The sequence below is a fragment of the Paenibacillus antri genome, from assembly GCF_005765165.1.
In the GTDB taxonomy this organism is placed as follows: Bacteria; Bacillota; Bacilli; order Paenibacillales; family YIM-B00363; genus Paenibacillus_AE; species Paenibacillus_AE antri.
This window is the reverse complement of sequence record NZ_VCIW01000011.1, coordinates 115,344-213,771: the sequence shown is the minus strand read 5'-3', so window position 1 is coordinate 213,771 and position 98,428 is coordinate 115,344. Positions and strand designations below refer to the sequence as shown.

The 98,428-nt window shown below is 61.0% G+C and carries 90 protein-coding genes and 2 pseudogenes (1 of these 92 running past the window's edge); 62 read left to right on the top strand and 30 right to left on the bottom strand.

Translation table 11 applies throughout. The annotated features are described in order from the left end of the window. Positions 1 to 671: 671 nt before the first annotated feature. From aroF to FE782_RS17320, 5 genes are all read left to right on the top strand, one after another. Positions 672 to 1,721 (top strand): 3-deoxy-7-phosphoheptulonate synthase, encoded by a 1,050-nt coding sequence (gene aroF / locus FE782_RS17340; RefSeq protein ID WP_138195499.1) that lies wholly within the window; start codon positions 672 to 674, stop codon positions 1,719 to 1,721. 251 nt (positions 1,722 to 1,972) lie between these two features. Next, a complete protein-coding gene (glnA, locus tag FE782_RS17335) occupies positions 1,973 to 3,397 on the top strand; it encodes a type I glutamate--ammonia ligase (protein ID WP_138195498.1) in 1,425 nt (474 codons plus the stop codon). Positions 3,398 to 3,549: 152 nt separating this feature from the next. Continuing rightward, positions 3,550 to 4,398 (top strand): pyruvate, water dikinase regulatory protein, encoded by an 849-nt coding sequence (locus tag FE782_RS17330; RefSeq protein ID WP_138195497.1) that lies wholly within the window; start codon positions 3,550 to 3,552, stop codon positions 4,396 to 4,398. 60 nt (positions 4,399 to 4,458) lie between these two features. Further along, positions 4,459 to 5,547 (top strand): 3-phosphoserine/phosphohydroxythreonine transaminase, encoded by a 1,089-nt coding sequence (gene serC, locus FE782_RS17325; RefSeq protein ID WP_138195496.1) that lies wholly within the window; start codon positions 4,459 to 4,461, stop codon positions 5,545 to 5,547. A gap of 155 nt (positions 5,548 to 5,702) precedes the next feature. Further along, complete coding sequence (locus FE782_RS17320; RefSeq protein WP_158299434.1) at positions 5,703 to 6,290, top strand: Uma2 family endonuclease; 588 nt, start codon at positions 5,703 to 5,705, stop codon at positions 6,288 to 6,290. Positions 6,291 to 6,303: 13 nt separating this feature from the next. Here FE782_RS17320 and FE782_RS17315 read toward each other — a convergent pair whose 3' ends face one another. Continuing rightward, the gene (locus FE782_RS17315; protein WP_138195494.1) at positions 6,304 to 7,023 is read right to left on the bottom strand and encodes a response regulator transcription factor; all 720 of its coding nucleotides are present in this window, start codon (positions 7,021 to 7,023) and stop codon (positions 6,304 to 6,306) included. Positions 7,024 to 7,154: 131 nt separating this feature from the next. Between FE782_RS17315 and trmL the strand changes: the two genes are divergently transcribed. Next, positions 7,155 to 7,625, top strand: a complete 471-nt coding sequence (gene trmL, locus FE782_RS17310; protein WP_138195493.1) for a tRNA (uridine(34)/cytosine(34)/5-carboxymethylaminomethyluridine(34)-2'-O)-methyltransferase TrmL — start codon at positions 7,155 to 7,157, stop codon at positions 7,623 to 7,625. 3 nt (positions 7,626 to 7,628) lie between these two features. Then, a pseudogene (locus FE782_RS32930) lies at positions 7,629 to 7,730 on the top strand (SAM-dependent methyltransferase); the annotation flags it as partial. 56 nt (positions 7,731 to 7,786) lie between these two features. On the opposite strand, the gene FE782_RS17300 reads toward FE782_RS32930, so the two are convergent. After that, entirely contained in the window at positions 7,787 to 8,611 is an 825-nt protein-coding gene (locus tag FE782_RS17300; RefSeq protein ID WP_138195492.1) for a helix-turn-helix transcriptional regulator, read from the bottom strand. Positions 8,612 to 8,715: 104 nt separating this feature from the next. On the opposite strand from FE782_RS17300, the gene FE782_RS17295 reads away from it, so the two are divergent. The 4 genes from FE782_RS17295 to FE782_RS17280 are packed head-to-tail and all read left to right on the top strand — an operon-like array spanning position 8,716 to position 13,081. Then, on the top strand, positions 8,716 to 9,636 hold the full coding sequence (locus tag FE782_RS17295; protein ID WP_138195491.1) for an aldo/keto reductase: 921 nt from the start codon (positions 8,716 to 8,718) through the stop codon (positions 9,634 to 9,636). Continuing rightward, entirely contained in the window at positions 9,633 to 11,567 is a 1,935-nt protein-coding gene (locus FE782_RS17290; RefSeq protein ID WP_138195490.1) for a DUF8034 domain-containing protein, read from the top strand. The genes FE782_RS17295 and FE782_RS17290 overlap by 4 nt, the downstream gene beginning before the upstream one ends. A 16-nt stretch (positions 11,568 to 11,583) precedes the next feature. After that, positions 11,584 to 12,426, top strand: a complete 843-nt coding sequence (locus FE782_RS17285) for an amidohydrolase family protein (RefSeq protein WP_158299433.1) — start codon at positions 11,584 to 11,586, stop codon at positions 12,424 to 12,426. After that, positions 12,362 to 13,081 (top strand): hypothetical protein, encoded by a 720-nt coding sequence (locus FE782_RS17280; protein ID WP_138195488.1) that lies wholly within the window; start codon positions 12,362 to 12,364, stop codon positions 13,079 to 13,081. The genes FE782_RS17285 and FE782_RS17280 overlap by 65 nt, the downstream gene beginning before the upstream one ends. A 257-nt stretch (positions 13,082 to 13,338) precedes the next feature. Here FE782_RS17280 and FE782_RS17275 read toward each other — a convergent pair whose 3' ends face one another. After that, entirely contained in the window at positions 13,339 to 15,684 is a 2,346-nt protein-coding gene (locus FE782_RS17275; RefSeq protein WP_158299431.1) for a helix-turn-helix domain-containing protein, read from the bottom strand. A 339-nt stretch (positions 15,685 to 16,023) separates the two neighbouring features. Here FE782_RS17275 and FE782_RS32330 point away from each other — a divergent pair, with 339 nt between their 5' ends. From FE782_RS32330 to FE782_RS17235, 10 genes are all read left to right on the top strand, one after another. After that, positions 16,024 to 16,434: a hypothetical protein gene (locus FE782_RS32330; protein WP_158299430.1), complete on the top strand. Its 411-nt coding sequence runs from the start codon at positions 16,024 to 16,026 to the stop codon at positions 16,432 to 16,434. Further along, positions 16,322 to 17,635, top strand: coding sequence for an extracellular solute-binding protein (locus tag FE782_RS17270; RefSeq protein ID WP_138195486.1), 1,314 nt, complete (start codon positions 16,322 to 16,324; stop codon positions 17,633 to 17,635). The genes FE782_RS32330 and FE782_RS17270 overlap by 113 nt, the downstream gene beginning before the upstream one ends. Before the next feature lie 25 nt (positions 17,636 to 17,660). Continuing rightward, the gene (locus FE782_RS17265; RefSeq protein WP_138195485.1) at positions 17,661 to 18,560 is read left to right on the top strand and encodes an ABC transporter permease; all 900 of its coding nucleotides are present in this window, start codon (positions 17,661 to 17,663) and stop codon (positions 18,558 to 18,560) included. A 13-nt stretch (positions 18,561 to 18,573) separates the two neighbouring features. After that, on the top strand, positions 18,574 to 19,440 hold the full coding sequence (locus tag FE782_RS17260; protein ID WP_138195484.1) for a carbohydrate ABC transporter permease: 867 nt from the start codon (positions 18,574 to 18,576) through the stop codon (positions 19,438 to 19,440). 54 nt (positions 19,441 to 19,494) lie between these two features. Next, positions 19,495 to 20,070, top strand: coding sequence for a hypothetical protein (locus FE782_RS32925; RefSeq protein WP_238392532.1), 576 nt, complete (start codon positions 19,495 to 19,497; stop codon positions 20,068 to 20,070). Continuing rightward, a complete protein-coding gene (locus FE782_RS17255; protein ID WP_238392531.1) occupies positions 20,067 to 23,999 on the top strand; it encodes an Ig-like domain-containing protein in 3,933 nt (1,310 codons plus the stop codon). The genes FE782_RS32925 and FE782_RS17255 overlap by 4 nt, the downstream gene beginning before the upstream one ends. Before the next feature lie 1,415 nt (positions 24,000 to 25,414). Further along, positions 25,415 to 26,422 carry a LacI family DNA-binding transcriptional regulator gene (locus tag FE782_RS17250; RefSeq protein ID WP_158299429.1) on the top strand — a complete coding sequence of 336 codons (1,008 nt, stop codon included), beginning with the start codon at positions 25,415 to 25,417 and terminating at the stop codon, positions 26,420 to 26,422. 26 nt (positions 26,423 to 26,448) lie between these two features. Further along, complete coding sequence (locus tag FE782_RS17245; RefSeq protein ID WP_138195482.1) at positions 26,449 to 28,500, top strand: hypothetical protein; 2,052 nt, start codon at positions 26,449 to 26,451, stop codon at positions 28,498 to 28,500. Next, complete coding sequence (locus FE782_RS17240) at positions 28,497 to 31,616, top strand: FAD-dependent oxidoreductase (RefSeq protein WP_158299428.1); 3,120 nt, start codon at positions 28,497 to 28,499, stop codon at positions 31,614 to 31,616. Before FE782_RS17245 ends, FE782_RS17240 begins: the two co-directional genes overlap by 4 nt. Further along, a complete protein-coding gene (locus FE782_RS17235; protein WP_238392530.1) occupies positions 31,613 to 33,520 on the top strand; it encodes a beta-N-acetylhexosaminidase in 1,908 nt (635 codons plus the stop codon). Before FE782_RS17240 ends, FE782_RS17235 begins: the two co-directional genes overlap by 4 nt. Before the next feature lie 248 nt (positions 33,521 to 33,768). Here the strand turns inward: FE782_RS17235 and FE782_RS17230 are convergent, their stop codons facing one another. The 5 genes from FE782_RS17230 to FE782_RS17210 form a co-directional block, all read right to left on the bottom strand. After that, entirely contained in the window at positions 33,769 to 34,017 is a 249-nt protein-coding gene (locus tag FE782_RS17230) for a hypothetical protein (RefSeq protein WP_138195480.1), read from the bottom strand. Positions 34,018 to 34,144: 127 nt separating this feature from the next. After that, positions 34,145 to 34,675, bottom strand: coding sequence for a dihydrofolate reductase family protein (locus FE782_RS17225; RefSeq protein WP_138195479.1), 531 nt, complete (start codon positions 34,673 to 34,675; stop codon positions 34,145 to 34,147). 319 nt (positions 34,676 to 34,994) lie between these two features. Next, complete coding sequence (locus FE782_RS17220) at positions 34,995 to 35,495, bottom strand: hypothetical protein (RefSeq protein WP_138195478.1); 501 nt, start codon at positions 35,493 to 35,495, stop codon at positions 34,995 to 34,997. 159 nt (positions 35,496 to 35,654) lie between these two features. Further along, complete coding sequence (locus FE782_RS17215) at positions 35,655 to 36,011, bottom strand: cupin (RefSeq protein ID WP_138195477.1); 357 nt, start codon at positions 36,009 to 36,011, stop codon at positions 35,655 to 35,657. 538 nt (positions 36,012 to 36,549) lie between these two features. Continuing rightward, complete coding sequence (locus FE782_RS17210; protein WP_138195476.1) at positions 36,550 to 37,380, bottom strand: phytanoyl-CoA dioxygenase family protein; 831 nt, start codon at positions 37,378 to 37,380, stop codon at positions 36,550 to 36,552. Positions 37,381 to 37,511: 131 nt separating this feature from the next. On the opposite strand from FE782_RS17210, the gene FE782_RS17205 reads away from it, so the two are divergent. From FE782_RS17205 to FE782_RS17170, 8 genes are all read left to right on the top strand, one after another. Next, positions 37,512 to 38,390, top strand: a complete 879-nt coding sequence (locus FE782_RS17205) for a helix-turn-helix transcriptional regulator (RefSeq protein ID WP_158299427.1) — start codon at positions 37,512 to 37,514, stop codon at positions 38,388 to 38,390. A gap of 264 nt (positions 38,391 to 38,654) precedes the next feature. Next, the gene (locus FE782_RS17200; RefSeq protein ID WP_138195474.1) at positions 38,655 to 39,773 is read left to right on the top strand and encodes a sulfate ABC transporter substrate-binding protein; all 1,119 of its coding nucleotides are present in this window, start codon (positions 38,655 to 38,657) and stop codon (positions 39,771 to 39,773) included. Positions 39,774 to 40,379: 606 nt separating this feature from the next. Further along, complete coding sequence (locus FE782_RS17195; protein WP_138195473.1) at positions 40,380 to 41,201, top strand: alpha/beta hydrolase; 822 nt, start codon at positions 40,380 to 40,382, stop codon at positions 41,199 to 41,201. A gap of 27 nt (positions 41,202 to 41,228) precedes the next feature. Next, positions 41,229 to 41,417, top strand: a complete 189-nt coding sequence (locus tag FE782_RS17190; protein WP_138195472.1) for a YezD family protein — start codon at positions 41,229 to 41,231, stop codon at positions 41,415 to 41,417. Then, entirely contained in the window at positions 41,407 to 42,243 is an 837-nt protein-coding gene (gene cysT / locus FE782_RS17185; protein ID WP_138195471.1) for a sulfate ABC transporter permease subunit CysT, read from the top strand. Before FE782_RS17190 ends, cysT begins: the two co-directional genes overlap by 11 nt. Positions 42,244 to 42,258: 15 nt before the next feature. Beyond that, a complete protein-coding gene (gene cysW / locus FE782_RS17180; RefSeq protein WP_138195470.1) occupies positions 42,259 to 43,164 on the top strand; it encodes a sulfate ABC transporter permease subunit CysW in 906 nt (301 codons plus the stop codon). Beyond that, positions 43,154 to 44,212, top strand: a complete 1,059-nt coding sequence (locus tag FE782_RS17175) for an ABC transporter ATP-binding protein (RefSeq protein ID WP_138195469.1) — start codon at positions 43,154 to 43,156, stop codon at positions 44,210 to 44,212. Before cysW ends, FE782_RS17175 begins: the two co-directional genes overlap by 11 nt. Positions 44,213 to 44,344: 132 nt before the next feature. After that, positions 44,345 to 44,626 carry a winged helix-turn-helix transcriptional regulator gene (locus tag FE782_RS17170; RefSeq protein WP_238392536.1) on the top strand — a complete coding sequence of 94 codons (282 nt, stop codon included), beginning with the start codon at positions 44,345 to 44,347 and terminating at the stop codon, positions 44,624 to 44,626. A gap of 55 nt (positions 44,627 to 44,681) precedes the next feature. Here the strand turns inward: FE782_RS17170 and FE782_RS17165 are convergent, their stop codons facing one another. Continuing rightward, entirely contained in the window at positions 44,682 to 45,143 is a 462-nt protein-coding gene (locus FE782_RS17165; protein WP_138195468.1) for a cysteine dioxygenase, read from the bottom strand. A gap of 276 nt (positions 45,144 to 45,419) precedes the next feature. Here FE782_RS17165 and FE782_RS17160 point away from each other — a divergent pair, with 276 nt between their 5' ends. Then, positions 45,420 to 45,794 carry an MmcQ/YjbR family DNA-binding protein gene (locus tag FE782_RS17160; RefSeq protein WP_138195467.1) on the top strand — a complete coding sequence of 125 codons (375 nt, stop codon included), beginning with the start codon at positions 45,420 to 45,422 and terminating at the stop codon, positions 45,792 to 45,794. Here FE782_RS17160 and FE782_RS17155 read toward each other — a convergent pair. Continuing rightward, a complete protein-coding gene (locus tag FE782_RS17155; protein ID WP_138195466.1) occupies positions 45,760 to 46,638 on the bottom strand; it encodes a helix-turn-helix domain-containing protein in 879 nt (292 codons plus the stop codon). The two genes, FE782_RS17160 and FE782_RS17155, sit on opposite strands and share 35 nt — an antisense overlap. A 31-nt stretch (positions 46,639 to 46,669) precedes the next feature. Beyond that, positions 46,670 to 47,401 carry a phytanoyl-CoA dioxygenase family protein gene (locus FE782_RS17150; RefSeq protein WP_138195465.1) on the bottom strand — a complete coding sequence of 244 codons (732 nt, stop codon included), beginning with the start codon at positions 47,399 to 47,401 and terminating at the stop codon, positions 46,670 to 46,672. A 424-nt stretch (positions 47,402 to 47,825) separates the two neighbouring features. Here FE782_RS17150 and FE782_RS17145 point away from each other — a divergent pair, with 424 nt between their 5' ends. From FE782_RS17145 to FE782_RS17135, 3 genes are all read left to right on the top strand, one after another. Further along, positions 47,826 to 48,590, top strand: coding sequence for a sulfite exporter TauE/SafE family protein (locus FE782_RS17145; protein WP_138195464.1), 765 nt, complete (start codon positions 47,826 to 47,828; stop codon positions 48,588 to 48,590). Positions 48,591 to 48,676: 86 nt separating this feature from the next. Further along, positions 48,677 to 49,657 carry an NAD(P)/FAD-dependent oxidoreductase gene (locus tag FE782_RS17140; RefSeq protein WP_138195463.1) on the top strand — a complete coding sequence of 327 codons (981 nt, stop codon included), beginning with the start codon at positions 48,677 to 48,679 and terminating at the stop codon, positions 49,655 to 49,657. Positions 49,658 to 49,698: 41 nt separating this feature from the next. After that, positions 49,699 to 49,959, top strand: a complete 261-nt coding sequence (locus FE782_RS17135; RefSeq protein ID WP_138195462.1) for a hypothetical protein — start codon at positions 49,699 to 49,701, stop codon at positions 49,957 to 49,959. A gap of 1,826 nt (positions 49,960 to 51,785) precedes the next feature. On the opposite strand, the gene FE782_RS17125 is transcribed toward FE782_RS17135, so the two are convergent. Beyond that, positions 51,786 to 52,589, bottom strand: a complete 804-nt coding sequence (locus FE782_RS17125) for a DUF2161 family putative PD-(D/E)XK-type phosphodiesterase (RefSeq protein WP_138195460.1) — start codon at positions 52,587 to 52,589, stop codon at positions 51,786 to 51,788. A 211-nt stretch (positions 52,590 to 52,800) separates the two neighbouring features. Between FE782_RS17125 and FE782_RS17120 the strand changes: the two genes are divergently transcribed. Continuing rightward, positions 52,801 to 54,699, top strand: a complete 1,899-nt coding sequence (locus FE782_RS17120) for a PrkA family serine protein kinase (protein WP_138195459.1) — start codon at positions 52,801 to 52,803, stop codon at positions 54,697 to 54,699. Between the two features lie 13 nt (positions 54,700 to 54,712). Here FE782_RS17120 and FE782_RS17115 read toward each other — a convergent pair whose 3' ends face one another. Both FE782_RS17115 and FE782_RS17110 read right to left on the bottom strand, forming a co-directional pair. Beyond that, positions 54,713 to 55,090, bottom strand: coding sequence for a hypothetical protein (locus tag FE782_RS17115; RefSeq protein ID WP_138195458.1), 378 nt, complete (start codon positions 55,088 to 55,090; stop codon positions 54,713 to 54,715). Between the two features lie 112 nt (positions 55,091 to 55,202). Further along, complete coding sequence (locus FE782_RS17110; protein WP_138195457.1) at positions 55,203 to 55,994, bottom strand: M15 family metallopeptidase; 792 nt, start codon at positions 55,992 to 55,994, stop codon at positions 55,203 to 55,205. 131 nt (positions 55,995 to 56,125) lie between these two features. On the opposite strand from FE782_RS17110, the gene FE782_RS17105 reads away from it, so the two are divergent. The 4 genes from FE782_RS17105 (at position 56,126) to FE782_RS17090 (ending at position 59,949) form a co-directional block, all read left to right on the top strand. Then, complete coding sequence (locus FE782_RS17105; RefSeq protein ID WP_138195456.1) at positions 56,126 to 57,475, top strand: MATE family efflux transporter; 1,350 nt, start codon at positions 56,126 to 56,128, stop codon at positions 57,473 to 57,475. 83 nt (positions 57,476 to 57,558) lie between these two features. Further along, positions 57,559 to 58,467 (top strand): ABC transporter substrate-binding protein, encoded by a 909-nt coding sequence (locus tag FE782_RS17100; protein ID WP_138195455.1) that lies wholly within the window; start codon positions 57,559 to 57,561, stop codon positions 58,465 to 58,467. Between the two features lie 68 nt (positions 58,468 to 58,535). Continuing rightward, entirely contained in the window at positions 58,536 to 59,234 is a 699-nt protein-coding gene (locus tag FE782_RS17095; RefSeq protein ID WP_138195454.1) for an amino acid ABC transporter permease, read from the top strand. Next, positions 59,227 to 59,949, top strand: a complete 723-nt coding sequence (locus FE782_RS17090; RefSeq protein WP_138195453.1) for an amino acid ABC transporter ATP-binding protein — start codon at positions 59,227 to 59,229, stop codon at positions 59,947 to 59,949. The genes FE782_RS17095 and FE782_RS17090 overlap by 8 nt, the downstream gene beginning before the upstream one ends. A 123-nt stretch (positions 59,950 to 60,072) precedes the next feature. Here FE782_RS17090 and FE782_RS32510 read toward each other — a convergent pair whose 3' ends face one another. Then, positions 60,073 to 60,231, bottom strand: coding sequence for a hypothetical protein (locus FE782_RS32510; RefSeq protein WP_162388360.1), 159 nt, complete (start codon positions 60,229 to 60,231; stop codon positions 60,073 to 60,075). 137 nt (positions 60,232 to 60,368) lie between these two features. Beyond that, positions 60,369 to 61,256, bottom strand: coding sequence for a L,D-transpeptidase family protein (locus FE782_RS32325; protein WP_158299426.1), 888 nt, complete (start codon positions 61,254 to 61,256; stop codon positions 60,369 to 60,371). Between the two features lie 272 nt (positions 61,257 to 61,528). Between FE782_RS32325 and FE782_RS17080 the strand changes: the two genes are divergently transcribed. The 4 genes from FE782_RS17080 (at position 61,529) to FE782_RS17065 (ending at position 65,520) form a co-directional block, all read left to right on the top strand. Then, positions 61,529 to 62,773, top strand: a complete 1,245-nt coding sequence (locus FE782_RS17080) for an ATP-binding protein (protein WP_138195452.1) — start codon at positions 61,529 to 61,531, stop codon at positions 62,771 to 62,773. Positions 62,774 to 62,846: 73 nt separating this feature from the next. Continuing rightward, on the top strand, positions 62,847 to 63,497 hold the full coding sequence (locus FE782_RS17075) for a hypothetical protein (RefSeq protein ID WP_138195451.1): 651 nt from the start codon (positions 62,847 to 62,849) through the stop codon (positions 63,495 to 63,497). Between the two features lie 94 nt (positions 63,498 to 63,591). Next, on the top strand, positions 63,592 to 64,218 hold the full coding sequence (locus FE782_RS17070; protein ID WP_138195450.1) for a YczE/YyaS/YitT family protein: 627 nt from the start codon (positions 63,592 to 63,594) through the stop codon (positions 64,216 to 64,218). A gap of 57 nt (positions 64,219 to 64,275) precedes the next feature. Beyond that, positions 64,276 to 65,520, top strand: a complete 1,245-nt coding sequence (locus tag FE782_RS17065; protein WP_138195449.1) for a hypothetical protein — start codon at positions 64,276 to 64,278, stop codon at positions 65,518 to 65,520. Between the two features lie 53 nt (positions 65,521 to 65,573). Here the strand turns inward: FE782_RS17065 and FE782_RS17060 are convergent, their stop codons facing one another. From FE782_RS17060 to FE782_RS17050, 3 genes are all read right to left on the bottom strand, one after another. Then, complete coding sequence (locus FE782_RS17060) at positions 65,574 to 66,944, bottom strand: SpoVR family protein (RefSeq protein ID WP_138195448.1); 1,371 nt, start codon at positions 66,942 to 66,944, stop codon at positions 65,574 to 65,576. A 7-nt stretch (positions 66,945 to 66,951) separates the two neighbouring features. Then, a complete protein-coding gene (gene yhbH / locus FE782_RS17055; RefSeq protein WP_138195447.1) occupies positions 66,952 to 68,106 on the bottom strand; it encodes a sporulation protein YhbH in 1,155 nt (384 codons plus the stop codon). A gap of 155 nt (positions 68,107 to 68,261) precedes the next feature. Beyond that, a complete protein-coding gene (locus tag FE782_RS17050; RefSeq protein ID WP_138195446.1) occupies positions 68,262 to 68,573 on the bottom strand; it encodes a hypothetical protein in 312 nt (103 codons plus the stop codon). Positions 68,574 to 68,855: 282 nt separating this feature from the next. Here FE782_RS17050 and FE782_RS17045 point away from each other — a divergent pair, with 282 nt between their 5' ends. Continuing rightward, positions 68,856 to 69,212 carry a response regulator gene (locus FE782_RS17045; protein WP_138195445.1) on the top strand — a complete coding sequence of 119 codons (357 nt, stop codon included), beginning with the start codon at positions 68,856 to 68,858 and terminating at the stop codon, positions 69,210 to 69,212. A 151-nt stretch (positions 69,213 to 69,363) separates the two neighbouring features. Here FE782_RS17045 and FE782_RS17040 read toward each other — a convergent pair whose 3' ends face one another. Beyond that, positions 69,364 to 69,747, bottom strand: coding sequence for a hypothetical protein (locus tag FE782_RS17040; protein ID WP_138195444.1), 384 nt, complete (start codon positions 69,745 to 69,747; stop codon positions 69,364 to 69,366). Between the two features lie 116 nt (positions 69,748 to 69,863). On the opposite strand from FE782_RS17040, the gene FE782_RS17035 reads away from it, so the two are divergent. Continuing rightward, positions 69,864 to 70,238: a DUF423 domain-containing protein gene (locus tag FE782_RS17035; protein ID WP_138195443.1), complete on the top strand. Its 375-nt coding sequence runs from the start codon at positions 69,864 to 69,866 to the stop codon at positions 70,236 to 70,238. Positions 70,239 to 70,368: 130 nt separating this feature from the next. Then, positions 70,369 to 72,279 (top strand): putative bifunctional diguanylate cyclase/phosphodiesterase, encoded by a 1,911-nt coding sequence (locus FE782_RS17030; RefSeq protein ID WP_138195442.1) that lies wholly within the window; start codon positions 70,369 to 70,371, stop codon positions 72,277 to 72,279. Between the two features lie 77 nt (positions 72,280 to 72,356). Here the strand turns inward: FE782_RS17030 and FE782_RS17025 are convergent, their stop codons facing one another. Beyond that, positions 72,357 to 72,692, bottom strand: a complete 336-nt coding sequence (locus FE782_RS17025; protein ID WP_138195441.1) for a hypothetical protein — start codon at positions 72,690 to 72,692, stop codon at positions 72,357 to 72,359. 164 nt (positions 72,693 to 72,856) lie between these two features. Here FE782_RS17025 and FE782_RS17020 point away from each other — a divergent pair, with 164 nt between their 5' ends. Continuing rightward, positions 72,857 to 73,159, top strand: coding sequence for a YunC family protein (locus tag FE782_RS17020; protein ID WP_138195440.1), 303 nt, complete (start codon positions 72,857 to 72,859; stop codon positions 73,157 to 73,159). A gap of 57 nt (positions 73,160 to 73,216) precedes the next feature. On the opposite strand, the gene mtnA is transcribed toward FE782_RS17020, so the two are convergent. After that, entirely contained in the window at positions 73,217 to 74,278 is a 1,062-nt protein-coding gene (gene mtnA, locus FE782_RS17015) for an S-methyl-5-thioribose-1-phosphate isomerase (protein WP_138195439.1), read from the bottom strand. Position 74,279: 1 nt separating this feature from the next. After that, complete coding sequence (gene mtnK, locus FE782_RS17010) at positions 74,280 to 75,500, bottom strand: S-methyl-5-thioribose kinase (protein ID WP_138195438.1); 1,221 nt, start codon at positions 75,498 to 75,500, stop codon at positions 74,280 to 74,282. Positions 75,501 to 75,666: 166 nt separating this feature from the next. On the opposite strand from mtnK, the gene FE782_RS17005 reads away from it, so the two are divergent. Further along, the gene (locus FE782_RS17005; protein ID WP_138195437.1) at positions 75,667 to 76,155 is read left to right on the top strand and encodes a Dps family protein; all 489 of its coding nucleotides are present in this window, start codon (positions 75,667 to 75,669) and stop codon (positions 76,153 to 76,155) included. A gap of 79 nt (positions 76,156 to 76,234) precedes the next feature. On the opposite strand, the gene FE782_RS17000 is transcribed toward FE782_RS17005, so the two are convergent. Continuing rightward, on the bottom strand, positions 76,235 to 76,390 hold the full coding sequence (locus FE782_RS17000) for an asparagine synthase (protein ID WP_138195436.1): 156 nt from the start codon (positions 76,388 to 76,390) through the stop codon (positions 76,235 to 76,237). A gap of 113 nt (positions 76,391 to 76,503) precedes the next feature. Here FE782_RS17000 and FE782_RS16995 point away from each other — a divergent pair, with 113 nt between their 5' ends. From FE782_RS16995 to FE782_RS16960, 8 genes are all read left to right on the top strand, one after another. Further along, positions 76,504 to 77,085 (top strand): DUF1802 family protein, encoded by a 582-nt coding sequence (locus FE782_RS16995; RefSeq protein ID WP_138195435.1) that lies wholly within the window; start codon positions 76,504 to 76,506, stop codon positions 77,083 to 77,085. 142 nt (positions 77,086 to 77,227) lie between these two features. Further along, complete coding sequence (sufC, locus tag FE782_RS16990; RefSeq protein ID WP_138195434.1) at positions 77,228 to 78,061, top strand: Fe-S cluster assembly ATPase SufC; 834 nt, start codon at positions 77,228 to 77,230, stop codon at positions 78,059 to 78,061. Between the two features lie 15 nt (positions 78,062 to 78,076). Beyond that, positions 78,077 to 79,378 (top strand): Fe-S cluster assembly protein SufD, encoded by a 1,302-nt coding sequence (sufD, locus tag FE782_RS16985; protein ID WP_138195433.1) that lies wholly within the window; start codon positions 78,077 to 78,079, stop codon positions 79,376 to 79,378. After that, the gene (locus FE782_RS16980; protein ID WP_138195432.1) at positions 79,375 to 80,610 is read left to right on the top strand and encodes a cysteine desulfurase; all 1,236 of its coding nucleotides are present in this window, start codon (positions 79,375 to 79,377) and stop codon (positions 80,608 to 80,610) included. The genes sufD and FE782_RS16980 overlap by 4 nt, the downstream gene beginning before the upstream one ends. Then, a complete protein-coding gene (gene sufU, locus FE782_RS16975; RefSeq protein ID WP_138195431.1) occupies positions 80,597 to 81,019 on the top strand; it encodes a Fe-S cluster assembly sulfur transfer protein SufU in 423 nt (140 codons plus the stop codon). Before FE782_RS16980 ends, sufU begins: the two co-directional genes overlap by 14 nt. A gap of 80 nt (positions 81,020 to 81,099) precedes the next feature. Beyond that, positions 81,100 to 82,497 (top strand): Fe-S cluster assembly protein SufB, encoded by a 1,398-nt coding sequence (gene sufB / locus FE782_RS16970; RefSeq protein ID WP_138195430.1) that lies wholly within the window; start codon positions 81,100 to 81,102, stop codon positions 82,495 to 82,497. 136 nt (positions 82,498 to 82,633) lie between these two features. Next, the gene (locus FE782_RS16965; protein WP_138195429.1) at positions 82,634 to 83,275 is read left to right on the top strand and encodes a hypothetical protein; all 642 of its coding nucleotides are present in this window, start codon (positions 82,634 to 82,636) and stop codon (positions 83,273 to 83,275) included. A 92-nt stretch (positions 83,276 to 83,367) separates the two neighbouring features. Then, positions 83,368 to 83,982 (top strand): PH domain-containing protein, encoded by a 615-nt coding sequence (locus tag FE782_RS16960; protein ID WP_138195428.1) that lies wholly within the window; start codon positions 83,368 to 83,370, stop codon positions 83,980 to 83,982. Positions 83,983 to 84,080: 98 nt separating this feature from the next. Here the strand turns inward: FE782_RS16960 and FE782_RS16955 are convergent, their stop codons facing one another. Together FE782_RS16955 and FE782_RS16950 are read right to left on the bottom strand one after the other, a co-directional pair. After that, entirely contained in the window at positions 84,081 to 85,262 is a 1,182-nt protein-coding gene (locus tag FE782_RS16955; RefSeq protein ID WP_138195506.1) for a cation:proton antiporter, read from the bottom strand. A 187-nt stretch (positions 85,263 to 85,449) separates the two neighbouring features. Beyond that, positions 85,450 to 85,710 (bottom strand): hypothetical protein, encoded by a 261-nt coding sequence (locus FE782_RS16950; protein WP_138195427.1) that lies wholly within the window; start codon positions 85,708 to 85,710, stop codon positions 85,450 to 85,452. A 173-nt stretch (positions 85,711 to 85,883) separates the two neighbouring features. Between FE782_RS16950 and FE782_RS32920 the strand changes: the two genes are divergently transcribed. Further along, complete coding sequence (locus FE782_RS32920; RefSeq protein ID WP_238392528.1) at positions 85,884 to 87,176, top strand: C40 family peptidase; 1,293 nt, start codon at positions 85,884 to 85,886, stop codon at positions 87,174 to 87,176. A 70-nt stretch (positions 87,177 to 87,246) separates the two neighbouring features. Here the strand turns inward: FE782_RS32920 and FE782_RS16940 are convergent. Further along, positions 87,247 to 87,669, bottom strand: a pseudogene (locus tag FE782_RS16940) (molybdenum cofactor biosynthesis protein MoaE); the annotation flags it as partial. A 158-nt stretch (positions 87,670 to 87,827) separates the two neighbouring features. Here FE782_RS16940 and moaA point away from each other — a divergent pair. The 6 genes from moaA to FE782_RS16910 all read left to right on the top strand — a co-directional run bounded on the left by moaA (position 87,828) and on the right by FE782_RS16910 (position 95,530). Continuing rightward, positions 87,828 to 88,829 (top strand): GTP 3',8-cyclase MoaA, encoded by a 1,002-nt coding sequence (moaA, locus tag FE782_RS16935; protein ID WP_138195425.1) that lies wholly within the window; start codon positions 87,828 to 87,830, stop codon positions 88,827 to 88,829. 16 nt (positions 88,830 to 88,845) lie between these two features. Next, entirely contained in the window at positions 88,846 to 90,303 is a 1,458-nt protein-coding gene (locus FE782_RS16930) for a bifunctional metallophosphatase/5'-nucleotidase (RefSeq protein ID WP_138195424.1), read from the top strand. Between the two features lie 125 nt (positions 90,304 to 90,428). Next, positions 90,429 to 91,532, top strand: coding sequence for an HD-GYP domain-containing protein (locus FE782_RS16925; RefSeq protein WP_138195423.1), 1,104 nt, complete (start codon positions 90,429 to 90,431; stop codon positions 91,530 to 91,532). A 1,140-nt stretch (positions 91,533 to 92,672) separates the two neighbouring features. Further along, positions 92,673 to 93,767, top strand: coding sequence for a radical SAM/CxCxxxxC motif protein YfkAB (yfkAB, locus tag FE782_RS16920; RefSeq protein WP_238392527.1), 1,095 nt, complete (start codon positions 92,673 to 92,675; stop codon positions 93,765 to 93,767). Between the two features lie 16 nt (positions 93,768 to 93,783). Beyond that, positions 93,784 to 94,809, top strand: a complete 1,026-nt coding sequence (ytvI, locus tag FE782_RS16915; RefSeq protein ID WP_138195421.1) for a sporulation integral membrane protein YtvI — start codon at positions 93,784 to 93,786, stop codon at positions 94,807 to 94,809. 13 nt (positions 94,810 to 94,822) lie between these two features. Next, positions 94,823 to 95,530, top strand: coding sequence for an HAD family hydrolase (locus tag FE782_RS16910; protein WP_138195420.1), 708 nt, complete (start codon positions 94,823 to 94,825; stop codon positions 95,528 to 95,530). A 37-nt stretch (positions 95,531 to 95,567) separates the two neighbouring features. Here the strand turns inward: FE782_RS16910 and FE782_RS16905 are convergent, their stop codons facing one another. The 3 genes in view from FE782_RS16905 to FE782_RS16895 are tightly spaced (each overlapping or abutting the next) and all read right to left on the bottom strand, a layout consistent with a single transcriptional unit that may run on beyond the window. Beyond that, on the bottom strand, positions 95,568 to 96,656 hold the full coding sequence (locus tag FE782_RS16905) for a YheC/YheD family endospore coat-associated protein (RefSeq protein WP_138195419.1): 1,089 nt from the start codon (positions 96,654 to 96,656) through the stop codon (positions 95,568 to 95,570). After that, a complete protein-coding gene (locus tag FE782_RS16900; protein WP_138195418.1) occupies positions 96,656 to 97,879 on the bottom strand; it encodes a YheC/YheD family endospore coat-associated protein in 1,224 nt (407 codons plus the stop codon). Before FE782_RS16900 ends, FE782_RS16905 begins: the two co-directional genes overlap by 1 nt. Further along, positions 97,880 to 98,428: the end of a YheC/YheD family endospore coat-associated protein gene (locus FE782_RS16895; protein WP_138195417.1), read on the bottom strand. The gene runs 825 nt beyond the window's last position; 549 of the gene's 1,374 nt are visible here — the last part of the coding sequence; its start codon lies beyond the right edge, outside the window — the gene reads right to left on this strand; the stop codon is at positions 97,880 to 97,882.

Sequence of the window (98,428 nt, the reverse complement as noted above, 5' to 3'; positions counted from 1 at the left end):
CACAAGAACCAAGTTCAGAAAATTAAATCTAATTGACGCATCCATCGTCCCGATGGATACCCCTACCTAAAATACACAAACTTCTGGACACTACCGAGGATTCCGCTTATAAGCGCGAATCCGCGCTTAGCCGCGCAAATTTAGGTGGAGAATTCCACTAATAAGCGCGAATCCGCGCTTGGCCGCGCAGTTTAGGTGAGGATTCCACTAATAAGCGCGAATCCGTGCTTGGCGGTGCGGTTTAGGCGGAGAATTTTGCCTACAAGAGCGTCCCCGCGCTTCGCCGGGTGATGTAGGCGGTTGTTCCTGATCTGCGGCGGCCGGCAGTGGAGATGCAATTGTACAGTTATTTGGGCCCGAAACGACGCGTAAACGCGAAATGCCTGCGAAAGTGCAGGTAATCCGTAGCGCTGCCCCCGCTAAGCGGCGAATTAGATGCACTTTCGCAGGTAATGTAGCGTAGCGAGCTTGCCGCGGACTAATTAAATGTACTTATGCAGGCAGCGAGCGCGTGACCTCGCGCAAAAAAATACGGCCTCGCCGACAAGTTAGGCTTGACGGAGAGGCCGACTTTTTCGTATAGTTACTTTAGTGGTTAAAAGCATAAAAGCGTAGAAGCGTATACGCGTCGAAGTACGAAAGCGTATATATATTCGTGAGGAGTGGGAATTATGATCGCGATCTTATCGAATGCGGCGGGCGAAGATAGAATTCAGGACGTAGTACGGGCGATCGAGAAGCGGGGGCTGCAGGCGCACGTCTCCAAGGGGACGGACCGGACGGTCGTCGGCATCATCGGCAAGGCGGAACCGACGCTCGCCGAGCAGCTGCGCCAGATGAGCGGCGTGGAAAGCGTCATTAAGATTTCGAAATCGTATAAGCTCGCGAGCCGCGACTTCCATCCGGAGGACACGGTAATCGACATCAAGGGCGTGAAGATCGGCGGCGAGGAGCTCGTCGTGATGGGCGGCCCGTGCGCGGTGGAAAACCGCGAGCAAATTATGGAAATCGCGAAGCACGTGAAGGCGTCGGGCGCGCAAGTGCTCCGAGGCGGCGCGTTCAAGCCGCGGACCGGTCCGTACAGCTTCCAGGGCGTCGGCGTCGAAGGGTTGGAGTGGATGGCGGAAGCCGGCGAGAAGTACGGCCTCGTCACCATCACGGAGGTCATGACGCCGGAGTACGTCGACGTATGCGCGGAATACGCGGATATTATGCAGGTGGGCACTCGGAATATGCAGAACTTCGACTTGCTCCGCAAGCTCGGCACGTGCGGCAAGCCGGTGCTGCTCAAGCGCGGCTTCAGCGCGACGTACGACGAGTGGCTGAACGCGGCGGAATACATCCTGGCGGGCGGCAATCCGAACGTCATGCTGTGCGAGCGCGGCATCCGGACGTTCGAGACGTACACGCGGAACACGCTCGACCTGTCGGCGATTCCGGTCATGAAGCAGCTGAGCCATCTGCCGGTCATCTCGGACCCGAGTCACGGCACGGGCCGCCGCGAGCTCGTGGCGACGATGTCCAAGGCGTCGGTCGCGGCCGGCGCGGACGGCTTGATCGTCGAGATGCACACGGATCCGGACAACTCGATGACGGGCGACGGCGTGCAGTCGTTGTTCCCGGACCAATTCGATACGCTGCTGCGAGAACTTCAGCAATTGGCTCCGCTCGTCGGCAAGTCGTTCGAGACGGCGAAGCAGCCGGTATCTTCATTAAAGTAAAACGAGAAATAAGCGAGGCCGTCCCTGGGTGGGGGCGGCCTTTTTGCATCGCAAAAATGTAAGCGCTGCTAATTGTGAACGCTTACATACCTCGAGGGTGTGAGTATAGCTGACATATGCGTCAAAAATACCTTACATAGCTATTGACGCTAAATATCGACGGGTTTATAATAACGTCAAGGTTTTAGCAAATTACTGAACGATTTGATCTAATTAACTACTCAATGTTCGGAATTAGGAGGTATTTAAGCATGTCGGCACAAAACGTTCTCAATTTGATCAAGGAAAAAAATATCGAGTGGGTTGACTTCCGATTCGTCGGTTTGTCCGGTAAAGCACAGCACATTTCCTTACCTGCGGTTGAAATCGACGAAGATACTTTCGTTAACGGTGTAGCGTTCGACGGCTCCTCGATCCCGGGCTTCCGCGGCATCGAAAACTCCGACATGGTGATGATGCCGGTTACGGAGACGGCGTATGTCGATCCGTTCACGGCTCACCCGACATTGATTATTATGTGCGATATTTTCACGGCCGAAGGCGAGCGTTATGACCGCGATCCGCGCGGCATCGCGACGAAAGCCGAAGAATACCTGCAATCCACGGGCATCGGTACGGATGCGTACTTCGGTCCGGAATCCGAATTCTTCATCTTCGACGACGTTCGTTTCGAAACCGGCATGAACAAGTCGTACTTCGAAGTCGACTCCGAAGAAGCGGCATGGAACACGGGCCGCAAGGAAGAAGGCGGCAACCTCGGCTTCAAGGTCCCTGTTAAGGGCGGTTACGTGCCGGTACAACCGGTCGACACGCAGCAGGACATCCGCAGCGAAATGTGCCGACTGATGATGGAAGCGGGCATCCGCATCGACCGTCATCACCACGAAGTCGCGACGGCGGGCCAAGGCGAGATCAACTTCCGCTTCGACACGCTGACGAAGACGGCCGACAACCTGATGAAGTACAAGTACATCGTGCACAACACGGCGCGCCAGCACGGCAAGGTCGCGACGTTCATGCCGAAGCCTCTGTTCGGCGACAACGGCAGCGGCATGCACGTTCATATGTCCATCTTCAACGCGGGTTCCCCGTTGTTCTACGAGAAGGGCGCATACGCGAACATGTCCGAGCTCGCGATCTACTACATCGGCGGCATCCTGCACCACGCTCCGGCGATCATCGCGTTCACGAACCCGAGCACGAACTCCTACAAGCGTCTCGTGCCTGGCTACGAAGCGCCGGTCAACCTCGTGTTCTCGAAGGGCAACCGATCCGCAGCGGTTCGGATTCCGATCGCGGCGGTTACGCCGAAGGGCGCGCGCATCGAGTTCCGCACGCCGGACTCCACGGCGAACCCGTACCTCGCGTTCGCGGCGATGCTGATGGCCGGCCTCGACGGCATCAAGAACAAGATCGACCCGCGCAAGCTCGGATACGGTCCGGTCGACAAGAACGTATACGACCTCTCCGAAGAAGAGAAGAAGGACATCCGCAGCGTTCCGGGCTCCCTGGACGAAGCGCTTGACGCTCTCGAAGCGGACTACGAGTTCTTGACGGCAGGCGACGTATTCACGAAGGAATTCATCGAAAACTACGTCGAATACAAGCGCGCCGAAGCGAAAGCCGTTTCCATCCGCATTCATCCGCACGAATACGCGTTGTACTTCGATTGCTAATTCTTGCACTTATCCAAGCAGCCTCGGCATCTCGCCGGGGCTGTTTTCTTGCCATCGCGAGCCGACGGCCCCGGCTTGAATTCGACGATTCGACACGGTAAAGTGATAGGAAGAGCGGGGTAAACCGCCGCAGAAGGAGTCGAACGCACCGCATGTCCGTACCGCCCGGAACGCCGCCCGAGTCGCGGCAGACGTTGTATCATCCAGACGAGGGTGTCCTCTACATATGCTCCGATTCCGTCGGGGAGACGGCGGAAGCGGTCGCCATGGCGACGCTCCGGCAATTCGGAGGCAAGAAGGTTCGTATCAAGCGCGTCGGGCACGTCCGCGAGGTCGAAGAGATCGAGCGGCTGCTGGAAGAAGCGAAGGGGTACGAAAGCTTCGTCGCGTATACGCTCGTTCAGCCCAAGCTGCGGGAAGCGATGCTGAAGGAGTCCGCGCGGTTAGGCGTACGCGCGGTCGATATTATGGGGCCGATGCTGCAGGCGTTCACGGATACGTTCCACGACGCGCCGAAGCGCAAGCCCGGGCTGCTGCACGAGATGGACGAGCAGTATTTCAACCGCGTGGAAGCGATCGAGTTCGCCGTCAAATACGACGACGGGCGGGATCCGACGGGACTGACGCAGGCGCAGGTCGTGCTGGTCGGGGTGTCGCGGACGTCGAAGACGCCGCTCAGCATGTTTCTTGCGCACAAGGGGTACAAGGTGGCCAACTGGCCGCTCGTGCCGGAGGTGCGGCTGCCGGAGGAGCTGCTGTCGCTCGATCCGGAGCGCGTCTTCGGATTGACGATGAACGCGGAAGCGATCCACAAGATCCGGACGGAACGGCTGAGAGCCGTCGGTCTGCCCGAAGGAGCGTCGTACGCGGCGATGGAGCGCATCGTCCGCGAGCTCGATTACGCGGAGTCGGTCATGCATCGCATCGGCTGCCGCATCATCGACGTGTCGGATAAAGCGATCGAGGAGACGGCGGGCATCATCATGGGATATTTCTCTTGAACCCGCGGTACGTCCTTGCTATGATAGGTGAAATCGAAATCGGGAAATGGAGTGGGACGGGTGACGAAGAGAGCATACAACTTTAACGCGGGGCCGGCGGCGCTGCCGCTGTCGGTGCTGCAGACGGCCGCCGAACAGATGACGAATTTCGAGGGAACGGGCATGTCCGTCATGGAGATGTCGCACCGCAGCGAAAACTACGAGCGGCTGAACAACGAGACGCAAGGCTTGTTCCGCACGTTGTTCGGCATCCCGGACGGCTATAAGGTTTTGTTCCTGCAGGGCGGCGCGAGCACGCAGTTCGCGATGGTGCCGATGAATTTGCTGCCGGCGGGCAAGACGGCGGCGTTCGTCGTCCACGGCGCGTGGAGCACGAAAGCTTATAAGGAAGCGAAGCTGTTCGGCGACGCCGTGACGATAGCATCCTCCAAGGAGAGCGGCTTCAAGAGCGTGCCGGATTTGTCGAAGTCGGCGCTGCCGGACAATACCGCGTACCTCCACGTCACCTCGAACGAGACGATCGAGGGCGTGCAGTTCGACGCGTTCCCGGAAACCGGCGAGGTGCCGCTCATCGCGGATATGTCCAGCGATATCTTGAGCCGTCCGCTCGACGTGTCGAAGTTCTCGCTCATCTATGCGGGCGCGCAGAAAAATCTCGGCCCGTCCGGCGTTACCGTCGTGATCGCGAAGGACGAGCTCGTCGACAAGTCGCCGGAGCATCTCGCGACGATGCTGCGTTACGACACGCATGCGGCGAACAATTCGTTGTACAATACGCCGCCGTCCTTCTCCGTCTATATCATGAATCTCGTGCTTCGGTGGATCGAATCCGAGGGCGGACTCGCGGGCATCGAACGCCGCAACGTGGAGAAGACGAACCTCATCTACCAGGCGATCGACGAGAGCGAAGGCTTCTACCGCGGTCACGCGGACGCGCCGTACCGCTCGCGCATGAACATTACGTTCCGCCTGTCGAACGAGGACGACGAGAAGGCGTTCTTGAAGGCGGCGGACGCGGCCGGCTTCGTCGGGCTGAAGGGGCATCGCAGCGTCGGCGGCTGCCGCGCGTCGACGTACAACGCCGTGCCGTACGAGGCATGCGCCGCGCTGGCGGAGTTCATGCACGATTTCCGTCGGAAACGGCAATAACCGAACATACGCGAAACTTGACAAATTGCAAAGTTTTCCGTCATACTGACGGTAACGAAGCCGAGGAAGCACCTCGCCTAAGCGCACGCATCATGCGGCCTGGGCGGGGTGTTTCGCGTTGCGGGGACATTTTCGAAAGGAAGAAGGAGATGTTCATGGGAAAGAAGAAGCCGGCCGAACGCGCGAAGGAGCAAATGGAGACGTACGAGGGTGAACCGCAGCGTAATCCGTTCGTCGAAGAACGGTACGAAATCATTGAGGGGGTACGGTATGACTTCCTGACGGCGCCGGTCGTGTCGCATCAACGGATCTTAGCGGCAATGTTCCGCGCGATGGATCGAATCTGCTCCGACGATGGAATCATTTTGTTCGCGCCGATCGACGTGTACTTGGACGAAAACAATCAGTTTCAGCCGGACTTGATATACGTCACTCGCGAAAACGCCTCGATCCTCACGGAACAGCGGATCGAGGGCGCGCCGGATCTCGTGGCCGAAATTATGAGCCCGAGCACAAGCAAAAACGACAAGATTCGCAAGAAGCGTCAGTACGAACGCCACGGCGTGAAGGAATACTGGATCGCCGATCCGACGCACCGAACCGTCGACCAATTCGTGTCGAGCGGCGGGAAGTTCGAGCTGCACGACACGTACGGCCTCGGGGATACGTTGACGTCCCCCTTGTTCGGGTGCGTCGAAATCGACATGAACGAGCTGTTCGCGAACGTCGCCCCGGCGGATTGACCGATGCGGAGCGTTACCCGTTCGAGGCGGCTTCCTTCCCGGCGGCATCGCTCAGCTTGTACCCGACATTGCGGATCGTTACAATATATTCAGGATTGCGGGGATTCGACTCGATCTTGTCCCGGAGATGGCTGATGTGGACGTCCACGATGCGCGTATCTCCGAGGAAGTGGTAGTCCCATACGCCATGCAGCAGCTGCTGCCGGGAGAGCACCTTGCCTCGATGCTTCAGCAAGAAGAGCAGCAGGTCGAACTCTTTCGGCGTCAAGTCGATCCGTTGGCCGTCCAGCGACGCTTCCCGCTGCTCCGGCTTCACGACGAGAGCGCCGTGCGAGATCGCTTCGTCCGTCTGCAGAGACGGCAAGGCGGCGGTCCGACGCAGAATCGCTTGGATGCGGGAGAGCAGCTCCTGCGGGGAGAACGGCTTGGTCATATAATCGTCCGCCCCGTTATCGAGACCGGCGATCTTGTCGGGCAGTTCCTGCAGCGCCGTCAGCATGATGACCGGCACCATGTTGCCTTCGGAGCGGAGCCGCCGGCACACCTCCAGGCCGTCCATCTTCGGCAGCATTAAATCCAAGACCACGAGATCGGGCCGGAACGAGGAGAGCACGTGAAAGACGGCTTCGCCGTCGTATACGCATTGGACGTCGTACCCGGCCAGCTTTAAGTTGAATTCGATTAGCATCGAGATGGACGGTTCGTCGTCGACGACCAGGATTCTTCTTTTCATGGCATCGGTTCGCTCCTATGGTATAGGGTGTATCCCCATTATGCTTCACTGACGTCATCGCCGAATTAACGGAATATTAATTGTGTGTAAAACGACGCCATTCCAGGGCATTCAAGGAGGCTTTTCCGAACATGGCTTTTCATATCGTGCTCGTCGAACCGGAAATTCCGGCGAATACGGGCAATATTTCGCGCACCTGCGCAGGCACCGGGACGCATCTGCATCTCGTGCGGCCGCTCGGCTTCAGCATCGAAGACAAGGACTTGAAGCGGGCCGGCCTAGATTATTGGCCGTCCGTCAAGCTGCATGTGCACGATTCGTTCGAAGAGGTGCTGGAGCAGTACGGGGGCGGGCGCATGTTCTTTGCGACGACGAAGGGGAGCCGCAGCTATACGGACTTCGAATATCAAGACGAGGACATGTTCGTGTTCGGCCGGGAGACGAAGGGACTGCCGGATTCGATCCTGTCGCGCTTCCCGGAACGGCGCATTCGGATTCCGATCAACGACAATATCCGCTCGCTCAATCTGTCCAATTCGGCGGCGATCGTCCTGTTCGAGGCGCTGCGACAGGCGGAATTCCCGGGTCTGCGTCGCGGCTGACGCATGGAGCCGGAGCGGACCGGGGAGCGGATCATCCCCAAGTCGATGAAGCCGACGAACGGCATGCTGCTCGATCCTGTCGCGCGGTATTCATTCGCGGCACCGTGCGGAGTAAGCCGCAGTAAGTTCCTCTCCATCGCCTTCCCGGACGTACGCCGCCGTTACGGGGCGCTCTCCGACTTGGCTTTCTCCCGGTATTGCGTGGGGGAAAGTCCTACGGTTCGCTTGAACATCCGAGAAAACAACAACGGATCTTGATACCCCACCGACCGGGCGACCTCCGCCACGCCGAGCATGTGCCGCCGCAGCAGACGGCACGCTTTACGCATGCGCACGTCGGTCAAGAAGCGGTACGGCGACATGCGCAGCTTCGCTTGGAACAGCCGGCACAAGTATTTCTCGTCCAGCCCGACATGCGCCGCGATATCCTGGAGCCGGATCCGCTCCGCATATCGCGCGTTCATGTAGGCGACGGCCTTGCGCACGTGGAACCCTACGTCGTCCTTCATGGCCGCGGCGTCGTCCGGCTCCGCGAGATGGCCGAAGACGCGGAACAGCAGTCCGGTGAGCAGCAGCTCCTTCGCGGGCTCGTCCCGCAGCTTCGTCAAATCCCGAAACAACGCGTCGACGGGGCGCTCCGGGTCGAACCGCTTCACGGGCGAACGCTCGGACAATCCGGCTTGTTCGCACAAGCGGGCGGCCAGCGCGCCGCCGAATCCGAACCAAGAATAATGCCAAGGCATCGCCGGATCGGCCCAAAACGTGTTGACGGTATCCTTCGCGACCAGAAACAACTCGCCGGGACCGACCCTTCGAACGATGCCCCCCGATTCGAAATGCCCGTACCCGGCATGGACGCAATGCAGCACGAACATATCCCGCACGGCCGGACCGAAGCGGGAATCGGGAGCGCATTGCTGCGTGCCGACCTCCAAGACGATAAGATCCGTCATGCCGTCCGGCGGCGTCGTATATAGAAATTCCATCGCGATGACGTCCCTCCGAGGAGAAGATATGTAATAGGGAGGTAACCTATTGCTATTTCATTATACCGGGAGATCTTTACAATCTTCTAGTAGGAGGGGAAGTCATGGAATATACCATTTTCGGGAAAACGGGCGTCCGCGTGTCGAAGTTGGGGCTCGGGGGCGCGCCGCTCGGCGGGGTGTTCGGCGCGGCCGACGAGCTCGAGGTCGAGAAGATGATCCATGAAGCGATCGACGGCGGCATCAACGTGATCGATACGGCGCCAAGTTACGCGGAGGGCGAATCCGAACGGCGCATCGGCAAGGCGCTGCGCGGCGGGAAGCGGGAGCAAGTGTTCCTCGCGACGAAGGCGGTCGGTCCGGGGCAACGCTTCGGACGGGAAGAGACGATTCGATCCGTCGAAGACAGCTTGGCGCGGCTGCGGACGGATCGCGTCGACCTGCTGCAGATTCACGACGCGGAGCAGCGGCCCTTCGAGGAGATCGTCGAAGAGACGCTGCCGGCGCTGGAGAAGCTTCGGGAAGACGGGAAAATTCGCTGGATCGGCGTGTCGACCAGGGACCTGCCTCTGTTGATGGGATATATTCGGCTCGGCCGGTTCGACTGCGTACAATTTTACGCGAGGTACACCTTGATCGATCATACCGCCAAGGACGACCTGCTGCCGCTCGCGAGCGACGCGAACGTCGGGGTGATGCAAGGCAGTCCGCTCGGGATGGGGCTGCTGGCCGACGTGCCCGCGCCGTTCCTGAAGGCGGACGTGAAGGAAGAGGCCGAGCGGCGGATGGCTTTCCTGCGATTTCTGCGGAAGACGGAACCGCACGGACTCGTCGAGCCGGCGATGCGGTTCAGCTTGTCCCGGCCTGACATTCACGTGACGTTGACCGGCGCGGCGACGCGGGAGGTGCTCCGCGCGAACCTGGCGTATTGCGACGGGAGAGGGCTCGAGCCTGCGGAGGAGGGGCGCGTATTCGACCTTTTCCAAGGAAAGAAGCTGTTCGCGGACAGGGGGGATGCGAAGTGAACGATCGCGTAAAGGAAATGCCCCGCATCGTCGCATCGACGCGCGCCGCACCGCCGACCTGGGCAATGCAGCAGCAATGGATGTTCGACGCGCTGCATCTGGCCGCGAAGGAGTTCGTCGAACGGTATACGCATCCGGACGGCACCTTGATCTGGCATAAGGATTGGCCGGGGATGGACGGCTCGGACGATCCGTACGAAGGGTTCATGAATCTCGCGCTGCTGTACGCGCTCGGCGGGGACGACGAGTTGTACGACTTGTCTCGCGCCATCTGGGAGGGCATCACGTGGCAGTGGACGGCGTACGGGCAGATTCACCGGGAATTCGACGCTTATTACGATTGGATGCATCACGGCGAGGGGTACCTCTACTTGTATTTCCTCGGCCTCGCCGGTCCGGCGACGGTGAAGGATCGGCAGCGCGCGGCGCGGTTCGCCGCCATGTACACGGGGGACGACCCGGAAGCGCCGAACTACGATAAAGAGAAAAAGCTCATCCGCTCTCCGCTGAACGGCAGCAAGGGGCCTCGGTTTACGGTGACGGCGGAGGATTGGAGCACGCATCGGGGCATTCTGGATCATTATTTGGCGCCGTACGAAGATCTAGAAGGCGTCGACTTCGCTTCCGGGCGCTGCCCATGGTCCGACGACGCGGTATATCGGCAAATTCTCGAGAAAATGAACGAGCGCATGAACCGCGGCGACGTGCCGCTCAATCTGAACGCGACGTCGTTAGTGACGCATGCCTTCATGCACAGCGGAGACGAGTCGCTCCGCGATTGGGCACTCGACTATTTGGGAGCGTGGGAGGAACGAACGCGGCGCAACGGCGGCCTCGTTCCGGATAACGTAGGGCTGAACGACGTCATCGGGGAGTATAACGACGGCAAGTGGTGGGGCGGGTATTACGGCTGGAGATGGCCGCACGGCTTCATGACGCTCATCGAGCCGATCACGAACGCCTGCATGAACGCGGCGCTGCTGAGCGGGGATCTGTCCAAGCTGGCGCTCGCCCGTTCGCAATTGGACGCGAACTGGGCGATGCGCCGGCAGGTCGACGGCAAGTGGCTTGTCCCCTACAAGCATGGCGACGGCGGCTGGTTCGATTGGCGCGAGGCGCTGCCGAAGTATCCGGTATACTTGTGGACGATGTCGATGGCGGACGAGGATTTGGAGCGGATCGAACGCATCGAGGCGACGCATGATTGGAACGAGATCGTCGTTCCGGTCGTCTCGGGGCGGGACGCTCGAACCGGGCGGGAGACGAAGCATTACATCGGGAACACGGAGCCGTGGTTCCAGTACGTTCGCGGTTTGAATCCCGGCTATCCCGAACGCATCCTGTCGGCCAACATGGAGCTGATCGGCCGCCAGCTGGAGAAGCTGCGTTCCGCCGAAGGCGATCCGCGGACCTGGAGCGACGATCATAGCCAAGGGAATTTCTCGGGCATTCATATTTGGCAAGAGATGTGTCCGGTCTACTTCGAAGGGCTCGCGCAGCTGACGCTCGGCGGCCCGATGCATATTTCGCACGGCGGCCTGCAGCATGGCCGCGTCCGGTATTTCGACGCGCAGCGGAAGCGGCCGGGGCTGCCGAAGGGCGTGTCCGCGCTCGTGGAGCGTCTCGCCGCAGACTCCGCGACGCTTCGGCTGTGCAACACGAGTTTATTCGAGACGCGCGAGGTCGTCGTGCAGGCGGGCACGTTCGGCGAGCATCGGTTCGTCGAGGCGGCGCCGATCGACGAGGAGGAGCGGCCTGCGGGTCCGACCGTCGCGGTCGGCGGCCGGTGGCTCGTCGTGACGCTCCTCCCCGGCGCCGTCCTCCGGCTTCGCCTCTCGATGGAGCGCTACGTCTATCCGCCGAGCTACGCCATGCCGTGGCCGGGACCTTACGACGCCGATCCGATGTATGTCGGACGGTCGACGCTGTAGAGGGAGGGCAAGACTCATGTATGTCGATAGTCATGTGCATTTCTGGGCGCTGTCGCGGGGCGATTACGGCTGGCTGAAGCCGAGCAATCCGGTGCTGTACCGCGACTACTTGCCGGAGCATCTGCTTCCGAAGCTGCAGGAACGGGGCGTCGAAGGCGTCATCGCCGTGCAGGCCGCCCCGACGGAGGCGGAGGCGCGCTTCTTGCTCGAGCTGTCGCTCCGGTACCCGATCGTTGTCGGCGTCTCGGCCGGCCTCGACCCGTTCGCGGCAACGTTCGCGGCTTCGATCGAGCGCCTGCGGGAATCGCCCGCGTTCAAGGGCGTCCGGCTGAATGGGAGCGACTTCCTGCGGGCGCAAGCGGACGAGGAAGCTCGGTCGAAGCTGGAAGAAGCGCTTCGGCTGATGGAGCGGGCGCGCTTGACGCTGGATGTGCTCCTGCGGCCGGACGCGTTGGCCGCGGTCGCGGAGCGATTGTCGGAGACGCCCGCGCTGCGGTGCGTCGTGAATCATCTGGGTTGCCCTGGGGCAGGGTCGGGCGAGCCGCGGGATGCGCGGTGGAGCGAAGGCATGAAGCGGTTGGCCGCCTTGCCGAGCGTGTCGGCGAAGCTGTCGGGCATGCTGACGTTGTCCGAACGACCGGAGCCGCTGCGCCCTTACGTCGACGAGCTGTTCGACCGGTTCGGCAGCGCAAGGCTGCTGTTCGGGAGCGATTGGCCGGTCGCGCTTCAGGCGGGCGGATACGACGACGTCGTCGAGCGGTTCGAGTCGCTGCTCCCGGCGGGACTCGGCGCGGATGAGCTGCGGCTCCTTCGGGCGGGCAACGCCCGGCGCATATACGGCTTGGGAGACGGGGAGTGAAGCCGTTCTGTACCGGATGATGTTTCGCGCGCAACTCGTCGAAGGGGAGACGGAGCGCTTCCTCGGCGCGCTGCGAGGCAGCGGCTGGCCCGAATGCTTGCGAGAGCGGGGCGCGCTGGGCGGTTCCGTCTTCGAGCGGGACGGGGAAGTGTACGTCTACCTCGAAGCGACGCGGCCATGGGACGACCTGCCTTGGCCTGACGCATGCGCACCGCTGCTGTCGGCGTGGCCGGGTCGTCCTCGCGGCCGGCGGGCCGCGGCGATGATCGACGTCTTTCACGACGGCGAACCGAAGCCTTCGGAGATGCGGCGTCGGGAGCGGGCCGTCGAACAACGAATCGGCTGCTTAGCGAGGTTGCGCCCGGATCGCTACGCCAGCTACGTATGTTACCACCACATGCTGCAGGAGCAGAAGCCGAATTCCTTTAACGAGACGTATACGATCGGCGCGCATGAGGATATTCTCTTTTCGTACCATGAGCTGCCGGCGTTCGCGGGATCGTCCGAGCGAGGGGCGGGAAGGCGTATCGGCGATCTGCCGGACGACTGGCACGCATTCATGCGGCCGCATTTCGTCCCTTGGACGAACGAAGCGGGCGCCGAGGGGGATGCGGTACTGTGGGTGCGCTTGAGGGAAGTTTTATCTTTTGGATAGGAATACGGGAGACGCGGGCTGTGCGCGACACGGTCCGTGTTTTTTTGCGTTTGAGGGTAGGGAGGGACTGCTGTCGGCGTTCTTTCCCGCCTGATGTCGTCAGCTCAGAAGCCATGAGCGGTGTCTGCGGTCGGCGGAGGCGGGGAATGCGGCGGATGTCCTCAAATTTGGTTCGGCGTAGGACGAAAATTGGGGGGCGCTCCCATACTAGACGAACTCCGACTGGAGCGCGAACGCCCGGCCCGGGAGGGAGCGCCCTAAAGCTGCTCGCTCCGCAGCTTATCCGCCGTTCGCTCGATCCGGAACTGGCCGGGCGTCAGGCCGGTGCGGGACTTGAACAGCTTGCTGAAATAGCTGACGTTCGCGTACCCGATATCCCGGCAGATGTCCTCGAGCGACAGCGCGGGGTTCGCGAGCAGCTCCTTCGCCCGCCGGATGCGCAGCTGAATCAGGTAGTCGTTCACGGTTTGACCCGTCGCCTCCTTAAAGATGCGGCTCAGGAACGAGGTGCTGCGCTGAACGTAGTCGGCGACGGTGTCGACGGAAATATTGTTGTTATAGTGGTTCTCCATAAACTCCATAGCGAGCCGCAGCGTGACGTCGTTCATCCGCTCGCGCTTCACCCGGTTATGCTCTAACACCAACGCGCACATGTCGCGGATGCAGCGCTCCATCTCCCTCACGGTTTGCGCGCGCGACAGCGCGAGCATCGCGTCGGACTGTTCGCCGAAAATCGCCGCCGCGTCGCCCCCGGTACGAGCGACGGTCTTGACGATCTCTCCGCCCAGTTGAAAGTACAGCTGCTGAATCGCGGACTTCCCTAATTTCCGATCGATCACTTCCCGCGAGATGTCTTCGACGATGGCGCCGCATTCCGCTTCGTTGGACTGCAGCAGCGCTTGAAGCAGCCGCTTCTCCGACTCGTACGGGTAATGATAGGGGCGATCCTCGTCGCGCGATCCGCTGACGGCGGCGTACGACAAAATTTCGCCCGCCCCGATATAAATCTTGTGGTGCAGCGCCTCCACCGTCTCCTCGAACGCCGCGCGAACCGCCGGCTTCCCCGAATGGACGCGGCTGACGCCGAACGTCGCGACGAGGCCGAACCGCTCGAGCAGGTCATGCTTCAAGGTTTTGGCCAGCTCGAGCGGGGCATGGTCGGCGCCGACGGGGACGGAGAGCAATACGACGATCCGAGCGTCGTCCTTGGCGAAAATTTCCGCGGGCGGCTCGTTCCCGAACGGCTCCATCAGGCGATAGGGGAGCAAATGCAGACGCCAGGCGTCTTCCTTCTCCTTCGGACGATCGTCCTCCAGCTCGAACGTGACCGCCGCGAACCTCGCGAAGTCGACCCGAAGCGGGAGCGGCGCTTCGGCGGCGTCCGCATCGTCGCCGGCCGCGTCGGCTCGCTCGGATACGACGCCGCGGATCAGATCGTGCAGCAGCTTCTCCCGAATGGCCGTCCGGTGCTCGGCAAGCAGCGATTCGATCCGCGTCTTCTCGCTCGCCATCCGATCGTGGTCGGTCGTCAGCCGCTCGAAGCTGCGTCGAATAAAGCTGGCTTCGTCGGAAGCGGTCGGCGCCGCGCCGGCTTCGGTCCCGCCGGCCTCCGAAGCCGGCACGACGCCGCCGATATACGCGATGAGCGAGCGGATCGGATGATAGATCGACCGCGAGACGAAGAAGGCGATGGCGAACGCCGCGAGTACGTAACCGGCGGACACGGCGATGACGATCGTCTTGATCCGGTTCATGCTCGCGAGCAGGTCGGAGCGCTTCGTGACGTTCACGAACGTCCAGCCGGTCGCAGGCATGACGGTGTACGTTACGATTCGCTCCCCGCGGTCGATGGAGTAGCCCGTGCCTCCCTCGAAGGGAGCGGAGACGAGCGCGGCCGCGTCGGCCGGCTCGAATCCGGATTCCCCGTAGAGCGGCGCGCGGTCCGGGCCGACGACGAGCGTCTGCCCTTTTTTGTTTTTATAATAGGACAAGTAGTCGCCGAACAGCGCGTCCATCTTCAGGTTGACGACGATCGCGCCTTCCAGATCGCCGATCAGGGGCATCTTCTGAAGCAGCGAAGTCGCTTTCCCGTCCGGGCGGAAGCCGTCCGGCCGCCCCGTCAGCCACGCCGTCCGGCTTCCCGTCGACCGCTCCATCTCGGTCAGCCACGACCCGTCCTCGAACGAAGCCGCCGCCGACATCTTGATGTCGTTCCGGGAGCTTAGGACGATGCCCAGTTCGTCGTAATACAAGTAAATCGAGTCGATGTACGGGCTCATCCTCGACTGTTCTTCGATATATTTGGTCAGATCGATGAGCGAACCGACGCTAAGCCTTCCGTTGATCGTTCGGTACAGGTAAGATTGCGTCATCATGATGTTGGACACCACGTTCTTCACGGCGTCCAGCTCCTTCTGTACGAGCTCCCGCTGCTGCACCAGCATCGACTCGTTGTATTCGATCGAATTGCGAACGCTGGTGTCGGCCGAAATCGAATACGTCGCCCAGGAAATCAGAATGACCGTGACGACGATGAGGGTCGTCATCGCGAGCAGCAGTTTGAGGAACAGCGATCGATTTTTGATGACCGGGCGTCCGAGCACAAGCATTCCCTCCCGAGATGACAGCGTTTCCAACAATCGAGCGAACGGTTCGACCTCGATATCGACAATCGGAATTATATCACAGTTCCCGTTTTCGAATAGCCGCAGACCGAAATACATACGAAATCCGAAAAAACATAAAAGCGAAATCGCGGGCGGAATCCCGAAAAACGCAAGAAATCCCCAAAGAAACGATTGTCGCGGCGGGGGAGAGCCGGGTATGGTAGGGATGTAACCGTTGCCAAACCCCGGCCGGGTTCGAACCAGCGAACGGATACAGAAGACGAAAACAAAAACGAAACCGGAACCACAGCAAACCATCCATTGGGGGAGATCGCGTTGTCGAACCACTCGAATTCGAAGTCGATGCGCGCCGCGCTCGCCGCGGCGTTACTCATTACCGTCTTAAGCGCCTGCAGCGGCGGGGGCGGAGGCAATACCGCCGCCGAAGCGGGAAACGACAATAATACGGAACATAAACCCGCGGAACCGAGCGCGGAGACCAAATCCGAACCGCAGCAGCCTGCGGAGCCGGTCGAGCTGACGTGGGGCATCCACTTCCAAGCGGCCGGCGTCGTGCCGGACACGGAAGTCGAAAAGTGGCTGGAAGAGAAGTTCAACGTTCAAGATCACGCCGGTGAAGGTGACCGACGCGAGCATCGCCTCGGGCGAGGTGCCGGATCTGTTCATGCTGGGCGACCCGGCGAACGTAGCCGCGTACCAGGGGCAGGGCGTCCTTACGGATCTTGATCTGAACCAAATCAAAGAAAAGATGCCGGAGTACGCCAAGGACATGGAAAGCTCCGACAAGCTGTTCCAGACGGTGACGTTCGACGGGAAGCTGTGGGCGATCCCGATGTTCATCGATCTGAAGCCATACGATTTCGCGCAGCTGTGGCGCAAGGATTGGCTCGACGCGGTCGGGATCGCGAAAATACCGGAGACGCTCGAGGAATACGAAGCGGCCGTCTACGCGTTCGCGCAGAAGGACCCGGACGGCAACGGCAAGAACGATACGTTCGGCCTGACGGGAACGGCGACGTCGACCTGGTCGTCCGGCTTCTATTCGATCTTCGGCGCGTTCGGCGTCGAGCCGACGATGTGGCATCTGATCGACGGGAAGATCGTGAACGGCTCCGTCGCGCCGCAGACGAAGGAAGCGCTCGCGCTGCTTCGCAAGTGGTACGCGGACGGCGTCATCGATCCGGAGTTCATCACGGATACGCAGGATTCGTACCGGAAGAAGCTGTACAACAACCGCATCGGCGTCATCGAGGAGCAGGTCGGACGCGGCGCGACGCCGGAATCGGCGACGATCGCCGAGATGCGCGGCATTAACCCGGACGCGACGCTGACGCTCGGCAACAACCCGAAGGGACCGGGCGGCTACGGCAGCTGGGACTGGGGCGTGAAGAGCAACTTCGTCGTGCTCGGCAATCAAGTGAAAGGCGACGCAGCGAAGCTGGAGAAGATCTTCGAAATTCTCCGCGCCCAGAGCAGCGACGAAGAGACGATCAACCGCACGAGCCTCGGCATTCAAGGCACGCATTGGACGTTCGCCGAGGAAGGCGCGACGTCGGGCGCGACGAAATTCCTGCCCGGCTTCGAGAAGCAGGAAGAGCGCGACGCGCAGGGCATCCGCCTGTTCTCGCTCGGCAACATCACGACGCGCGAATACCGCGCGAAATATTTGAACCCGGCGATTGCGGAGGCGGTAAAGACGTATTCCTCCACGCCGAATCATACGGACGTCCTGCTGTTCTCGACGCTGCCGTCCGACGGCCAGTATAAGCAAAACCTGACGCAGCTCATGCAGAAGTACTTCGCGCAAATCATCAGCGGCGAAATTCCGCTGGAGGACTTCGACAAGTTCGTCGCCGAATGGAACGCCGCGGGCGGCGAGCAGCTGACGAAGGAAGCGAACGAATTGTACGAGAAGCAGTTCAAGTAACATCCCAATCAAGGACGTGCCGTTCATGAAAATGCTTGCGAAACACCGCGACCTGCTGGCGCTGTACCTGTTCGCGTTCGCCTTCTTCTTCGTGTTCAAGTACGGGCCGCTGTACGGCGTCGTCATCGCCTTCAAAGATTTCCGCGTCATCGACGGCGTGTGGGGAAGCGCTTGGGTCGGCCTCGAGCACTTTCGCACGCTGTTCGCGGACCCGAACTTCTACCGGCTGCTGAAGAATACGCTGCTGCTGAATTTGTACTTCCTCTTGTTCGCGTTCCCGGCGCCGATCGTGCTCGCGCTGCTGCTGAACGAGGTGAAGTCGCGCGGGTTCCAGCGCTTCGTGCAGACGACGAGTTACTTGCCGCACTTCGTCTCTTGGGTCGTCATGTCCGGCCTTGTCATCTACTTTTTGTCGCCGACGACGGGCATCGTCGCGTACATCGTCGAGCTGTTCGGCGGCAAGCCGGTGTTTTATATGGGGCAGAAGGAGTATTTCCGCCCGATCGTCGTCGTCTCGGCCATTCTGAAGGATATCGGCTGGGGCTCGATCATCTACTTCGCGGCGCTCTCCGGCATCAACCCGGAGCTGCAGGAGTCGGCGACGATCGACGGCGCGAGCCGGTGGCAGCGGATCGTGCATATCAACGTTCCATCGATCATGCCGACGGTGGCGATTATGCTGATCCTCAGCCTCGGCGGGTTTCTGAGCGCGAACTTCGAGCAGATCATCAACCTGCTCAATCCCGTCACGTTCGAAACCGGGGACGTCTTCGACACCTATGTGTACCGGGTCGGCTTACAGCAGTTCCAATACAGCTATACCGCCGCCATCGGCTTGTTCAAGTCGGTCGTCGGATTGCTGCTCATTCTGGGCGCCAACCTGACGGTTCGCAAGCTGAGCCGCGGGGAGAACGGCTTATGGTAGGAGGGGGCGCCGAATGAGAAGCGGCTGGTCGGATCGCATCTTCTTAGGTTTGATTTACATCGTATTAGGCGCATTGGCGCTCGTCGTCGTCTATCCGTTCGTGCATGTGCTTTCCGTCTCCCTCAGCGACCGGGGGGAGGCGCTGCGCGCGGGCTTTCATTTCTACCCCCGGGTGCTAGATCTCGAGGCGTATAAAGAATTGCTGACCTACCCGTACATCTGGTCGGGCTACGCGAACACGCTGTTCCGGATGGCCGTCGGCACCGTGCTGACGCTGCTCGTCACGGTGTGCGCCGCGTACCCGCTGTCGCGCCCGGAATTTCCGTATAAGCGGACGCTCGTGCTGCTGCTGCTGTTCACGATGATCTTCGACGGCGGCATCGTGCCGAACTACCTTCTCATGCGGGAGCTGCATCTGCTCAATACGCTGTGGGTGTACGTGCTGCCGCATGCGGCGAACGCGTTCCAGGTGCTCGTCATGATTTCGTTCTTCCGCTCCGTGCCGGACGCGCTCGTGGAAGCGGCCCGCATCGACGGCGCGAAGGACCTGCGCATCTTGTTCCGCATCATGCTGCCGTTGTCGATCCCGTCGCTCGTGACGATCGGGCTGTGGTCGATCGTCTTCCATATTAACGCGTTCGCGGATAACTTGCTGTACGTCTCCGATCAATCGAAGTTCGTGCTGCAGCAAGTGATCCGGCAAATCTTGATCGAAAATCGGCTCGACCCGTTCACGACCGCGACGAACGTCGTGCCTCCGGCGCCGGAGAGCGTCAAGATGGCGGCGGTCATCGTGTCGGCGTTTCCGGTGTTAGCGCTCTATCCGTTCCTCTTGCGTTATTTCGAAAAAGGAACGATGATCGGCTCCATTAAAGGGTAATGGAGCCCCCCTTCGGGGGAATTCAATTCACTCTGCAACCGAAAGGATGAAATCATGAAGCACAATCGAAAATGGTTCGCGCTGCTCCTATTAATCAGCCTTCTGTTCGGCTCGCTTCCCACGCCCGGGGCTCAGGCCGCTGCCGGAGGAGCGGAATTTTTTATAGCGCCGAATGGAAGCGATTCCAACGCCGGCACCGTCGAGTCGCCGTTCCTCACGCTCGAGCGGGCGCGGGAAGCGATCCGGTCGCTGAAGGCGACGTCGGGCTTGCCGCAGGGCGGCGTCACCGTCTATTTGCGCGGCGGCGAATACGAGCGGACGCAGAGCTTCCTGCTCGACGAGCGCGATTCCGGCGCGGCGGACGCCCGGATTACGTACAAAGCGTACCCCGGCGAGTCCGTGACGCTAACCGGCGGCATGAAGCTCGACAAGAGCTGGTTCGTCCCGGTCGAAGACCCGGTCGTGCTGAACCGCATCGTCAGCGTCGAGGCGCGCGGCAAGGTGCTGCAGGCCGATCTTGCGAGCCGCGGCATCACGGATTACGGCCAGATGAGCAGGCACGGGTATTATCTTGCGAACGACGTCAGCCTCGTGCCGCCGATGGGCTGTACGTCGAAGGCGAAGGCATGACGCTGGCGCGCTGGCCGAACGAAGGCACGGTGCAGATGGGCGACATCCTGGACCCCGGCCCGACGCGCCGGGACGCCGATCTGCAGCAGCGGGGCGGCACGTTCAAGTTTACGTACGACCGGCCGCAGTACTGGACGCAGGCCGACGATATTTGGTTGGACGGCATTTTCGGGTATAGCTGGGAATGGTCGTACAACAAGATCGCGAACATCGACCTCGAAAACAAGACGATCACGCTGCGGTACGGCGAGATGAGCGGCATCTTCACGAATTGGTATCCGGACTTCCACTTCGCGCAAAACCTGCTGGAAGAAATCGATATGCCCGGCGAGTATTACATCGACCGAGCGAAAGGGGTGCTGTACTTCCTTCCGACGGCTTCGTTCGCCGAGGCGAATCCCGACATTACGGTGACGATGCTGAAGACGCCGATGATCAACGCGGTCAATGCGTCGCATATTACGTTCAAGGATTTGATTTTGGAAAACGGGCGCGACTCCGCCGTCGTCATCATGGGCGGCGACGGCGTGCGGATCGAGCACAGCGAAATCCGCAACTTCTCGAACGGCGGCGTGCTCGTCAACACGCAGAGCCGCTGGCTGTACAACGACTTCGCGAAGGCGACCGGCGTCAACCACGCGGTGTCCTATACCCACATCCATCATATCGGCGGCACGGGAGTGACGCTGAACGGCGGCGACCGGCTGACGCTCGTGCCGGGCAACAACGTCGTGGAGCACAGCCATATTCACGACTTCGCTTATTACCACAAGGCGTATAACCCGGCCGTCATCTTGACCGGCGCCGGCAATCGGCTGTCGCACAGCGAAATTCACGATGCGCCGCATCCGGGCATTCTCATTTTCGGCAACGATCATCTTGTGGAATATAACGACATCTACGACGTGTGCAAGATGTTCTCGGACCTCGGCGCCATCTATATGAATCAGGGTCATCTGCCGCATGAGCGGGGCACGGTCATCAAGCGGAACTACTTCCATCATATCGGCGAAGGGAAGGCGGGCGTGGAGGGCGTCTACCCCGACAACTTCACGATGGGGCTCGTGATCGAGGAGAACATTTTCCATCGGATGGGCAACTCCGCGGTTCGCAACAACGGGGGCTCGCACATCTTGACGCGCAACAACATCTTCGTCGACGCGAAGGTGCCGTACGACTATGCGGATCTGTACTTGGGCGACGGGCCGGATCAGCAAATCAATAAAAATTACATGCCGCAATGGATCGCCTTATTCGACAAGTACAACGACTTCGTCGGCATGCCGCACTTGATCAAGTATCCGGAGCTTGCGGATTTCTTCGAGGAGAACCGGTATTATCCGACCACGAATACGTTCCATAACAACGTCGTGTGGAATCCGACGAAGGCGCGCAGCGCGACGACGAACGCGCAAGGCGCTTACGACAAGTTCGGGTTGGTGCAGTACGAGGGCAACTGGGTGACGAACGGCGATCCGGGCTTCGTCGATTGGGCGAACGGCGATCTGGCGTTGACCGATAACGCGGCCGTGTTCCAGCAGATTCCCGGCTTCGTGAACATTCCGTTCCACGATATCGGCATCGACGGGAAGGCGGGGCCGTACCTCGCGCCGGAGACGATCGACGTGGAGGGCATACAGCTTTACGACGAAGCGGTGACGGTGGACATGGGGAAAACGCGGAAGCTGTACGCGGCCGTGTTGCCGTGGAACGCCACGAACCGGACGCTTCAGTACGTCTCCGGCGATCCTTCCGTCGCGACGGTCGACGCGAACGGAGTGCTGAAAGGCGTCATGCCGGGACAGACGACGGTCACGGTGTCGTCCGTCGCCGATCCGTCGCTCGTCGACGAGGTGACGGTCGTCGTCGAAGTCGGGGACGGCATTCTCGAGTTCACCGATTTCGAGAGCGGACGCAACGGCTGGCCGACCGATCCGAACCGAAGCATCGTGGATGTCGGCGGGAACAAGATGTATAAGCTGCTGAGGGGCGCGACGGCGCTCAACGAGAACGCGTTCTCGAATTACGAGCTGACGTTCAAGCTGAAGACGCCGGAGACGATCCCGGCCGGGGTGGCGACGTTCTATATTTTCGATCGGCAGAACGCGAGCGGCAGCAGCGGTCGGATCGGGTACCGGAAGCTGGAGGACGGCACCTCGAGGTGGCTGCTGTACAACGGCGCGTGGGCGACGGTGAAGGAGACCGTCTTCCCGCATCAGGATTTGCAGCCGAATACGACGTACGACGTGCGGGTCATCGTGAAGGGCGCCGACATTAGCGTCTACGTGGACGGCGTACTGAAGCTGAAGGTGACCGACCCGACGTTCAACGCTTCGGGCAAGGTCGGCTTCTACGCGGGCGGCTTCGATTACTTGCTGTTCGACGACGTGAAGTTTTCGCTGCCGACGACGGACGTGGCCGGCATCTTGCTGAACCACGCGTCCGCGACGGTCGGGTTCGGAGACGGGCTGCAGCTTACGGCGACGTTCGATCCGTCCGACGCGGCGGACCGGCGACTGGTCTGGTCGTCCAGCGATCCGGGGGTGGCGACCGTGGACGAGAACGGGCTCGTCGTCGGGGTCGGCTACGGCGAAGCGGACGTGACCGCGACGTCGGTCGCGAATCCGAACGCGAAGGCGGTCGCTCGGGTGACGGTGTCCGACGTGCTGCACGCCGTGGATTTCGAGTCGGGCGCCGGCGGCTGGCCGACGGACCCGAACCGCAGCGTCGTCGACGTCGGCGGCGACAAGATGTACCGCATCGTGAACGGCGCCTCCGCGCATTCGCCGAGGACGTTCTCGTCGTACGCGTTGACGTTCCGGCTGCGGACGCCGGCGACGATGCCGGAGCAGGGGACGTTCTATTTGTTCGATCGGGCGGTCGGTCCGAACGCGGGACGGATCGGGTACCGCAAGCAGGCGGACGGCTCGTCGCAGTGGGTGTTGTACGACCACGCTTGGAAGGCCGTTCGCACCGTGGTTTCGCCGCATCAGGACCTCGCGCCGAATACGGAGTACGAGGTGAAGGCCGTCGTTCGAGGCGGCGAGGTGCGGCTGTACGTCGACGGCGCGTTGAAGCTGGAAGGCGCGTACGCGCCGGCGAACGCGTCCGGCACGATCGGCTTCTACGTCGGCGGGTTCAGCGCGCTGTGGTTCGACGACATCCGGGTGACGGCGCTGACGCCGCCGGTTACGTCGGCGACCTTGTCCCCGGCCGCGCCGAACGGCGCGAACGGGTGGTACACGCAGCCCGTACAGGTAACGCTCGCGGCGACTTCGACGACGGCGACCGTGACGCAAACCGTGTACAGCGTAGATAACGGCGCTTCTTGGGCGCCGTATACGGGACCGGTCGCGTTCGACGCGGACGGCGCGTATACGCTGCTGTACCGCTCGGTCGACGTAGTCGGCCTCGAGGAGGCGGTGCGCTCGGTCGAGCTGCGCGTCGACGTCTCGGCGCCGGCGCTCGCGTTCGCGGAGCCGGTGGCGGCCGCGTACGACACTTCGGCGACGCTGACGCTGCGGCTCGCCGCGTCCGACGGCGCGTCCGGCGTCGATCCGACGCGAAGCGCGATCGCGCTCGACGGCGTCGCCGCCTTGGAGGGCGAGCCGATCGCGCTGTACGCGCTGCCGCTCGGCGCGCATACGGTGACCGCGACGGCCGCCGACGCCGCGGGCAATGTCGCAGCCGTCGAGGCGACGTTCGAACTCGTCGCCACGGTCGATTCGCTGAAGGCGCTGGTCGCGCGCTTCGCGGACAGCGGGGCGATCGACAACGCCGGCATCGCGAACAGCTTGCAGGCGCAGCTCGCCGGCGGCGAGCTCGGCGCCTTCATGAATCATGTCGAGGCGCAGGCCGGCAAGCACATCGCGGCGGACGCGGCGGCGGTGCTGCTGCGCGACGCGGCGTATGTGCTGCAGGACAGCTAAATAGGGAGCGGAGCAAGGGGGCTGTCCGGGTCGTAATTCGACCCGGGGGCTCCTTTTTGCGTCCCCGGTGGCGGGTAGAGGGTTCGCGGCTCCTTCTCCTCGTCTTCCCTTCGCTCAGCCGCAGCCGCGGGCTTGCTGTAGCCGGAGATGGTTCGCGAATTGGGCTCCCGGGCCGGCTGTGTGGGCCGGCCGCGGGTGCTGTCGCGGAGAATGTCCGACTATTCGGCTCCCCGAGCCGGCTGCGCGGGCTGTAGTCGGAGAATGTCCGACTATTTCGCTCCCCGAGCCGGCTGCGCGGGCTGTAGTCGGAGAATGTCCGACTATTCGGCTTCCCGGGCCGGCCGCGCGGGCTGTAGTCGGAGAATGTCCGACTATTCGGCTTTCCGGGCCGGCTGCGTGAGCTGTAGTCGGAGAATGTCCGACTCTTCGGCTTCCCTGGCCGGCTGCGCGGGCTGTAGTCGGAGAATGTCCGACTATTCGGCTCCCCGGGCCGGTTGTGTGAGCTGTAGTCGGAGAATATCCGACTATTCGGCTTCCCGGGCCGGCTGCGCGGGCTGTAGTCGGAGAATGTCCGACTATTCGGCTTTCCGGGCCGGCCGCGTGGGCTGTAGTCGGAGAATGTCCGACTATTCGGCTTTCCGGGCCGGTTGCGCGGGCTGTAGTCGGAGAATGTCCGACTATTCGGCTCCCCGGGCCGGCTGCGTGGGCTGTAGTCGGAGAATGTCCGACTATTTCGCTTCCCGGGCCGGCCGCGGGTGCTGTAGTCGGAGAATGTCCGACTATTCGGCTCCCCGAGCCGGCTGCGCGGGCTGTAGTCGGAGAATGTCCGACTATTTCGCTTCCCGGGCCGGCCGCGGGTGCTGTAGTCGGAGAATGTCCGACTATTTCGCTCCCCGAGCCGGCTGCGCGGGCTGTAGTCGGAGAATGTCCGACTCTTCGGCTTCCCTGGCCGGTTGCGTGGGCTGTAGTCGGAGAATGTCCGACTATTCGGCTTCCCGGGCCGGCTGCGCGGGCTGTAGTCGGAGAATGTCCGACTATTTCGCTTCTCGGGCCGGCCGAGGGTGCTGTAGTCGGAGAATATCCGACTATTCGGCTTCCCGGGCCGGCCGCGCGGGCTGTAGTCGGAGGAATTCCGACGATTTCGCCCACCGGGCCGGTTCCGGGACTGTTGCCGGAGGTTAGGAACTACGACGGAGAACGGCTAGTTTGCTGCGGGCTGGCGGAAGGTTCTCCGAGCAAGGAAATCGCGTTGACTGGCGGTAGGGTGGATGGTAAGATGCAGAGAATGGGAACGTTCCCAGTACCGGCGCGCATTTGCATCCAGAGGCGTATGGAGCAACGCGGGACGCCCAGGTTTACGTCATTTTGGGAACGTTCCCGAAATCGAAGAAACGCGAACGGGAAGGAGGCCCCCCATGGGTCCGACCATACACGACGTCGCCCGGCTCGCGGGCACGTCGAAGAGCACCGTCTCCCGGTACCTCAACGGGCAGCAGGTGAAGAAGGCGACGCAGGACGCGCTCGAAAAGGCGATCGCGGAGCTGAATTACCACCGCAACGCCCATGCAAGAAGATTGGTCATGAACAAGACCTATACGATCGGGATCGTCATCGACGATATTTCGAACATTTTCTACTCGGGCATGATTAAAGGAATCGAAGCCGTGGCGAGGCGGAACGGGTACAACTGCATCTTCCTCAGCTGGACGTCCAACTTCGACAAGGAGACTTCGTTCTTGAATTACTTGTACGAAGGACAGGTCGACGGCTTGATTCTCGCGAGCTTCCGCAAGCGGAACGAGGAAGACGTGCGGGCGATCCGGGACGCGGGATATCCGATCGCGCTGATCGGCGATCATTGCGAGCTGGAGGGCGTGTTCTCGGTGGACGTCGACAACGCCGCGGGCATCGAAGAGGTCGTGACGTACCTTCACGGCATCGGCCATCGGCGAATCGGGTACATCTCGGGGCAGAACGACCTCTCCGCAAGCAAATATAGATACAAGGGTTATCGCCGAACGATGGAAGCGCTCGGGATGCCGGTCCGGGAGGAGTGGGTCGTCGAATCGGATTGGACGAATCAGGGAGGCTACGAAGCGATGCGGCGGCTCGCCGGCGAGGCCGACGTTACGGCGGTCGTCGTCTCCAGCGACGAGGCGGCGATCGGCGCGCTGCGGGCGTTGAAGGAGCTGGGCCGAAGCGTCCCGCGGGAGCTGTCGGTCGCGGGCTTCGACGATATTCCCGTCGCCGGGTGGGTGGACCCCGCGCTGACGACGGTACGCCAGCCGTTCCGCGACATCGGGACGCTGGCGGCGGAAGGGCTGTTTCGGAAAATCGAAGGAACCGAGAATACGCCGCGAAGTCATCTGCTTCGGCCGAAGTTCATCGTTCGCGATTCTTGCGGGCCGGCGGAATGGGCATAACGATAGGATAAAGGGGTTGGCGAACGATGAAGGACACGATGAAGGTATCGGAATCGCAAAATACGAAGGAGCTGCGCATCTTCGCGCCGGGCGGCGAGAACGGCGAAGGCGAAGCCGGTTACCTGCGCTTCGGCGCGCTGCTGACGGCCCGGCGGAAGGACGGCGCGACGGACGTTGTCCGCGCGACGGATGCTCGCGAGGAAGGACAGGCGCTCGTCGCGACGGGGGCGGCGGGGCATTTTCGAGTGGAAACGGTGTGGGAAGCGAAGGAAGATCATTGCGGCTACATCGACGTCGAGCTGCGCCTTAAGTACCTTGGGGAGGAAGCGGCCGAGTACGGCTTGACCTTCGGGGCGGAGCTGGTCGGCAGCGGGCGTCCGGATTGGATGATTCCGGGGGCGTTCTATAAGGAAAATCGGTTCGAGAAAAATCTGCGCCCCTACCCGCGGTACGATTACCGGGACGGCGACCATGAGCAGATGGTGTCCGACTACTGGTCGTTCCGTTCCGACCGCGCGGCGCTGCCGGCCGTCTTCGCTTGGAACGATGCGCTGTGCGGCGCGCTGTGCACGGAGGAGACGTCCGCGGCGGGCCTGACCGGACTCGGCTTCCGCGGCAATGCGGACGGCACGAGCATCTGGCTCGACTTCCCGTATAGGGAGGAGCCGGTCACGTTCGTCGGGCATAAGGTGCCTGCGCCGGCCGACCTGACGTATTACCGGTTCGCGCCCGGGGAGCGGATGACGCTGCGGCTGAAGGTGTATACGGCGGAGCCGAATCCCCATGCGTACGACCCGTTCGTGCGGCAGATGTACAAGCTTCATAAGGAAGAGCATGCGTTGAACCCTTGGATGGGCCTGGAAAAGGCGGCGGAGCTGACGGCCCACGGCCTCTATACGTGGCATTATAACCGGGAGCACGGCATCTTGAACGAGACGGCGGCGTTCGACCGCGAATTCAACAACAACGTGAAGGGGCAGGGCGACCGGCCGCATATGCACGTCGGCTGGGTGAGCGGGGCGCCGTACGCCCATGCGCTGCTGACGTACGGCCGCAAGGAGGGCCGATCCGATTACGTCGAGGCGGGGAGCGCCGTACTCGATAAGATCGCGTCGGGCCTCGCGCCGTGCGGCACGTTTTGGGCTTCGTGGGTCGTGGGGCGAGGCTGGACGGCGGGCTGGAACCCGAAGTCCGATTGGCTGCAGGCGCGGACGATCGCGGAGGCGACGCTGTTCATGACGCGCGCGGTCGCCTTCGAGAAGACGCGGGGCGGGAGCCATCCGGACTGGGAAGCGGCGGCACTGTCGAACTTGCGGTTCGCGGCGAGCATCCAAGCCGAGGACGGCAACTTCGGCTCGTATTATAACGCGAATACCGGCGTCGTGGAGGAGTGGGACGGGGCGGGAGGCATCTTGTGGATCGCTTCGCTGCTCGAAGGCGCCGCGCTGTTCGGCGAGCCGGCGTTCGCGGAGGCGGCGGCCAAGGCGGGGCGCTATTACGAAAAGTTCGTCCGAGCCGAATACATCTACGGCGCGCCCGAAGACGTGCATCTGACGCCCACGTCGGAGGACGCGTACAACGCGGTGGTCGCCTACGTGAAGCTGTACGAGTACAACCGCGAAGCGCTGTGGCTGGAGCTCGCTTCGAGCGCGGCGGACTGGATGATGACGTTCCGCTGGAGCTATAACCTCGAGTTCCCGAAGCATTCGCTGCTGAAGCGATACGACTTCCGCTCGCGAGGGGCGGATCAGGCGTCGACGTCGAATCAGCATCTGCATAACTACGGCCTGTTCTGCGTGCCGGAGATGCTGAAGCTGTGGGAGTACACGGGAGACGACTATTATCTCGAGCGAACGCGCGATCATATCGCTTGCTTCCTGCAGTTCATCGCGCGGGAGGACGGCGACTTCAACGCTTATAAGGGCATGGTGACGGAGCGGTTTTACAATACGAACTGCTTCCAGCCTAAGGGCATGATGCTGACGTTGTCCCATTCGTGGTGCATCGGGTTGATTTTATACGCCGCGCAAGAGGCGCTGCCTTACCGCGAGCGGCTGCGGCTGGAGGAATGTCTATGAAGTGCGCGATCGGAGGAGCCGCGCTGCCGGTCCTGTTCGACGTCGACGCGGTCGTCGTCGGCGGCTCGTTCGCCGGCGTGTCGTGCGCGGAACGTCTCGCGCGGGCGGGGAACAAGGTCCTCGTCATCGAACAGCGGACGTACCTCGGCCGGGAGCTGACCGCGACGCTGCGGCCGTGGCTGCCGGCCGGGGACGACGGCTTCGCGCCGCTCCACCCCGACCGGCTGAAGCGGGGGCTGGAGGATCGGCTGTTCGCGCATGGCGTGCAGCTGTTGTACGCGACGCTGCCGATCGCCGTGCTCGAGCGGGACGGCCGGGCGGCCGGACTCGTCGTCGCGAACAAGTCGGGCCGGCAGGCGATTATGTGCCGCTCCGTCGTCGACGCGACGGAGACGGCGCTCGTCGCGACGCTGCTCGGGGAGCGCGTCGAGGCGTACGCGCCGGGAGCGACCGCGTTGTATTCCCGCACGTTGGAGTTTACCGAGGCGGCCGAGGGCGAGGCGCTTGTGCAAGAGCTCGCCGTTCCGGACGAGCTCGGCCTGCGCGGCGGCGTCGTGCGGCTGCGCCGCGGCGTTCGCGGCGAAGGGCATGTCTATGCGGAATTCGCGCTCGAGCTGCCGAGCGGCAATACGCTTGCCGCCGAACGCGGCCGCTTCGCCGCTTCCCGCCATGCGGGCATGCGGCTCGCGGCCTATCTTGCGCAGCAGGTGCCCGCCTTCCGGAAGGCGTTCCTCGCCTCATCGTCCTACGAGCTGCACGGCCCGTTCCCGCTCGAGGGAGCGGCGACGGCGGCGCCCGGCGCTTTCGCGGACGAATGCGGCGCGCCGATCGGCGGCGTCTGGAGCCTTGCGAAGCCGTTGTTCGCTCGCGGGGACGCGGCGTTGCACGACGTCTCGCTCGCCTCGAAGCTCGGCGAGCGAGCGGCGGACGAGGCGCTGGCGTTCTTGGCCGGGGCGGCGCCGTCCGCGGGCTCGGTTATGGTTCGAACGCAGGCCGCGGGCGACGGAGCCGTTCCGTCGACGCCGTACGACGTCGCGTCTCCGTCGTTCGTCCTTGCGGACGACGGGCGGCCGCGCGCCGACGTCCCGGCGATGCTTGTGCCGGCGGCGTCTTCCGGCGACGTTCTTGTCGTCGGCGGCGGCTCCAGCGGCGCGAGCGCTTCGATCGCGGCGGCGAAGGAAGGCGCGCGGACGCTGCTCGTCGACATGAACCCGGGGCTCGGCGGCACCGGGACGTTCGGCGGCGTCGACAGTTATTGGTTCGGCAAGCGCCACGGCTACGCGGCCGCGATTACGGAGCGGGTGCACGAGGTGCAGGAGCGCATCGGATACAAGGGGCATAAGTGGAACATCGAAGCGAAGATGTACGCCTTGCTCCGCGAAGCGGAGGAAGCCGGCGTCGAGCTGACGCTACAGGCGATCACGTTCGGCGCGGTCCTGGAAGGAAGCCGCGTGCGCGGCGTCGTCGCGGCGACGCGCTGGGGTCCGATCGCCCTGCTCGCCGAGGCCGTCGTCGACGCGACGGGGGACGGCGATATCGCCGCTTACGCCGGCGCGGACTTCGTCTACGGCTCGGAGAAGGACCGAACCGTCATGTGGTTTTCGCTTGCGCAGTTCCAGCAGCCGGGCAAGACGAAAAACAACTTCACCAGCATGGTCGACGTCTCCGACGCGCTCGATTACACTCGGGCGATCGTCGCGGGCCGGCGCCGGGGCGACGCGTCCTATCACGATCACGGCATCTATATCGCCACGCGGGAAAGCCGGCATATCGCCGGAGACGTCACGATGAAGCTGACGGACCAGCTGCTGCAGCGGAAGTGGCCGGACGCGGTCAACGTGCACTTCAGCAACCACGACGTGAAAGGCGTCAGCGGCGCCCCATGGATCAACGTCGGCCTCATCCCGCCGAATCTCGAGATCGAGATTCCGTATCGGATGCTGCTGCCGGCCGGACTGGAAGGCTTGCTCGTCGCGGGCAAGGCGGTGTCGGCGACGCACGACGCGCTGCCGGCGATCCGCATGCAATCGGACTTGGAAAATCTCGGCGCGGTCGCGGCGCTGGCGGCGACGATGGCGGCGCGCGGCGGAACGACGCCGCGGGCGATCGACGTGAAGGCGCTGCAGGCGCGGCTCGTCCGCGAGGGTCTCCTTCCCGAAGACGTCCTTACGCGTTCGCTTGCGCCGATTCGTTATACGGACGAGGAGCTGGAGCGGCTCGTGGATCGGATCGAAACGGAGCCGCTGTACGCATACGCGGAGATGCGAATGAACGAGGTGTACCGAGAGACGATCCCGTTCGTCGAAATTTGCTCGGCGGGACCGCGCATCGTTCCCGTCCTGACGCGCGCGCTGGCGACCGCCGACGGGATTCGACGCGTACGCATCGCGCAGGCGCTGTCGATGCTCGGCTCGCCCGAGGGCGTGCCGACGCTGCGCGATGCGATTCTGGAGATGCTGCAGGGCGATACGCTGCCGGTGCGAACGGCGGACATGATGTACGTGCAGCTGCCGCCGGACCACGGAGCGATGCCGGACGCCGCCTACTTGCTGTATTCGCTCGCGCTTGCGGCCGATCCGAGAAGCGTCCCGGTCTGGGAGCGGGTGGCGGAGCTGTTCGATCCTACCGAGGACGACTTCAAGGATCCGTGGAAGGGCGTCTTCTATTACGTCGACGCCGTGTGCCAAGGCGCCGAGCGGCTCGGCGACCGCGCGGCGGTTCCGGCGCTGAAGCGCCTGCGCCGCATTCCGTTCCTGCGGGATCAGCAGGCGCGGGACGGCGCGCAGCCGGACTACTTCCTCGAGCGGCGCGCCATGCTGGAGGTCGCGATCGGCCGCGCGCTCGCCCGCTGCGGCGACGCCGAAGGCTACGACGTCCTTATCGGCTACTTGTCGGACAACCGCGCGCTGCTGCGGCAGAACGCGCTGCTGGAGCTGCGGCGGCTCAGCGGCTTCGCCTTCGGGGCGGAGCCAAGCCTATGGGCGGCCTGGGCGGCGGAGAGCCGGCCGTACGAGCGGACGGCGCCGCTCGAGCTGCGGCTCGACTTCGAGCAAGACAGCGAAGCCGTGCCGCGGCGGAGCGAAGCGACTTCTACGAGCGGAGGGATTCGGGCATGACAGAACGAAGGAAGCTGAAGTTTAGCGGAAGCGGGATGACGGCGTCGATTCGGCAAGGGCTCGAAGCGGTGAGCCCGCTGCTCGGCGCGGTCCAGGCCGAAGACGGCGCGCCGATCGACGTCGAGCGCGTCGAAGGCCGGCTGGAAGCGGGCCGGGACGAGGACGGCCGGGGATATATTCGGTACGACCGGCCGGTTCACTTTTTCCGAGCGTTGAGCCTCTGGATGCGGCATTCGCGCGGCGATGCCGCGTTCCATCTCGTCGAGACGCCGAAATTCGACACGAACGGCGTCATGGTCGACGCGTCGCGGAACGCGGTGCCGACCGTCGCGGCGGTGAAGACGCTGCTCGCGCATATGGCGTTGATGGGGCTTAACCAGTTGATGCTCTATACAGAGGATACGTTCGCCGTCGAGGAATACCCGTACTTCGGGTATATGCGCGGCCGGTATACGGAAGCCGAGCTGCGGGCCTGCGACGATTACGCGTATGCGTTAGGGATCGAGATCGTGCCGTGCATTCAGACGCTCGCGCATTTGACGGAAGCGCTGAAGTGGAATTACGCGGGGAAGCTGCGCGATACGTCGGACATCTTGCTCGTCGGCGCCGAAGAGACGTACGAGTTCATCGAGCGGACGATTCGAGCGGCTTCGAAGCCGTTCCGCAGCGACCGCATCCATATCGGCATGGACGAGGCGCATCAGCTCGGGCTCGGGCGATACTTGGAGCTCAACGGTTACCGCAAGCGCTTCGACATGATGAACGAGCATCTGAAGCGGGTGGCGGCTATCGCGGAAGCGGAGGGATCGACGCCGATGATCTGGAGCGACATGTATTTCCGGTTAGGGTCGAAGACCGGCGGCTATTACGATCTGGACGCGGTCATCCCGGACGACGTCGTGCGGGACATGCCGAAGAACGTGCAGCTCGTGTATTGGGATTACTATCATACCGACGAGGCGTTCTATCGCGAGTTTATCCGCAAGCACAAGGCGTTCGGCTCGATGCCCGTGTTCGCCGGCGGCGTCTGGACGTGGAACGGCATCGCGCCGAACTACGGGAAGACGTTCGACACGACGAACGCGGCGCTCGCGGCCTGCAAGGCGGAAGGGGTGCGCGAAGTTTTCGCCACGATGTGGGGGGACAACGGCGCGGAGACGAACCTGTTCGCGGGACTCGCCGGCCTGCAGCTGTTCGCCGAGCACGGCTACGCGGACGCGGTCGACGCCGAAGCGCTGGCGGCGCGGTTCGAGACGTGCTCCGGCGGCGGGAAGCTGAGCGATTTCCTCGCGCTAAGCCGGTTCGACGAAACCCCGGGCGTCGCCGCAGGCAATCCGAAGGAGTCGAATCCGTCGAAGTTTCTGCTATGGCAGGACGTGCTGATCGGATTGTACGACTTCAACGTGAGAGGGCTGCCGATGCGGGAGCATTACGCCGCGCTCGTCGCCGACATGGCGGACGCCGCGGAGCGCAACGGCCCGTGGAACCGGCTGTTCCGGTTCTACTTGCAGCTGGCGCTGGCGCTGCGCGAGAAGAGCGACATGGGGCTGCGGGCGAAGGCGGCGTACGACGCGGGCGACCGGTTGCGCCTGCGCGCCCTGGCGGACGAGCTGGAGCCGCTCGCCGAGTCGATCGACGCGCTGCGCAAGCTCCACCGCGCCAACTGGCTCGCGGACTGCAAGCCGTTCGGGTGGGAGGCGCTCGACATCCGCTACGGCGGAGTGCTGTCCCGGCTCGAGACGACGCGGTTCCGACTGCTCGCCTTCGCGGACGGCGAGGTCGCGTCGGTCGAGGAGCTGGAGGCGGAGCGCCTCTATTACGACGCGCCGTGGGTCATGTCGGCGGGGACGCTCGGGCGCGGACGGTACGATCGGATCGTGACCGCGGGGACGTTCTCCGGATAGACGGGAAGCTGCCCGTTTTCGACAACGGATCGTTCCGGCTGGACGCGTCGATCCAGCGCTGTTTCTTTGAACAAACGTCTCCGATAGTTCAATCAACGGGGCAATAAATGAAAGCACAAAAGCGGCAGAAAAAACTGCCGCTTGTTGAATCTAGGTTGCATACTGCTCACAACTTTGAGCCCGGTTTGTATTGTTGACGAACGTCGATAAACCTTGCCCATTCGTAATACATTAAAAACCTACTGCATTTATTGTTGTTTTTGACCTTGTTGACCGCTTTGTCCTTGCTGCGATTGTTTTTGAGCTTGCAAGATAGCCCCTTGAGTCTGCTGCATTGCTTGATTGGATTGTTGATTTTGTTGAGATGTCTGGTTTTGTTGTTGCTGCTGATTTTGCTGATTTTGCATAAGAACGCCTCCTTTAATCGGTAGTTTTTTTAATACTTTATTAATGTGTACTTTTTTGTGAAAATAATGCAGTTTATCATTCTTAATCATGAAAAGACCTCCTGCGGCAATACAAACAATTATCAACCTAATAATTAACGGCAGCCAAGCGTGGGCCGGCTGCCGTCCTGTCATATGAAGCTATGTACCCTTTAGTCCGCTGGTCCAACCGTAAAAACTAAGTTGGAACATAGGTCAACCGGATCACCTGCTCGCCGATTCGATCGCTTGCCACGAGGCGCAGCGGCGGTCGCGGACCGGCGAAAAACGGCTTGCCGCGACCCAGTACGACTGGATGGAGATAGAGTCGATACTCATCAATGAGACCGAGTTCCGATAGACTGTGCGCCAACTCTGGCCCGGAAACTTCAATCTCCCCTTCATGCTGAGCCTTTAGCCTAAGTATGGCCGCCGCGAGGTCGCCCTCGATCAGAGAAGCGTTCGGACCGACGGACGTTAACGTCCTCGACACCACCCACTTCGGTTTGCTTTGCCACGCCGCTGCGTATTCCCGTTCCGGCGCATCCCATTCATAATGATCTCCGTCCCAATACCGCATGGTCTCGTACATGCGGCGCCCGTATAGGCTACCCGTTAGGCCGCGCACGTCGTCGATGAAATGACGGAATAGCACGGGGTCGGGCTGAAATGCCATGTGGTCGACAAACCCGTCCAGAGACTGGTTCAACGCGAAAACGATCTTTGCCATGCGACTGAATCCCCTCCCTCGTTTTCTCGCACATTCATAATCAGGATTACACGTTCCAAATGCAGCCCCCCTCGTATGACAGTACTTGAAAGAACTTCTCGCTCTTTTTCCCAGCCGATCAGGGCAGCGGACAGAAGGCGATCTCATTCTCATTTATTTAGACGAAATCCGATTGCAAATTTCATCGGTCTAGTTGTTCGGGAAGCCCAAATCTGGTATGTAATTTTGTATTAGAAACACAAAACGGCCAGTTACTTCAACGGAAACGGCAGTCCGTAGTTGACCGGCCGCCGGTGTGGTTTATGGTGCTATCGTCCTGTCACTCTACTGGCTTACTGGGTAACTTTATTCTTATTTCATTACTCACTTGATTTTCAATCCAAGTCAAACTCACCGATGCCTGTTTAATGAAGGATTCAAGGTCTTCTTCGTTAGCAAAGGTGTAAGTAAAGCAATATTCAAACGTCTCATCTTTATCTAAAGAACCATCCGTAACCCCGCCATAACTGGTCGAATTTTTTTGTAAAAGAGGCGTAGGTTCGTTAATTATAATCCCTATGGATTCAGCACTTTGGTTACCTTTATTTATTGTTTCAACAAAAACTCGAATCATAATCGGCGTTTCCAACGTGTGAGACGGTTTATCAATCTCAGTTATCAGTTGTTTATCCCGTACAATGTCATAATTAACCGAAGACCATAAATTCGCACCTTCATTAATGTTAGCTCTAAAGTCAGTAATAAAGTTGTTCTTGTTTCCACTATTGCATCCAGCTAAGAACAATAGGACAATAAACAATACTACCCTCTTCTTTACCATTAGAACACCTCCTTTAGGTTAACGCTAGAATTGGAAAAAGGTTGCTGAACTTCTCAATATTCCTGCACGTATACTTCAACGGGAAACGGCAGCCAATTGTGCTGACTGCCGTCCTGTTTGCGGAACTATTGTTACCCGTTTTTTAATGAACTAGCATCACTACAAATGTTTCATAAACTGGTTTGGATCAAGTTGCGAAGACTCAATTATAACAACAGTCATACCCGTTTTTGAGCCTGATTCGTGCCACTCACCTTCCGTCCAGAAAGCTGCTTGACCTGATTTTATCGGAACTTGGATACGATCCTCCCCTGTTACAAAGCCCTCACCTTGAATAACAAGGAACAGTTGCGGGGTTGTCGCTTGGTGATAGCCTATAACCCCTTCTTCACCCAGATGGATGCAACCAACCTGAAAAGACTGCTCACTTCTTATGATCGGCGTAATCGAGGCCTGCAAAGAGTTAAACGCATGAATTGGCTTAGAAACTCCTCTGTCAAAACGATATAGTTCCATATTCGCTCTCTCCTCGTCGAAAACTGCACTACTGCCCAGATAGTTGAGCCGTGCGGAACACGCACATCAATCCTCGATGACAATATTTAAACTTTTAAGTAAACCTTAGATCGAACCTAATGCTTCGTCGCGCTTTTTGTAGTCTGAAGTACCGAATCTCACCAATTCCAGATCATTCGTGTTTTTTTCAATAGTTCTGCAATGTATGGTGGGGACTCATCCACGTCAAATTATGTTCTAATTTACAAATACTGCATGTACCTTCAATGAACTTACGACAAGCTAACTTCAACTCATACAAATCATCTTTGTATATTTTTTCAAGGTACACCTCGAATTGCTTTTTCCATTATCTTAAAACAATTAAACGATTGTTGCACTAAACTGCCAGGTTAGCTTAACGCCTGCAGCCAGTCTGCAGCTTTAATTTCACTGTGTATTAATTAATTTATTAATCTCTACTTTACTTTCATTGAACGCCGGCAAACGCAAAGACCATGCATCCGGGGCGACCGGGAAGCATGGTCTTTTGGTCATTTCAGCGCTTTCTGCCGTACAGCAGCGGGAAGTACTCGTTGTCGAACCGCTGTCCGTCGTACGGCCGGGGGCCGAGGAAGAGCACGTTGTCGTGCCGCTGCCGGCCGGCGCGGAAGGACGTATGTCCCGGCATCAAATGGGCGACGACCGACAGGCGAGGCTCGTTCGTCCGGTTCGGTCCGGAGCCGTGGAACGTCAGCGCATGATGGAAGCTGGCCTGCCCCGCCTTCAGGATGCAAGGCTCTTCCGTCCAATCGCGCCGCGCGAACCTCGCCCGGAGCTTCTCCATGTCTTGGTCGAAGAACGTGTCGCTCCCTTCGACTTCTCCCCACTTGTGCGAGCCCAGTATCGTCGTCATGGCGCCGTTCGACAGGTCCGTGTCCTGCAGGGCGATCCACACCGTCACCATATTCGTCGTGCTGCTGGCGCGCCAATATCCGTAATCTTGGTGCCAGCCGACGTTGCCGAGCTTCGTCTCCTTGTCGCCCGCGCCGGGCTTGTAGATGACTTGGTCGTGCCACAGCCGGATCTCGTCCTCGTTCAACAAATCGGCCGCCATGCGCCCGAGCTCGGGATCCGTCACGACCGCGCGGACTTCGTCGTTGATCCACCAGGCGTTTTCCGTCTTCTTGATGGCCAGCGGATCGGAGGGTACGGGAATCGGATGCATCGGGTACCCGTCTCCGTCGAAGTCGCGTTTCCAAATTCGCTCATGCGCTTGCCGCAGCCGTCCGATCGCATCGTCGTCGAGCAGCCTCGGGCTGATCCAATAGCCATCCTTCTGAAAACGAGCCTTGTCCTCTTCGGTCACTTGATACGGAATTACGCTCATACGGTTCACCTCGTCGTTAGGTTGATTTCATCGTAAACCGGCGGGCCGGCTTTGACTTCCTCGAACGTATCGAGTAGGATCGGAAACATTGATACGATCGAGAACATTACTGGGGGGGCATGAGAACGAGGATGAGGAAAACGGCGTCGTCGCGTTGGATGTATACGAACGACCGCGGGGAAGCCGCGTCGGACGTGCCCGAGCTCATTACGCTCGGCTACGATCGCTTCTCGGAAGCGATCCCGCTGCCGGACCATAGGCACGATCGGTCGTACGAATTCGTGTATATGGAGAGCGGAAGGGCGACGTGGGAGGTCGGCGGCGCCTCGTACGCCTCCCATGCCGGTCAGCTGTTCCATACGCGCCCCGGCGAAGTGCACCGAGCGCGTTCGAACCATATCGAGCCGTGCTCGATCTGGTGGATGATCGTGCTCGATCCGGCCGAGACGAAGGGCTGGCTGCGTCTCGAGGAGAGGGAGCGGGTTACGCTCGCCGACGCCTTACGGGAAGCGCCTCGCGTCGCAACGATCGGACCGGGCGCGCTCGAGCCGCTGCGCCGCATGAGGCTCGTCCTGGAGCAAGGCGGGGCGCTGCGCGCGTTGGAGATCCGGACCGGCATCGTCGATCTGCTGCTTCGCGCGCTGCGGCCCGGGAAGTCGCCGGACCTGCCTCCGGATCTGAGCGAGGCGCTGGTCAAGCTGTGCGCCCGGATCCAGGCGGAGCCGGAGCGCCGGTGGACGACGGCCGAACTCGCTTCGACGCTCGGCGTCGGCGATTCCCACGTCTATCGCGTCTTCCGGGAAGCGGTGGGGCAATCGCCGGCCTCGTATATCGAGCGCGTCCGCGTAGAACGCGCCTGCGAGCGGCTGACCCGGACGGACGTCTCGGTTACGGAGGTCGCCTTCGAGCTGGGGTTTAAGACGAGCCAGCATTTCGCGACGGTGTTCAAGCGCTACACAGGACTGACTCCGACGCAATGGCGGCACCATTCCCGTCCGCAGACTCTTTGAGTCGGCGGGCGGTTTTTTGTTTGGACTTTGATCCATTTTCGAAGGAAGGGGCTTTGGTTCGGACGAGATGCATGGAGGGGAAAGAAGGGAAAGCGCCGACTAAAGTTCATCCTGACAACATGTTTTCGGCGTATTGACAGTACAAAATCAGCGATGATACGATGCAATCCATAAACCCGACTATACACATCGGGATTGAAGGAAATGTCCACCGGACCACCGGCGACCCTATAAATTTTAACTCTACGAGGGCGGGGAAACGAAATGAAGAAGGCATTCTTGTTGGTCATGGTAAGCGGATTGTTGGCGGTAATGACGGCTTGCGGCGGAGGCACGGCGGGCACGGGCGCCGCGACGGAGACGTCGGGGGGGACGACGCAAGCTTCCGGCGGCGCGGCCGCTCCGGCGGAGCCGGCGAAAGAGACGGAGAAAGAGACGGAGACGCCGAAAGAGCCGGTAGAGCTGCTTAACGTATCTTACGATCCGACTCGCGAGTTATACGAAGAATTCAACGCCGCCTTCGCGAAGCATTGGGAAGCGGAGACGGGCCAAAAGGTTACGATCAATCAATCGCACGGAGGCTCCGGCAAGCAAGGCCGGTCGGTCATCGACGGACTCGAAGCCGACGTCGTCACGTTGGCGCTCGCGTACGACATCGACGAAATCCAAGGGGCGGGGCTGATCGCGGAAGGCTGGCAGGACCGCCTCGCCGACAACAGCGCGCCGTACACGTCTACGATCGTCTTCCTCGTGCGCAAGGGCAACCCGAAGGGCATTAAAGATTGGAACGACCTCATTCGCGAAGACGTCGAAGTCATTACGCCGAACCCGAAGACGTCGGGCGGCGCGCGGTGGAACTTCCTCGCGGCGTGGGGCTACGCGCTGCAGCAAAACGACAACGACGAAGCCAAGGCGCAGCAATTCGTATCGCAGCTGTTCAAGAACGTACCCGTGCTCGACTCCGGCGCCCGGGGCTCGACGACGACGTTCGTCGAGCGCGGCATCGGCGACGTGCTGCTCGCTTGGGAGAACGAAGCGTTCCTCTCGATCAACGAGCTCGGTCCCGACAAGTTCGAGATCGTCGTTCCGTCGCTGAGCATCCTGGCGGAGCCGCCGGTGACGGTCGTCGACAAGGTCGCCGAGAAGCGCGGCACGACGGAAGCGGCGACGGCGTACCTCGAGTACCTGTACTCGGAAGAAGGGCAAGAAATCGCCGCGAAAAACTATTACCGTCCGCGTCTCGCCTCCGTCGCCGAGAAGTATAAGGATCAGTTCCCGGCGGTGAACTTGATTACGGTCGACGAGCATTTCGGCGGCTGGCAGGAAGCGCAGAAGAAGTTTTTCGCCGACGGCGGCATTTTCGACCAAATCTACCAACCGTAATTTAGGTGGGCGGCTGCTGTAGTCGGAGTATCCCCGACTACAGCGTCCGCGAGCACCGCCCGGGCGAGAATAGTCGGAGTTTTTCCGACTACAGCGTCCGCGAGCACCGCCCGGGCGAGAATAGTCGGAGGATCTCCGACTGCAGCGCCTGCGGGAGCCGCCCGGGCGAGATTAGTCGGAGTTTCTCCGACTACAGCGTCTGCGGGAGCCGCCCGGGCGAGATTAGTCGGAGGATCTCCGACTGCAGCGCCTGCGGGAGCCGCCCGGGCGAGATTAGTCGGAGGATCTCCGACTGCAGCGTCCGCGGGAGCCGCCCGGGCGAGAATAGTCGGAGGATCTCCGACTGCAGCGTCTGCGGGAGCCGCCCGTACGGGGATAGTCGGAGGATCTCCGACTGCAGCGTCCGCGGGAGCCGCCCGGGCGAGAATAGTCGGAGGTTCTCCGACTGCAGCGTCTGCGGGAGCCGCCCGTGCGGGGATAGTCGGAGATTCTCCGACTGCAGCGCCTGCGGGAGCCGCCCGTGCGAGAATAGTCGGAGTTTCTCCGACTGCAGCGTCCGCGAGCACCGCCCGGGCGGCCAGTACCATAGAAACGAGGGTGTACCGTATGGAGAGACATATCGAGATCCGAAGCACGAGCGTCCGCCTCGCGGCGACGCTGCACTACCCGCCGATGGAGGGAGCAAGGGAGCCGTCACGCTTCCCCGCCGTCGTCGTCTGTCATGGCTTCGCAGGCGACCGCATCGGGGAGCACCGGCTGTTCGTGAAGGCCGCGAGGGCGTTGGCGAGCGCCGGGTACGCGACGCTGCGGTTCGATTACGCCGGCTGCGGCGAGAGCGGCGGCGACTACGGCGACTCCGGCATGGACGACTGGATCGCTCAGACGCGCTGCGCGCTCGACTACGTGCTGGATCTCGACTTCGTCGATCCGAATCGCGTCACGCTGCTCGGCCACAGTCTCGGCGGCGCGGTCGCCGCGCTGACGGCCGCGCGCGATAAGCGGGTGAAGACGCTGGCGCTGTGGGCGCCGGTCGGCCACCCGTTCCAAGATATCGTCGGCATCGTCGGCAAAGCCGCGTACGAGGAAGCCGTTACCCAAGGCGAAACCGAATATCTCGGTTACATGCTGAAGCACCCGTTCTTCGCTTCGCTCGCGACCTGCCATCCGTTCCAAGAAGCCCGGACGTTCGAAGGCGACGCGCTGCTCGTGCACGGCACGGCGGACGCCGTCATCCCCGTCGAGTACAGCTTCTTGTACCAGAAGGTGCTCCGAACGCGAAGCGGGGGGCAGTGCGAGAAAGAAATCATTATGCAAGCCGACCACGTCTTCTCCGGCCGGGGGCATGCGGAGATGGCGATTCGATTGACGCTCGACTGGCTGCGGCAGCTCGACAAGCAGAAGACCGAATGGTTCGGCTGGATGATCTAATAACGATTGTACGGAGGGACCCGAGGGATGAAACAAACGAACGAGTGGGATTCGGCCTGGCTGAAGCGGATCGCGGACAGTCTCGCTGGCATCAAATACGGCAGCGTCCAGATCGTCGTCCACGACGGAAAAATCGTGCAAATCGAACGTACGGAAAAGCGAAGATTCGATTCCACCACCAGACATACTGGAGGCGAAGGGACCCTTGAGAATTAGGTTCGTACAGAAAAGCATCTTGCCCGGCTTCGGGCTGACCATGGGGTTTACGCTGCTTTACCTTAGCGTCATCGTGTTGATTCCGCTCGCCGCGGTCGCGCTCAAGGCGACGGGAGCAGGCTGGGCGGAGCTGTGGAACGCCGTCTCCAGCGACCGCGTGCTGGCCTCGTTCCGCGTTACGATTCTAGCGTCGTTCGCCGCGGCGATCGTCAACGTCGTCTTCGGCTTCCTCGTCGCCTGGGTGCTCACGCGTTATTCGTTCCCGGGGAAGCGGTTCGTCGACGGCTTGATCGACCTGCCGTTCGCGCTGCCGACCGCGGTCGCGGGCATCTCGCTGACGGCGATCTATTCGCAGAACGGCTGGATCGGCCAATGGCTGGAGCCGCTCGGCATCAAGGTCGCGTTCACGCCGATCGGCATCACGGTGGCGCTCATCTTCATCGGGCTTCCGTTCGTCGTGCGCACGGTGCAGCCGGTCATCGGCGAGTTGGAGAAGGAAATCGAAGAAGCGGCCGTCAGCCTCGGCGCGAAGCGCTGGCTCACGTTCCGCAAGGTGCTGTTCCCCGAGCTGCTGCCTCCGCTCCTGACCGGCTTCGCGCTCGCGTTCTCCCGCTCCATCGGGGAATACGGCTCCGTCGTCTTCATCTCGGGCAACATGCCGATGAAAACCGAAATCGTGCCGCTGCTCATCATGACGAAGCTCGAACAATACGATTACACGGGAGCGACGGCGATCGCGCTCATGATGCTCGTCTTCTCGTTCCTGCTGCTGCTTCTCATCAACGTCCTGCAGTGGTTCAGCCACCGCCGGTTTACGACGAAATAGGAGGGATTCCCGAAGATGGCCGGATACGTAACGAATCATGGGGCCGGCGCCTCAACCGGGGCGAGGCCGAAGCATCTGACCGAGTCTCCCGTCGTTCGATGGCTGCTGCTCGGCGTCGCATTCTTGTTCTTAGGTCTCGTTCTGGTGCTGCCGCTGGCGGCGGTGCTCGTCGAGGCGCTCTCCAAAGGCGCGCAAGTGTATTTCGCATCGATCACCAAACCGGACGCCCTTGCGGCGATAAGGCTGACGCTCCTTACCGCGGCGATCGCGGTGCCGCTCAATACGATCTTCGGGGTAGCGGCCGCCTGGGCGATCGCGAAGTTCCAATTCAAAGGAAAGAATCTTCTCATCACGCTGATCGACCTGCCGTTCGCGGTGTCGCCGGTCATATCCGGTCTCATCTTCGTCTTATTGTTCGGGGCGCAAGGGCTGCTCGGACCCTGGCTGCAAAGCCACGATATCAAGATCATCTTCGCGCTTCCCGGCATCGTGCTCGCGACGATCTTCGTCACCTTCCCGTTCGTGGCGAGGGAGCTGCTCCCCGTCATGCAGGCGCAGGGCAGCGGCGAGGAGGAAGCGGCGGCGAGCATGGGAGCCGGCGGATGGCGCATTTTCTGGAAAATTACGCTCCCGAACATCAAATGGGGTTTATTATACGGCGTCATTCTGTGCAACGCCCGCGCGATGGGCGAATTCGGAGCCGTCTCGGTCGTCTCGGGCCATATTCGGGGCATGACGAACACGGTGCCGCTGCATATCGAAATTTTGTATAACGAATATCAGTTTACGGCGTCGTTCGCGGTCGCCTCGCTGCTCGTGCTGCTGGCGCTCGCGACGCTGATCGTAAAGAGCTTGATGGAATGGAAAAACCGGGCGCTGCTGGCCGGCGGAACGAAAGGAGAGGACGCGCATGCGAATTAAGGTGGAAGGGCTGACGAAGCGGTTCGGCGATTTCGAGGCGTCGAAGGGGGTATCGTTCGACATCGAGGACGGTAAGCTGATCGGCTTCCTGGGCCCGAGCGGCGGCGGCAAGACGACGATTCTGCGTATGCTGGCCGGTCTCGAGACGCCGGACGGCGGAGAGATCCTGTTCGACGGCCGCCGCGTGAACGACGTCCTGCCGCAGGAGCGGGGCATCGGGTTCGTCTTTCAGAACTATGCGCTGTTCCGGCACATGACCGTCGAAAGCAACATCGCGTTCGGGCTGACCGTGCAGAAAAAGAAGAAGGACGTCATCGCGCGGCGCGTCTCCGAGCTGATCGAGCTGACCGGGCTGCGCGGTCTCGAGAAGCGGCTGCCGCATCAGTTGTCGGGCGGCCAGCGCCAACGCGTCGCGTTCGCTCGGGCGCTTGCGCCGGAGCCGAAGCTGCTGCTGCTCGACGAGCCGTTCGCCGCGATCGACGCGAAGGTGCGCAAGGAGCTGCGGACGTGGCTGAAGGAGATGATCCGCCAAGTCGGCATCACGACGATCTTCGTCACGCACGATCAGGAGGAGGCCGTCGAGGTGGCTGACGAAATCATGATCATCCACGGCGGCCGATTGGAACAGCAAGGTTCGCCGCTGGACATCTACCAGCGTCCGGCGACGCCGTTCGTCGCGAGCTTCGTCGGCGAAACGAACGTGCTGGAACGCCCGGACCAACTGAAAGGGTTCGAAGAGATCGGGCGCGTCGACCGCGCCGTCGTGCGGCCGGAGTTCGTCGAGGTGGGGACGGCGAAGGAGCTGTCGTTCCCGAACGCGTCCGAGCAGGGCGTCGTGAAGGATGTCACCTTCCGCGGCCGCCATTGGCAGATCGACGTGCAGCTCGACGCGGGCATCGTGACCGCGTACTGGTCGCTCGAGCGCGAGGCGCTGAAGCCGGGGGATGCGGTGTGGACGCTCATCCATCGCATCTACACGTTCGACGGCGAACGCTGCGCCGTCGTCGAGAACGGCATGAAGGTCGACCCGATGCCGGTGCATATATAGAATTAGGAGCGGTTTCGGCTCGGATTGCGGATGTATTCCTGCGGCGCTCGATGGTATACTTTCTATATAAAGAAGGTGAACCCGTTGAACCCATCGAATCAGTCGCAGTTATGTCCTCGCTTCGAGAAGGCGATGGAATTGTTAGGCAAGCGTTGGACCGCGCTCATTATTTTCGCCCTGCTGCCGGGACCGCAGCGGTTCCACGCGATCGAAGCGTTCATCCCGAATCTCAGCGGCAAGATGCTGACCGAGCGGCTCCGAGAGCTGGAAGCGGAAGGCTTGATCCGCCGCGACGTCTATCCGGAGATGCCCGTACGCATCGAGTATTCCTTGACCGAGAAGGGCAAGGCGCTGTCCCCGTTATTCGAAGACATCGGACGTTGGGCCGACCAATGGATCGACGCAGCCAAGTGAAAACACCCCATTGCGGTCCGCGAAGCGCGACCTGTCGCAATGGGGTGTTGTTGCGCTAGTCGTAGCGGGTCATGCCGCGAAGCGGCGGGGCGTAGACGTGAAGGGATACGAGCCGCGCGTCGCCGTCGTTGCGCATCCGGTGGATGACGCCGGCGGGCGAAGGCATCCGCTCTCCCGCGCGATGCGCGTCCGCCTCGGCGAGGCGAAGCCGGCCGCCCGGATCCAAGCGGTACACTTCGTTCGTCATCCGCCCCTCGACGACGACGGCGCAGCCGATCGAGACGCCGTGATCATGGATCGCGGTTCGCGCGCCCGCCGGCAAGTGGATGACGATCGCCTCCATTCGCTCGTCTGCATACACGACGTTCCTGCCGTACGCATGGCCGTCCGGCTCCGTGACGTAAGGACGGACGAGCGCATCCAGCTCCGGGATGCCGCTTAACGCTTCTCCGATGGTTTCTTCGGACCAAACCTCCACCCTGCTGAATTGCTTCTGAATACAATCGCTTAATTCCATGGATACCCTCTCCCGATGAATCGCATTTGAGACCGTTTGCAACGTTCTTCTGCTATATTTCTATTAAATTGCAGAAGTCGGGGTTCCGGGACCGTCGACGACGGCGTCGGGTGAAGCGCGGTCTGGAGAGGCGATTTCCGGGCGGACGCCCAGACGAATGTTTCAAAGCGGCCGAAAGCGGCGGTTGCAAGAAGCGAGACGAGAACTCTACAATGAAGGGAATCGGAGTCGAGTCGAACATATTGCCAAAAATATTTTATCGGGGGGACAAGGAGTATGGATCGCGAGACGGTGACGAAGTGGTGTATCGACAAGCCCGGCGCTTGGGAGGACTACCCGTTCGGACCGGAACCGCTGGTAGTGAAGGTCGCGTCGAAGATGTTCGCGCTGGTCGGCGGGGGAGAGCCGGTCCATCAGTCGCTCAAGTGCGACCCCGAGACGGCGCTCATGCTGCGGCATGAATTCGAGGCGGTGAAGCCGGGGTACCACCTGAACAAGACGCATTGGAATACGGTCGTTCTCGACGGCACCGTGCCGGAGAAGGACGTACGCTGGATGATCGATCATTCGTACGCGCTCGTCGCGAAGTCGCTGCCGAAGCGGGAGCGGGAGTCGCTTACGGATCGGATTCCGAACGTTCGGGAGGAGTGACGAGCGTTCGACGCTGCCGATACGCCCGCGGAGAGGCGTCGAAGCGGGATTTGAACGCCTTTTCGAAATGAGAGACGGTGTTGAAGCCCGACGCATAACAAATTTCCGTCACCGGAAGCGTCGTAGCCGTAAGCAAGGAAGCGGCGAACCGAAGACGCTGCTGTTGGAGGAACGACTGGAACGTCGACCCGACCTGCGCGCGGAAGCATTCCGAGAAGTGGCCCGCGGAAAGACCGGCGTACGAAGACACGTCCGAGAGCGAGATCGCGTCGCGGAAGTGGCGTTCGATATAAGCGATCGCTCGCCGGATCGACGGATGCCCGGGCTGCGGACGAACGCCGCCGCCGCCATGGGCCGTTCGCGCGCGTCGGGCGAGCTCGATGAGAAGCCGCTCGAGCGAGCCTTGGATGAGGAGGTCGCTGCCGAAGCCCGGCTCGCGCGACTCCGTCCACAGCCGTTCGCAGGCGTCGACGAGGGGCGGCATGTCCCGTTCCTCGAAGTCGAACGCATACTCCCGCGGTTCGTGGAACAGCAGCGCATACAGCTCGTCCCGAAGAAACTGCCGGGTGAAGATGACGTTGAACAAGCGGAGCGTCTCCCCCGCGTCCGGAATCAGCTCGTGGAAGTCGGCGGGCGACAGCAGAAACATCGTCCCTCGCCTCATCGGTCCCGGCGCCCCGTTCAGCACATGGGTGCCTTCGCCCGAGACGACGAGCGCCAGCTCGTAAAATTCATGCCAATGAACGTCGATAGGGACGCTGATCTCATGTTTAAAAATGCGGAAAGGGGACGACAGCGTTAAATACCGCTCGTTCGTCAACCGTTCCGGATGCCGTCGATTCATCGTTGCCGCGCCCCCTTTTCCCCAAAAAAAATTACAAGTTAACGAACGGATTGTTCCCCGCTACGTCCTTCCCGCGCGCCAACCACACTTTAAATCCCGGATTTTTCTCGGGAATGACCCTGGCTTCCGTCGAAAAGTACCGCATCGTATACCCGCATCTCCGATTCGGGCTCTTATTGGCTTCCGCGCCGTGCACGATCCGCGAATCGTGCAGAGAGCATTCCCCGGGCTCCAGCTCGAAATACACCGCCTTCGACTTGTCGATCGACTTGATCTCCGTCGAGAAGATGTTCTCGTTCGAATCGACCGCCTCGTATTCCGAAAATCCGTTATGATGCGTCCCCGGAATGACGCGCATGCAGCCGTTCTCCCGCGTGCTGCGGTCGATCGCCAGCCAGACCGTGACGATCTTGTCGAAGCGGGTGAGCCGTCCGTTCCAATAGGCGGAATCCTCGTGCCACGGCGTCTGCTTGCCGACGAACGGCTCCTTGCAGATGAAGTGGCTCGACCAGAGACCGATGTTCGGGCCGATGAGCGGCTCCACGAGGTCGAGCACTTCGTCGGCAAGCAGAAATTCGAGCAGCCGTTCGTCCCGGAAGTGAGGCGTATCGAGCTCGCTGTTCAGCTTCCGTCCGACCGCCTCCCACTGCTCTTCGAAGATATCGGATAACGCTTTCATCTTCGCGGGAGAAAATAGTTGTTTCTTATGCAGTACATACCCGTTGTCGCGGTAATGTCGTACGTCTTCCGTCGTTAGCGACATATGGAACCCTCCTAAGCGTTGATCCGTTCCTGTTTATCATAGGATACGGCGGACGCGGAGGGCTTCGCGTTCCTTCGGGAATACTACGCTTATCTTCGGGTATCGAACGAAAAAGAAGACCGTCTCCGCCGAGGCGGGACGGTCTTCCGGGGCGGCTTACAAGCCCTTCGTCTTATCGTCGTTGTACGACGAAGTAAAGATCGTGACCAAGAACAAGCTTAGCACGAGCATGACGATCCAGAAAACCATGGAAAAAGACACGGCTCGGACCTCCTTTAACGTTTCTCTATGTCCTCCATTATAACGCCAACGCGTACAAAAAGGAAACGACCGTTCTGTGAAATCTTTCGCTTTACAAGACGAGCTTATTAATCTTATAATTCCTATTAATATACTAGGGATTAAGAGAGAAGCGGGTGGAGACATGGATATCACGACTGCGATTATCGGACTATGCGTCGGCTTCCTGGTGGGGCTGACCGGCGTCGGCGGCGCCGCGCTATTGACGCCCGTCCTGATTTGGTTCGGATTTCCGGCGACGGTGGCGGTCGGCACGGATTTATTTTATAACTCCATCACGAAATTATTCGGCGGCTTCCAGCATTGGCGGCAGCATACGGTGAAGTGGAAGCTGGTCGGGTATCTCGCCAGCGGCAGCATCCCTGGCGCGGTCATCGCCGTCGGCCTCTTGAAGGTGTTCGACCAGTTCTTCGACAACCAGGAGCACGTGATCCGCACCGCGCTCGGCATTATGCTCGTCGTCGTGGCGGCGGCGATTCTGCTGCGCTTGATCGGGTGGAAGACCGAAAAGGAGAACAAATGGCAGGCCAAGCCCATGGAAGAGAAGAAGTGGCTGACGGTCGGCATCGGCTTCGCGCTCGGCTTCGTCGTCGGATTGACGTCCGTCGGCTCGGGCTCGCTGTTCGCCATCGCGATCATCTACTTGTTCAGGCTCAAGTCGTCCGAAGTCGTCGGCACCGATATCGTACATGCCTTCTTCCTCGTGACGGTGGCGGGCGCGCTCCACGCCGGCATGGGCAACGTCGACTACGGTCTCGCGTTCAACCTGCTCATCGGCTCGGTGCCCGGCGTGTTGGCCGGCAGCGCGCTGAGCACGAAGGTGCCGTCGAAGCCGCTGCGCGCGGTGGTGGCGACGCTCATTCTGCTGAGCGGCATCAAGCTTATATAGTTCTACTTCGGATAGGACACCCTAAAGGCTAAAGCGCGGTTTCGGCTTCGATCGAGACGCGACGGCAGAGAGGGGTGTCTTTTCTTATGTACGATTGTATCATCGTAGGCGGCGGCATCGCCGGGCTGCAGGCGTCGATCCAGCTCGGGCGGTACCGTCGGAAGACGCTGGTCATCGACCGGGGGGACGGACGTTCGACGTTGTGCCGGAACTACCATAACGTGCTTGGCTACCCGGAGGGCGTCAGCGGGGAGACGCTTCGCGCGCTCGGTCGTCGGCAAGCGCAAGGGTACGGCGTGGAATTCGCGGAAGGGGACGCGACGAAGGCGGAGAAATACGAAGCCGGCTTCCTGATTACGTGCGAGACGGAGCAAAGTTTGCCGACCGCATACGAGGGGAAGACGCTCCTGATCGCCACCGGCGTCATGGACCGGCTTCCGGACTTGCCCGGGCTGCGAGGCTGCCTCGGGTTGACCGTCTTTATTTGTCCCGACTGCGACGGGTACGAGACGCGGGACAAGCGCACGCTCGTGCTCGGGTCCGGGAACGCGGGGGCGAAGATGGCGCTCGCGCTGACTTACTTCTGCAACGAGCTGATCTTCGTGAACCACGAGCGGAAGCCCGTGGACGCGTCGCTCGCCGAGAAGCTGCGGAACGCGGGCATCCGAACGGTGGACGCCGCGATCGAGCGCGTGCTGACGGAAGGGGAGGAGACGTTAGGCCGGTTTCGCGGCGTCGCGCTCGCTGCGGGAGAGACGCTCGAGGCGGAGCGGGCGTTCGTCGCCTTCGGCGGCAACGAGGTCCGGACCGATCTCGCGAAGCAGCTGCACGTCGAGCGGATGGAGACGAAGCATATCGTGACCGATCCCCGGACGAAGATGACGAGCGTCCCCGGCGTCTGGGCGGCGGGCGACGTCGGGGTGCATTCGGAGCAGCTCGTCATCGCGATGGGCGAAGGGCTGCAGTCGGCGATCTGGATGCATAAGTGGCTGCTCTCCCGGGAGAAAGCGTCCGAGGGAGCTCCGCCGACCCCGGCGCATAGCTTGGTCGGCGCGGGCAAACCCTAATCCGGTACAGGTCGAACGATAGCAGAGAGGATGGATGAGCAATGAAGAACGATGCGAAGATCACCCACGCGGAAAACGAACTGCACCGCATGAGCGCGACCGAAGTCGCGTTGGACGACCGCGGTCCGGGCGGGAACAACGTCGCTTCCGTCAATAAAGAGACGGCCGGCAAGGAGGCGCTCCGTTCCATGGCGCTGAACGAGACCGACAAGCGGAAGCTGACCGATCTCGAAACCGGGGACGAGAGCGACCCGGGCGACCGCGCGAGCGTGCCGCGCGGCATATGGCCGTACGACGAGTAAACGGCGCGTCGATTCAGGTAGCCGGGGAACGCGTTCCCCGGCTGTTTTGGCGTGCGCGGGGGGCGGGAGTCGGAGAAGCTCCGACTCCGCGCCGGAATCGGGCCCCGGCGGCGCCTGCAGTCGGAGAAACTCCGACTCCCGCGCCGGAAACGGGCCCCTGCGGCGCCTGCAGTCGGAGAAGCTCCGACTACGCGCCGGAAACGGGCCCCGGCGGCACCTGCAGTCGGAGAAACTCCGACTACGCGCCGGAATCGGGGCCCGGCGGCGCCTGCAGTCGGAGAAACTCCGACTACGCGCCGGAATCGGGCCCCGGCGGCCGCCTGCAGTCGGAGAAACTCCGACTATGCGCCGGAATCGAGCCCCGGCGGCCGCCTGCAGTCGGAGAAACTCCGACTAAACGCCGGAAACGGGCCCCGGCGGCGCCTGCAGTCGGAGAAACTCCGACTAAACGCCGGAATCGAGCCCCGGCGGCGCCTGCAGTCGGAGAAACTCCGACTAAACGGCGGAAACGGGCCCCTGCGGCGCCTGCAGTCGGAGAAGCTCCGACTACGTGCCGGAAACGGGCCCCGGCGGCGCCTGCAGTCGGAGAAACTCCGACTACGCGCCGGAATCGGGCCCCGGCGGCGCCTGCAGTCGGAGAAACTCCGACTACGCGCCGGAATCGAGCCCCGGCGGCGCCTGCAGTCGGAGAAACTCCGACTCCGCGCCGGAAACGGGCCCCTGCGGCGCCTGCAGTCGGAGAAACTCCGACTACGCGCCGGAAACGGGCCCCGGCGGCGCCTGCAGTCGGAGAAACTCCGACTCCGCGCCGGAAACGGGCCCCGGCGGCGCCTGCAGTCGGAGAAACTCCGACTAAACGCCGGAAACGGGCCCCGGCGGCGCCTGCAGTCGGAGAAACTCCGACTCCGCGCCGGAATCGGGCCCCGGCGGCGCCTGCAGTCGGAGAAACTCCGACTACGCGCCGGAAACGGGCCCCGGCGGCGCCTGCAGTCGGAGAAACTCCGACTGCGCGCCGGAATCGGGCCCCGGCGGGGCCTGCAGTCGGAGAAACTCCGACTACGCGCCGGAAACGGGCCCCTGCGGCGCCTGCAGTCGGAGAAACTCCGACTGCGCGCCGGAATCGGGCCCCGGCGGCGCCTGCAGTCGGAGAATCTCCGACTACGCGCCGGAATCGTGCCCCGGCGGGGACCTTCGGGTCGGCGTCTTTTCCAAGCTGATTTCTCCTTGTCAGGAAAAGTGGACTCCTGAGCAGAGGAAATCACCTTGGAAAGAGGCGTGGGAGCGGCCCCCCCCCCACCAAAGGCGGCACCCAAGAACGTAAGCGGCAAGATTCCGGCGGAGCCTGCAGGTCGGCGTCTTTTCCAAGCTGATTTCCCCTAGTCAGGAAAAGTGGACTCCTGAGCAGAGGAAATTACCTTGGAAAGAGGCGTGGGAGCGGACACCCCACCAAAGGCGGCACCCAAGAACGTAAGCGGCAAGATTCCGGCGGAGCCTGCAGGTCGGCGTCTTTTCCAAGCTGATTTCTCCTAGTCAGGAAAAGTGAATTCCTGAGCAGAGGAAATCACCTTGGAAAGAGGCGTGGGAGCGGACACCCCACCAAAGGCGGCACCTAAGAACGTAAGCGGCAAGATTCCGGCGGGGACACTAACCGGACGTGGCGCCGGGCACGCGATCTCTAGCGGGAGGAGTCTATACGGCCCAGGGGGAGGGGAGCGTCAGTGGTCAGCGCGCGAGGCGTCTGTCCTGGAGCAAGCAATCACCTTGGGAAAGAGGCCGGGGCGAGCGGTCGAGGGCGGACAGGGGCCGACTGCGACGCCGAACGGCTGTTATTCGCGTTCGACACCTCCGTCGGCGGCTGGCGGGCGGGGGGAGGCGGCGACGACTTCGGCGAACTCGCCGAGCGCCTCTTCACCCGCGGGCGTCAGCGCGTAGACGCCGCGCGAAACCCGACGGAACCAACCGTACACGTTCCGAGCCAAGATCGATCGCGCCATGTCGCTGGCGATAAGATCCCGCACCTGCCGCGGCGCGAGCGGCCCGTACATATGCAGCGCTTCCGCGCAGCGGAGCGCTTTCTCCCGGTAGGCGGTCACGAGCTTCCGCCCGGTTACGCCGCCGGCGTTGTAGTCGCCCGAGCGCTCGCGGAATTCGTCGAGCACCCGCGTCGTACGCCGTCCCGGCGACTTCGGCGGACCGCCCGGACCGCCGAGCCGGCCGCCGGCCGCCGCTTCGTCCGGGCCCGCCGGATCGCAGTGCAGCTCCACGAGCGCCGGCTTGCGCTTGTACAGCTTCACCGTGAGCAGCCCGATGCCGAGCAGCCCGCACAGCCGGCGCAGCTCGGAGATCGCGAAGGCGTTCCTCCGGTCCGACCGCTCGGCGGCCACGTAGACATACGGCGTCAACGCCCGCCGCTCCACCGCCTGGAGAAACAGCGACAGGTTGAACCGCTTCTTCAGCTCGACGACGACCGGCCAGGATTCGCCGTCCCGTACGGCGACGACGTCGCAGCCGCGCACCTCGCCTCGCACGGCGTAGCCCTGCGCCTCCAGCCAGCGTTTCACCGGCGCGTACAGCTCGGTTTCCGCCTTCGCGCGGACCTCGGTTTCGTCGGTGGACACCCTTTTCCCCATAGCTGACTTCTTCCTTCCGCCTCATGTTCGTCCCCGTATTATAGCATGCGTCCCGCACGCCTTCTCCGAAATTTGTACGAATTTTCAGGTCAAGGTTTCTCGCCACGGCGCATAGACTGAATTACGGCACCAAAACAAGGTAACTGTGAATGTCCCTCCACTACCCAGGTGCATTGCAGCTCTTCCAGCGTCCGAGAAGGAGGTTAGTTCTATGGACAACATACTTAAGCGTATTTCGCAGTATCGAAGTGAAGAGGAACAGCTGGCGTGGTCCGGCACGTTCGCCGAGTACCTGAACCTCGTCCGCGAGAAGCCGCATCTTGCGATGACCGCCCATTCCCGCGTGTACGAGATGATCAAAAGCGCAGGCGTGGAGACCGTAGACGGCCAAAACCGATATATGTTTTTCGAGAAAGAAATATTCGGTCTCGAACGCGCGCTGGAGAAACTGGTCGAGGAATACTTCCACTCGTCGGCCCGACGGCTGGACGTGCGCAAGCGCATCCTGCTGTTAATGGGACCGGTGTCCGGCGGGAAGTCGACGATCGTGACGTTGTTGAAGAAGGGTCTGGAGCAGTTTTCGCGAACCGAGCAGGGCGCCGTCTACGCGATCGAGGGCTGCCCCATGCACGAGGAGCCGCTGCATCTCATTCCGCACGGGCTGCGTCCGGAAATCGAGAAGGAGCTTGGGGTGAAAATCGAAGGCAATCTGTGCCCGTCGTGTCAGATGCGCCTAAAGACGGAATACGGCGGCCGCATCGAGGAGATGCGCGTCGAGCGGGTGCTCATCTCGGAGGACAATCGGGTCGGCATCGGCACGTTTTCCCCGTCGGACCCGAAGTCGCAGGACATTGCGGACCTGACCGGCAGCATCGACTTCTCCACGATTACGGAGTACGGCTCGGAGTCCGATCCGCGGGCGTACCGGTTCGACGGCGAGCTGAACAAGGCGAACCGGGGCTTGATGGAATTCCAGGAGATGCTCAAGTGCGACGAGAAGTTCCTCTGGAATCTTCTTTCGCTGACGCAGGAGGGCAACTTCAAGGCGGGACGGTTCGCGCTCATCAGCGCCGACGAGCTGATCGTGGCGCACACGAACGAAACCGAGTATAAGGCGTTCATCTCGAACAAGAAGAACGAAGCGCTGCAGTCCCGGATGATCGTCATGCCGATTCCGTACAATCTGAGAGTGTCCGACGAGGAAAAGATTTACGCGAAGCTGATCGGCAGCTCCGACATGAACCATGTACATATCGCGCCTCACGCGCTTCGGGCGGCGGCGATGTTCTCTATCATGACGCGGCTCAAGGAGTCGAAGAAGCAGGGCATGGACCCGGTCAAGAAGATGCGCATGTACGACGGCGAATCGATCGAAGGGTACAAGGCGGCGGACGTCAAGGAGATGCAGAACGAATTCCTGGACGAAGGCATGAGCGGCGTCGACCCGCGTTATGTCATCAACCGGATCTCTTCGGCGCTCATCCGCCACGACATGACGTGCATCAACGCGCTCGACGTATTGCGGGCGATCAAGGAAGGCATGGATCAGCATCCTTCGATTACGAAGGAGGAGCGGGAGCGGAATCTGAATTTCATCTCGTTGGCGCGCAAAGAGTACGATTCGTTGGCGAAGAAGGAAGTGCAGAAGGCGTTCGTCTACTCGTTCGAAGAGTCGGCGAAGACGCTGTTCGAAAATTATCTCGACAACGTTGAGGCGTACTGCAACTGGTCGAAAATTCGCGATCCGCTCACCGGCGAGGAAATGGATCCGGACGAGAGGCTGATGCGGTCGATCGAGGAGCAGATCGGCATCTCGGAGAACGCGAAGAAGGCGTTCCGCGAGGAAATTCTCATCCGCATGTCGTCCTACGCGCGCAAGGGCAAGACGTTCGAGTACGGCACGCACGACCGGCTCCGGGAAGCGATCGAGAAGAAGCTGTTCGCGGATTTGAAGGACGTCGTGAAGATTACCACCTCCACCAAAACGCCCGACGAGACGCAGCTGAAGAAGATGAACGAGGTCATCAAGCGTCTTATCGACGAACACGGCTATTGCCCGACGTGCGCCAACGAGCTGCTGCGGTACGTGGGAAGTCTATTGAATCGTTAAGCGGGCCTTCCGATCACCAAAACGACCTGCGCTTATAACGCTCTTTCCGCGAGGCTTCCGCGGAAGGGGCGTTATCTTGTTCGGCTTCGTCGTCGCCCCGGCCGGCCGCCGCGGACTGCTTCATGAACGGCAGCGGCAGCGGTTCGAGGGCGGCGGCGAGCTGACGCCCCGCGCCGGAGGGCGGCATGGCGGCGGCCTTCAACATGCGAAGCTCGGCTTGCATCTCTTCGATCATATGAAGCAGCCGCAGCTGGTTGCGCACGAGCGCATGCAGCAGCTTGCGATCGTCCACGTCCCAAGTAGACGCGTTCATTCCCGTCCCGTCTTGGAAATCCCCGGATTCGCCGAGCAACGCGCGCAGCTCCGCTTCCGTTAATACGTCTCTTATCATCGCCGATCTGTCCTCCCGTACCCGCCGGCCGAACGCCGGGGCGAAATCGTTTTCCTTTACCATCCAATGTACCATAATCGGACGAGCGGAGGAACGACTTCTTCTCGCGCGTTCACTGCGACAGGACGGGCACGGCGCCGGCGGCCATCTCCTCGAGCGTCAGGTCGTACGTATGCGCGGACAAGGCGGCGGGGCGGCCGACGTACCGCAGATGCCACGGCTCGTACGCATAACCCGTGACGTCCTCTTTATCGCTCGGATACCGGATGACGAAGCCGTATAGATGGGCATGACGAACGAGCCAGCGGCCTTCGTCCGTGTCGGCGAACGCGGGGACGAGCTTATAATCGACGCTCGCCGAGGAGACGTCGAGCGCGAGGCCGGTCTGATGCTCGCTCGTGCCGGGCAAGGCGCTGTACCGCGCGGCATGAGCTTCGCCCTTCGTGCGTACATTAAAGGAGTAGAGCGCTTTCTGCGTCTCGTACGAACGGTAACCGGACACGCCGTACAGCTGCAGCCCGTCTTCCTCGGCCGCTTCGAACAGCTTCTCGATTTCCCCCGCGGCGATTTCGCGGAGGAGACGCTTCTCGTGTTCGCCCTCGAAGACGAACGGAATGTCGGGCGCGACGAGATCGGACGGGATGTAGCCCGCCGGGAGCGGATGCTCCTTATTGACGACGACGGCGAGCTCGCCGGCGGTCCGTTCGTCGGCGTACGGCAGACGTTCGGCGCCGGCGTCGGCCGGAATCGCGGAAAGTTGCTCCGCCTGTGGCGGGGCCGGCGGCACCGGACCGGGCGAGAGACGGATCAGCGAGTCTTCCGCGGCGCGATACAGGACGAACAGGAAGAGCGGCGCGATCGCAAGGACGAGCAGTCGATGAAGGCGGCGACGGCGAGGAAACATAACGAATCCCTCCTTCGGAACGGAAGCGGACGAAGCGCTTCTACCGCTAATGTATGCCGCTTGTCCGTATGTTAGAATGATGACACGTACGCCCGAGGGTAGGGCGGAACGACAAGGGGACTGCTGCAATCATGCGTTATTGGAAAACGATTCTCTCCCTCGCGCTGCCGTCGATTCTCTCGTTCGCGACGATGACGGCGTCGGGCACGATCAACCTCATATTGGTCGGCAAGATGGGCGCGCTCGTCATCGCGATCGTCGGCGTGTGCAATATCATTATGTACAATGCTTGGGCTTTGTTTTCCGGGCTCGGGCACACGATCAATTATTTAGTGGCGCAGAGCTACGGCGCCGAACGGATGGACCAGGGCGTTATGCGAACGTACATCGCGCTGCTCGTTTCAGCCGTCATGGGGGCGGCGGTGTTCGTCGTCGGCTTGTTCGCGTCGGGGCCGATTCTCGCGATGATGGGCGGGGACGCGGCGTTCGTGGCGGAGGGAACGCCGTATTTGCGGCTGCGGTTCGCGGCGATGGCGTTCTCGATTCCGATCTTCGTCTTTCACGGCTTCCTGCGCGGCGTCGGCGACACCCGTACCCCGATGATCCTTACGATTCTAGGGAACGCGGTGATGGTCGTCCTGACCTACGGCCTTGCGTTCGGCGAGTTCGGCTTGCCGACCCTCGGCCTCGCCGGCGCGGGCTGGGGCATGGTCGCGGGCGAGGCGGTCGGCCTGCTCGGTTGCCTATACGTATATTACGTCCGCATGGCGGGACGCTTCGGCACGCGGCGCCGGGTGCGGCCATCGCTGTCCGAGACGAAGCTCATCGCGGCGGAGAGCGGCAAGCTCGGCTTGCAGGAATTCGCGATGAGCGTCTCGATGCTCGTCTTCACCCGGTTCGTCATGGAGCTCGGCACGACGGCGGTCGCGGCGAACGAGGTCGCGCTGAACGTCATGTCGTTCGGCTTCATGCCGGCGTTCGCGTTCGGGGCGACGGCGACGATCCTCGTCGGCCAGGAGATCGGCCGGGGGGCGCCCGAGCTCGCCCGCAAGCTCGGCACGCACACCGCGCTGCTCGGCAGCTTGTTCCTGCTTGCGCTCGGCGCCGTTGAATTCGCGTTCGCCGAGTCGATCGCGCGCTGGTATACCGACGATCCCGAGGTATATCGCTTGACGGCGCATCTGATTCAGGTCGCGGCGTTCCTGCAGCTGTTCGACGGGTTCTACAACTTCTTCGGCGGCGGTCTTCGGGGCATCGGGGACACCGCGTATTTGCTGAAGGCGTCCGTCGCGCTCAACTGGCTGCTGTTCCTGCCGGTCGCGTATTTGGCGGTGTTCGTCTTCGAGTGGGGCAGCTACGGGGCATGGGTATCGTTATATCTGTATATGACCGCGTTCGGCCTTGCGCTGATGCTTCGGTATTACCGTACCGACTGGTCGCAAATTCGGCTCAAGGAAACGGCTGGAAGCCCGTCAAATTAAGGTTGCAAGCGTCTGAACAGTGGTTTATAATCTTGAATCATATTTGCATAAATATGCGATGGACATTCGGGAGGGAGAAACATATGAAGCTTACACAGAGAAAGAACAACACTTCTTGGTTCATATTGGCGATGGTATTGATGCTTGCGGTATTCGTGAGCGCCTGCGGCGGAGGCAATGCGACGGGAGACGGCTCGCAAGGCGCCGGCGGCGTGGAAGAGCCGCCGGTAGAGACGCCTGCGGAGCAGCCGTCCGGCGAAACGGCGAACGCGCTCGAGGCGATCAAGGCGTCCGGCCAGCTGCGCGTCGGCACGAGCGCGGACTATCCGCCGTACGAGTTCCATGCGATCGTCGACGGGAAAGATCAGATCATCGGCTTCGACATCGAGATTATTAAAGAAGTCGCTAAGGATCTCGGCGTCGAGCTCTCGTTGACGGATATGGGCTTCGACGGTCTGCTCACGGCGCTGCAGTCCGGCAACCTCGACATGGTCATCTCCGGCATGACGCCGACGCCGGAGCGCGCGGAAGCGGTCGACTTCTCCGACGTCTACTACGTGGCGATTCAGAAGGTCATCGTTCGCGCCGAAGACAAGGCGACCTATACGAGTGTAGAATCGCTCGCGGGCAAGAAGGTCGGCGCGCAGCTCGGCGCCATCCAAGAAGGCATCGTCACGGATCAGATGCCGCAATCGGAGCTTCGCGCGCTGTCGAAGCTGCCGGACCTCGTGCTCGATCTGAAGTCGGGCAACGTCGAGGCGCTCGTCGTGGAGGAGCCGGTCGCGAACGCGTACATCGCGGCGAACCCGGAGCTCGTTCTGGCCGACATCCAGCTCGAGCAGGACGAAGCGGGCTCCGCGATCGCGATGCCGAAGGGTTCCGCGGCGCTCGTCGAAGCGGTGAACGCGACGCTGAAGCGTCTCGCGGACGAAGGAAAGATCGACCAGTTCGTCACGGACGCGACGAACGCGATGGAAAATACTGCGGAATAAGCGTTAGGGCAGGGGACAGCGGTTGACCCGTTTGTCTCCTTTTCCGTTTCAAGAGGAGGAGTGCCGACATGGCGCAACAGAAGAGCGTCTGGGAATGGATCGCCGATATTTACTCGAAGTACCATACCTTTTATTTCGATGGACTGAAGTACACGGTCCTGCTGGGCGTCGTCAGCATTATTTTCGGCGTATTGTTAGGGGTCCTTGTAGCGCTCCTGCGCTTGTCCCGCATCGCCCCGCTGCGCTGGATCGCCGTCGCATACATCGATTTCTTGCGTTCGACGCCCGCGATCGTACAGGTGTCGCTCATTTACTTCGGCGGCACGCAATTGTTTCCGACCATTCCCGATATGCTTGGACTGCCGTCGGTTTTCTTCTACGGGGTCATCGCCTTGTCGATCAACTCCTCCGCTTATGTCGCGGAAATTATGCGCGCAGGCATCTTATCGGTGGATAAAGGCCAGATGGAAGCCGCGCGATCGCTCGGCATGCCGCACGGGTTGGCGATGCGGAACATTATCCTGCCGCAGGCGGTCAAGAATATCATCCCGGCGCTCGGCAACGAATTCGTCGTCGTCGTGAAGGAAACCGCCGTCGTCTCGACGATCGGGGTCGGCGAGCTGATGTACAAGGCCGGCGTCATTCGCGGGATTACGTTCCGCGGGCTGGAACCGTACATCATCGTCATGATATTTTATTTCGTGGTCGTCTTTACGCTGTCGAAGCTGGTCGGGCTGCTCGAGAGGAGGATGAGGGCCAGTGATTAACGTAATGGGGTTAACCAAGACGTTCGGGAAGACGCAGGTGCTCAAGGGGATCGACACGTCGATCGCCAAAGGCGAAGTCGTCGTCGTCATCGGACCGAGCGGCTCGGGCAAGAGTACGTTCCTGCGCTGCCTCAACCTGCTCGAGACGCCGACGTCGGGCGAGATCGTCTTCGACGGTCTGCCGCTGACCGGCAAGAAGACGGACATCAACAAGCTGCGGGAGCGGATGGGCATGGTGTTCCAACAATTCAATCTGTTCCCGCATCTGCGCGTCATCGACAACATTACGATCGCGCCGAAGAAGCTGAAGGGCACGACGGATGCCGAAGCGCGCGCCCTCGCGATGCGGCTGCTCGAGCGGATCGGCCTGCAGCATAAGGCGGACGCGTATCCGTCGCAGCTGTCCGGCGGACAGAAGCAACGCATCGCCATCGCCCGGGCGCTCGCCATGCAGCCGGCCGTCATGCTGTTCGACGAGCCGACGTCGGCGCTCGATCCCGAGATGGTCGGCGAGGTGCTCGACGTCATGCGGGAGCTGGCGCGGGAAGGCATGACGATGGTCGTCGTGACGCACGAGATGGGCTTCGCCCGCGAGGTAGGCGACCGCGTCGTGTTCATGGACGGCGGGCGCATCGTCGAGGAAGCGGAGCCGGCGTCGTTGTTCGCGACGCCGCAGCATCCGCGGACGAAGGAGTTCTTAAGCAAAGTGTTATAACATCGACGAGGCCGATCCCCGAGGGATCGGTTTCTTTTTTTTTAGTCGGGGGCTCTCGACAAAAAAAGAAGCAGAGAGCGGACTCTCTGCTTCAATATTGTATGCGGTCGCTTGGCTGAAAGGTTAGGCTTCTGTACTTTGGACGGCATGTTCCCAGCTCGGAAAGTAGTACAGCGCATTGCGCAGCAACTGCGGGTGGCTCTGCTTCAGCTTCTTCTTGTTCAGCGAATCGCCGGTTCGGCGAAGCCGCCGAATTTCCTCGAGCACATCCACTACGCTCATGTCGGCGTCCATCGTTTCACCTGCCTTCGTGGGAATTGTTGGTACATCTGGAGTATTCCCATCGGTCCGAAAAATAGTCTGACGATTCGAAATTATAACTTACTTCGGGTGTCAGGCCGCTCACCGGCGGCGTACGTTCAGAGCAGCCGCTCCATGAAAATCGTTCGCTTCGCCGCGTCCCAATGGACGGTCCACCCGGTTAACGTCGCCATGGCGCGGAGCGGAATCATGACGGTGCCGTCCCGATTGCGGGAGGCGACCCCGAGCGACAAGGCTTCCCCGTCCAGCGTCGCTTCCGGCGTCCCCGGCCGGTGGACGATGACGCGGTCCCCGACGGTCGAGGTGACGAGGCCGGTCTCGGCGTCCCAATGCACGATGCCGCCGAGCAGCTCGAAGCCCTGTCTCAGCGGGATGTACGTCACGCCTTGGTACAGGAACAGCGGCTTCTGGAGAGGGAACTGTTGGCCATTGACGGAGAGGGAGGCGTCGAACGGGGCCAGCACTTCGTAATGGTGCTTGACGGCCAACTCCTCGAACGTCATCTCGGAAGAAGTCACGACGACCTTCGTGCCGACGTCGAGCTGCTCGAACAGCCATTCGATGTCATCGTTATACATCCGAATACAGCCGGCGCTTACATATTTGCCGATCGATTTCTCGTTATTGTTGCCGTGAATCGCATACGTCGTGCCGACCGTATTCCCGACATGCAAGCCGAGCCAGCGCTTCCCGAGCGGGTTGGCCGGGTCGCCGCCCGGTATCTTCTCCTTGTAATAGGGGCGATTCTTAATTTTGTTGACGATCGGGAACGTCCCTTCGGGGGTCAGCTCCTCGGTTTTCCCCGTGGCGACGGGGAAGATGCGCACGAGTTCGCCGTCCTTGAAATACGCCAGCTCGTTTATCGATTTATTGACGATCAGCAGGGAGTCGACCTCCGTTTCGGCGGCGGCCGATGCGGGGAACGTCCACCCGAGCAGAACTAACGTAACCGCCGTCAGCAGCGCTGCCGCCAGACGTCTTTGCAAAGCGAGGGAAACCACCACTACACCTCCATATATTGTAAGCTCACGTTGCTATCCAATATATGGAAGGTGGTTTGTACATATGCCAACAATCCGCGGACGCCCGTTTCTATTCCGCGGAACCGAAAACCGGTCGTTTCGGGACGGAGTTGGAGTTGGAGTTTAAACATTTTCGTCGGAAAAAAAAAGGAGAATCTTTCAAAGCCAAAGAATCATTCAAGTAGTCGCCGGAACGGCGGAGACGATGGATCGGACTTCCGATAGGGGGATGGGACATGCTTGGCTTCGAGAGTCTCCTACTAGACTTCTTGTTTATTATCGTCAGCGTCTTCGCGTGTTCCTTCTTCTGGGTGGACCAAGGCAAGTGGTCCCCGTTCGGCGTAGGCGTCTTCTGCGCCGCGGGCGTGTTGTTCTGCATGACGTTCCCGTTCACCGAATTTCCAGGGTATATCTACGACCTCCGGATCGTTCCCCTGTTGATTTCGATCCTGTACGGCGGCGTGCGCACGGGCGTCTGGGTTGCCGTTGCGTTATTCGCCTACCGCCTCTACCTCGGAGGGGACGGCATAGAAGCGACTCTGTTTTCCTATATCCCCATTGTTCTCCTAACGATAGCATGCCTCTATATCATGAAGCGCACTTCACGGGAAATCACCGTTACCGTCGGCGTGCTGCTCGCGTTCGCCGCCGCCGTTACCGTATCCTTGGTCAGCTTACTCAAGATGAATGCGAACGAACCGAGTTATTTCTATTTCTTCGCGGTCTATTGTTTGTTGGTTACGGGCTGCATGTGGATGTCGACGTACCTGATCGAGACGTTGCGAGACAACGCTCGGATGCGCAGCGAATTGCAGCGATCGGAGAAGATGCATGTGCTCGGGCAGCTGGCGGCCACGATCGCCCATGAAATTCGCAATCCGCTGACGGTGACCCACGGATTCATTCAACTGTTGCGGTCCCGATCGAAGAACGAAACGGATTTGAACTATTTGACTATGGCGTTGGAGGAGCTGAGGCGGACCGAGACGATCATCTCCGACTACCTGACGTACTCCAAGCCGCACACGGAACCTATGGGATCGATGAACGTGAAGGAGCAGATTCACAACGTCGCGAGCATGATGGAAGCGTACGTCGTTTCCCACGGCCACGCGATGGTCGTTCAAGCGGAGGATGCATTGTATGTGCTCGCCGAACCGAAGACGTTCGCCCAAGCGCTCATTCATTTCATCAAGAACGCCGTCGAAGCGATGAACCCCGGCGGCAGGTTGGCCATCACCGCCTACAAGCACAAAGATCAAGTGGTGATCCAACTGGAGGACAACGGCTGCGGCATGTCGGAGGAGCAGATCCGCCGCCTGGGAAATCCCTTCTATTCGACGAAGGAGCGGGGGACGGGCTTGGGTTTGATGGTAAGCTACCGCATTATCGAGGCGATGAGAGGGAATGTAAGCGTGCGGAGCGAGATCGGCAAGGGCACCGCGTTTACGATAACGCTTCCTTCGACTAGTTACGAGTAGGTGCGGAGAATGCGGGTGACGTTACGCGTCCGATATCGCGATTCGCGAGAAACGAAGGGACGGGGGAGTCGGAATGAGAGTTCGTTGGGCGGGGGCGATGAGCCTCTTGGGCGGCGTTTATTTTATGTTTGCCGGCATCGTCTTCGCAGTGACCCATGGAAGTACGACCTATAACCGCAACGATCCATGGTTGGGTCTTAGCGCGGTCGAGCTCAGCCAATTCATGTTCCTGTCGCCGCTCTTCTTCTTCATCGCGTTGTTAGGCTATGAAGAAAGCTTCGGGAAGGTCGGCAGAATGGGCCGCGTCGGCCTTCGGGCGGCCCAAGGGAGTTGTTTGTTGCAGGCGGTTTCGTATGTACTGCAAACGAACGTCGTCGATCCGCTGACGGAATGGAGATCGCCGGTCGTCATCGGCGGATGGATGCTCTTCTTGCTGACGGTGCTGTCGTTCGCCGTCGGTATGTTTCTGTGGGGGGCGGCGCTCGCCGTCCGCCGCGCCCTCCCGAGGGCGGAAGCGTTGTTGTTTTCGGGGATCGGCGTCTGTTCCTTGGGCGCATTATTGTTGGAATTTTGGATTAGCGAAACTTCGGACGGCAGCCTGATGTGGGAGATCGCCATCGGCGCGAAAAACGTGCCGCTCGCTCTATGCTGGATGGGATTAGGCGTTGCGTTGTTGTCAAGGACGGGGCGAAAAAGCGATGGATTCGGGGGTGTGAAGGCGTAGAGAAACCGATGAGAACCGTTTATGGAGCATCGGGTCGCGCCGAACGCGTATACTATGGAAGTTCGCCTACCCCCTTCAAGAAAGGCTGCTTCCGATGAAATGGATCGTTCGAACGCTGTTCTTTCTCTTCGGCATCTTCTGCATGGCTTTCGGTATCGCGCTCATTATCAAAGCGGGTCTCGGCGCAAGCGCTTGGGATACTCTCTTCGTCGCGCTTAGCCAAACGACGGGGCTTACCGTCGGGACCTGCGTGTTTATCGTTCAGGGCGTCTTGTTGTTCCTGAACGCCGCGCTCGTCAGGCGCCCGCCCGAATGGCTTTCCCTGGGAACCGTCTTCGTCAACAGCGTCGCAATCGACGTTTCGCTGCTGGTCTTTCTCGAGCATTTCGCGCCGAGCGGCCTTGTCTCTTATGTATCGCTCGGGATCGGCATCGCGTGCATGGCGGCGGGGGTCGCCGTCTACGTTCCCAGCGGTTTCCCGAAAAGCCAAATCGACGGCTTGATGCTCGCCCTTCACGCTCGGTTCAGGCTCGGTCTCGGCGCCTCGCGCATCGCCGGCGAGGTCGCCGCGCTCGGCATCGCTCTTCTTCTCGGCGGCTTGATCGGCATCGGGACGCTCGTCGCGACGATGCTCGTCGGCCCGCTGATACAGGCGTTCATGCCGTTCGGGAAGAAGGCGCTCGCTCGGTTCGAAGCGATTCGGGAAGCAAATCATTCATAAGTCAGGCAGTTATTGGAAATAGTATGCGGAGACATCCAGGCGCGGGAGAAGAAGCTTATGCCACATCGGAAGATCCAGTCCGCAAACTTGAAGCCTCGCTATTCCAAAGGGAAAATATCCGTATTCGGCATTAACTCGGTGTATCCCCGCACGCCTTGGATCGCAGCCTGGTGGTCGGCCGCATTCCCCGGATTCGGGCACATGTTTATAGGTAAGTACCTGCACGGCTTCGTGTTGATCTTCTGGGAGCTCGTGGTCAATAGCCAGTCCAATTTAAATACGGGAATCGCCTTATCTTTCCTTGGAAGGTTCGAGGAGGCCAAGGCTCAAATCGATCAGGACTGGGGCTTGCTTTATGTGGCCGTTTATGTGTACAGCATCTGGGACAGTTACCGTTGCGCGGTCGAGATAAAGAAGAGTCACGTTCTTGCCGAAGCGGAAGACGCGCCGGTCCCGCCTTCGGACGTCAGCTTTTTCGATGTCGTTATCCTTGACAAGAAAATTCCGTGGGCGGGAGCGGTCTGGTCGATGTTAACCCCCGGCTTGGGGCAATTATACAGCGGCAGTACGATCGTCGGCACCTTCGTGTTGGCCTGGTGGATCTTTATTTGCTATAAGGCCGAGGCCGTTCGCGTCTACCTCTATTCGTTGCAAGGGAATTTTGCCGGCGCGGCCGCCATTGTGGATTGGCAGTGGTTCCTATTTTTGCCTTCCATGTACGCTTTCGCAGTCTATCATGCCTACACATCGGTGAATGAAAACAATACGTTATTCGATATCGAACAAATCCGATACCTTAGAATGAGGGCTGCAAACTTGGGACAGCAACATACTCACGAAAACAACGCAGTGCAAATCGTCGCCACGTTCGAACATTCGCCCTTCGTAGAGATGGCGATCCACGATCTTGAAAAGTTGGGCGTTCCATCGCGACAGATCGTTGCCCTGCCTATGGAAAACCTGGATTCCCATACGCATATCGTCGACTCCATTCATCGGGTCGACGGCAGAAGCATTCTGGACGGAGCCATGATGGGCGGAACGATCTTCGCGGTACTAGGCGTGATTTACGGCTTCGTGTGGCACTGGGGACCGGTCATTTGGGGGTTGCTTGGCTTAGGAGGCGGGTTCCTCTTGGGACTGCTCATCGAATTAGCGGTTAATAAAAAGAAGCTTAAGCTGTTTCCGACCCGGAAAAGCGAGGTTATGGTGGAGGTAACCTGCGACGCTTCTCAGCAGAAGCAGTTGATTCAAGTTTTGAAATCGCGGAAGGCGAACGGCTTCGTCATTATGCCTCGGTAGTCGTTCATGCGGAAGAGAGCCGCCGATCGCCAACGGATCAGGCGGCTCCCTCCTTATATAAACCTTCTATGATGCTTCTTGCCGTCGTAGGTGAACACGATCTTCTTATCCTCGACGATCGTCTCGAGATGCACCGTGCGGCCCCAAAGCTGATTCACGTAGGGGAGCGTGCGCTCCATGTACTTGATGTCGAGCTCGACGCCGTCGTACTCATGCTTCAAATACAGCTCGCCGTTCTGGATGTAGTCGCCGTCGAGGACGCGGATGACGGGGAAGCCGCCGTTGACGCGCGAAGCGACGAGCTGGTCGCGCACGCGCTCCCACGTCTTATCCGTGATGAGCCATTCCTGTCCGCGTTTCTCGAACACGTACAAGTCGAGGTCCTCCACGAGCTCCTTCGTCAGATAGTTGCGCAGGAACGATTGGTCGGAATTCAGCTCCCGCACCTCGAACATGTAGTCGCGGCCGAACCGTTTCTCGATGTCCTCGAAAATCTTGTATCCCAAGTAATACGGGTTCAGCTGGTGGCGCGACGGCACGACGACGGAGGAGTTCAGCTTGGAATATTCGATCGTCTCCTCCGGCGTTAGGTCGAGCTCCCGCAGAATGCGCGTGTGCCAGTAGGACGCCCAGCCTTCGTTCATGATCTTCGTCTCGATCTGCGGCCAGAAGTACAGCATCTCCTCGCGCATAACCGTTAAGATGTCGCGCTGCCACGCCGGCATGCCGCGCGCGTACTGCTCGATAAACCAGAGAATGTCTTTCTCCGGCTCGACGGGGAAACGCGTCTTCTCCGGTTCGGCTTCGGCCGCGGCGGCGGCGCGCGCCTCCTCGTCGAGCTCCCATAGATCGCCGTACGGATCGGGCGCCTCGACCTGCGGCTTCCCGTCCCCCTTGCGCGCCTCCCCGGGCCGAGCCTGCCGCGTCAAGCTCGGGTCGATATGCTCCTGAATGCCGAGTACGGCGTCGAGGAACCGCTCGACCGCTTCGGTGCCGTATTCGATCTCGTAGCCGCGGATGCGTTCGGCCGTCGCGGCCATGCTCTCGACCATGTCGCGGTTCGTGCGGGAGAAGCGAACGTTATTCTTGAAGAAGTCACAGTGTCCGAGCACGTGCGCGACGATCAGCTTGTTTTGAATGAGCGAGTTGCCGTCGAGCAGGAATGCGTAACACGGGTTCGAGTTGATGACGAGCTCGTAAATTTTCGACAATCCCAGGTCGTAGTGCGTCTTCATTCGATGGAAGCTCTTGCCGAAGCTCCAGTGGCTGAACCGCGTCGGCATGCCGTACGCCCCGAACGTATAGATGATGTCGGCGGGACAAATTTCGTATCGCATCGGGTAGAAGTCTAGCCCGAAGTTTCGCGCGATGTCCGTAATTTCCTCGATGGCGGCTTCCAGTTGTTTTTGTTCCTCCGCAAGCATCTGTCGGTTACCCCCCCACGGTCTCCTTTTTACCGAAAAAGTGTCTGAGCGCCTTATGCACTTCGCCCTTTTCCTTAATGATGCTGTACAGAAAGCCGGGCTCGTTAATGTTGCGATACGCGGACATGAGCGTGCTGCTGCGGTTGTATTGGTTCACCTCGCCATAGCCGAACAGGTTGCAGCGCGTGAGCAGCTCGCGGATAAGCTTGACGCAGCGCTCGTTATCGCTCGTCAGATTGTCGCCGTCGGAGAAGTGGAACGGGTAGATGTTGTACTGCGACGGCGGGTACCGCGCGTCGATCAGTTCGATCGCCTTCTGGTACGCGGAGGAACAGATCGTGCCTCCGCTCTCGCCCTTCGTGAAAAATTCCTCTTCGGTCACTTCTCTCGCCTCGGTGTGGTGCGCGATGAACACGATCTCCACGTGCTCGTATTTGCGCCGCAGGAAGCGAGTCATCCAGAAGAAGAAGCTCCGCGCGCAATATTTCTCGAACGATCCCATCGAGCCGCTCGTGTCCATCATGGCGATGATGAGGGCGCTCGATTCGGGCTTTCGAATCGTCTCCCACGTCTTGAAGCGGAGATCGTCGGGCGAGATGCCGCCGAAGCCGTGAACGCCGCGCGTCGCGTTGCGCCTCAGGTTTTCGAGCAGCGTGCGCTTACGGTCGATGTTCGACATCATGCCCTTCTTGCGAACGTCGGTGAAGCGCGTATCCTCGGTCTGCACGATTTGCTTCTCCTTGCGCTTCAGGTCGGGCAGCTCCCAGTCCTCGAACAGGACGTTCTCCAACTCTTCCATGTCGACGTCTGCTTCGTACACGTCCTCGCCGGGCTTGTCGCCGGCGCCTTCGCCTTTGCCCGGCTGCTGCGCGGGCTGCGGGTCGCGGCCGAGCACGTCGCCGACCTGGCTGTCGCCGTCGCCTTGACCGACGTGCTTGCTCTTGCTGAAGTTGTAGCGGAATCGGAACTCGTCGAGGCTCTTGATCGGAACGCGCACTTGCTTGCGTCCGTCCGACAGCACGATGCTCTCGTCCGAGACGATATCCGACAGATTGCGCTTCAACGCGTCCTTCACGCGCTGCTGGTGTCGCGATTGGTCCTCGTACCCTTTGCGATGCAGCGACCAATCCTCCCGGGATACGATAAACAACGGCTCCGTCATAAAGGGTGCACCCCCCATGGTGAATGAAATCGGAAATGGGTCTTGTATTCACTATATGCGGGAGGGACGGGGGGAATGAGTGAGGAATGGCATCCGCGTATTCGAAACGAAAAAAGAGGCCCTCCGCATCGTGCTGCGGCAGGCCTCCGAGTATGTCAATTGGTCGTGATCGACTTTACGGTTTTCTTTAGTTTGAAAATATCGCTGTCGTGCTCCTGCAGGCTCGTCCGAATGTAATCCATGTCTTCTTCGAACTTATCCAGCCGCGGATGAATCTCCTCGATCTTGGCGGACAGCTCGGTGCGAACGCCCTCGATCTTGGCGGACAGCTCGGTGCGAACGCCCTCGATCTTGGCGGACAACTCGGTGCGGACCTCCTCGATCTTTACGTTCACGTAAGCTTTCACGTCTTCGGCGCTCTCGACGATCGCCTGGCGAATCATCGCCATCAATTGCTCGTTGGACACGTACGACATCCTCCCTAATTGAGTTAATCCCTCGCTTTCCGTGTAGGGCTGAACGGATTTTCTTAGGGTTGATTCATTTTACCGCCGATGGGGCGGACGGGCAACGATTTTCGTTTTGCACTATGCAAAGGAGGTAGGCTTGAGCGGAAATCGGTAGGGGAGTGGAAATTGAAAGATAGGAATTCCCATCGGTTGGAATGAGAAGCCCTTCCTATTCGTCGCGGGACAAGCCGGAGGTACAATGGCTGTAACGAAACGGACGAAGAAGAAGGAGTGAAATGATTGGCGAGAATTTTGGTCGTGGACGACGCGGCGTTCATGCGGGTGTTGATCCGAGACGCCTTGGAATCGAGAGGTCACGAGGTGGTCGGGGAGGCGGCGAACGGGGAGGACGCCGTGCGGAAGTTCGCGCTTCTGAAGCCCGACGTCGTCACGATGGATATTACGTTGCGGGAGTCGCACGGCTTCCACGGGCTGCAGCGCATTCGGGCCATCGAGCCCGGGGCTAAGGTGATTATGTGCAGCGCGTTAGGACGGCGCGGGTTGGTCATGGAAGCGATGGCGTCGGGCGCATCGGACTTCCTGATCAAGCCGTTCCACGCGGAGCGGGTCGTGCAGGCGGTGGAGGCGCAGTTATAAAGGAGTCAAGGGCTGTTTCTTAGGCGGCGATCCGCTTGGGAGGCAGCCTATTTTGCTCCGGTGCTTGAGTTTCATCGGCTGCAGGGCGCCGCTGCCGCCGCAAGGGCGAAATCGTCGGAATTTCACCGGCTGCAGGGCGCCTGCGCGGCGATTACTGAAACGTGCCCGGCAGCGCCGGAGCCGCCAGCATGCCGATGATCATGATGACCATGACGAACAGGACGACGAGCGAATTGAACACGAGCCCCAGAATCGAAAACAGCTTGAGCCGTTCCTTCTGAAACAGGCCTACGAGCCCGAGCACCGCGCCGACGAGCGCAGTCAAAATAAAAAGAAACATTAGCCCGATGACCGCCAAGAAGCCGCCCATGCCTTCCGGCAGCACGCCGGCCTCGACGCCGTTCAAGAACGCCGGATCGTTCGCGAAGCCGGCGGCGAGGACGCTCGCGCCGATCGCCGAGCCGATGATGCCGAGTACGGAGACGACGGCCAGGATGAATGAAGCGATGCCGATTTTCGAATGCGTACGTTCCAAGAGGGGACTCCTCCTTTCCTCTTTTCATAGAGTATATCATGAAAAAAGTTTCCTTTTTTCATTCGATGCATTATCATTTTAACCAACGGGAAGGCCAGATAGAAAGGGAGATTTTTATGGTGACGAGAACATGGGTGGCGGCGGGAGCCGTCAGCGCATTCCTCAGCGTGGCGATCGGCGCTTTCGGCGCGCACGGGCTGCAGCTCGAGGATTATTACGCGGACATTTACGATACGGGAGTTCAATATCACATGCTGCATGCGGTCGGGATGCTGCTCGTCGGCCTCTTGGGCGGCTCGCTTCGCCGTCCGAAGCTGCTGTCGTGGGCGGGCTGGGCGTTCGTCTTGGGAACGGCGTTGTTTTCCGGCAGTTTATATGCGCTCAGCGTTACGGAAATTTCGTGGCTCGGCGCGATTACGCCGCTCGGGGGCGTTGCGTTTTTGACCGGTTGGGCATGCGTGCTGAGCGCCGCCTTGGCCTCGAGGAAGTAACGAAGAGCGGAATAATTTTCGGGCAGGCAGGATTTCGACCCCTGTACGACAAATTATTACATAATTCGACTTTATAGCGCTTCGCATTCGACCAGCCTCCGGCGTCGGCTCGCGCGAAAGGATTCCAACCATGCGTAAACTTCCATTCCTCAACCCGAAGTCGCTGACTGTCATCGCGGTGGCGGCGCAAGCCGCCGCCTTCCTCGTTTGGCTTGCCCAAGGAGGAGGACACTCTCCATCCGATCGGGCGTATGCGTGGATAGCGGCGATTCTTCTCGTCGCGGCCGCCGCCGGCATCATTTGGCGCTCTCGCAGCGAGAAAGCCGACGAAGCGTCGGTCGAGCGGAAGCTGGCGCAGAAGGACGAAGTGTTCACGTCGCTGTTCGATTCGATTCCCGTGGCGATCACGCTGTTGGATCGGTCCGGCGCGTTCGTCCGGACGAATCCGGCTTCCAGGATCATTACGGGATACGCGGAGTCGGAGGTCATCGGCAAGTCGTTCACGGAATTCATCCATGTCAATCATTTGAACGAGACGATGCGGCGCTTCCAACAGACGCTCGGCGGCGACGTCTCGACGTTCCACTCCGTCATCGTGCTGAATACCGGATACCCGGCCGACATTCACGTGACCACGCTTCCGATCAAAGACGACAAGCGGAATATTACGGGCGTGATCGCGATCTACGAAGACATTACGAAGAAAAGGCAAACGGAAGAACGCATTAAACATATGGCGTATTACGACGACCTGACGGGGCTGCCGAATCGGCGGCTGTTTCGGGACATGGTCGCGGAATATTTAGTATCGGCCGGCGACCGGACGCGCGTTTACGTCGTCTTGCTGAACGTGGACCGCTTCAAGCTCGTCAACGGCTCGCTCGGTCAAGACATCGGCGACATGCTGCTCTTGCAGCTGGCCGACCGGCTGAACCGGAGCGTGTCCGACTTCGGCGTGGCGGCGCGCATGGAAGGGGACGAATTCGGCATCCTGTTCCGCGACAGCGGCGGCGCCGTACTGCCCGGCGACCTGGCGCACCGCATTACCGAAGAGCTGGACGAGCCGTTCCTGATTCAGGAATATACGCTGCACATCTCTACCAGCATGGGCATCGCCGTCGGCTGCGGCGGCGCGGACGAATCGGTGCTGTTGAAGAACGCCGGGGTCGCGCTCTCCAAAGCGAAGGAGAGGGGCAAGAACGGCTACGAGCTGTACACGCCCGAGATGGACGAGTTGTACTTGTCGAAGTTTACGATGGAGAACGATCTTCGCAAGGCGATTCAAGACGGGGAGTTCGTCCTCGTCTATCAGCCGCAGGTTCATATTCCGTCGTTCGAGATCGTCGGCACGGAGGCGCTGATCCGTTGGCGGCATCCGGAACGCGGCATCGTCTCGCCGGGCGAATTCATCCCGATCGCGGAGGAGACGGGCCTCATCGTGCCGCTCAGCGAGTGGGTCATTCGCGAGGCGTGCCGGCAAAACCGGGCTTGGCAGCTCGACGGGCTCCCGCCGATTCCGGTATCCGTCAACTTGTCGGTGCGGCAATTCCTTCAGCCGAACTTAACCGAGCGCGTCGCGGCGATCTTGATCGAAACCGATCTAGCGCCGGAATATTTGGAGCTGGAAATTACCGAAAGCATGACGATGGACGTGGAGTTCGCTACGGCGGCGTTGATGCGGCTGAAGGAGCTGGGCCTTCGCATCTCGATCGACGACTTCGGCACCGGCTACAGCTCGCTGAACTACCTGAAGAGCTTCCCGGTCGACAAGCTGAAGATCGACCGTTCGTTCGTCCGCGACATTATGGACGACCCGAACGACGCGGCGATCGTGCGGACGATCATTACGATGGCGCATCATCTGGGCCAGACGGTCATCGCGGAGGGCGTGGAGACGGAGGAGCAGCTGGCCTACCTTCGCACTTACGGCTGCGACGAGCTGCAAGGCTATTTATACAGTCCGCCGCTGTCGCCCGAGAAGCTGAGGGAACGACTGCAATCCGAGGCGAACCGCGTGCAAGGCGGGACGTCGACGGCGTAACGCGAGAAGGGGCGATGCCGCCGGTCATTCGAACGACGAATGGCTGCGGCATCGCCCCTTTCGTTAGAACCAGATCGTTAGAACCAGAGCCCGCCTTGCGGGCCGCCATACGGTCCGTATGGGCCGTAAGGGCCGTAGGGACCGCCGTACGGTCCGGGTCCGTAGCCGCCGTACCCGTAAGGCACGCCGGCGCCGATCGCCCCGATGTCGAACAGCAGCAGCGGAAGCAGCGCCTTCGTCCGAACCGGAGCGGACTTCCGCTTCCCGCCGGCGGCGCCATGCGGGGCGACGTACAGACGCTGGCCGGCGATGCGGACGAGCGTGCCGGACACCGTCTTGCCGTCCTTCATCTTGACGACGATCGGACCGCCGACAAGCGACTTCGCCTTAGAGGCTATATTCGATCGATGCATCCTTTTCATCTCCTCCCTATAACCATTAGGATATGACGCGCGACCCGCCGAGCCATGGACGGACGGTCCCCGGAATTGGCCCGAATTGCGCCAGCCCTCACGAGGCGTCGTCTTTCGCATATATATATGGGAGAGGGATGCGAGACGAAGGGAGGCGAATACGGATGATGCGGATGGTGCCCATGACCATCGGAGGACACGCGATGATCGGCATCGAGGTGAAGCTGCCGAAGACGAACCTTGTCGCCGTCGCGACCGACCGGGGGTACATTATGTGCGGCGCGTTGGACGTCGCCCTGCTGAACGAACGGCTGAAGGACCGCGGCATCGTCGCGGGACGCGCCGTCGGCGTCAAGACGCTCGAGGAACTCGTGAACGCGCCGCTCGAGTCGGTGACGATCGAAGCGGAGAAGCTCGGCGTTCAGGTCGGCATGAAAGGGGCGGACGCGCTATTAAAGATGATCTGAACATAGAAAATGCTGCTCTCCGACCTTCGGAGAGCAGCATTTTTTTGCGAAAACCGACTATTCGAACAGGCGGCGCAGGTTATCCGCGTAAGGGGCGCGAACGATTCCCTTCTCGGTAATGATCGCCGATACGTATTCCGCCGGGGTGACGTCGAACGCCGGGTTGTACACTTTCACGCCTTGCGGCGCGGTGCGCTTGCCGAAGCCGACGGTCACTTCGTCTTCGTGCCGCTCTTCGATCGGAATGTCGGCGCCCGTAGGCGTGTTCAGATCGATCGTCGACATCGGACAAGCGACGTAGAACGGAATGCCGTGAGCCTTCGCGAGCACGGCTACGCCGTACGTGCCGATCTTGTTCGCGACGTCGCCGTTCGCGGCGACGCGGTCGGTGCCGACGATGACCGCTTGGATCCAGCCCTTGGACATGACCATCGCGGCCATGTTATCGGTAATGAGCGTCACGTCGATGCCCGCGCGCATGAGCTCGAACGCGGTCAGCCGGGCGCCCTGCAGCACCGGGCGCGTCTCGTCCGCGAACACGCGCAGGTTCCAGCCCTTCTCCTTCGCCAGATACATCGGCGCCGTCGCGGTGCCGTAGCGGGCGGTGGCGAGGCCGCCGGCGTTGCAGTGCGTCAGGACGCCGTAGCCGTCCTCGAACAGGGACAGCGCGTGCTCGCCGATCGCGCGGTTCGTCTCCTCGTCCTCGGACTGAATGACGATCGCCTCCTGCAGGAGGCCTTCCTTGATCGTCGCGGCGTCGGCTCCGGCTTCCGCCAGCTCCGACGCCTTCCGGACGAGCCGGTCGAGCGCCCAGAACAGGTTGACGGCGGTCGGTCGCGAAGACGCCAAGTAATCGCGCTCGCGCTTCACGGCGGCGAGGAGCTCCGGCACGCCGCCGGCTTCGCCTTGGACGCCTAAATACAGCCCGTACGCGGCGGCGATGCCGATCGCCGGCGCCCCGCGCACCTTCAGCTCTTTAATCGCGTCCCAGACGTCCTTCGACGCGACGAGCTTCAAGTAGACGACTTCCTCCGGAAGGAGCCGTTGATCGAGCAAATCGAGATGATCCGCGTTCCAGCGGACCGATTGCAGCCAATTATCGTGGTTCGCAGCAGTCAATTCAGTTGCCTTCTTTCGATGCAAAATGGAGGTTCGCGACGGCGAGCATCTGACCGATCGATCCCGCCGTCCGGTGCCGCTTGATGAGATCGGCGCCGATGCCTAACGCGACGCGGCGGGCGCGGTTGCGGCGCGCTTCGTCCGGGATGCCGTCGATGTCGGCGACGTGGGCGAGGCCGACGATGCGGCGGACCATCTTCGCGCCGGCGTAGCCGAACGTATCCTGCAGCAGCTCGGCGAGGAACGCGTCCAGGTAACCGGATTCCCGCAGCAGACGGTCGACGCAGTGCTCCGCCCACAGCGCGCGGAAGCGCGTCTCGAACTCGACCCATACCTGCTTGACGGTGTCGAGCAGGTACGCGCGGAAGTCGCCGAGCGCGGACGGGTCGTCCATGCGGCCGCCCTGCGCCGCGGCGTTCAGCAGCAGGTTCGCGAGTACGGCGCCGATGTCGAAGCCCATCGGCCCGTAGTACGCGAACTCGGGGTCGATGACCTTCGTCGACGTCGGCGTGACGAAGATCGAGCCGGTATGCAGATCGCCGTGGAGCATCGCCTGCCCCTTGGTCAGGAAGCCGTAGCGCAGGCGCGCGACCTCGAGATGCAGCTCGCGGTCGGAGCGCAGCGCGGCGGCCTCGTTTTCGATGGCGGGATCGTAATTATTGTTCGCCGATACCGTATACGGGTCGTCGAAGATCAAATCTTCCGTAATTTTGCACAGCTCGGGGTTAATGAATCGCCCGGTCTGCAGCTTCTTCTGCTGCTGGTTCATGCCGAAATCCGACGTGAAGAACAGCGTCCGCGCGAGGAATTCCCCGATATGGCCGGCGAAGAGCGGATACGCGTTGCCTTCGATCAGGCCTCGGCGCATAATGACGTGATCGCTCAAATCCTCCATGATCGTCAGCGCGAGCTCCGCCTCGTATTCGTACACCTTCGGCGCGAGGCCGGGCGCGAGCTCGCCTTGGATCATCAGCGCCTCGCTCTCGATGCGGGCGCGGTCGAGCGTCAGCGGCCACGATTCGCCGACGACCTTCGCGTACGGAAGCGCCTGCTTCAGGATGAGCCCTTTGCCCTGGCCGGACTCTTGGATATGGAACACCAAATTCAAATTGCCGTCGCCGATCTCGCGTACGGTCAGGTTCGCGCCGGGGGCGAAGACGCCCGGGACGGCCCGCGCCCGTTCGATCGCTTCGGACTCGGTTAACGGATGATATGCGCTCATGGTTCGGATCCCGCCTTTTCTAAAAACATTACCTCTTAGTATAAGACAAGCGGGGCTCGGAAGAAAATACATTTCGCGGCGTTGTGATAAGATCCACTGCTTCGTTGCAAAATAATGGTACTTTAGAGAAGAGCAAGTCATTCGAACAAGAGAGGAAGCGGAACAAATGACTCAAAACGCAACGCTCGACTGGACGCCGTCCGGTCAAGGCTCGGGCACGACGCAGAACGTCGTCGCGTTCCTGAACAAGCAGATCGCCAACTGGAACGTCTTATTCGTCAAGCTGCACAATTATCATTGGTTCGTGAAGGGACCGGTCTTCTTCACGCTGCACCTCAAATTCGAGGAGCTGTACAACGAAGCGGCGCTTCACATCGACGAGCTCGCGGAGCGGGTGCTGTCGATCGGGGGCAAGCCGCCCGCGACGATGCGGGAATATCTGGTCACCGCCTCGATCGGGGAAGCGGCGGGCGGCGAGAAGCCGGCCGATATGGTGCGGAATATCGAAAACGACTTCCGCGCGATCATCGCCGAGCTCGAGCAAGGGATGGAGATCGCGCAGCAGGCCGGGGACGAGGCGACGTCGGACATGCTGCTCGGCATTCGTTCTTCGCTGGAGAAGCATGCGTGGATGCTCCGGTCGTTTAACGAATAGCAATTCTTTATGTATAATGAAAACACCTGCTGCCGATGTCGGGCGCAGGTGTTCTTCATTTTCGCTCCAAGCGGCTTGATTATTTATGTTCGATCAAGTCGATGGCGCCGAGCACGATGTGGGCGAGCCCGAAGCCGAGGATCCCGTAGCCTACAGCCGGGTTGCGCTTCAGCATAGCCGCTCCCGTCGTGGCGACCGCGGTGCCGAGGATGGCCGGAATTAAACCTTCGCGCATGAAACCGTCACTCCTTTGGCGAGAATGATGACTGCGATATTAGAATGGGGAAAGACGGTCGTTTCGATACGGGACGGCGCTTGCATTGTTTTACCGGGGAGGCGGACACATAGATGAACGAAAATGCGACGGCGGCGGCGCTGAAGGAATGGGCGTCCGCGGTGGAGGCGTTTCTTGGCGGCGATACGATTCTCGCCTTGCGCAAGGGCGGGATTCGGGAGGAGACGCGCGATTTCGAATTGACGAACGAAGCGTTTTATTTCTTCCCGACCTACGAGCATCAGAAAGAGCATCTGTTGAAGGAGCCGTACCGGCGGTTCGTCGCCGAGACGAAGGCGGAGTGGAGACCGGACGCGCCGGCGGTGCCGATCAAGGCTTGGGCCGAGGCGGTCGAAGATCTGCTGATCGAGGACGAGGAACGCCTGCAAGCGTTGTCTCCATATCATATATGGACGGACGATTACGCCTCCGAGCGGCTCCATTGGAAGCGGACGAAGCCGCTGCATTGCTTGCTGCTTCGCGTTTATCGGTTCGAGGCGCCGATCGACGTGCCCAATGATCCGGGGTTCGCCGGATGCAAGTCTTGGGTTCGGCTGCCGATCGGCGAGGACCAAGCCGCCCTCGGGCGACCGGTGCTGTCCGACGAAGCGTTCGCGCGGAAGGCCGCGGAGATCAGAGAAGTTTTAAAAAGGTAAGAGTTTGCGCGGAAACGAGCGATTTTCCGGCCGCCCTTGCGAATTGGAATTATTCTATATTAAAATTAACAGTTGAGAATCAGTGAGAATCAATTTAGAATAATTCTAAATAGAAAATCAAACTTGGAGGGAAACAGTAGTCATGGCACAAGCACCGGTTTTGAAAATACAAGATCTTCGCTCTTCGATCGAAGGCAAGGAAATTCTTAAAGGGTTCAACCTTGAAATCAAGGGCGGCGAAATCCACGCGATCATGGGTCCGAACGGAACGGGCAAGAGTACGCTCGCTTCGACGCTCATGGGTCATCCGAAATACGAAGTCCAAAGCGGCAGCGTCACCCTCGACGGCGAAGACGTGCTCGAGATGGGCGTCGACGAGCGCGCGCTCGCGGGCTTGTTCCTCGCGATGCAGTATCCGAGCGAAATTACGGGCGTGACGAACGCCGACTTCCTGCGCAGCGCCATCAACGCGCGCCGCGGCGAAGGCAACGAAATCTCGCTCATCAAGTTCATTCGCCAGATGGAAGCGAAGATGAAAGAGCTCGAGATGGATCCGCAGTTCATGCATCGCTACCTGAACGAAGGCTTCTCCGGCGGCGAGAAGAAGCGGAACGAAATTTTGCAGATGATGGTGCTCGAGCCTCGGATCATCATTCTCGACGAGATCGACTCCGGTCTCGACATCGACGCGTTGAAGGTCGTCGCGGCCGGCGTGAACGCGATGCGGGCGGAAGACCGTTCGTTCCTGATCATCACTCACTATCAGCGGTTATTGAATTATATTAAACCGGACTTCGTCCATGTCATGATGCAGGGCCGCATCGTGAAGTCCGGCGGTCCGGAGCTGGCGGAGCGCCTCGAGGCGGAAGGCTACGACTGGGTGAAAGCCGAGCTGGGCATCGAAGACGAGACGGTAGGCAACGACAAAGAAGAGTTCGTCGTTCCGAAGAACACCACCGCTCCGAAATTTTCGTAAGGGGGGCGGCCAACTGTGACGACTGATACGAATGTGCTCGACCAACAAACCTTCGCCTCGATCGGGGCGGCCAAGCAGGAGCCGGCATGGCTCGCGCAGTCGCGCGCCGAGGCGCTCGCGCTAGCATCTACGCTGCCGCTGCCGAAGCTCGAGAAGACGCGGATCGACCGCTGGACGCTCGGCGGCACGGGCGCGTACCGTCCGGCGAAGCCGGTCCTGAACGCGGCGGAGCTTCCCGGCGAGCTCGCGAACCTGATCGGCGACAACCCGAGCCCGAACCTGCTCGTGCAGCATGATTCCGGCGTCGTGTTCGTCCGGGTGTCCCCGGAGCTGGAAAGCCAAGGCGTCATCCTGAAGAGCCTGGAGCAAGCGGCCGTCGACCATCCGGAGCTCGTGCAACAATACTTCATGCAAGCGGTCAAGAAAGACGAACACCGTCTGACCGCGCTGCACGCGGCGCTTTGGAACGGCGGGCTGTTCCTGTACGTGCCGAAGAACGTGGAAGTGAAGGAGCCGATTCAGGCGATCTTCTACAGCGAAAATCCGGAAGCGACGTTCGCGCCTCACGTGCTCATCGTCGCGGATACGCACAGCTCCGTCACCTACGTCGACAACTACTTGTCGGCCGCTTCGGAGACGAAGATGCTGCACAACGGCGTACTCGAAGTGTTCGCGAAGCCGGGCGCCAGCGTTCGCGTCGCGACGGTGCACGATCTCGGGGGGCACGTGACGGACGTCAATTACCGCCGCGCGGTGCTCGAGAACGACGCCAAGATCGAATGGATCATCGGCGAGCTGAGCCACGGCAACGGCGTAGCCGACACGTACTCGATCCTTAAGGGCAACGGCTCCAACTCCGACATGAAAGTCATCGCGGTCGGCGTCGGCGACCAGAAGCTGAACTACACGACTCGCGCCGTTCACTTCGGCAAGTCGTCGGCGAGCGATATGATTACGCGCGCCGTCATGCGCGACGAAGCGACGGGCATTATTAACGGCATCACGAAGATCGAGCACGGCGCCACGAAGGCGGACGGCCAGCAAACCGAGCGCGTGCTCATGCTGAGCCCGAAGGCGCGCGGCGACGCGAACCCGATTCTGCTCATCGACGAAGACGACGTCACCGCGGGCCACGCGGCGAGCGTCGGACAAGTAAATCCGGAGCAGGTGTACTACTTGATGTCCCGCGGCATCCCGAAGCCGGAGGCGGAGCGCCTCATCATCTACGGCTTCTTGTACCCGGTCATCGAGGAGATCCCGCTGGAAGCGCTGCGGGAGCAGCTTAGCGCGCTGGTCGAGAGGAAGCTCGGACAATGAGCGCCCTCTCGCCTGCGGAGCTGAAGCCGCTGTTTCCGATTTTGCAGCAGGACGTGAACGGCCACCCGCTCGTGTACCTCGACAGCGCGGCGACGTCGCAGAAGCCCCGCCAAGTGATCGAGGCGGTGCAGCGGTACTACGAGCGCGACAACGCGAACGTGCACCGCGGCGTCCATACGCTCGGCACGCGGGCGACGGACGCTTACGAGGGCGCGCGGGAGAAGGTGGCGCGGTTCATTAACGCCCGCTCCGCTTCGGAGATCGTCTTCACGCGCGGCGCGACGACGTCCATCAATACGGTGGCCGCCAGCTACGCTCGCGCGGTATGCAAGCCGGGCGACGAGATCGTCATCTCGCCGATCGAGCACCATGCGAATCTCATTCCGTGGCAGCAGGCGGCGAAGGCGACGGGCGCGACGCTGAAGCACCTCCCGATGAACGACGACGGGTCGTTCGACCTCGCGGGCGCCGCGGCGACGATTACGCCGAATACGAAGATGGTCGCGGTGACGCATCTGTCGAACGTGCTCGGCGCCGTCACGCCGGTCGAAGAGATTATCGCGCTGGCGCATAAGCACGGCGCGAAGGTGCTGCTCGACGGGGCGCAGAGCGCGCCGCACCTGAAGATCGACGTGCAGAAGCTCGACTGCGACTTCTTCGCCTTCTCGGGCCACAAGATGTGTGGGCCTACGGGCATAGGGGCACTCTATGGCAAGCGCGAGCTGCTCGAAGCGATGGAGCCGGTCGAATTCGGCGGCGAGATGATCGATTACGTCGACCTGTTCGACGCGACATGGAAGGAAATCCCGTGGCGCTTCGAAGCCGGCACGCCGATCATCGCCGGCGCGGTCGGTCTCGGCGCCGCGATCGACTTCCTGACGGAAGTCGGCATGGAGAACATCGAGGCGCATGACCGCCAGCTCGCGGCGTATGCGTGGGAGCGGCTCTCCGCCATGGACGGCGTGTCGGTGTACGGCCCGGCGTCCGGGCGTACGTCGCTCGTGACGTTCAATCTCGAAGACGTGCATCCGCACGACGTCGCGACGGTGCTCGACGCCGAGGGCGTCGCGGTGCGCGCCGGCCACCATTGCTGCCAGCCGCTCATGCGGTGGCTGAAGGTGTCGGCGACGGCGCGGGCGAGCTTCTATCTGTACAACGACGAGTCGGATGTCGACCGCTTGATCGCATCGCTACAACGCGCAAAGGAGTACTTCGGCCATGCAATTGGATGATCTGTACCGCCGCGTGATTATGGATCATTATAAAACCCCGCGGAACCAAGGCGAGCTCGCGGAAGGAACCGTAGGCGTCGAGTTGAGCAATCCGACGTGCGGCGACCGCATTACGCTGCAGCTTCGGATCGAAGACGGCGTCGTACGCGAGGCGAAGTTCAAAGGCGAAGGCTGCTCGATCTCGATGGCGTCCGCTTCGATGATGACCGACGCGGTCAAGGGCAAGACGCTGGAGCAGGCGATCGGTCTCGCGGAGCGATTTTCCGGATTGATGAAGGGCGAGGCCGTCGAGTTCGAGGAATACGAAGACATCGAAGCGCTGAGCGGCGTGAATAAGTTCCCCGCTCGCATCAAGTGTGCTACACTTGCATGGAACGCGCTGCGCAAGGGCGTAGAATCGCAACCGTGAACAAATCCGTTTAGATAGATCGAACCGCTTCCGTCGAGAAGCGGACGCAAGGAACATTTTCCATAGAGGAGGGTTTATCGATGGCGAAGCAAATGCCCGAAATCGGCGATTATAAATATGGTTTTCGCGACGAGCATAAGGCGATTTTCCAAAGCGGGAAGGGCCTGAACGCGGACATCGTCCGCAGCATCTCCGAGATGAAGGGCGAGCCCGAGTGGATGCTCGAGTTCCGCCTGAAGTCGCTGGAGCAATTCCATAAGATGGAGATGCCGAAGTGGGGCGGCAACATGGACGATCTGGATTTCGAAGACATCCAGTATTACGTCAAGCCGTCCGAGAAGCAAGGTAAGACATGGGAAGAAGTGCCGACGGAAATCAAGGAGACGTTCGATAAGCTCGGCATCCCGGAGGCGGAGCAGAAGTTCCTCGCCGGCGTCTCGGCGCAGTACGAATCCGAGGTCGTCTACCACAGCATGCAGAAGGAGCTCGAAGACCAAGGCGTGATCTTCATGGACACGGACTCGGCGCTGCGCGAGCATCCGGAGCTGTTCCGCAAATATTTCGGCACCGTCGTGCCGCCGGCGGACAATAAGTTCGCGGCGCTCAACAGCGCGGTGTGGTCGGGCGGCAGCTTCATCTACGTGCCGAAGGGCGTGAAGTGCGAAATTCCGCTTCAGGCGTACTTCCGGATCAACTCCGAGAACATGGGCCAATTCGAGCGGACGCTCATCATCGTCGACGAGGACGCGTTCGTCCACTACGTCGAAGGCTGCACGGCGCCGATCTACAGCACGAACTCGCTGCACAGCGCCGTCGTCGAAATTCTTTGCTTGAAAAATTCGCGCGCGCGCTACACGACGATTCAAAACTGGGCGCCGAACATCTACAACCTCGTCACGAAGCGCGCCGTCGCGGAAGAGAACGCGACGATGGAGTGGGTCGACGGCAACATCGGCTCCAAGCTGACGATGAAGTACCCGGCGGTCATCCTGAAGGGCCGCGGCGCGAAGGGCAGCGTGCTGTCGATCGCGGTCGCGGGCAAGGGCCAGCACCAAGACGCGGGCGCGAAGATGATCCACCTCGCGCCGGACACGACGTCGACGATCGTCTCGAAGTCGATCTCGAAGCACGGCGGCAAGGTGACGTACCGCGGTCTCGCTTCCTTCGGACGCAACTCCGAGGGCGCCAAGGCGAACATCAAGTGCGACACGCTCATCATGGATAACGAGTCGACGTCGGACACGATTCCGTATAACGAAATCATGAACGACAACATCACGCTCGAGCACGAAGCGACGGTGTCCAAGGTGTCCGAGGACCAGCTCTTCTACTTGATGAGCCGCGGCCTGTCGGAAGCCGAAGCGACGCAGATGATCGTTATGGGCTTCATCGAACCGTTCACGAAGGAGCTCCCGATGGAGTACGCCGTCGAGATGAACCGTCTCATCAAGTTCGAGATGGAAGGTTCGATCGGCTAACCTTGCTTTGTATATCGCTGAATCCGTAGATCTAATCTACGGATTCTTTTTTTTATCCCGGCCGGCCGACCATGGATAGGATGAGCGTACCCAAACGATAATAAGGGTAAAATTTACAGACGGGTTGGATGCGCTTATGGATAACAACGAAATGCACGAACAAATCGTGAAAACTCGAGGGCAATTGGCCGATTCGGTGCTGTCGTATTGGAATCAATTCTCCGACTTTACGACGTGGCAGTTTTGGTATATCGCCGCCCTGTTCGTCATTCCGCTCGCGACCCTGGCATTTACGGTCGATCGGAGGAGGATCCTGGAACTGTTCTTCTTCGGCTATTCCGTCCACATGCTTTGGGCTTATGTCGATATTGCGTTAGAACGCAGGCTGTTGCTGATCAACAAGTACTTTCTGATTCCGGTACTGCCGTTCGGTTTTACCTTAGCCTCGTCCACGTTTCCCGTAGCTTACATCCTCCTGTACCAATATTGCATGAAACGGAACAAAAGCTTCCCCCTGTTTTCCATTGGATTAGGGGTGCTGCTGGCGTTCGGCTTCATTCCAATCACGGAATACATCGGAATTCTGGAAATGCGAAGAGGAATGAATCTCTTTTATTTGTTTCTAATCACCATTGCGATCCCTTATCTTGCGTACGGGATGACCAAACTCGCGCTTGCCGCGCAGCGTTCTTCCAAATCGGGCGGCGAAGAAGAGGCGCAGTACGATCGTTTCGATTTCAAAGATCTTTTCTCAAGAAGGTCGAAAGCCCGAAATTAACTTGCGAACCGTCGGGTGGCGGGAGGCGTTCTTTTCTGAGATAATAGCTTTGGAATGCATGCGGAAAAAATTCCATCGGGAGGTTGATTCGGTTGTTCGGAAAGATCGCATCGGAAGCGCTCGGATTAAGCGATATCGGGAAGGTCATTAAGCCGCAAGACTTCGACAAAGTGGACTCCGACGATTACGTCATGCACGAAGACGGGGAAAAAATTTTCTTCATCATCAAATCCAAGAAGGACGAATATTGCTTCACGAACCTGGCGCTCATCCATCTCGACGGCGACAGCGCGGTGAGCAAAAAGCGGATGCTGAAGCGTTACAATTACGCCACGAACGAAATTTCCAGCGTGTTCTTGGAGACGGCCGGCACGGTCGACATGGACGTGGAGATCAAATTCACCATCGGCAGCGCGCACTTCTCGATCGACGTCGACAAGAAGCAGATCGAATCGGTGAAGGACTTATATAAAGCTCTTATTAAAATTTCCGAAATCGTCGATTCCAACGAAACGTTGTTCGATTATGCGAAGCAGAGCGTCGGCATCGCGAAGGAATCGTTGGGCCGCATCGGCTCTCAGGGCTCTTCGCCGGTCGAGCAGTTCAATGCGATCACGGAATCGGCCTACGACTGGCTGCGCAACAAACATAAGGAGCTGAAGGTGAAAGACTTCGGCTTCGTGTTCGAGAAGTACATCAATCAATAAGGTTTGGGAAAATGGAGCACGCCCGCGAGGGCGTGCTCTTTTTGCAAGAGGGCGGCCGTAAGGGGCGGTAGTCGGAGAAAGTCCGACTGCTCGCCTCCTCAGGCGCCGGGAGGCGCGGCTTTGGCAACGGCCTCGGGCCGCTCTGGCAAGCCGTCGTCCTTCCGGAAAAACAGCTTCATCATCGGCGGCGTCAGAATCGTCGTGACCAGCACGACGACGACGAGGACCGCGAACAGGTCCGCGGCGAGCAGGCCGGCCTCGAGGCCGATGGCGGCGATGATGAGCGCGACCTCGCCGCGCGACACCATGGCGGCGCCGACGCCGAGGGAGCTGCGCCAGCCGAAGCCGGCGAGCCTTGCCCCAAGGCCCGAGCCGAGGAGCTTGGTCAGCACGGCCAACACGCTGAGCGCCGCGATGAGGCCGAGATGTTCGCCGATGGCGGAAAATTCGGCGCTCACCCCGATCGAGGTGAAGAACACCGGAACGAAGATGGCGTAGCCGATCGTCTCGACCTTTTCGAACACCTCGTGCTTATGCGGCGTCCGACTGATGGCGACGCCCGCGATATACGCGCCGATGATGCCGGCCACGCCGGTGTACTCCGCGAAGTACGCGTAGCCGAAGCAGATGATGAGGCCCGCGGAGACGACCGCCTCGGTGACGCGCAGCGGGGCGAATTTGCGCAGCACCCACGGGACGGCTTTCCAAGCGAAGAGCAGCGCCGCGGCGAAGAAGACGAATTTCTTCAGCACGACGGCGCCGAGGTGGACGTCTCCGCCCGCGAAGCTCATCACGAACGCCAAGGCGAGAATGACCAGCACGTCGTCGATGACGGCGGCGCCGAGAATCGTCGCCCCCTCCTTGGATTTCAGCTTCCCGAGCTCTTTCAGCGACTGCACGGAGATGCTGACGCTCGTCGCGGACAGCAGCAGCCCGAGGAATATCGCTTCCGCTTGCGGCAGCCCCATCACGAGCCCGGCCCCATAGCCGAGACCGAGCGGGAGCGCGATCCCGAGGACGCCGACGTACGCCGATGCCTTCCCCGACCGCTTGAATTCCTCCATGTCGGTCTCCAGCCCTGCAATGAACATCAGAAGGATCACGCCGATCTGACTGATCTCCGCCAGCACGTCCGTACTGTTCACGATGCCGAGCACGGTCGGCCCGAGCACGATGCCGATCAGCAGCTTCCCGAGCACGGACGGCTGACCGAGCTTCGCGCTCAGGTCGCCGGCGATTTTAGAAGCCAATAAAATAATCGCCAATTCAAATACCAGCATTTCCCCCATCGTCCTTTCTCCCGAAAACAACGCAAAAAAGCCCGTCAACCACGGGCCGCCGCATGCGCAGACGGATCCCTTGGTGACAGGCTCCTCCAGGTGTTCCCAGATATTCATTTACATCGCTGAATGAACATTCAAGCCTTTTAATCATACATCCCCTTACGGAAAATGACAAGAGCGCCGCTTAAGAAAGCGTCGGATCGATCGCGAACATCGCCGCGACGGACAACCCCCAAATGAGGGCGATGACGAACGAGACGCCGGCAAGCGTGAGCGCCGGAGCGCTGGCTCCCGGGGAGCGTCTTGATCCGATCGTACCCGTCGCCAGCGCGGCGAGGCCGAGGATGAGACCGATCGGCAGCAGCACGACGAGCAGATTGCACATGCAGGCGGCGAGCGCAAGCCAGAAGGCCGGGGTCGACGCGGCGGGTCGGTTCAGGGACACGGGGCATTCTCCTTTTTCCAAACGCGGATTCGTTATTCGTATTGTAGCATACCCGATTTCTCCACATCATTCCTTACCGACGGCTTGCCGGAACTGTATATTTTGACCGTCCGAATCTCAACCTAATTCCGACGATAAGCATTCCCACATGAATGAAGGAGATGTGTGCTACGATGGCGCGCCTTTGGAAGACGATATCGATCGCAGTTGCGATCGGCTTAACGGTTACCGCCTGCGGCGCAGGCGCGGGCGGCGGCACGGCCAACCGGGACGAGGACGGCGTAACGACCCGCTCGTTCCCGATGACCGGCCACGAGTCTCTGCTGGAGCGGGCACGGCTCTGGGGCAACGATCACGGGGTCGGTCAGAACAACATCGCGAACCATAACGTCGGGCGCGACGCCGACAACGACGGGACGAGGCAGGACGGGCCGCTGATCAGCAGCGACGAGCGGATTTCGCCGTTCCCGCAGGGCAGCGTCCGGCCGCTGAACGCGGGAGCCGCCGGCCGAGGCGGGATGGGCATGATGCAGACGCAAACCGCGCAGCAGCCGATCACGGTGCCGTTCGTGACGGAAGGCGGAGAACGTTACATCGCGCTGGATACGCTGGTGGACGTGCTGCAGTTCGAGCATTACGAGACCGCCTCGAAGGACGTGCGGGAAATCGGGGACAAAGACGTGTTGTTCCGTCTCAAAGCCGGCAGCAAGGAAGCCGAGAAGGAAGGCAACCCGATCACGTTGTCCGCGCCGCCGAAGCTGATCAACGGCAAGATGATGCTGCCGGTGTCCAGCGCCACCGATCTGTTCGCCGAGGAGATGGTGTTCGAGACGGGCGCCGACGGCTTGACGCTGTTCCCGTCCGACGGCGCGGAGTTGGGGCGGGATACGGACGGACCCGACGCGGAGCAGGTCGACCCGTCGCTCGATTTCGCGGACGATCCGAACGACCCGTTCAAGGGCGACGACGCGGAAGGCGCCTTCGCGAGCGAGGAGGAAGCCGAGGCGGCGCTGGGCGCGCTCGAAGCGCTCGCGGCCGATCCCGAGGCGGTGCCGGCGCTCAAGAATATTAACATTAACGCGATGATTCGAACGGCGAAGAAATATCTCGGCGTCCCCTATAGATTCGGGGCGGGCCCATATCCGAAGACGAATCGATTCGATTGTTCCTCCTATACGCGGTACGTCTTCGCGAAATATGGGATCGACCTGCCTCGCACGGCGCGGGCCCAGGCGAGAATCGGCAAGACGGTATCGCGCAAGAGCCTTCGTAAAGGAGACTTATTGTACTTCTACGTTCCCGGCCGCTTCAAGTCGAACAAGACGATCGGCCACGTAGGCATCTATATCGGGAACCGGATGATGATCCACGCCAACACGGAGCCGAAGAACGGCGTCCAGCTGCGGAGCATCGACCGGGCGTTCTGGAAAAAAACGTTCATCACGGCGAAGCGAATCGCTTACTAACGACATACGCGCTCGCGTTCCGGACCCGTCGGGCCGGACGGAGCGCGTATCGTTGCGTTCGGACGGACGCTCAGGCGAGCGGATTCCAAGGCCCGGTCTGGGCTCCCTTCCACTCCGTTCCGTCTTCCCACACTTCCTTCTTCCAGATCGGCACGATCTGCTTCAGCCGTTCGATGGCGTGCCGGCTAGCCTCGTAGCAGACGTCGCGATGCGGGGCCGACACGGCGATGACGACGCTCGCCTCGCCGACGTCGACGCGGCCGATCCGGTGCGTAATGGCGCATCGGGCGCCCGGCCAACGGCTGTCGATCTCCTCGCCGATCTTGGCCATCGCCTTCAGCGCCATCGGCGCGTACGCTTCATACTCGAGCAGGACGGTTCGCTTGCCGTGGGTCCATTCGCGCGTCGTACCGATGAAAGCCAGCGTCGCGCCTTGCTCCGGCGCGATCGCCTTCGCGCTCACGCGGGCGACGTCGATCGTCTCTTCCGTAATTTCGAACATGGCGTCGTTCATTCGGGTTTCTCCTGTCCGGGTCGTTTACCCAATATTATAACCTACCGGCTCCCCTGTGTTAATGTCGGGCAAAGTATGCTAGACTGAGTGAAAACGAAACGGGTTATATCCGCGTCGCGGCGGAAGGAGGATGAACGATGTCGAAGCTGATCGACCGGTTCGGAAGAACGCACGATTATTTGCGCATCTCGGTGACGGACCAATGCAATTTGCGCTGCGTCTATTGCATGCCCGAAGAGGGGCTCGAGTTTCTGCCGAACGACAAGATGATGACGGCGGAGGAGATCGTGAAGATCGTTCGCGTCGGCGCCAAGCTGGGCATTCGGAAAATTCGGATCACGGGCGGCGAACCGCTCGTCCGGGGGGATATCGTCGACATCGTGGCCGGCATCGCCGCGGTGGAAGGCATCGAGGACATCGCGATGACGACGAACGGCATCCTTCTGGCGAAGAAGGCGGCGGCGCTGCGCCAAGCGGGGCTGACGCGCGTCAACATCTCGTTGGATACGCTGGACGCCTCGAAGTTCCGCATGATCGCGCGACGGGGCGAGCTCGCCAAGGTGCAGGAAGGCATCGAGGCGGCGGCCGAGGCGGGCTTCTCGCCGATCAAGCTTAATTGCGTGCTGCTGAAGGGGATGAACGACGCGGAGATCGAATCGTTCCTGCGTCTGTCGTACGAGCGGCCGCTTCACGTACGCTTCATCGAATATATGCCGATCGGTCACGACGACGAAGGCTGGCGCGCCATGTACCTGCCGCTCGACCGCGTCCGGGAAGCGGCGGCCGGGCTGCCCTGGGCGGCCGAGCCGATACCGGACGTGAAGGGCAACGGCCCGTCGGAGGATTGGCGCTTCGTCGGGGGCAAGGGCTCCTTCGGGCTCATTCATCCGATCAGCGACCAGTTTTGCGCGAAGTGCAACCGGCTCCGCTTGACCGCGGACGGACAGCTGAAGCCTTGCCTGTATTGGGTCGACGAGCTGAACCTTCGGCCCTGGGTCGACGACGAGGAGGCGCTTGCGCGCATCTTCTTCCGGGCGCTCGACATCAAGCCCGAAAACCACGAGATGGCGGCCCGGCTCGCGCAAGAAGCGCAGAGCCACGTGCCGACGGCTCGGCGCATGTCGCAAATCGGCGGGTAATTTCGGGAGGGGACGCATGACAGGGCGTATCGAATTCGTTATTTTGCATACGAACGACTTGCACAGTTCCTTCGAAGCGATGCCGCGCATTCGCTCGTTCTTCGAAGCTTATCAACGGGAGCAGCCGCCGGAGCGGCTGCTCCGTTTCGATATCGGCGACCATATGGACCGGGTGCACGCGGAAACCGAGGGCACGATGGGCGCCGCGAACATCGACGTCATGAACGCGACGGGGTACGACGCGGCCGTCCCGGGCAACAACGAAGGCTTAACGTTATCGGCGGCCGACCTGGAGGCGCTGTACGGACGGCAGGCTGCATTCCCGACGCTCGTCGCCAATCTGCGGCCGTCGGAGGGAGCCTCGCCCGCGTCGTGGATTCGGCCGCGGCTCGTCATCGAGCGCGAAGGGATTCGCATCGGCCTGTTCGGTTTGACGGCGGCGTTCGCGCCGTTCTATCGAGAGCTGGGCTGGGACGCTCTGGATCCGTTCGCCGCGGCGGAGGAGCAGGTGGCGCTGCTGCGGGGCGAAGACCGCGCCGACGTCGTCATCGCGCTCAGCCATCTCGGGATCGCGCACGATCGCCGGCTGGCGGAGACGGTGTCCGGCATCGACCTCGTGCTCGGCGGCCATACGCATCACGTTATCGAGGCGCTGGAGCGGGTCGGGGGAGCATACATCGGCGCCGCCGGCAAGTTCGGCTCGCATGTCGGCGTCGTTCGGCTGACGGTCGACCGCGCGACGCGGCGCGTCGTCGGCTGCGAGGGCGGCGCGGTCGAGCTCCCGGCGGAACCGGCCGACGAGGGAATCGGGCGGCTGATCGACCGCCACCGGGCGGAGGCCCGGGCGGCGCTCGACCGCGTCGTCGCGCGCCTGCCGCGAAGCCTGCCCGCCGACGCCGACCGGGAGTCGCCGCTCGGCAACCTGCTCGCGATGGCGCTGCGACGCTTCTGCGGCGCCGACATCGGCATCGTCAACGCGGGGCAGCTGCTCGCCGGCCTCGAGGCCGGGCCCGTCACGGCCGCGGCGCTGCACGCCATCCTGCCGTCGCCGATCAACCCGTGCTCGATGCTGCTGCGAGGGGACGCGCTCCGGCAGGCGATCGAAGAGTCGATGGATGCGGAGCGACGAAGCTACTCATTCCGCGGCTTCGGGTTCCGCGGGAAGGTGCTCGGCGCCTTATGCCTCGACGGCGTCAAGGTCGTGACGTCCGCGGGCGCGACGGGGCGGGACCGGCGGATCGAGAATATCTTCACGGGGGGCGAGCCGCTCGACGACGAGCGATGGTATCGCGTCGCCACCATCGATATGTTTACGTTCCGCATCGGATACGAATCGTTGGCGCGAGGCGAACGCATCGTGTACCGTCTGCCCGAATTTCTCCGGGATCTGCTCGGAGAGACGCTTGCTTCTCCGGGGCTCGAAGGCCGAATCTCGGAGGCGTTCGAGCCAAGATACTTAGACGCGCGTCAATAACGCGGCCGGCCTTGTTGCCAGAACGCGGACGATCGTTTACAGTATAGAAAGTTTACTTTGCGGATGGTTAAGGTCGTGAACTTTTCGCGAAGCGAACGATTCTTGGGAACAAGCGAGGGAAAGCCATGCTGCTGCTGCCTCTTTCCATGTGCCGGCCGGGCATGCGGCTCGGTAAGGCGATCTATAGCGACGACGGGCTCGTGCTGCTCGGCGAGCGCAGGGAATTGACGGACACGATGCTGAACCGCCTCGAGCGATTCGGCATTCATTATCTCTACATAGAGGATTCTCGGACCGACGATCTCGTGTTCCAGGACATCGTCTCTCCGGAGACGCGGGCTCGCGCGGTCGGCGAAGTGAAATCGCAATTCCGCCGCATGATGGACGACTCGATGAAGAAGCGTTCCGTGAACGGATTACAGCTCGGCCGGGCGTTCAAGTCGATTATCGACTCGATTCTCGACGACATCACCTCGAGTCAAGACGCCATGCTCATGCTGGTCAACATCCATGCGTCGGACCACTATTTGTTCCAGCACTCGGTGAACGTCTGCATCTATTCTACGATTCTGGGTCAAGCCTACGGATACACCCGCGAAGAGCTGTTCACGCTGGGGCTTGGCGCGTTGCTGCACGACATCGGCAAGACGCAGCTGCCGCAGGACGTGCTGCTCAAGCCGTCGCGGCTGACGAATCAAGAGTTCGAGATCATCAAGTCGCATCCGATGCTCGGCTTCAGGATGCTGAAGGACGAGCCGAACGTGCCGCTCCTCTCCGCGCACATCGCGCTGCAGCATCATGAGCGCGTCGACGGCTCCGGCTACCCGCGCGCGATCGCGGGCGACGAGATCCACGAATACGCCCGCTGGGTCGGCTTAGTCGACTCGTACGACGCGATGACGACGCATCGGGTGTACCGCCAAGCGATGCTGCCGCACGAGGCGATGGAGCGGCTGTACGCCGGAGCGGGCACGCTGTACGATCAGCATAAGATCGAGCTGTTCCGCGATAAGGTCGCGATTTACCCGCTCGGGATGATCGTCGCGCTGGACACGAGCGAGATCGGCGTCGTCGTGGACGTCAACGCGTTGTCGCCGCAGCGTCCCGTCGTTCGCATCATGTACGATGCGGACGGCCGGAGCGTGACGCCGTACGAGATCGACTTGTCGAAGTCGCTGACGACGTATATCAAGGAAGCGAACGTCGCGGTCGCGGACATGAGCGCGTAACGAGCGGCCCCCTGATGGGGGCTGTTTTCCGTTGAACGGGAAACCTCCGTTACATGGAGTCGCGGGGCGGACGATTCGCTTATTAGATTCTGACGAAGATGGGGGAGGATTTCCTCTCCATGCCGAGAGCGGGACTCCGGGGAGGGGAGTGTCTTTCCCATGCGTTCTTCTCCTCGACTTCCCTTGGCTCAGCCGAGCAGCTTCACCGTCCCTCCGCCCGCCGACGCACTTCTCGCGCGGAATTGCACCCGCCTTGTGCACATTATGCTAAGGGGTTGTGCGAAATTTGCACCATCGCGGTGCACTTGTCCACGTTACGCCGCCCGCCGACGCACTTCTCGCGCGGAATTGCACCCGCCTTGTGCACATTGTGCTAAGGGGTTGTGCGAAATTTGCACCGTCGTTGTGCACTTGTCCACGTTACGCCGCCCGCCGACGCACTTCTCGCGCGGAACTGTACCCACCTTGTGCACATCGTGCCAGGGGGCTGTGCGCATGCCGCACCGTCGCTGTGCACTTATCCCCGTCCCGCCGCCCGCCGATGCACTTCTCGCGCGGAATTGCACCTGCCTTGTGCACATTATGCTAAGGGGTTGTGCGAAATTTGCACCATCGCAGTGCACTTGTCCACGTTCCGCCGCCCACCGAAACGCTTCTCGCGCGGAATTGCACCTGCCTTGTGCACATTATGCTAAGGGGTTGTGCGAAATTTGCACCATCGCAGTGCACTTGTCCACGTTACGCTTCCCACCGAAACGCTTCTCGCGCCGAACTGTACCCACCTTGTGCACATCGTGCCAGGGGGCTGTGCGCATGCCGCACCGTCGCTGTGCACTTATCCCCGACTCGCCGCCCACCGAAACGCTCCTCGCGCCGAACTGTACCCACTTTGTGCACATCGTGTCAAGGGGCTGTGCGTATTCCGCGCCGTCGTTTTGCACTTATCCCCTTCCCGCCGCCCGCCGACACGCTTCTCGCGCCGAACGGCACCCGCCTTGTGCACATGGTGCCAAGGGACTGTGTGTATTCCGCATCGTCGCTGCGCACTTATCCCCGACTCGCCGCCCGGTGCGCGCCCCGCGCCCGTTTGCAGGTTTCAAAACGTTCCCCTTTCAGGTACAATAGACCATGAGGTGTGTTATGAACGTACAAATTTTGGATCCATGGGACCCGATCCGCTCGTTGGAGCGGTACGGCAAACATGTTTTAACGAGCGTGGAATTTACCGTTACGAACCTTTGCAACATGCGCTGCGAGCATTGCGCGGTGGGCGACGCCCTCGTGCAGAAGGAAGGGCCGCGCCTCCCGCTGGACGTCTTGCTCGCCCGCCTCGACGAGGTCGAGCGCCTCCAGACGATCAGCGTCACCGGCGGCGAGCCGTCCTACGACGCGGGCGCGTTGCGGGACTATATCGTCCCGCTGCTGCAATACGCGAAGCGCCGGGGCGTCCGGACGCAGATCAACACGAATTTAACGCTCGATTACGAGCGTTACGAGACGCTGGCGCCGTATATCGACGTCTTCCACATCTCCTATAATTATAGGGGACCGGAAGACTTCCGCCGGATCGGCTTCGCGAACGCGGACCGTCACGTAGGCGAGGGAACGGCGCGGAAGATGTACGACCGCATGATCGAGAACGCGCGCCGGCTGGCGGACGGAGGCGCGTTCGTCTCCGCCGAATCGATGATCAACTATCGGACGCACGAGTACATCGCCGACATCCATCGAGCCGTCGTCGAGATGGGCTGCCGCCGTCACGAGGTGCATCCGATGTACCCGAGCGCGTTCGCAAGAGGCTTGCCGATGCTGCCGAAAGAAGACTTGCGGAAGGCGATAAGTACGCTTCTGGATGAGAGAGACCGGTCGGTGTGGATGCTGTTCGGCACGCTGCCGTTCTTCGCGTGCGGCGACGACCCGCAGGATCGCGCCCTCGTTCGAAGGCTCGCCGACGAGCCGAACGTGACGGTGCGAGGCGACCCGGACGGACGCAACCGGCTGAACGTCAACACGTTCACGGGCGACGTGACGGTGACGGACTTCTCCGACGTGCCGCCGGTCGGCAACCTGGCGAACGATCGGCTGGACGACCTGTTCGATCGATGGACGGAACACGAGCTGCAGCGCAAGGTCAGCTGCCATTGCCCCGCGGCGGGCTGCTGCGGCCCGAATCTACTTGTGGCGGATATGTATTATCGCGACGTCGATTTCATGAAGCGGAAGGCGATTCTGTAGCGATCGAGGTGGAGAAGTGTTTAGGAACGTACTCATCATTGCGTTAGGCTTAGCTTTTCTGTATGCGTTGTTTACGGTCGGATCGCCGTTCTTATTAGCGCTCTTGTTCGCGATTTTCCTCGAACCGTTGAATACGCTGATGGTTCGGTACGTCAAGATCAACCGGATAGGCGCGGCGACGATTACGAGCACCGCGTTGATCGCGGCGTTGATCGGCCTCATCTACTTGCTGATCGCCAAGATCGTCTCCGAAATCATCTCGCTCATTCGGAACTTGGACTTCAACGAGCTGAACGCGTTCGTCCTGCAGGCGCTGGACCGTCTGGATGCGCTGACGGTCAACATGCCGCCGGACGTGGCGGCGAACGTCCGCGTATACGCGATGAACCAAATTCAGTCGCTGCAGGGCGTGGCGACGCAGCTGTCCGGCTACACGTTCGACGTGCTGCGGACGCTGCCGGGGTTATTGATATATTTCTTGGTGTTTTTCGTGGCCGTGTACCTGTTCAGCTACAGCTTGCCGACGATCATGAACTCGTTCCTGTCGTTCTTCGAAGAGAAGTCGCGCGACAAAATCGCGGAAGTGCTGCTGAACCTGCGCAGCGCCGTGTTCGGCTTCATCCGGGCGCAATTCATGCTGAGCGGCCTGACGTTCCTCATCGCCTTCGTCGCCCTGCTCATCCTGGATGTACGGTATGCGCTCGCGATCTCCTTCCTGATCGTGCTCGTCGACATCCTGCCGATTCTCGGGACCGGCTCCGTGTTGGTGCCGTGGGCGGCGTATTCGTACTTCATGGGGGACCCTAGGCTGGCGGTCGGCCTGTTCCTGTTGTTCATTCTGATCACGGTGTTCCGCAGAATCGTCGAGCCCAAAATTTTGGGCGAGCAGATCGGAATCGGCGCGCTGCCGACGCTCATCAGCCTCTACGTCGGCTTCGAGCTCATCGGCGCGATCGGCCTCATTCTCGGCCCGATCGTCGTGATCATCTATCAGGCGATGGTCAAGGTCGGCCTGCTGAAAATCAAAATTCGACTGGAGTAGGAGGACATCCCCGATGCAGAGGAACGATAGCGAAGCGCAGGAGCTTGCGAAGCCGGAAGCGCTCATTTTCGATATGGACGGCACGTTGTTCAAGACCGAGACGGTCATCGTCTCCGCGTACGAACGCGCCTATGCAAGGCTGAAGGACGAAGGACTTGCGCAAGGGGAGATGCCGCCGGCATCGATTCTGCTGGGCTCCCTGGGCATGCTGCTCATGGACATCTGGGCGAGGGTGCTGCCCGAGGCGGACGTGCCGACGCGCGAACGGATGGACGCGCTGCTGCTCGAAGAGCAGATCGCTTTGCTGGAAGAGGGCGTCGGCGAGCTGTACCCGGAGGTCGACGAGACGCTGCGCAAGCTGCAGGAAGCCGGATACCGGCTGTTCGTCGCGAGCAACGGGTTGGAGTCGTACGTGAAGGGCGTCGCCGCCAGCCTCGGCATCGCGGATCGGTTCGAGTCGCTCTACTCCGCGGGCGAGTATCGGACGGCGTCCAAAGTCGATCTTGTGAGACTGTTGTTGCAACGGGAAGGCGTGAAGACCGCCTGGATGGTCGGCGACCGGTCCTCGGACGTCGAAGCGGGCCGCGGCAACGACCTGCCGGTCGTCGGCTGCGATTACGCCGACTTCGGCGTCTCGACGGACGAGCTGAAGGGATCGACCGTCCGCATTCGCTCGTTCGGCGAGCTGAAGGGGCTGCTAGGCCTCGGCGCGGAGTCGTAATAACATGGAAAATGACGCGAGGAGCGCGCTCCCCGCGTCATTTTTCTTGTTTATACAGCCACTTCGCGTATTCGACGGGGCGAACGATCGCGCGTCGATAGACCTCGTGCTCGCCGATGCGGCGGAACACTTCCCGGGCCGGCTTCGGATTGATCTCGAGCAGCCAGACGCGGCCCTGACGGTCGACGGCGAGGTCGAGCGCGAGCTCGCACATGTCGCGGAAGTGGCTCTCGAGCCGCTCGACCACGCGCAGCCCGAGCGCGTACATCTCGGCTTTCACCGCTTCCGCTTTCGACCCCGAAGGGAACGTATGCTTCAGCAGCCGATCGACGGAGATCGCCTTGCCGCCGCCGTGGAGATTGGACGTCACGCTTCTGGCGGCGCCGATGCGTCCGGCGCAGCCGGTGACGTCCCAGCGGCCTTCGCCCGTCTTCTGCACGAGCAGCCGATAATCGTGGACGCGGCCGTTCGGCAGCGTCAGCTCGATGCCCTGCTGCATGAGGCACGACTCGGTTAAGCCGAGCCGGCCGAGCAGCCGTCCGACGCCCTCGAGCGAAAGCCGCCGCGTCGGGAGAATCCGGCGCTGCTTATCGCGGCCACGAACCGAATACGTTCCCTTGCCGGCGCTCTCGATGCGTACGACGCCGCGCCCGCCGGTGCCGTTGATCGGCTTGACGAACGCGATGCCGTACTTCCGAACGAAGTCGGCCAAGGCGGTCGTGCCCTTGTACATGACGGTGTCCGGCAGGTTCGGGCGAATGTCCTTGTCTTTGTGAAGCAGCTGATGAATCGCCGACTTGTTCGCGAGCGGGCGATTCATATAGATCAGGTCGCCGTACTTGGCGCGGAATTCCCGGAGCTTGCGGAAGCGCGGCGTTTTCTGATAACGGCATCGGTCGAACACGACATCGGGAAAAGGGACCCAGCGCCTCCTCCAACCGCGCCCCTCTTCGTACACGTGCGCGTAAATGCGCCGCTTGCCGTCGTCCACGTCCTCGGGCGTGAACAAATACGCATCGATGTTCATCCGGTCGGCTTCTTGCAGCACGCGGCGGAAGAACGGCAGCTCTTCGATCTTATTGCCGTTAAGATACAACGCCATAATGCCGAGCGTGAAGGAAGGCATTACCGGTTCCTCCGTTTCGCGGGCCCTCTCCCGACGCGACGCGCGCGTTCCAGCGACTTGTTGACGCGCGGCCGACCTTCGGGCGACGCCGAGACGAGGTATTTCCAGAACCGGACGAGTCGACGGAGCGACTTCTCCCGGATGTGCGGCTCGTCGAACTTCATCGGCTTCGAATTCGCTTCGAAAAACCACAGCTTCCCCGTCGTATCGACGCCGAGATCCATCGACATCTCCCCGAGCGTGTGCCCGGAGCCCTTCTCGATCTGCGAGGCGAGCACGAGCGCGGTTTCCCTCGCTTGGCGAAGGATCGAGCGTCCGCTCGTCGGGCCGAAGACGGTGCCGAGCAGCTTCGTCGGGTCGCCGATCGAGCCGCCGCGAGGCACGTGCGTCGTAATGCTCGACGCGCCCGCCACGCGAGCGCCGATGCCGGAAACCCGCCATTCGCCGCGGTCGTTCTTCTGCACGAGCGCGCGCAGGTCGAACGGCCGGCCGCCGGCGACGGCGAGAGAGATGCCCTGCTGCGCGATATATTCCTTCCCGTCCATGTACCGCTTGACGGTGTCGTACATCGCGGAGACGGTGTCGAACGTCATCGACTCGACGCCGTCCCCGCTTTGGCAGGTCAGGCGGTAGCCGGCTTCCGCCGACCGCCTCTTCCCGCTTACTTGCTGCACCTTCATAATGCCCTTGCCGGCCTTCCCCTTAACCGGCTTCAAGTAGACGTTCCGATACTTGCGGACCATGCGCGCGAAGTCGCTGAGTCCGGTCAGGCGCACGGTTTCCGGGATATGGCCCCGGGTCAGCTTCGATTCCTTCAGCCACTCGAACAAGCTCCACTTGCTGAAGAACGACGGATTGAAAAACCGTATCGTCGGGTGCGCGAGGCACTCCCGGATGATCTCTTGAACCTCGGGCAGCTGCTCGAACTTCCGGTACGGGATGCGATTGTAGACGATATCCGGGAAGGGGCGCTCGCCGAGCACCCACTTCCGCTTAGAAGCGCTGTACACATACCCCTTCAGCTTGCGAGCGCGAAGGTCGAGATCGTCCTGCGCTACGATGTAGGCGGTGACGCCCTCTTTCTTCGCGGTGCGCAGCAGGTCGATGAAGTTGTCGCGGTTGCCCCGGAAGATGCGGGTATTGTCCCGATAGGTCAGAATAGCGGCGACGGTCGCGGGGGAGTTCTTCGTTTGCGCGTTGAGGCGATGGGTCTGGAGGTCCATCTACGATTTCCCCCCCTTTCGAAACTTCGCGAGATACAGGCAGTGCTGGAACACGAGGGACAGCGTCTCCCGCCCTTCGTCTTTGAGCGCCGGGTGTTTATAGATCGAACGCCCCGGCTTGGAGTTCGCTTCGAACATCCAGATCGCCTCGTTCTGGTCGACGCCGAGGTCGAAGCCGAGCTCGCCGACATGATGGCGAGAGCTGCTCTGAATTGCGTCCGCGAGCTTGATCGAGACGTCCTTCATGCGATCGAGAACTTTGCCCGCGTCGTTGCCGAAGACGCGTCCGAGCGCTTGCTGCGGCGTCATGAGCGTGCCGCCGTTCTTGATATGCGTCGTCACGCTGCCCCGGCCCGCCATCTTGGCGCCCACGCCGGCGACGACCCAGTCGTTCGAGTTGTCGCGAACGAGGTGGAAGCGGAAGTCGATCGGGCAGCCGTCGATTTCGATCAATCGGATGCCTTGCTGCGCGACGTAACGGCGTAAGCGGCCGTTCGAGGCGCCGAGCATCGCGGCGAGGCTGGAAAACTTCTGGAAGCGCAGAAGCAC

Coding starts and splice junctions, on each gene's coding strand:
- aroF (WP_138195499.1), top strand. CDS start 672: ATGATCGCGATCTTATCGAATGCGGCGGGCGAAGATAGAATTCAGGAC.
- glnA (WP_138195498.1), top strand. CDS start 1,973: ATGTCGGCACAAAACGTTCTCAATTTGATCAAGGAAAAAAATATCGAG.
- FE782_RS17330 (WP_138195497.1), top strand. CDS start 3,550: ATGTCCGTACCGCCCGGAACGCCGCCCGAGTCGCGGCAGACGTTGTAT.
- FE782_RS17320 (WP_158299434.1), top strand. CDS start 5,703: ATGGGAAAGAAGAAGCCGGCCGAACGCGCGAAGGAGCAAATGGAGACG.
- FE782_RS17315 (WP_138195494.1), bottom strand. CDS start 7,023: ATGAAAAGAAGAATCCTGGTCGTCGACGACGAACCGTCCATCTCGATG.
- trmL (WP_138195493.1), top strand. CDS start 7,155: ATGGCTTTTCATATCGTGCTCGTCGAACCGGAAATTCCGGCGAATACG.
- FE782_RS17300 (WP_138195492.1), bottom strand. CDS start 8,611: ATGGAATTTCTATATACGACGCCGCCGGACGGCATGACGGATCTTATC.
- FE782_RS17295 (WP_138195491.1), top strand. CDS start 8,716: ATGGAATATACCATTTTCGGGAAAACGGGCGTCCGCGTGTCGAAGTTG.
- FE782_RS17285 (WP_158299433.1), top strand. CDS start 11,584: ATGTATGTCGATAGTCATGTGCATTTCTGGGCGCTGTCGCGGGGCGAT.
- FE782_RS17280 (WP_138195488.1), top strand. CDS start 12,362: ATGAGCTGCGGCTCCTTCGGGCGGGCAACGCCCGGCGCATATACGGCT.
- FE782_RS17265 (WP_138195485.1), top strand. CDS start 17,661: ATGAAAATGCTTGCGAAACACCGCGACCTGCTGGCGCTGTACCTGTTC.
- FE782_RS17260 (WP_138195484.1), top strand. CDS start 18,574: ATGAGAAGCGGCTGGTCGGATCGCATCTTCTTAGGTTTGATTTACATC.
- FE782_RS32925 (WP_238392532.1), top strand. CDS start 19,495: ATGAAGCACAATCGAAAATGGTTCGCGCTGCTCCTATTAATCAGCCTT.
- FE782_RS17255 (WP_238392531.1), top strand. CDS start 20,067: ATGACGCTGGCGCGCTGGCCGAACGAAGGCACGGTGCAGATGGGCGAC.
- FE782_RS17250 (WP_158299429.1), top strand. CDS start 25,415: ATGGGTCCGACCATACACGACGTCGCCCGGCTCGCGGGCACGTCGAAG.
- FE782_RS17245 (WP_138195482.1), top strand. CDS start 26,449: ATGAAGGACACGATGAAGGTATCGGAATCGCAAAATACGAAGGAGCTG.
- FE782_RS17240 (WP_158299428.1), top strand. CDS start 28,497: ATGAAGTGCGCGATCGGAGGAGCCGCGCTGCCGGTCCTGTTCGACGTC.
- FE782_RS17235 (WP_238392530.1), top strand. CDS start 31,613: ATGACAGAACGAAGGAAGCTGAAGTTTAGCGGAAGCGGGATGACGGCG.
- FE782_RS17230 (WP_138195480.1), bottom strand. CDS start 34,017: ATGATTAAGAATGATAAACTGCATTATTTTCACAAAAAAGTACACATT.
- FE782_RS17225 (WP_138195479.1), bottom strand. CDS start 34,675: ATGGCAAAGATCGTTTTCGCGTTGAACCAGTCTCTGGACGGGTTTGTC.
- FE782_RS17220 (WP_138195478.1), bottom strand. CDS start 35,495: ATGGTAAAGAAGAGGGTAGTATTGTTTATTGTCCTATTGTTCTTAGCT.
- FE782_RS17215 (WP_138195477.1), bottom strand. CDS start 36,011: ATGGAACTATATCGTTTTGACAGAGGAGTTTCTAAGCCAATTCATGCG.
- FE782_RS17210 (WP_138195476.1), bottom strand. CDS start 37,380: ATGAGCGTAATTCCGTATCAAGTGACCGAAGAGGACAAGGCTCGTTTT.
- FE782_RS17205 (WP_158299427.1), top strand. CDS start 37,512: ATGAGGAAAACGGCGTCGTCGCGTTGGATGTATACGAACGACCGCGGG.
- FE782_RS17200 (WP_138195474.1), top strand. CDS start 38,655: ATGAAGAAGGCATTCTTGTTGGTCATGGTAAGCGGATTGTTGGCGGTA.
- FE782_RS17195 (WP_138195473.1), top strand. CDS start 40,380: ATGGAGAGACATATCGAGATCCGAAGCACGAGCGTCCGCCTCGCGGCG.
- FE782_RS17190 (WP_138195472.1), top strand. CDS start 41,229: ATGAAACAAACGAACGAGTGGGATTCGGCCTGGCTGAAGCGGATCGCG.
- cysW (WP_138195470.1), top strand. CDS start 42,259: ATGGCCGGATACGTAACGAATCATGGGGCCGGCGCCTCAACCGGGGCG.
- FE782_RS17175 (WP_138195469.1), top strand. CDS start 43,154: ATGCGAATTAAGGTGGAAGGGCTGACGAAGCGGTTCGGCGATTTCGAG.
- FE782_RS17170 (WP_238392536.1), top strand. CDS start 44,345: ATGGAATTGTTAGGCAAGCGTTGGACCGCGCTCATTATTTTCGCCCTG.
- FE782_RS17165 (WP_138195468.1), bottom strand. CDS start 45,143: ATGGAATTAAGCGATTGTATTCAGAAGCAATTCAGCAGGGTGGAGGTT.
- FE782_RS17160 (WP_138195467.1), top strand. CDS start 45,420: ATGGATCGCGAGACGGTGACGAAGTGGTGTATCGACAAGCCCGGCGCT.
- FE782_RS17155 (WP_138195466.1), bottom strand. CDS start 46,638: ATGAATCGACGGCATCCGGAACGGTTGACGAACGAGCGGTATTTAACG.
- FE782_RS17150 (WP_138195465.1), bottom strand. CDS start 47,401: ATGTCGCTAACGACGGAAGACGTACGACATTACCGCGACAACGGGTAT.
- FE782_RS17145 (WP_138195464.1), top strand. CDS start 47,826: ATGGATATCACGACTGCGATTATCGGACTATGCGTCGGCTTCCTGGTG.
- FE782_RS17140 (WP_138195463.1), top strand. CDS start 48,677: ATGTACGATTGTATCATCGTAGGCGGCGGCATCGCCGGGCTGCAGGCG.
- FE782_RS17135 (WP_138195462.1), top strand. CDS start 49,699: ATGAAGAACGATGCGAAGATCACCCACGCGGAAAACGAACTGCACCGC.
- FE782_RS17125 (WP_138195460.1), bottom strand. CDS start 52,589: ATGGGGAAAAGGGTGTCCACCGACGAAACCGAGGTCCGCGCGAAGGCG.
- FE782_RS17120 (WP_138195459.1), top strand. CDS start 52,801: ATGGACAACATACTTAAGCGTATTTCGCAGTATCGAAGTGAAGAGGAA.
- FE782_RS17115 (WP_138195458.1), bottom strand. CDS start 55,090: ATGATAAGAGACGTATTAACGGAAGCGGAGCTGCGCGCGTTGCTCGGC.
- FE782_RS17110 (WP_138195457.1), bottom strand. CDS start 55,994: ATGTTTCCTCGCCGTCGCCGCCTTCATCGACTGCTCGTCCTTGCGATC.
- FE782_RS17105 (WP_138195456.1), top strand. CDS start 56,126: ATGCGTTATTGGAAAACGATTCTCTCCCTCGCGCTGCCGTCGATTCTC.
- FE782_RS17100 (WP_138195455.1), top strand. CDS start 57,559: ATGAAGCTTACACAGAGAAAGAACAACACTTCTTGGTTCATATTGGCG.
- FE782_RS17095 (WP_138195454.1), top strand. CDS start 58,536: ATGGCGCAACAGAAGAGCGTCTGGGAATGGATCGCCGATATTTACTCG.
- FE782_RS32510 (WP_162388360.1), bottom strand. CDS start 60,231: ATGAGCGTAGTGGATGTGCTCGAGGAAATTCGGCGGCTTCGCCGAACC.
- FE782_RS17080 (WP_138195452.1), top strand. CDS start 61,529: ATGCTTGGCTTCGAGAGTCTCCTACTAGACTTCTTGTTTATTATCGTC.
- FE782_RS17075 (WP_138195451.1), top strand. CDS start 62,847: ATGAGAGTTCGTTGGGCGGGGGCGATGAGCCTCTTGGGCGGCGTTTAT.
- FE782_RS17070 (WP_138195450.1), top strand. CDS start 63,592: ATGAAATGGATCGTTCGAACGCTGTTCTTTCTCTTCGGCATCTTCTGC.
- FE782_RS17065 (WP_138195449.1), top strand. CDS start 64,276: ATGCCACATCGGAAGATCCAGTCCGCAAACTTGAAGCCTCGCTATTCC.
- FE782_RS17060 (WP_138195448.1), bottom strand. CDS start 66,944: ATGCTTGCGGAGGAACAAAAACAACTGGAAGCCGCCATCGAGGAAATT.
- yhbH (WP_138195447.1), bottom strand. CDS start 68,106: ATGACGGAGCCGTTGTTTATCGTATCCCGGGAGGATTGGTCGCTGCAT.
- FE782_RS17035 (WP_138195443.1), top strand. CDS start 69,864: ATGGTGACGAGAACATGGGTGGCGGCGGGAGCCGTCAGCGCATTCCTC.
- FE782_RS17030 (WP_138195442.1), top strand. CDS start 70,369: ATGCGTAAACTTCCATTCCTCAACCCGAAGTCGCTGACTGTCATCGCG.
- FE782_RS17025 (WP_138195441.1), bottom strand. CDS start 72,692: ATGCATCGATCGAATATAGCCTCTAAGGCGAAGTCGCTTGTCGGCGGT.
- FE782_RS17020 (WP_138195440.1), top strand. CDS start 72,857: ATGATGCGGATGGTGCCCATGACCATCGGAGGACACGCGATGATCGGC.
- mtnK (WP_138195438.1), bottom strand. CDS start 75,500: ATGAGCGCATATCATCCGTTAACCGAGTCCGAAGCGATCGAACGGGCG.
- FE782_RS17005 (WP_138195437.1), top strand. CDS start 75,667: ATGACTCAAAACGCAACGCTCGACTGGACGCCGTCCGGTCAAGGCTCG.
- FE782_RS17000 (WP_138195436.1), bottom strand. CDS start 76,390: ATGCGCGAAGGTTTAATTCCGGCCATCCTCGGCACCGCGGTCGCCACG.
- FE782_RS16995 (WP_138195435.1), top strand. CDS start 76,504: ATGAACGAAAATGCGACGGCGGCGGCGCTGAAGGAATGGGCGTCCGCG.
- sufC (WP_138195434.1), top strand. CDS start 77,228: ATGGCACAAGCACCGGTTTTGAAAATACAAGATCTTCGCTCTTCGATC.
- FE782_RS16980 (WP_138195432.1), top strand. CDS start 79,375: ATGAGCGCCCTCTCGCCTGCGGAGCTGAAGCCGCTGTTTCCGATTTTG.
- sufU (WP_138195431.1), top strand. CDS start 80,597: ATGCAATTGGATGATCTGTACCGCCGCGTGATTATGGATCATTATAAA.
- sufB (WP_138195430.1), top strand. CDS start 81,100: ATGGCGAAGCAAATGCCCGAAATCGGCGATTATAAATATGGTTTTCGC.
- FE782_RS16965 (WP_138195429.1), top strand. CDS start 82,634: ATGGATAACAACGAAATGCACGAACAAATCGTGAAAACTCGAGGGCAA.
- FE782_RS16955 (WP_138195506.1), bottom strand. CDS start 85,262: ATGCTGGTATTTGAATTGGCGATTATTTTATTGGCTTCTAAAATCGCC.
- FE782_RS32920 (WP_238392528.1), top strand. CDS start 85,884: ATGGCGCGCCTTTGGAAGACGATATCGATCGCAGTTGCGATCGGCTTA.
- moaA (WP_138195425.1), top strand. CDS start 87,828: ATGTCGAAGCTGATCGACCGGTTCGGAAGAACGCACGATTATTTGCGC.
- FE782_RS16930 (WP_138195424.1), top strand. CDS start 88,846: ATGACAGGGCGTATCGAATTCGTTATTTTGCATACGAACGACTTGCAC.
- FE782_RS16925 (WP_138195423.1), top strand. CDS start 90,429: ATGCTGCTGCTGCCTCTTTCCATGTGCCGGCCGGGCATGCGGCTCGGT.
- yfkAB (WP_238392527.1), top strand. CDS start 92,673: ATGAACGTACAAATTTTGGATCCATGGGACCCGATCCGCTCGTTGGAG.
- FE782_RS16910 (WP_138195420.1), top strand. CDS start 94,823: ATGCAGAGGAACGATAGCGAAGCGCAGGAGCTTGCGAAGCCGGAAGCG.
- FE782_RS16905 (WP_138195419.1), bottom strand. CDS start 96,656: ATGCCTTCCTTCACGCTCGGCATTATGGCGTTGTATCTTAACGGCAAT.
- FE782_RS16900 (WP_138195418.1), bottom strand. CDS start 97,879: ATGGACCTCCAGACCCATCGCCTCAACGCGCAAACGAAGAACTCCCCC.